This is a genomic window from Hymenobacter sp. J193 (genome assembly GCF_024700075.1).
Taxonomy (GTDB): Bacteria; Bacteroidota; Bacteroidia; order Cytophagales; family Hymenobacteraceae; genus Hymenobacter.
The window spans coordinates 1,697,672-1,813,014 of sequence record NZ_JAJONE010000001.1 but is presented as its reverse complement, the minus strand read 5'-3'; the positions used below and the strand labels follow the sequence as shown (position 1 = coordinate 1,813,014).

98 protein-coding genes, 1 tRNA gene and 1 pseudogene (2 of these 100 running past the window's edge) are annotated in these 115,343 nt (G+C 60.0%); 63 read left to right on the top strand and 37 right to left on the bottom strand.

Annotated elements, in window-relative coordinates; genetic code table 11:
- A protein-coding gene (locus tag LRS06_RS07810) for a hypothetical protein (protein ID WP_257870973.1) crosses the window boundary here: on the top strand, positions 1 to 1,554 show its 3' portion. The gene continues 345 nt to the left of window position 1, outside the view; only the last 1,554 of its 1,899 coding nucleotides appear in the window; the start codon falls outside the window, past its left edge; its stop codon occupies positions 1,552 to 1,554.
- A gap of 282 nt (positions 1,555 to 1,836) precedes the next feature.
- Positions 1,837 to 3,939: a PQQ-binding-like beta-propeller repeat protein gene (locus tag LRS06_RS07805; RefSeq protein ID WP_257870972.1), complete on the top strand. Its 2,103-nt coding sequence runs from the start codon at positions 1,837 to 1,839 to the stop codon at positions 3,937 to 3,939.
- 59 nt (positions 3,940 to 3,998) lie between these two features.
- On the opposite strand, the gene LRS06_RS07800 is transcribed toward LRS06_RS07805, so the two are convergent.
- On the bottom strand, positions 3,999 to 5,390 hold the full coding sequence (locus LRS06_RS07800) for a S9 family peptidase (protein ID WP_257870971.1): 1,392 nt from the start codon (positions 5,388 to 5,390) through the stop codon (positions 3,999 to 4,001).
- A 326-nt stretch (positions 5,391 to 5,716) separates the two neighbouring features.
- Here LRS06_RS07800 and LRS06_RS07795 point away from each other — a divergent pair, with 326 nt between their 5' ends.
- Together LRS06_RS07795 and LRS06_RS07790 are read left to right on the top strand one after the other, a co-directional pair.
- Positions 5,717 to 6,580, top strand: a complete 864-nt coding sequence (locus LRS06_RS07795) for a hypothetical protein (RefSeq protein WP_257870970.1) — start codon at positions 5,717 to 5,719, stop codon at positions 6,578 to 6,580.
- Between the two features lie 52 nt (positions 6,581 to 6,632).
- Positions 6,633 to 7,346 (top strand): SGNH/GDSL hydrolase family protein, encoded by a 714-nt coding sequence (locus LRS06_RS07790; RefSeq protein WP_257870969.1) that lies wholly within the window; start codon positions 6,633 to 6,635, stop codon positions 7,344 to 7,346.
- A gap of 69 nt (positions 7,347 to 7,415) precedes the next feature.
- Here the strand turns inward: LRS06_RS07790 and LRS06_RS07785 are convergent, their stop codons facing one another.
- The 4 genes from LRS06_RS07785 to LRS06_RS07770 all read right to left on the bottom strand — a co-directional run bounded on the left by LRS06_RS07785 (position 7,416) and on the right by LRS06_RS07770 (position 11,314).
- Positions 7,416 to 8,435 carry a hypothetical protein gene (locus LRS06_RS07785; protein WP_257870968.1) on the bottom strand — a complete coding sequence of 340 codons (1,020 nt, stop codon included), beginning with the start codon at positions 8,433 to 8,435 and terminating at the stop codon, positions 7,416 to 7,418.
- A 44-nt stretch (positions 8,436 to 8,479) separates the two neighbouring features.
- Entirely contained in the window at positions 8,480 to 9,508 is a 1,029-nt protein-coding gene (locus tag LRS06_RS07780; RefSeq protein ID WP_257870967.1) for a hypothetical protein, read from the bottom strand.
- 111 nt (positions 9,509 to 9,619) lie between these two features.
- A complete protein-coding gene (locus tag LRS06_RS07775; protein ID WP_257870966.1) occupies positions 9,620 to 10,279 on the bottom strand; it encodes a hypothetical protein in 660 nt (219 codons plus the stop codon).
- Between the two features lie 132 nt (positions 10,280 to 10,411).
- Positions 10,412 to 11,314, bottom strand: coding sequence for an ADP-ribosylglycohydrolase family protein (locus LRS06_RS07770; protein ID WP_257870965.1), 903 nt, complete (start codon positions 11,312 to 11,314; stop codon positions 10,412 to 10,414).
- Positions 11,315 to 11,470: 156 nt separating this feature from the next.
- Here LRS06_RS07770 and LRS06_RS07765 point away from each other — a divergent pair, with 156 nt between their 5' ends.
- Positions 11,471 to 12,229 (top strand): IS5 family transposase, encoded by a 759-nt coding sequence (locus tag LRS06_RS07765; RefSeq protein WP_257870962.1) that lies wholly within the window; start codon positions 11,471 to 11,473, stop codon positions 12,227 to 12,229.
- A gap of 104 nt (positions 12,230 to 12,333) precedes the next feature.
- On the opposite strand, the gene LRS06_RS07760 is transcribed toward LRS06_RS07765, so the two are convergent.
- The 3 genes from LRS06_RS07760 to LRS06_RS07750 form a co-directional block, all read right to left on the bottom strand.
- Positions 12,334 to 12,762 carry a hypothetical protein gene (locus tag LRS06_RS07760; protein ID WP_257870964.1) on the bottom strand — a complete coding sequence of 143 codons (429 nt, stop codon included), beginning with the start codon at positions 12,760 to 12,762 and terminating at the stop codon, positions 12,334 to 12,336.
- A gap of 300 nt (positions 12,763 to 13,062) precedes the next feature.
- The gene (locus LRS06_RS07755; protein ID WP_257870963.1) at positions 13,063 to 13,680 is read right to left on the bottom strand and encodes a hypothetical protein; all 618 of its coding nucleotides are present in this window, start codon (positions 13,678 to 13,680) and stop codon (positions 13,063 to 13,065) included.
- 111 nt (positions 13,681 to 13,791) lie between these two features.
- On the bottom strand, positions 13,792 to 14,550 hold the full coding sequence (locus tag LRS06_RS07750) for an IS5 family transposase (protein ID WP_257870962.1): 759 nt from the start codon (positions 14,548 to 14,550) through the stop codon (positions 13,792 to 13,794).
- A 222-nt stretch (positions 14,551 to 14,772) separates the two neighbouring features.
- Here LRS06_RS07750 and uvrA point away from each other — a divergent pair, with 222 nt between their 5' ends.
- The 4 genes from uvrA to LRS06_RS07730 all read left to right on the top strand — a co-directional run bounded on the left by uvrA (position 14,773) and on the right by LRS06_RS07730 (position 19,861).
- Positions 14,773 to 17,607 carry an excinuclease ABC subunit UvrA gene (uvrA, locus tag LRS06_RS07745; protein ID WP_257870961.1) on the top strand — a complete coding sequence of 945 codons (2,835 nt, stop codon included), beginning with the start codon at positions 14,773 to 14,775 and terminating at the stop codon, positions 17,605 to 17,607.
- A gap of 117 nt (positions 17,608 to 17,724) precedes the next feature.
- Positions 17,725 to 18,498, top strand: a complete 774-nt coding sequence (locus LRS06_RS07740) for a tryptophan-rich sensory protein (protein ID WP_257870960.1) — start codon at positions 17,725 to 17,727, stop codon at positions 18,496 to 18,498.
- An 81-nt stretch (positions 18,499 to 18,579) separates the two neighbouring features.
- Entirely contained in the window at positions 18,580 to 19,344 is a 765-nt protein-coding gene (gene tpiA / locus LRS06_RS07735; protein WP_257870959.1) for a triose-phosphate isomerase, read from the top strand.
- A gap of 133 nt (positions 19,345 to 19,477) precedes the next feature.
- Entirely contained in the window at positions 19,478 to 19,861 is a 384-nt protein-coding gene (locus LRS06_RS07730) for a DUF6150 family protein (protein ID WP_257870958.1), read from the top strand.
- Between the two features lie 80 nt (positions 19,862 to 19,941).
- Here LRS06_RS07730 and LRS06_RS07725 read toward each other — a convergent pair whose 3' ends face one another.
- On the bottom strand, positions 19,942 to 20,196 hold the full coding sequence (locus tag LRS06_RS07725; protein ID WP_257870957.1) for an OmpA family protein: 255 nt from the start codon (positions 20,194 to 20,196) through the stop codon (positions 19,942 to 19,944).
- Between the two features lie 40 nt (positions 20,197 to 20,236).
- Positions 20,237 to 20,992 carry a hypothetical protein gene (locus LRS06_RS07720; RefSeq protein ID WP_257870956.1) on the bottom strand — a complete coding sequence of 252 codons (756 nt, stop codon included), beginning with the start codon at positions 20,990 to 20,992 and terminating at the stop codon, positions 20,237 to 20,239.
- Positions 20,993 to 21,166: 174 nt separating this feature from the next.
- Here LRS06_RS07720 and prmA point away from each other — a divergent pair, with 174 nt between their 5' ends.
- The 6 genes from prmA (at position 21,167) to LRS06_RS07690 (ending at position 30,239) form a co-directional block, all read left to right on the top strand.
- A complete protein-coding gene (gene prmA / locus LRS06_RS07715) occupies positions 21,167 to 21,997 on the top strand; it encodes a 50S ribosomal protein L11 methyltransferase (RefSeq protein WP_257870955.1) in 831 nt (276 codons plus the stop codon).
- Between the two features lie 213 nt (positions 21,998 to 22,210).
- Entirely contained in the window at positions 22,211 to 23,083 is an 873-nt protein-coding gene (locus LRS06_RS07710; RefSeq protein WP_257870954.1) for a hypothetical protein, read from the top strand.
- Complete coding sequence (locus LRS06_RS07705; protein WP_257870953.1) at positions 23,061 to 27,497, top strand: hypothetical protein; 4,437 nt, start codon at positions 23,061 to 23,063, stop codon at positions 27,495 to 27,497. Before LRS06_RS07710 ends, LRS06_RS07705 begins: the two co-directional genes overlap by 23 nt.
- A gap of 143 nt (positions 27,498 to 27,640) precedes the next feature.
- A complete protein-coding gene (gene plsY, locus LRS06_RS07700; RefSeq protein ID WP_257870952.1) occupies positions 27,641 to 28,285 on the top strand; it encodes a glycerol-3-phosphate 1-O-acyltransferase PlsY in 645 nt (214 codons plus the stop codon).
- Positions 28,286 to 28,312: 27 nt separating this feature from the next.
- Positions 28,313 to 28,756 (top strand): hypothetical protein, encoded by a 444-nt coding sequence (locus LRS06_RS07695; protein WP_257870951.1) that lies wholly within the window; start codon positions 28,313 to 28,315, stop codon positions 28,754 to 28,756.
- Positions 28,757 to 28,871: 115 nt separating this feature from the next.
- Positions 28,872 to 30,239 carry a dipeptidase gene (locus LRS06_RS07690; RefSeq protein WP_257870950.1) on the top strand — a complete coding sequence of 456 codons (1,368 nt, stop codon included), beginning with the start codon at positions 28,872 to 28,874 and terminating at the stop codon, positions 30,237 to 30,239.
- 79 nt (positions 30,240 to 30,318) lie between these two features.
- Here the strand turns inward: LRS06_RS07690 and LRS06_RS07685 are convergent, their stop codons facing one another.
- The 4 genes from LRS06_RS07685 to LRS06_RS07670 form a co-directional block, all read right to left on the bottom strand.
- A complete protein-coding gene (locus tag LRS06_RS07685; RefSeq protein WP_257870949.1) occupies positions 30,319 to 30,933 on the bottom strand; it encodes a porin family protein in 615 nt (204 codons plus the stop codon).
- A 196-nt stretch (positions 30,934 to 31,129) separates the two neighbouring features.
- Positions 31,130 to 31,798 (bottom strand): porin family protein, encoded by a 669-nt coding sequence (locus LRS06_RS07680; RefSeq protein WP_257870948.1) that lies wholly within the window; start codon positions 31,796 to 31,798, stop codon positions 31,130 to 31,132.
- A 214-nt stretch (positions 31,799 to 32,012) separates the two neighbouring features.
- Positions 32,013 to 32,726, bottom strand: a complete 714-nt coding sequence (locus tag LRS06_RS07675; RefSeq protein WP_257873393.1) for a porin family protein — start codon at positions 32,724 to 32,726, stop codon at positions 32,013 to 32,015.
- Positions 32,727 to 32,926: 200 nt separating this feature from the next.
- A complete protein-coding gene (locus tag LRS06_RS07670) occupies positions 32,927 to 33,670 on the bottom strand; it encodes a porin family protein (RefSeq protein ID WP_257870947.1) in 744 nt (247 codons plus the stop codon).
- A 178-nt stretch (positions 33,671 to 33,848) separates the two neighbouring features.
- Here LRS06_RS07670 and LRS06_RS07665 point away from each other — a divergent pair, with 178 nt between their 5' ends.
- Together LRS06_RS07665 and LRS06_RS07660 are read left to right on the top strand one after the other, a co-directional pair.
- Complete coding sequence (locus LRS06_RS07665) at positions 33,849 to 34,970, top strand: acyloxyacyl hydrolase (protein ID WP_257870946.1); 1,122 nt, start codon at positions 33,849 to 33,851, stop codon at positions 34,968 to 34,970.
- Between the two features lie 155 nt (positions 34,971 to 35,125).
- Entirely contained in the window at positions 35,126 to 35,776 is a 651-nt protein-coding gene (locus tag LRS06_RS07660) for a hypothetical protein (protein ID WP_257870945.1), read from the top strand.
- 114 nt (positions 35,777 to 35,890) lie between these two features.
- On the opposite strand, the gene LRS06_RS07655 is transcribed toward LRS06_RS07660, so the two are convergent.
- From LRS06_RS07655 to LRS06_RS07635, 5 genes are all read right to left on the bottom strand, one after another.
- Complete coding sequence (locus LRS06_RS07655) at positions 35,891 to 36,925, bottom strand: quinone-dependent dihydroorotate dehydrogenase (protein ID WP_257870944.1); 1,035 nt, start codon at positions 36,923 to 36,925, stop codon at positions 35,891 to 35,893.
- A gap of 129 nt (positions 36,926 to 37,054) precedes the next feature.
- The gene (locus LRS06_RS07650; RefSeq protein WP_257870943.1) at positions 37,055 to 38,593 is read right to left on the bottom strand and encodes a YifB family Mg chelatase-like AAA ATPase; all 1,539 of its coding nucleotides are present in this window, start codon (positions 38,591 to 38,593) and stop codon (positions 37,055 to 37,057) included.
- Positions 38,594 to 38,766: 173 nt separating this feature from the next.
- Positions 38,767 to 39,354 carry a D-sedoheptulose 7-phosphate isomerase gene (lpcA, locus tag LRS06_RS07645; protein ID WP_257870942.1) on the bottom strand — a complete coding sequence of 196 codons (588 nt, stop codon included), beginning with the start codon at positions 39,352 to 39,354 and terminating at the stop codon, positions 38,767 to 38,769.
- A 9-nt stretch (positions 39,355 to 39,363) separates the two neighbouring features.
- Entirely contained in the window at positions 39,364 to 39,831 is a 468-nt protein-coding gene (locus tag LRS06_RS07640; protein WP_257870941.1) for a hypothetical protein, read from the bottom strand.
- 162 nt (positions 39,832 to 39,993) lie between these two features.
- Positions 39,994 to 41,844 carry an ABC transporter ATP-binding protein gene (locus LRS06_RS07635; protein WP_257870940.1) on the bottom strand — a complete coding sequence of 617 codons (1,851 nt, stop codon included), beginning with the start codon at positions 41,842 to 41,844 and terminating at the stop codon, positions 39,994 to 39,996.
- A 119-nt stretch (positions 41,845 to 41,963) separates the two neighbouring features.
- Here LRS06_RS07635 and LRS06_RS07630 point away from each other — a divergent pair, with 119 nt between their 5' ends.
- The gene (locus LRS06_RS07630; protein ID WP_257870939.1) at positions 41,964 to 42,404 is read left to right on the top strand and encodes a ubiquinol-cytochrome c reductase iron-sulfur subunit; all 441 of its coding nucleotides are present in this window, start codon (positions 41,964 to 41,966) and stop codon (positions 42,402 to 42,404) included.
- 75 nt (positions 42,405 to 42,479) lie between these two features.
- On the opposite strand, the gene LRS06_RS07625 is transcribed toward LRS06_RS07630, so the two are convergent.
- Together LRS06_RS07625 and LRS06_RS07620 are read right to left on the bottom strand one after the other, a co-directional pair.
- Positions 42,480 to 42,836: a hypothetical protein gene (locus LRS06_RS07625; protein ID WP_257870938.1), complete on the bottom strand. Its 357-nt coding sequence runs from the start codon at positions 42,834 to 42,836 to the stop codon at positions 42,480 to 42,482.
- A gap of 13 nt (positions 42,837 to 42,849) precedes the next feature.
- Positions 42,850 to 44,745 carry a capsule assembly Wzi family protein gene (locus LRS06_RS07620; protein ID WP_257870937.1) on the bottom strand — a complete coding sequence of 632 codons (1,896 nt, stop codon included), beginning with the start codon at positions 44,743 to 44,745 and terminating at the stop codon, positions 42,850 to 42,852.
- Positions 44,746 to 44,843: 98 nt separating this feature from the next.
- Here LRS06_RS07620 and LRS06_RS07615 point away from each other — a divergent pair, with 98 nt between their 5' ends.
- From LRS06_RS07615 to LRS06_RS07605, 3 genes are all read left to right on the top strand, one after another.
- Positions 44,844 to 45,815 carry a GNAT family N-acetyltransferase gene (locus LRS06_RS07615; protein WP_257870936.1) on the top strand — a complete coding sequence of 324 codons (972 nt, stop codon included), beginning with the start codon at positions 44,844 to 44,846 and terminating at the stop codon, positions 45,813 to 45,815.
- Positions 45,803 to 46,477, top strand: coding sequence for a uracil phosphoribosyltransferase (gene upp / locus LRS06_RS07610; RefSeq protein ID WP_196954380.1), 675 nt, complete (start codon positions 45,803 to 45,805; stop codon positions 46,475 to 46,477). Before LRS06_RS07615 ends, upp begins: the two co-directional genes overlap by 13 nt.
- A 348-nt stretch (positions 46,478 to 46,825) precedes the next feature.
- Positions 46,826 to 47,278: a hypothetical protein gene (locus LRS06_RS07605; protein WP_257870935.1), complete on the top strand. Its 453-nt coding sequence runs from the start codon at positions 46,826 to 46,828 to the stop codon at positions 47,276 to 47,278.
- Positions 47,279 to 47,438: 160 nt separating this feature from the next.
- Here LRS06_RS07605 and LRS06_RS07600 read toward each other — a convergent pair whose 3' ends face one another.
- Entirely contained in the window at positions 47,439 to 48,872 is a 1,434-nt protein-coding gene (locus tag LRS06_RS07600; RefSeq protein WP_257870934.1) for a DEAD/DEAH box helicase, read from the bottom strand.
- A 179-nt stretch (positions 48,873 to 49,051) separates the two neighbouring features.
- Between LRS06_RS07600 and LRS06_RS07595 the strand changes: the two genes are divergently transcribed.
- The 3 genes from LRS06_RS07595 to LRS06_RS07585 all read left to right on the top strand — a co-directional run bounded on the left by LRS06_RS07595 (position 49,052) and on the right by LRS06_RS07585 (position 50,618).
- Positions 49,052 to 49,125, top strand: a tRNA-His gene (locus LRS06_RS07595).
- A 159-nt stretch (positions 49,126 to 49,284) separates the two neighbouring features.
- Positions 49,285 to 50,229, top strand: a complete 945-nt coding sequence (locus LRS06_RS07590; RefSeq protein ID WP_257870933.1) for a PfkB family carbohydrate kinase — start codon at positions 49,285 to 49,287, stop codon at positions 50,227 to 50,229.
- Positions 50,230 to 50,312: 83 nt separating this feature from the next.
- Positions 50,313 to 50,618, top strand: coding sequence for a hypothetical protein (locus tag LRS06_RS07585; RefSeq protein ID WP_257870932.1), 306 nt, complete (start codon positions 50,313 to 50,315; stop codon positions 50,616 to 50,618).
- 74 nt (positions 50,619 to 50,692) lie between these two features.
- On the opposite strand, the gene LRS06_RS07580 is transcribed toward LRS06_RS07585, so the two are convergent.
- Together LRS06_RS07580 and LRS06_RS07575 are read right to left on the bottom strand one after the other, a co-directional pair.
- Complete coding sequence (locus tag LRS06_RS07580; protein ID WP_257870931.1) at positions 50,693 to 51,502, bottom strand: hypothetical protein; 810 nt, start codon at positions 51,500 to 51,502, stop codon at positions 50,693 to 50,695.
- A gap of 25 nt (positions 51,503 to 51,527) precedes the next feature.
- Positions 51,528 to 53,264, bottom strand: coding sequence for a M61 family metallopeptidase (locus tag LRS06_RS07575; protein WP_257870930.1), 1,737 nt, complete (start codon positions 53,262 to 53,264; stop codon positions 51,528 to 51,530).
- 241 nt (positions 53,265 to 53,505) lie between these two features.
- Here LRS06_RS07575 and rpmH point away from each other — a divergent pair, with 241 nt between their 5' ends.
- From rpmH to LRS06_RS07520, 11 genes are all read left to right on the top strand, one after another.
- Complete coding sequence (gene rpmH / locus LRS06_RS07570; protein ID WP_084444044.1) at positions 53,506 to 53,664, top strand: 50S ribosomal protein L34; 159 nt, start codon at positions 53,506 to 53,508, stop codon at positions 53,662 to 53,664.
- 34 nt (positions 53,665 to 53,698) lie between these two features.
- Entirely contained in the window at positions 53,699 to 54,061 is a 363-nt protein-coding gene (locus LRS06_RS07565) for a ribonuclease P protein component (protein ID WP_257870929.1), read from the top strand.
- Positions 54,062 to 54,218: 157 nt separating this feature from the next.
- Positions 54,219 to 55,913 (top strand): S41 family peptidase, encoded by a 1,695-nt coding sequence (locus LRS06_RS07560; protein WP_257870928.1) that lies wholly within the window; start codon positions 54,219 to 54,221, stop codon positions 55,911 to 55,913.
- 60 nt (positions 55,914 to 55,973) lie between these two features.
- A complete protein-coding gene (locus LRS06_RS07555) occupies positions 55,974 to 56,318 on the top strand; it encodes a hypothetical protein (protein WP_257870927.1) in 345 nt (114 codons plus the stop codon).
- A gap of 32 nt (positions 56,319 to 56,350) precedes the next feature.
- Positions 56,351 to 56,575, top strand: a complete 225-nt coding sequence (locus tag LRS06_RS07550; protein WP_257870926.1) for a DUF433 domain-containing protein — start codon at positions 56,351 to 56,353, stop codon at positions 56,573 to 56,575.
- A gap of 32 nt (positions 56,576 to 56,607) precedes the next feature.
- Positions 56,608 to 56,838 (top strand): DUF5615 family PIN-like protein, encoded by a 231-nt coding sequence (locus LRS06_RS07545; RefSeq protein WP_257870925.1) that lies wholly within the window; start codon positions 56,608 to 56,610, stop codon positions 56,836 to 56,838.
- A 60-nt stretch (positions 56,839 to 56,898) separates the two neighbouring features.
- Positions 56,899 to 57,600 (top strand): tRNA (adenosine(37)-N6)-threonylcarbamoyltransferase complex dimerization subunit type 1 TsaB, encoded by a 702-nt coding sequence (gene tsaB, locus LRS06_RS07540; RefSeq protein WP_257870924.1) that lies wholly within the window; start codon positions 56,899 to 56,901, stop codon positions 57,598 to 57,600.
- Positions 57,601 to 57,725: 125 nt separating this feature from the next.
- Positions 57,726 to 58,238 carry a DUF2480 family protein gene (locus tag LRS06_RS07535; RefSeq protein ID WP_257870923.1) on the top strand — a complete coding sequence of 171 codons (513 nt, stop codon included), beginning with the start codon at positions 57,726 to 57,728 and terminating at the stop codon, positions 58,236 to 58,238.
- Positions 58,239 to 58,504: 266 nt separating this feature from the next.
- Positions 58,505 to 59,821: an APC family permease gene (locus LRS06_RS07530; protein ID WP_257870922.1), complete on the top strand. Its 1,317-nt coding sequence runs from the start codon at positions 58,505 to 58,507 to the stop codon at positions 59,819 to 59,821.
- Between the two features lie 17 nt (positions 59,822 to 59,838).
- Positions 59,839 to 60,675 (top strand): ion transporter, encoded by an 837-nt coding sequence (locus tag LRS06_RS07525; RefSeq protein WP_257870921.1) that lies wholly within the window; start codon positions 59,839 to 59,841, stop codon positions 60,673 to 60,675.
- Between the two features lie 48 nt (positions 60,676 to 60,723).
- The gene (locus LRS06_RS07520) at positions 60,724 to 61,941 is read left to right on the top strand and encodes a hypothetical protein (RefSeq protein WP_257870920.1); all 1,218 of its coding nucleotides are present in this window, start codon (positions 60,724 to 60,726) and stop codon (positions 61,939 to 61,941) included.
- Between the two features lie 22 nt (positions 61,942 to 61,963).
- On the opposite strand, the gene LRS06_RS07515 is transcribed toward LRS06_RS07520, so the two are convergent.
- The 3 genes from LRS06_RS07515 to LRS06_RS07505 all read right to left on the bottom strand — a co-directional run bounded on the left by LRS06_RS07515 (position 61,964) and on the right by LRS06_RS07505 (position 66,645).
- Positions 61,964 to 62,806: a transporter gene (locus tag LRS06_RS07515; protein WP_257870919.1), complete on the bottom strand. Its 843-nt coding sequence runs from the start codon at positions 62,804 to 62,806 to the stop codon at positions 61,964 to 61,966.
- Positions 62,807 to 62,902: 96 nt separating this feature from the next.
- Positions 62,903 to 65,170, bottom strand: a complete 2,268-nt coding sequence (locus LRS06_RS07510; protein WP_257870918.1) for a TonB-dependent receptor — start codon at positions 65,168 to 65,170, stop codon at positions 62,903 to 62,905.
- Positions 65,171 to 65,259: 89 nt separating this feature from the next.
- Positions 65,260 to 66,645, bottom strand: coding sequence for an Nramp family divalent metal transporter (locus LRS06_RS07505; RefSeq protein WP_257870917.1), 1,386 nt, complete (start codon positions 66,643 to 66,645; stop codon positions 65,260 to 65,262).
- Positions 66,646 to 66,830: 185 nt separating this feature from the next.
- On the opposite strand from LRS06_RS07505, the gene LRS06_RS07500 reads away from it, so the two are divergent.
- Complete coding sequence (locus LRS06_RS07500; protein WP_257870916.1) at positions 66,831 to 67,817, top strand: cation diffusion facilitator family transporter; 987 nt, start codon at positions 66,831 to 66,833, stop codon at positions 67,815 to 67,817.
- A 99-nt stretch (positions 67,818 to 67,916) separates the two neighbouring features.
- Here the strand turns inward: LRS06_RS07500 and LRS06_RS07495 are convergent, their stop codons facing one another.
- Positions 67,917 to 69,311 carry a PQQ-dependent sugar dehydrogenase gene (locus tag LRS06_RS07495; protein WP_257870915.1) on the bottom strand — a complete coding sequence of 465 codons (1,395 nt, stop codon included), beginning with the start codon at positions 69,309 to 69,311 and terminating at the stop codon, positions 67,917 to 67,919.
- A 103-nt stretch (positions 69,312 to 69,414) separates the two neighbouring features.
- On the opposite strand from LRS06_RS07495, the gene LRS06_RS07490 reads away from it, so the two are divergent.
- The 6 genes from LRS06_RS07490 (at position 69,415) to LRS06_RS07465 (ending at position 75,899) form a co-directional block, all read left to right on the top strand.
- Positions 69,415 to 69,876, top strand: coding sequence for a GNAT family N-acetyltransferase (locus tag LRS06_RS07490; protein ID WP_257870914.1), 462 nt, complete (start codon positions 69,415 to 69,417; stop codon positions 69,874 to 69,876).
- Positions 69,877 to 70,094: 218 nt separating this feature from the next.
- The gene (locus tag LRS06_RS07485; RefSeq protein WP_257870913.1) at positions 70,095 to 70,745 is read left to right on the top strand and encodes a hypothetical protein; all 651 of its coding nucleotides are present in this window, start codon (positions 70,095 to 70,097) and stop codon (positions 70,743 to 70,745) included.
- 81 nt (positions 70,746 to 70,826) lie between these two features.
- Complete coding sequence (locus LRS06_RS07480) at positions 70,827 to 73,268, top strand: prolyl oligopeptidase family serine peptidase (RefSeq protein WP_257870912.1); 2,442 nt, start codon at positions 70,827 to 70,829, stop codon at positions 73,266 to 73,268.
- 139 nt (positions 73,269 to 73,407) lie between these two features.
- Positions 73,408 to 74,313, top strand: coding sequence for a hypothetical protein (locus LRS06_RS07475; RefSeq protein ID WP_257870911.1), 906 nt, complete (start codon positions 73,408 to 73,410; stop codon positions 74,311 to 74,313).
- Between the two features lie 179 nt (positions 74,314 to 74,492).
- Positions 74,493 to 75,755 carry a methionine adenosyltransferase gene (gene metK / locus LRS06_RS07470; RefSeq protein ID WP_257870910.1) on the top strand — a complete coding sequence of 421 codons (1,263 nt, stop codon included), beginning with the start codon at positions 74,493 to 74,495 and terminating at the stop codon, positions 75,753 to 75,755.
- A gap of 12 nt (positions 75,756 to 75,767) precedes the next feature.
- The gene (locus tag LRS06_RS07465) at positions 75,768 to 75,899 is read left to right on the top strand and encodes a hypothetical protein (protein ID WP_257870909.1); all 132 of its coding nucleotides are present in this window, start codon (positions 75,768 to 75,770) and stop codon (positions 75,897 to 75,899) included.
- Between the two features lie 78 nt (positions 75,900 to 75,977).
- Here LRS06_RS07465 and hpf read toward each other — a convergent pair whose 3' ends face one another.
- The 4 genes from hpf to LRS06_RS07445 form a co-directional block, all read right to left on the bottom strand.
- Positions 75,978 to 76,277, bottom strand: coding sequence for a ribosome hibernation-promoting factor, HPF/YfiA family (hpf, locus tag LRS06_RS07460; protein WP_257870908.1), 300 nt, complete (start codon positions 76,275 to 76,277; stop codon positions 75,978 to 75,980).
- A gap of 35 nt (positions 76,278 to 76,312) precedes the next feature.
- Positions 76,313 to 77,200, bottom strand: a complete 888-nt coding sequence (locus tag LRS06_RS07455; protein WP_257870907.1) for a tyrosine-type recombinase/integrase — start codon at positions 77,198 to 77,200, stop codon at positions 76,313 to 76,315.
- Between the two features lie 134 nt (positions 77,201 to 77,334).
- The gene (rpsU, locus tag LRS06_RS07450; RefSeq protein WP_196954408.1) at positions 77,335 to 77,532 is read right to left on the bottom strand and encodes a 30S ribosomal protein S21; all 198 of its coding nucleotides are present in this window, start codon (positions 77,530 to 77,532) and stop codon (positions 77,335 to 77,337) included.
- Positions 77,533 to 77,613: 81 nt separating this feature from the next.
- Positions 77,614 to 78,753, bottom strand: a complete 1,140-nt coding sequence (locus LRS06_RS07445) for an acyl-CoA dehydrogenase family protein (RefSeq protein WP_257870906.1) — start codon at positions 78,751 to 78,753, stop codon at positions 77,614 to 77,616.
- Between the two features lie 237 nt (positions 78,754 to 78,990).
- Between LRS06_RS07445 and LRS06_RS07440 the strand changes: the two genes are divergently transcribed.
- The 11 genes from LRS06_RS07440 (at position 78,991) to LRS06_RS07390 (ending at position 92,245) form a co-directional block, all read left to right on the top strand.
- Positions 78,991 to 79,893, top strand: coding sequence for a polysaccharide biosynthesis/export family protein (locus LRS06_RS07440; protein WP_257870905.1), 903 nt, complete (start codon positions 78,991 to 78,993; stop codon positions 79,891 to 79,893).
- A 68-nt stretch (positions 79,894 to 79,961) separates the two neighbouring features.
- Positions 79,962 to 82,436, top strand: a complete 2,475-nt coding sequence (locus LRS06_RS07435; protein ID WP_257870904.1) for a tyrosine-protein kinase — start codon at positions 79,962 to 79,964, stop codon at positions 82,434 to 82,436.
- 25 nt (positions 82,437 to 82,461) lie between these two features.
- Positions 82,462 to 83,223 carry a tyrosine-protein phosphatase gene (locus LRS06_RS07430; protein ID WP_257870903.1) on the top strand — a complete coding sequence of 254 codons (762 nt, stop codon included), beginning with the start codon at positions 82,462 to 82,464 and terminating at the stop codon, positions 83,221 to 83,223.
- A 99-nt stretch (positions 83,224 to 83,322) separates the two neighbouring features.
- A complete protein-coding gene (locus tag LRS06_RS07425; protein WP_257870902.1) occupies positions 83,323 to 84,342 on the top strand; it encodes an NAD-dependent epimerase/dehydratase family protein in 1,020 nt (339 codons plus the stop codon).
- A 92-nt stretch (positions 84,343 to 84,434) separates the two neighbouring features.
- Entirely contained in the window at positions 84,435 to 85,832 is a 1,398-nt protein-coding gene (locus LRS06_RS07420; protein ID WP_257870901.1) for a tetratricopeptide repeat protein, read from the top strand.
- 197 nt (positions 85,833 to 86,029) lie between these two features.
- Positions 86,030 to 86,863: a phosphosulfolactate synthase gene (locus LRS06_RS07415; protein WP_257870900.1), complete on the top strand. Its 834-nt coding sequence runs from the start codon at positions 86,030 to 86,032 to the stop codon at positions 86,861 to 86,863.
- Positions 86,864 to 87,019: 156 nt separating this feature from the next.
- On the top strand, positions 87,020 to 88,474 hold the full coding sequence (locus LRS06_RS07410) for a hypothetical protein (RefSeq protein ID WP_257870899.1): 1,455 nt from the start codon (positions 87,020 to 87,022) through the stop codon (positions 88,472 to 88,474).
- A gap of 116 nt (positions 88,475 to 88,590) precedes the next feature.
- Positions 88,591 to 89,946 carry a sorbosone dehydrogenase family protein gene (locus LRS06_RS07405; protein WP_257870898.1) on the top strand — a complete coding sequence of 452 codons (1,356 nt, stop codon included), beginning with the start codon at positions 88,591 to 88,593 and terminating at the stop codon, positions 89,944 to 89,946.
- Positions 89,947 to 90,041: 95 nt separating this feature from the next.
- Positions 90,042 to 90,686, top strand: a complete 645-nt coding sequence (locus LRS06_RS07400; RefSeq protein WP_257870897.1) for a spermidine synthase — start codon at positions 90,042 to 90,044, stop codon at positions 90,684 to 90,686.
- Positions 90,687 to 90,760: 74 nt separating this feature from the next.
- A complete protein-coding gene (locus LRS06_RS07395) occupies positions 90,761 to 91,420 on the top strand; it encodes a DedA family protein (protein ID WP_257870896.1) in 660 nt (219 codons plus the stop codon).
- A gap of 87 nt (positions 91,421 to 91,507) precedes the next feature.
- The gene (locus LRS06_RS07390; RefSeq protein ID WP_257870895.1) at positions 91,508 to 92,245 is read left to right on the top strand and encodes a shikimate dehydrogenase; all 738 of its coding nucleotides are present in this window, start codon (positions 91,508 to 91,510) and stop codon (positions 92,243 to 92,245) included.
- Between the two features lie 244 nt (positions 92,246 to 92,489).
- Here LRS06_RS07390 and LRS06_RS07385 read toward each other — a convergent pair whose 3' ends face one another.
- From LRS06_RS07385 to LRS06_RS07370, 4 genes are all read right to left on the bottom strand, one after another.
- A complete protein-coding gene (locus tag LRS06_RS07385) occupies positions 92,490 to 95,015 on the bottom strand; it encodes a TonB-dependent receptor domain-containing protein (RefSeq protein WP_257870894.1) in 2,526 nt (841 codons plus the stop codon).
- 453 nt (positions 95,016 to 95,468) lie between these two features.
- Positions 95,469 to 98,039, bottom strand: a complete 2,571-nt coding sequence (locus LRS06_RS07380) for a TonB-dependent receptor domain-containing protein (RefSeq protein WP_257870893.1) — start codon at positions 98,037 to 98,039, stop codon at positions 95,469 to 95,471.
- Positions 98,040 to 98,270: 231 nt separating this feature from the next.
- Positions 98,271 to 99,116 carry an ABC transporter permease gene (locus LRS06_RS07375; protein ID WP_257870892.1) on the bottom strand — a complete coding sequence of 282 codons (846 nt, stop codon included), beginning with the start codon at positions 99,114 to 99,116 and terminating at the stop codon, positions 98,271 to 98,273.
- Entirely contained in the window at positions 99,116 to 100,048 is a 933-nt protein-coding gene (locus LRS06_RS07370) for an ABC transporter ATP-binding protein (protein ID WP_257870891.1), read from the bottom strand. The genes LRS06_RS07375 and LRS06_RS07370 overlap by 1 nt, the downstream gene beginning before the upstream one ends.
- A gap of 252 nt (positions 100,049 to 100,300) precedes the next feature.
- On the opposite strand from LRS06_RS07370, the gene LRS06_RS07365 reads away from it, so the two are divergent.
- The 5 genes from LRS06_RS07365 to uvrB all read left to right on the top strand — a co-directional run bounded on the left by LRS06_RS07365 (position 100,301) and on the right by uvrB (position 107,339).
- A complete protein-coding gene (locus LRS06_RS07365) occupies positions 100,301 to 101,467 on the top strand; it encodes a sensor histidine kinase (protein WP_257870890.1) in 1,167 nt (388 codons plus the stop codon).
- A 181-nt stretch (positions 101,468 to 101,648) separates the two neighbouring features.
- Complete coding sequence (locus LRS06_RS07360) at positions 101,649 to 102,377, top strand: LytTR family DNA-binding domain-containing protein (protein WP_257870889.1); 729 nt, start codon at positions 101,649 to 101,651, stop codon at positions 102,375 to 102,377.
- A gap of 389 nt (positions 102,378 to 102,766) precedes the next feature.
- A complete protein-coding gene (locus LRS06_RS07355; RefSeq protein ID WP_257870888.1) occupies positions 102,767 to 103,348 on the top strand; it encodes an RNA polymerase sigma factor in 582 nt (193 codons plus the stop codon).
- Positions 103,329 to 105,113 (top strand): PorT family protein, encoded by a 1,785-nt coding sequence (locus LRS06_RS07350; protein WP_257870887.1) that lies wholly within the window; start codon positions 103,329 to 103,331, stop codon positions 105,111 to 105,113. Before LRS06_RS07355 ends, LRS06_RS07350 begins: the two co-directional genes overlap by 20 nt.
- 189 nt (positions 105,114 to 105,302) lie before the next feature.
- Positions 105,303 to 107,339: an excinuclease ABC subunit UvrB gene (gene uvrB, locus LRS06_RS07345; RefSeq protein ID WP_257870886.1), complete on the top strand. Its 2,037-nt coding sequence runs from the start codon at positions 105,303 to 105,305 to the stop codon at positions 107,337 to 107,339.
- Positions 107,340 to 107,342: 3 nt separating this feature from the next.
- Here the strand turns inward: uvrB and LRS06_RS07340 are convergent, their stop codons facing one another.
- Positions 107,343 to 108,047, bottom strand: coding sequence for an HAD family hydrolase (locus LRS06_RS07340; protein WP_257870885.1), 705 nt, complete (start codon positions 108,045 to 108,047; stop codon positions 107,343 to 107,345).
- 484 nt (positions 108,048 to 108,531) lie between these two features.
- Between LRS06_RS07340 and LRS06_RS07335 the strand changes: the two genes are divergently transcribed.
- The 5 genes and pseudogenes from LRS06_RS07335 to LRS06_RS07310 all read left to right on the top strand — a co-directional run.
- A complete protein-coding gene (locus LRS06_RS07335) occupies positions 108,532 to 108,627 on the top strand; it encodes a DUF4177 domain-containing protein (RefSeq protein WP_257870884.1) in 96 nt (31 codons plus the stop codon).
- Positions 108,628 to 109,132: 505 nt separating this feature from the next.
- Positions 109,133 to 112,279: a TonB-dependent receptor gene (locus LRS06_RS07330; protein WP_257870883.1), complete on the top strand. Its 3,147-nt coding sequence runs from the start codon at positions 109,133 to 109,135 to the stop codon at positions 112,277 to 112,279.
- 45 nt (positions 112,280 to 112,324) lie between these two features.
- The gene (locus LRS06_RS07325) at positions 112,325 to 113,827 is read left to right on the top strand and encodes a RagB/SusD family nutrient uptake outer membrane protein (RefSeq protein WP_257870882.1); all 1,503 of its coding nucleotides are present in this window, start codon (positions 112,325 to 112,327) and stop codon (positions 113,825 to 113,827) included.
- A 78-nt stretch (positions 113,828 to 113,905) separates the two neighbouring features.
- A pseudogene (locus LRS06_RS07320) lies at positions 113,906 to 114,978 on the top strand (family 43 glycosylhydrolase).
- 35 nt (positions 114,979 to 115,013) lie between these two features.
- Positions 115,014 to 115,343: the 5' end (the start) of a family 43 glycosylhydrolase gene (locus LRS06_RS07310; RefSeq protein ID WP_257870881.1), read on the top strand. It continues 1,383 nt past the right edge of the window; the window shows 330 of its 1,713 coding nt (coding positions 1-330); its start codon is at positions 115,014 to 115,016; its stop codon lies off the right edge, out of view.

Sequence of the window (115,343 nt, the reverse complement as noted above, 5' to 3'; positions counted from 1 at the left end):
ATTTATCCCAAGCCTCTTGGGCCACCGGCTCCACCCCGGCAGGCGGTACCGCTGCGCCCCCTGCCTACCCGCCGGGTAGGAGTGCGGGTAAAAAAGCCCCCTTTGGCTCGGCAGCTGGCCACTACGACCAGCGCCACAGCATCCGTGGCAGCTACTCCGGTGCCTGACTTGTCGGCTCCCACGCTTTCTGCTGCCGATACCATCAACATGGCCGCCGATACGGCCGCGTATTTCAACCTGGGCAATATCATGGCCAAGGCGCAGCAAACTTTAGCAGCTATGAAGCGCCAGGCTCAGATTAAAGGCCGGCAGCTGAAAACCACTGCCCAGCGGGTTGCCGCCGTGCCGCCCCTGGACTTTAGCGCCGACTCGGCCCGCTGGCGCCAGCGGGGGGCGCGGGCCTCACGCTTTATCGACAGCCTTACCGTGAGCATTATGCGGGCAAAAGCAGGGTTGCACGCGCGCGACACAGCCCAGGCCAAAGCGCCAGTAATGTCCCCGCGCTCTGATAACTCATTATATGACGAGCACACCTGGCAGATAACCCTGGTTCCACCCCTGGGAACCAACGGGCTCCGGACCGGCCGGGCCGTTAACCGCTATTCCGTGAACGTGCTGGTAGGCTACGCCGCCGGGCTACGTGGGCTGGAAATGGGGTCAGTACTCAACCTCGACCGCGACACCGTGCGCGGCGGTCAGCTGGCGGGGGTAGGCAATCTGGCCGGGCGTCACCTGCGCGGGCTGCAGGCGGCTGGGGCACTCAACGTAGTAGGTGGCGGGGGCCGGGGTGTGCAGCTGGCCGGGGTGCTGAACGTAGCGGCGCGGCCCTTGGCCGGCTGGCAGGCGGCTGGGGTACTCAACTATGCCGGCCCGCCCCGGCCCGATGCGGCGGAGACTACTGGTCGTTTGGTACAAACGGCGGGCGTACTCAACGTGTCTTTGGCTGAGGTGAGAGGACTACAAGCCGCGGGCATACTCAATATGGCCCGCCGGGTGCGTGGGGTGCAACTCGGCCTGCTCAATGTAGCAGACACGGTAACCGGCGTCAGCATCGGTCTGCTCAACTTTGTGCGCCACGGCTACCACCGCTTGGATGTACTGTATAGTGAAACCTGGCCGATGCTGGCCACGCTCAAGCTGGGCGGCAGCGCGCTGTTCTACACGCAGTTCGTGGGAGCAGCGCAGCCATTTGATGGCCAGCTGCGCTGGGGGCTGGGGTATGGATTAGGCACCGAGTTGGCCGCCCGGCGGCGGTTTAGCGTGAGCCTCGATGCGCTGGCCCTGCACGTAAACGAGGAGCCCAGCGGCTGGACGAAAAAGCTGAACCTGCAAAGCCAGCTCCGGCTGCTGGTGGGCTGGGCCTTGTGGAAGGGAGGACGGGTACGCCTGGTAGCCGGGCCGCAAGTAAACGTGCTGGTGTCGCAGCGCTATGACGCCGACCGCCAGGCGGTGTATTCGCAGGTAGGGCAGGGCCAACATCTGCTAACCGAAACCCTGAGTGGCAATACCCTGGTGCGCGTCTGGGCCGGGTACAGCGCCGGGGTGCGTTTCTGATTTCTGCCTCGCCGGAAAACTGCCCGCAACCAGGCCAGCCTAACCGCAGATGGTCTGTACTCGTCAGCTTCGGCCGCCACTACTTTCCGGCCTTGGTGGCATCCTGACCACCCCGGACAAAACCCTCATAAGCATTGGCCTACCAAACGGAGTTGTTTGCCTCCATAAATCCGGTCGTTGACTGCCTATTCCCGGTCGCGCGTGCAAGTGGTAGCTTCCTTTGGGCTGTTCTATTTTCGCTAGCCCATGCTACAAGCGCTACTTACTACGGCAGTTTGCCGGTTGAAATTTCAGTTAATTGCCTGCCTGCTGCTTTGTCTGGGACTGGGCGTGCTGCCCGGCCGGGCACAAACGCCCGCCGGCAACGTAGGCATCGGTACTACCACTCCCACGCAAAAGCTGGATGTAGATGGCAACCTGCGCATCCGGGGTCTTTCCGGAACTGGCATACGCCTGCCCCAAGTGCAGCCCGATGGTACCATCAGCATCGGAACCCCGCTTTTCTCTTCCGCCCCAGGTGGGACAGTGCAGCCGCAGGACGCCATACGCATTGCGCCGGATGGAGAAGAACGCACTTATGATGTGGTGCTGTACAACAACCGGCTTTATGCTGCCACCGACAATGGGCTGCGCATCTACGACGTGAGTACGCCCACCGCTCCGGTGCTTCTCGGCCAGCAGGCCAGCGGAGCCAACGCCCTAGCGGTAAGCACCAACGCCGGCCGTACCCTGCTATACTCGGCCGACTATGGTAACCTGTTGCAGGTGTTCGATGTCACCAATCCGGCCGCTGTCTCCTTGCTTAGCCAGCAAGCGACGGGCTCGTCCCCCCCCACCAGCTCGTATCCTATTGATATAGCCGTGAGCGGTACGACGGTGTACGTCGTCAATGCCGATGGCAATACCCTGGAAATATTTGATGTGAGCAACCCCCTGGTGGCGCCGGTGCGCCGCAGCACCACACTACTGGCCCCCTACACCAACAACCTGAACGGCATACGGATAGTAGTAGCAGGCACTACGGCATACATCATTGACGCTGAAAACGCCACGCTGTATGTGTACAACGTGAGCAGCCCTGGTGCGCTCGTGCGCCTGAATGGGGCCGGGGGCACGGTGCTGAGTTCCTCCCCGTACGGGCTGGCGTTGAGCGGCTCCAGGCTATATATTGCTACGAACGACGGGAAGCTGCACGTGTACGACGTGACTACCCCCGCCACCCCGGCGCTGCTGGGTAGTGCAACTGGTGGATCTTCGCCCATAGATTTAGCCGTGGTGGGCACCAAAGCCGTGCTGCTCAACTATGATGCTACCAACGTACAGGTGTTTGATGTGAGCAATCCGGCCTCCCCCCGGCTGGAAAGCACTGGTCCGGCTCTTCCGGCCGCGGCGGCGGCTACCGCGCCCAGCTATGCCTATCCGTACTCCCTGGCTACGGATGGCAACACGGCGTACATCGGGGTTGATTTTTCCAGCCTGATTGGCGTCGTGACGTTAGGCGGGACGCCCCGCGTGGTAGCCGTCGGGCCCGATGGCTCGCTGGGTTCAGTACCGGCGCCGGCCGCGCCCACGCTGAGTTTGAGCGGCCAGACGCTAAGCATCAGCGGAGGCAACAGCGTGACGCTGCCTTCTACCGCCACGCCCGGCGACAACATGGGCAACCACACGGCCACGGAAAACCTGAAACTGAACGACAAGTGGCTCAGCAACGACGGCGGCAGCGAAGGCCTGCGCGTAGATAACGCTGGTAACGTGGGCATAGGCAGTGCGCCAATCACCTCACGTCTGCGCGTACTCAACAGTGGCTCTTATGACGTGGCAACGTTTGAAAGCGGCAACGCCGGCCCCCACCTGCAGCTCACCAAGACCGGGGCCGGCGCGGCTACTATCGACTACATCGGAACTGACTTTGGCGATAGTAACCGCAGAGGAGCCCTAGAGCTGCGCGGGGTGAAATCGGTGACGGTGAGCGGGGACGGCAACCCGGATGCTCCCGACCTGGTGGTGACGGAAGCCGGCAACGTAGGCATCGGTACGGGCAGTGCGGCCGCCACTTCCCTCGACGTAAACGGAGCCCTCACTTTACGGCCCAACGCCACCGTTATCAACCTGACAATCGACAACCAGGCTGTGCCGGTGGGCAACCGCTCGTTTCTGCAGGTTGCTTCCAACTCCGCTATGGGCACCGACCGCACCGTGGTGCTGGGGGCCGGCTCTCAGGCCGGGCAGGTGCTGTACCTGATGAACATGACAAACAGCTGCGAACTGATTGACTTTGAAGGAGTCGTAAACCTGAGCCAGACGCGCCTGCTCACGGCCGGCGACGTGTTGCAGCTCATCTGGAGCGGTACCAAATGGTTTGAGGTATCGTACAGCAACAACTAGCCGCCCTGGCGCTTCTCCTAGAACAAGCGCCTGTAGCCATTCGATCAGCCACGTTAAGCCTACCCGCGGGGCTTATCGGGGGCGGGGGCGCGTTTGGTGGGCAGCAGCCGGCTTTTCAGGGAAGATGATACGGTGGGCTGGGTTTGCTTTACTAGCCAGTCGTTCATCAGTTGCAGGGCTTTGGGCGAGAAGATGGGCTGCTGCTGGCCGCTCACCATAGCCCATTCGGCTATGGGGGGCTGAAACCAGTGATTCACATTGGCGAGCTTCTCGGTTTTCACCTCCGGGCTGTTGCGCAGGCCTTTGCTGAGAATCGACAGGTTTTTGCCTGAGGCTACCTGCAGGTCGTCGGTGCCGTTGAGGGCCAGTACGGGGCATTTCACCTCGCCCAGCCGGGCCGCCGGGTCAAAGTCCAGGTAAAACCGGTGCCAGGTGGAAGTCAGCTGGTCGGCGCGGGCCGATACCATGGTATGGTCGATGTCGGAGTTGTTCTGGCGCAGCATCACACCTACTTTGGCGCGGGCCAGAGCGTTGTTGGGCGTCTGGCGGATGGTTTCCACCATGCGGTCTTCCAGGTCCAGCGCCGCCTTCACCTGGGCCGTGTTGGCGCCAATGAGCCGCATAATTTCCACCTGCTGCTGGCGCAGCACTTCCCGGCCGGGCTGCCCGTAGCCCGCCAGCGAAATCAGAAAATCGGGGCCTTTAGGCTGGGCGGCGGCCAGCAGCGCAATGTTGGCCCCTTCGCCGTGCCCGATCAGGCCTACCTGGGTTTTCTTCACGCGGTAGTGCGCCCGCAGGTAGCCCAGGGCGGACTGCGCGTCGCTCACCAGGTCGGCGGTAGTGGCTGCCAGGTATTTGCCGTTGGATTGGCCCACGCCCCGGTCATCGTAGCGAAGTACGGCAAAACCGCGGCGGGTGAGGTAGTCGGCCAGGATGGCGAACATGCGGTACTGCTCCTGGGACGCGTCGCGGTCCTGGGCGCCCATATCCGATACCAGCGCCACGGCCGGAAACGGCCCGGTACCGCTGGGCATAGTAAGTGTGGCCCCCAGCCGCAGCTTGGCTACTTTATTGGGCACAATAACTTCTTCCTTTTTATAAGGTGGGGCGGCCTTGAAAGCGGCGTTGACGGCCGAGGTGGCCGTGCGCGTCAGTATCAACTCACTTTTGAGGCCGGGCTGCTCCCAGGTGCCGGCCATGAGCTTGCCGTCTTCGCTGAGCTTGCCCACAAAGCGACTGCCGGCCTGGTCGATGCGCAGTTGCACGTCCCGGCCTTTCACCTGGGCCTCCACCGGCATGCGGCTTACCTTCTGCTTGGGTACATCAAGCGCGGCGTAGTAGCCGCCGGTGCTCAGCGGTACGATGGTAATGATCAGCTCCATCTCACCGCCGGGCACTTTGAGCTGCCCCGTCCACTGGCCGTTTAGTACGGGAGGAGTAGCGCCTGCCATCCCTTGCGAGGGAGCCCACCATGCTAGGATAAGTAATAAGAGTGCGAGTATAGCTCTCGGCATAAAGTGAAAATTAAGGGCGAAAATCTGCAAGTATTATTGAAAAACCGGACTGAAATTATCAAACCCTGCGCAGACTTGCCAATGGAATATCCGATGGCAGTTTGTATTAGCGGAAAACCACTAAAAGGGCCCAGCATAATCCTGTGAACGGATGCTTTTAGCGTGAGACGCAGCCTTTGGCTCTGCTGATCGTCTTGTTATATAGAAAATACGAAATTGTGCATTGTATGTATCAAGTTCTGCGAGTTGTAATTGTTGGTATATTGCTACTTGCCAGCGTCCGAACCAGCACTGCTCAGGCCCGTATCTTTGCTCCTGATACGCTCTCGGATGGGGGTGTATTTGGGCTGGCTCTGTCGGCCGATGGGCAGGAAGCTTACTTCACCGATTTCGATAAAACCCGAACCTCATTGCGGCTGATGCAGTCGAAGCGGGTACGGGGGCGGTGGCAGCCGCCCACGCAGGTGCCCTTTGCCAGTACCTACCGGGATATTGACCCGATATTTTCCCCGGATGGCAAGCGGCTGTACTTTAACTCGACGCGGCCAGTTGAAGCCGGCGGCAGGGAGCGTCCAAATTTTGATGTGTGGGTGGTGGAGCGCACGCCGGCCGGCGGCTGGTCGGAGCCAGCGCGGGTGCCCGTCGTCTCGCAGGATTCCACCTCCGAGTCGTACGCGTCAGTGGCGCGCAACGGGGCCATGTACTTTACTTCTACCCGCAAAGTGGGCGCCGGCAAGTCGGATATTTACCGGTCGGCCTGGAAAAATGGCGCGTACCAGCCCGCGGAGCTCTGGCCGCTAAATATGCCTGGCCTGGACGGCAATCCTTATATATCCGCTAATGACCGGGTACTTTGGTTTTTATCGGACCGGGCCGGCGGGTTCGGGGCTGCCGACCTCTACGTGAGCTACCGCCGGGGGAATACCTGGAGTACGCCGCACAACCTGGGGCCCGCCGTCAACACCGCGGACGCCGAATTCTGCCCGGTGCTGTCGGCCGATGGCCGGATGCTTTATTTCTCACGAACGGTTCGGGAAGGAGACAAAATTCAGCGAGAAGACTTATACGCCATTCCTGTAGCCGAGCTTGGGCTGCCCCGTGAGGTTCTGCGGCGCCTCAAGCCCTAAGCCTTGCTACCAGCCGCTGAGCGCAAACCAGCGTCAGGTGCTATTTTGCGCCATGTTATTTTTCAAGAGCTTCCCAAACGCCGTGCGGCTGAGCGCCGTGCTTGCTTTACTGCTGTTCAGAAGCCCTGATACCTCGGGCCAGACTGCCGCCGCGTCATCCACCAACCCCGCGCAGTGGGCCGCCGAAATGCGCGCCTTTGCCCGCCAGGACAGCCTCGCGCCACCACCCAAGCGGCCCATCCTATTCTACGGCAGCTCCTCGTTGCGCAAGTGGACGACGCTTCAACAGGATTTTCCGGGCCTGCCGGTACTCAACCGGGGCTTCGGCGGCTCCCGCTTCCCCGATGCGCTGTACTTTTTCGATCCGGTAGTGCTGGGCTACGAGCCCCGGCAAGTGGTGATATACGAGGGCGACAATGACATTGGGGCCGGTGCCAGCGCGCAGGAAGTGTATGCCTCTTTCCTGGAGTTTGAGCGGCGCATGCGCCAGCACAAGCCCCTGCGCCGGGTGCCGCTGGTGTTTCTGGCCATCAAGCCCAGCCCGCTGCGCTGGGCGCTCTACCCCAAGGTGCAGGAAGCCAACCGGCTTATTCGCACCTACATTGAGGCGCACCCGCAGTACCTGCGCTTTGTAGACACGGTTACGCCCCTGCTGGGCCCTGGCGGCAAACCCCGCCCCGAACTCTACGAATCCGACAGCCTGCACCTGAACTCCGCCGGTTACAAGGTGTGGACGCAAATACTGGCACCTTATCTGCGCCGGTAAGCGGAAAAAGCAAAACGGGCCGGCAGAACGTGTCTGCCGGCCCGTTTCAGGCAGGAAGCTGCGTCGGGGTTACTTGCTCAGCAGGAAGCCGATGGTGAAGTTGGCATCCCAGTCGAATACGAACTGCTGGCAGCCGGTGGCTTCCTGCACGGCGCGGTAGATGTTCTGGCCGGCTTTCGACTTGGCGTTGTCGAGCTTGTACGCGTCAGCGGCGTTGAGCACGGTGTACCGCTCATCACCCTTACGCACCTGCTTGGCCAGCTCAAAAGGAATACCGCCGATGATAAAGCAGGTCTGACGCAGTCCGGCGGGCACTTGGCTGGCTTTGGCCTTCACGTCGGTGGCCACGGTGGCGTCGTCGGTGCCGTTCTGGAAGTACTTGGCGCCGTAGGTTTCCAGGGCTTTGGGCGCGCCGCCTTCCAGCCACGAAATCTTGGTGTTGCCCGAGCCGATGTCGACCACGAAGGCCTTATCGGCGTAGCTGGGCGGCAGTACGGAGCGCAAAGCCAGGGCACCTTCCCGCTCGGGCGTCACGGTGTTCACCACGTAGCTCAGGGACTTCAGCGCCTTGATGATTTTCTGGGTGCCTTCCGCCTTCAGGGCCCCCGAGCTCACCACAAACTGAATGTCGCGGCCGGGTACGCCAAAGTCCAGCATCTTGGCAATGTAGGCCTTCAGGCCCGTGCGGACGTCATCATCGGAGGCCATGTTTTCGATGGCGAGGCTGGTGCCGAACTCGGCCTTTTCCAGCTTCCAGTTTTTCTGCTCATCGATGCGCACGATAAAGGAGTTGAAGCCGCTGGCACCCAGCTCCACCACGCCTTTCAGCTTGCCGTTGACGGGCGCCGGCGCCGAGTAGGAAAAAGCCGTGGGCGTGGCGGTGCCCGAGGTGGCGTTTGTGGTACTGGCAGCACCACCGTCGTACGTGTCGGAGGCAGTACTGCTGCTGCCCGCAGTGGTAGCTTCCGTGGGGGCGGTGGCGGTGCCCTGGCCCAGCTTATCACCGAAGAAATGGCGGAAGCCGAAGTAGGCGGCGGCCAGCACGATGAGCGTAATGATCAGCCGGCCGGCGAGGGTTAATCGTTGCATATGAGAAAGAAGGGAAAGAGTGGCGGGAGAAAGAACAGGGTTGGTTATTCCAGCAGGTTGCGGTAGCCGGCGTCTTTGGCCGGGTAGGTTTCGCCGGGGCGCAGGGCAGGTGCGGCCGCGTCGGGGCGGGCGTCGAGCGTGACGAGCTTGAACTCGCCTTTATTGTAGGCTGCCAGCATGGCCTCGCCCTTGTCGGACAAGATGCCGTTTTGCACGTCCACGGAATTGATAAAATCCATCGACATATCCATGGCGCGCTTCATTTCGCCCAACTTCTGGCTCATGTCATCCTGGATGTATTCCATCGACTGGTCGAAGTAGAATTTCTTGTCCGGGTCGCCTTTGAAGATGCTCACGGCCGTGCGCAGGGCGTTGGAGCTTTCTTTCACAATCTTATACTCCACCTCCTTCAGGCGCACCTTGATTTCGGTTTCCTTGATGATGTAGTCGGCGCTCTGGTTTACTTTTTCCATGAAGGCCAGCACCATCTGGATGTTGCGCTGCAGGGGCAGCAGCTTCTGGTTCATGTCCTGCAGGCCGGCGCCTTCAATGGTAGCCAGCGAGGCAGTTTCCTTCATGCCGGGCCGGTCGAGCATGGAGCTGGCTTTGTTTGCCTCGGCAAATTTCTGCTTGATTTCGACGTTGTTTTCGTTGATTTTCTTGTTCAGCTTCACCAGCTGCCCGGCCAGGGTATCTATCTGGCCCTGCATTTTCTGGCGCTTCTGCTTTAGGTCGTCGATGTAGATTTTGAGGATGGCAATGGGGTCGAGCTGAATGACGAGCCCGGCAATCTTGCGCATCAGTGTTTTGAACAGAAAGAACGTGGCCGTGCGCACGTCGCGGCTGGTAACCAGGAACACCACCACGCCCAGCGCGCCCAACAAAAAAGCCAGGTGCAGAGTGTTGGTAGCCACCTTAATCAGAAACTCCAGGATCTGATTGTAGTAATACAGGCCCGTGCCCACCAGGCCGGCCAGCACCACCAGCCCCAGAATGCCCTCGGGCCGCGACCAGAACGAGCGTTTTTCCACGTCCGTGCTGCCGCCTATTTGCGAAAAGTCAGGAGTTGCCATGAAGAGGTGAAATTGTGAGTTTGTGAAATTGTGAAGTGGAGTTGAAATTGGAAATGGTAGGCTGCCAGAACGACAAACCCACAATTTCACAAACTCACAACTTCACCCTTGTCACCGCAGATGCTGGGTGATTTTGGCCAGGTCGTCGCGGATTTGCTGGGTGAATTGGCTGTAGGTGGCTTCGTAGTTCTGGCGGTTCTGCTGGAGCTTGCCGCTTTGCTCCGTGATTTCGCCACCAATGGCCGTCAGCCGCTCCGCGTTGGCGGCTATTCGCTGCTGAATTTCGGTGAGCTGCCGGGCCAGGGCTTCGTTTTCGCCCTGAAGCTTCTGCTGCTCGTTCTGCAGGCCGCCCACGCGCTCCGCAATGGCGGTTTCCACGCTCTTGCCGAAGGCCTCGCGGTCCTGGCTGAGCACGGTCAGGTACTGGTTGGCGGTGTTTGTCAGCTGGGCCACGTCGGTGGAGCCCCCCAGGGCCTTGAAGCTGGCCCAGGCCGCCTGAAACTGCTTGCTCTCGCTCAGCTCCAGCCCCGCCAGTCCGCGCAGAGCCTCCCGAAACTCGAAGTAGTCGGGGCCGGGCAGGTTGTTTTTGGCCAGCACGTTGGCGAAGTGCTCGGCAAAGCGGGCGTCGAGGGAGCCGGGTGGGAGGGGAGCCTGGGCCGGTGCAGCGCTGGTGGGCGCTTGCGGAGGGGCGGGCTGGCCGGGCGCGGCGGGCTCATCCTTGATGAAAAAGCCCAGGATTTTGCGGCCGAGGGAGTCGTCAGGTTCTGGCATGGGCATTCAGCACGAAAGGTGAATGCACAATGTTACAGGTTTGGCGGATTAGTTGGCGCGGCGGCACAAGGGAGAGAAATAGAAAGTGCTGCCGGAAAGTAACAGAAGCGGCGAAACTCTGTATGAATTACACTACCAATCCGTGGGCATGGTACGGGTTAGGGTATTCTTCAGCCATTGATAATCCGGCAACTGTGCCAGCTTCTGCAGCAACTCCGGTGGCAGACCGGCCAGCCCGACCAACGCCCCGGCAATCTGGCCGGCCATAGAAGCATTCGTATCAGTGTCGCCCCCGGTGGCCATAAGCTGCTGCATCAGGCAGGTTAGCCCCAGGTTCAGAACTTTGGTGGCGCAAAAAATAGCAAACGGAACAGAGTTGACAACGTGTCCATTGTTGCCCAGCCCGGCGGCCTCATCAATAGTAGCTTCGGGTGGGTAGAGGCTTAGTTCCTGCAGCCGGTCCTTCAGGTTGGTATCCGGCAGTTCGGGCAGAACAAGCGCCAGCAGATTGTTGCGGCCGGTCCAGGTTTGGTGCAAAGCGGCCTTGATAGCCAGATACACGGCCAGCGCGCCGGCGTAGGCGTCTTCGTTCTGGTGCGTAATGCGGCAGGCGTCGTAAATAGTTTGCCGGGTGGTGGTCGGGTAAAAGGCGAAGGGGGCTATGCGCATGGCGGCTCCGTTGCCTGCCGCGAAATGCCCCCGCCGGCCGGTTTGCGTCCAGTGCATACCCGCTTCCGTGTCGCGGATGGCCTGCAGCGTAGTGGCCCCCAGACCGGTGAGTTTGCCTTGCCGATAATACCTCACAAACTGCTGCCCCAACTGGCCCGGGTCGAAGGGGCCGGAAGCCAGCACTTCGCACGTTGCCAAGGTCAGCTGCGTGTCATCCGTCAGGGCCCAATGCCGGGTGCGGCCTGGCTGGCCGCCGAGGTAAAAGGTAGAAGCCGCAGGAAGTGCTTGCTCGTTTTCAAAGCTGCTGCCCCAGGCATCACCAATGGCCCCGGCCAGCAAACAGCCCTGATATTTCTCACGTAGCATATGTTGCAACTGCATCCTATTGGTCGAACGACAGGTAACGGAGCCAGATTCGGGGAATAGCCTCTCCGGCGTAAGAGGGTGTTTGGGAATTGGGTAGGGAGTAAATAAAAGCGAGTCAGTAAGTTGCCGGGGGAGTTCCTAGGCTCCTTCCGGCTTATGGTTGACGGCTATCAACCCCTTACTGACTCGCAATGGCAAGTTATCGAGTTGCTGCTGCCTGTGCAACGGCGCCGACGCCTGTGTTTGCGTCACGTCTTCGATGCGTTGCTTTACGTGTGTCGCACCGGCTGTCAGTGGCGGGCGCTACCCCCGCAGTTCCCACCCTGGACGGCGGTGTACTACTATTTCTACCGCTGGCAGCGTCTGGGCCTGTGGCAGCAACTCAACACGGTCGTCAACGCCCTGGACCGGGTGGCACACGGCCGCGAACCTACCCCGGCGCTGGCTTGCATCGACAGCCAAAGCGTCAAGCTGGCTCCGCGTATCTACGAACACCGCGGCCTGGACGCGCATAAACTCGTCAATGGCCGCAAACGTCAGCTACTGGTTGATTCGGGCGGGCGCATCTGGGCCGCGCACGTGCACGCGGCCCACCGCCATGACAGCACCAGCGCGCTGGCTTTGCTGCCCCACCGCCCCTGGTGGGCGCGGCGCCTTCAGCTGGTGCTCACCGATGCGGCCTACCGTGGGCGCTTCACCCGCCACCTGCTGAGCTTGGGGGTGGCTCAGCAAATCAGCAGCCGCCCGCCCACGCAGCGCGGTTTCGTGCCGCTGGCCCGGCGTTGGGTCGTGGAGCGTACCTTCGCCTGGCTGGCCTGTTTTCGCCGCGTAGTCGTTGATTACGAATTCACCCCTGCTAGCCACGCCGCCTGGCTCTTGCTGGCCAACATCACCATGGCCCTTAATCGAGCCTGAATTCCCAAACACCCTCTTATAGTTCAGAGTATTAGCCTCAACAGCAAACGTGGAGGCAATAAAGCAATTGGGCTATTCTGGTGCGAGGCATAGCCTCGCTCGGATTAATTTTTATTCACGTGCTTTATAATAGCTGGCAAATTTTCAATTGGCGAAAACCAGCCATTAAGTTCATTGAATCTTAAGCCATATACGCCTTGTGAGACAAGCGCCAAAAGATAGTCAATGGCTTTTTGCGTATCCGTGGATATCACCAGAACGTTGCCGCTTTCATCCACAAACCCACCGTTTGGGATTGTTCTTGCGTACTCCTGCGCCCTTTGCCTGTCCGTAAACAGGAACGCCCAGGGCTTACCATCCATCACGCCCACAAACGGCTTCCGGTCTTCGATATTCTCCGTTTGCCGTGTAATAAAATGCCATTGCGGCAAGTCGAGTACTGCTTTCCATAAGGCGGAAAGGTCTTCAGTTCTTCCAGAGCTCTTGGCTTTTGCTAACAGAAGGTCGATTTCGTTGTGGGCAGATGAGTCCATGTGTCCTTGTTAGATTTCCGATGAGAAGCCTATTGGGGTTGGAATACTATGTATAGGGTATTTGGTTGTCTGCAGTTGCGTTGTGATTCTGTGGTAGATGTTCGTAATCTGGCGCGAGTTTAGCGCAGCGTAACTTGTGCAGGCCATACCGGGAGGCTGTGCCTCCCAGCCCCGAACGACAAACGCGCCGCTCTAGACGGCGCGGCGTTGGTTTGCCGCATTGCGGCAGTGGAGGCGCAGCCTCCGCGTCGTGGGCTGGTCACGAGTTACGCTGCGCTAAACTCGCGCCAGAGGAGGATGTTATTGTTTTTCTTTCCACCTTTCAATATACCAGGCTTCAAAGTAGCTTTCGTGATGCTTAATGCTGTGTCTATATGGCTTTTTTGAGTATAGCTTTTCAAGAGACGAGGGAATTAAGGCGTAATCGAACTGCCAAAGCTTCTCAGGGACGTTACATCTCACCCCATCAAAATCTCCTCCATCTTGCGCTTCATCAGTAAAATAAACTCCTGTCTGTTTAAACTCTTTATGCATTTCAAAAACTAATGCTCTTACCAGATCATAAGCATAGGCATGAAGCTTTCCGTTTTTATAGCTTCGTATTTCATTAGCTTCAATTAAAAATTCACAACCAATCCAATTTTCATTAAAAGTATCATCAATTGCTGGAGTATAAATTGTGAAAAGCGGTCGGATCTTTATGCTAGAGAGGTTAGAGGTGAAATAACCAAGTTCTGCGACTGAAGAATAAATAAATCTATTATCTTCAACCTCCCATTTAACGCTATCAAAATCTGTTTTTATTTCAGTATTCCAGAGACCAATGTTCTTTAAAACATTGGCAAAACGATTAAGTGTGGGCTCGAAATTAGAGTTGTTAATTTTTTCATAAGTCTGGATATTACTTAACTCTGGCATTGTCGTGTTGTTAGGTAAGCCTTACCGTAAGCTTTGGATTTTCCTCTAATGCTTGGTTCGCAAGATAATATAGATAAGCATACTAGCGGGCCTAAGAGGGTGTTTGGGAATTCAGGCTCGATTAAGGGCCATGGTGATGTTGGCCAGCAAGAGCCAGGCGGCGTGGCTAGCAGGGGTGAATTCGTAATCAACGACTACGCGGCGAAAACAGGCCAGCCAGGCGAAGGTACGCTCCACGACCCAACGCCGGGCCAGCGGCACGAAACCGCGCTGCGTGGGCGGGCGGCTGCTGATTTGCTGAGCCACCCCCAAGCTCAGCAGGTGGCGGGTGAAGCGCCCACGGTAGGCCGCATCGGTGAGCACCAGCTGAAGGCGCCGCGCCCACCAGGGGCGGTGGGGCAGCAAAGCCAGCGCGCTGGTGCTGTCATGGCGGTGGGCCGCGTGCACGTGCGCGGCCCAGATGCGCCCGCCCGAATCAACCAGTAGCTGACGTTTGCGGCCATTGACGAGTTTATGCGCGTCCAGGCCGCGGTGTTCGTAGATACGCGGAGCCAGCTTGACGCTTTGGCTGTCGATGCAAGCCAGCGCCGGGGTAGGTTCGCGGCCGTGTGCCACCCGGTCCAGGGCGTTGACGACCGTGTTGAGTTGCTGCCACAGGCCCAGACGCTGCCAGCGGTAGAAATAGTAGTACACCGCCGTCCAGGGTGGGAACTGCGGGGGTAGCGCCCGCCACTGACAGCCGGTGCGACACACGTAAAGCAACGCATCGAAGACGTGACGCAAACACAGGCGTCGGCGCCGTTGCACAGGCAGCAGCAACTCGATAACTTGCCATTGCGAGTCAGTAAGGGGTTGATAGCCGTCAACCATAAGCCGGAAGGAGCCTAGGAACTCCCCCGGCAACTTACTGACTCGCTTTTATTTACTCCCTACCCAATTCCCAAACACCCTCTAAGGTTGCTATTTGACATTTTTATGACCTCAGCGGAAAGCAACCAACCCAGCTGCCCCCGCCGTACCTTCGCCGGACGTAAACCGCGCCTCGGGAAGCTACAGGAAACCAAACCCTGGGTGGCGGCTGTTTACCGACCTATGGCCTCTACTTCCGATCTGCACGCAACGGCTCCCGCGGCCGACCCCATCGACCACCTCGACCCGCGCGAGTTTATCCTCATCAAAAACGCCCGGGTGCACAACCTCAAGAACCTGAGCGTGGCCCTGCCGCGCAACAAGTTCATCGTTGTCACGGGCCTGTCGGGTTCGGGCAAGTCTTCGTTGGCCTTTGATACGCTCTACGCCGAGGGCCAACGCATGTACGTGGAAAGCCTCAGTTCCTACGCCCGCCAGTTTCTGGGCCGCATGGACAAGCCCGACGTGGACTACATCCGGGGCATCTCGCCGGCCATTGCCATCGAGCAGAAGGTCAGCATCAAGAACAACCGCTCCACCGTGGGCACCAGCACCGAAATCTACGACTACCTCAAGCTGCTGTTTGCGCGGGTAGGCCGCACCTATTCGCCCGTGAGCGGGGAGCAGGTGAAAAAGGACAATGTAGCCGACGTGGTGGACCACCTCATGCGCCTGCCCGAAGGCACCCGCGTGATGCTCTTGTCCCCGCTGCTGCCCTCCGAAGATGGCCGCCCCATGAGCAAGGAGCTGGATCTACTCCTTCAGAAAGGCTACAGCCGCGTGGTGGTGAACGGTGAAACTGCCTTTATTGAGGAGTTGATTGCTGAGGGCCAGCCCGAAGTGAAGGGGGACGTCTTCATTATGATTGACCGCACTGCCATCATCCCCGGCGACGAAGACCTGATGTTCCGCCTCGCCGACTCGGTGCAGACCGCCTTTTTCGAGGGCCATGGCACCTGCATCGTGAAGATGGACGAAGAAACCCGCACTTTCTCCGACCGGTTTGAGCTGGATGGATTGGTGTTTGAGGAGCCGAGCGTCAACTTCTTCTCCTTCAATAACCCCTACGGAGCCTGCCAGACCTGCGAGGGGTTTGGCTCGGTGCTGGGCATTGACGAAGACCTGGTAATTCCGGACAAAAGCATGACGGTGTACGAGGGCGCCATTGCCCCCTGGCGCACCGACAAGCAGAGCGAGTGGCTCAAGCCCCTGCTCAAAAACGGCATCCGCTTCGACTTCCCCATTCACCGGCCCTACAATGAGCTGAGTGAAGCCGAGCGCACCCTGCTCTGGAAAGGCAACAAGTACTTCGAAGGCCTCGACTCCTACTTCAAGTGGGTGTCGACGCAGACGCACAAAATCCAGTACCGCGTGCTGCAAAGTCGCTACCGGGGCCGCACCACCTGCCCCGACTGCCGCGGCACGCGCCTGCGCAAGGACGCCCAGTACGTGAAAATCCAGGACCACAGCATCACGGACCTGGTGCTGCTGCCGGTGAGCCGGGCGCTGGAGTTTTTCCAGACCCTGGACCTGCCCACTCACGAAGCCAAAGTAGCCGAGCGCCTCGTTACGGAAGTCACCAACCGCCTGGAGTACCTGAACCGAGTGGGTTTGGGCTACCTCACGCTCAACCGCCTCAGCAGCACGCTCTCGGGCGGGGAAAGTCAACGGATTTCGCTGGCTACCTCGCTCGGTTCGGCGCTGGTGGGCTCCATGTACATTCTCGATGAGCCCTCGATTGGTCTTCACCCCAAGGACGCCGAGCAGCTGATTGGTGTGCTGCGCTCCTTGCAGCAGCTCGGCAACACCGTCATTGTGGTGGAGCACGAGGACAAGATGATGGAGCAGGCCGACCAGATTATCGACATAGGGCCCGAGGCGGGCAGCGGAGGCGGCATTTTGCAGTTCCAGGGCACCTACGCCGAGGTGCTGACTTCCGACACCTACACCGGCCAGTACCTGAGCGGCCGCATGCAGGTAGCCGTGCCCAAAACGCGCCGCCCCTGGCGCAATGCCCTGGAGCTGACCGGCGCCCGCGAAAACAACCTCAAAAACGTGTCCGTCAAGTTCCCACTGAACGTGATGACGGTGGTAACGGGCGTGTCGGGCTCGGGCAAATCCACGCTGATCCGGCGGATTCTGGCCCCGGCCCTGCTCAAGCAGCTCGGTGGCGGAGCCGGGGAAGCTACCGGCAAGTTTGACCGCCTCACGGGTGTGAACGGGCAGGTGACCCACGTGGAGTTCGTGGACCAAAACCCCATCGGCAAGAGCAGCCGCTCCAACCCTGTCACCTACGTGAAGGCCTACGACGCCATTCGCAGCCTGTTTGCCGACCAGCAGCTGGCCAAAGCGCGCGGCTTCAAACCTTCGCACTTTAGCTTCAACATTGATGGCGGCCGCTGCGAGGTGTGCCAGGGCGAAGGCCAGGTGAAGATTGAAATGCAGTTCATGGCCGACATCTACCTGACCTGCGAAGCCTGCGAGGGCCGCAAGTTCAAGCAGGATGTGCTGGACGTGCAGTACAAGGAGAAAAGCATCAATGAGGTGCTGGAAATGACCATCGAAGACAGCATCGAGTTCTTCCGGGACCAGCCCAAAATCGTGGAACGCCTCAAGCCGCTCGATGACGTAGGCCTGGGCTACATCCGGCTGGGGCAGTCGGCCAACACGCTGTCCGGCGGCGAAGCCCAGCGCGTAAAGCTGGCCTCGTTCCTGACCAAGGGCAACACCCTGCAGAACGATAAAATCCTGTTCATCTTCGACGAGCCCAGCACCGGCCTGCACTTCCACGACATCAACAAGCTGATGACGGCCCTGAACGCGCTGGTAGAGCAGGGCAACTCCGTGCTCATCATCGAGCACAACATGGAAATCATCAAGTGCGCCGACTGGATTATCGACCTCGGCCCCGAGGGCGGCATCAACGGCGGCCACCTGCTCTTTGAAGGCACGCCCGAAGAAATGGTGAAGCTCAAAGACACAAACCACACCGCCCGCTTCCTGGTAGATAAGCTGTAATCAGACATCAACAGCAACCGAAACTGTCATTCCGAGCGGAGCGAGGAATCTGGGTTACAGGCCAACCTAGATTCCTCGCTTCGCTCGGAATGACGGTTTCAGGAGCATATTCGCCTTATGGACGTTACTTCTTCTTCCGCCGCTCTGCCTGGAAACCGTGTGTGGCGCTGGCTGGCCCTGGCCGCAGTGCTGGGCAATATTCTGTGCAACTACGTGGCGCAGCGCTACCCGTTCAATGGGCAAACCAACTCGGTGGTGTCCGGGCAGTATCCCACGCTGCTCACGCCGGCCGGCTACGCGTTCAGCATCTGGGGACTGATTTTTCTGGGCATCCTGGGCTACACCATCTGGCAGCTGCTGCCTGCCCAGCGTCAGAATCCGCTGCCCGACGCCGTAGCCGAGCCCTTCATCCTGGCCAACGTAGCCACAGCGGGCTGGCTGGTAGTCTTTGCCTATGAGCAGCTGGGACTGAGCGTGCTGGTTATACTCCTGATTCTGGCGTCGTTGGCCGTGGCGTATGGCCGGGCGCGGCGGCTGATTCGTAGCGGGCAGGCCGGCTGGGGCAGCAGCGTGCCGCTGGGGTTGTACTTCGGCTGGGTTACGGTGGCCACGGTGGTCAATGCTACGCTGTGGCTGAGTACGGTTTGGCAACCCTCTGCCGGCATGGCCTCCACCGCGGCTATGCTGCTGCTGAACGTGGTGCTGGTGCTGGGCGTGGTCGTTACGCACCAGTTTCGGGAGCTGGCGTATCCGCTCACGCTGGCCTGGGGCCTGGTAGGCATTGGGCTGGCCCGGAGCGGCAATGCGCCGGGGCTGGCGGGCGTGGCTCTGAGCGCGGCCCTTACGCTGGTGGTAGCGGCTGCCTGGCTGGTGTGGCAGAAACGCCGGTAGGGCAGGCTAGGGCATTCCACGGCGTAGCGCTTACCTTGCGGCCGCAATCAATTCACCTTCTGATCAAACTCTCCCTTCGCTATGCGTAAGAACATTGTGGCCGGCAACTGGAAAATGAACACCACGTTGCAGGACGGCCAGGCCCTGATTTCTGAAATTGTGAACATGGTGCAGGACGAAACCACCGGCTCCTCGGTCGAGGTGGTGGTGTGCCCGCCATTTCCGTTTCTGTCAGCCATTGGCCGCCAGCTGCCCGAGGGTAGCCGCCTGCACCTGGGTGCGCAGAACTGCCACCAGAAGGAAACCGGCGCGTTTACCGGCGAGGTATCGGCCAAAATGCTGCAATCGGTAGGGGTGGAGTACGTGATTCTGGGCCACTCGGAGCGTCGCCAGTACTTCGGCGAGGACGACGAGCTGCTAAGCCAGAAGCTGAAAGCCGCTCTGGCCGCCGGCCTAAAGCCTATCTTCTGCGTGGGTGAGTCGCTGGAAACCCGCGATGCCGACGAGACTTTCAACTTCATCAGCAAGCAGCTGAAAGACGGTTTGTTTCACCTTAGCAATGAGGAGTTCGACCAGGTAGTCATTGCCTACGAGCCTATCTGGGCCATTGGTACCGGCAAAACGGCCACCAGCCAGCAGGCTCAGGAAGTGCACGCTTTCATTCGGGAGCAGATTGCCCGCGCCTACGACGCCGAAGCGGCCTTGAACACGAGCATCCTGTACGGCGGCTCGGCCAACGCCCAAAACGCCCGGGAGCTGTTTTCGCAGCCCGACGTAGATGGCGGCCTCATCGGTGGTGCCTCCCTCAAGTCCCGCGACTTCACCGAGATTATCAAGTCGTTCTAACTGTCATTCCGAACGAAGTGAGGAATCTGAGTTACCTGCTAGCGGCCGACTCAGATTCCTCACTTCGTTCGGAATGACAAAGAACCTTTTTCGGCCGGATAATTGTCGGAAAGACGAGCCTTTCCCATCAACCATGTTTTCTACGCTGCTCCTTTCCGGTTTCCTCACGCTGAATCCGTTTCAGCCCGCGCCAGCCGTGCCATTCACAGCAGCAATGGTAGCGGCCTCGGTAGAGCCGTGCCGGATCTACGGTTCCATCTTTCTGGAGAAGGACCCACGCCGCCGGGGGCAGTGCTTTGCTACGGTGTACATGGAGCCGGAAGAGGCTTTTGCCGACGTGCTGGTGTACGAGGAAAGCAACAAGCTTTTTGCCGATAAGGCCGGCTTCTGGTACTTCACCGGGGCCCGCGACTTTGCCGATTACGTGCTGTTTGTAACCGACAACCGCGCCCTGGCCGATTTCAGTATTCAGTACACCAAAATCCGCTCCTACGCCGGCTGCCGCAACGGGAAGTAGGGCTACCAAATTTCAGACAGCAACAAGGGCCGCATCCGGGTATGGATGCGGCCCTTGTTGCTGAATGGAAGTTCAACAGGTTACAGCTTCACTAGCTCTACGCGGCGGTTTTTGGCTTTTCCTTCCTCAGTGCTGTTATCGGCCAGGGGTTTGCTTTGCCCAAAGCCGGCCGACTGCAACCGGGCGGCCCCAACGCCGGCCTGCGTGAGGGTGGCTACCACCGCCGCGGCCCGGGCTTCGGAAAGCTGCTGGTTGTGCGGGGCTGTGCCGCTGTTATCGGTGTGGCCCTGCACAGCCAGGCGCAACGTAGGGTTCTGCTGCAGCAGCCGGAGCACTTCCGCTACGGTAGCGGCCGACTCGGGTCGAAGGGTAGCTTTATCCGTGTCGAAGTTGAGGTAAAGGGCTATGTGCCCTTCGGTATCTAGTTTTTTTTAACTCCTGAGCGGGTATCACCGTGGCTTGCTGAGGCATGGCGGCCCGCTCGGTTACGGTGAGGTTGTAGTTGGCATCACCGCCCAGCGCCGTTACCTGCACCCACACTTCCTTATCCTTTTGCCGGATGACGTAAGCATCGGTTTCGTGGTCGTTGCTGATGCTCCATTTGCCGTGCTTGTACACCTCATCGGAGCCCACCTTATCGATAACTTCCCGCGGCACTTCGCCCGCAAATACCTTCACGCCGCCCAGCCCCGTGACCAGGCTTTCGTAGTTCCGGCGAATCATCAGCTCCGAGGCTTTCTTTTCTCCGCTCTTGGGGTTGAAGAGGCGCTGGGACACTTTTCCTTCCACAGGCACCAGGTTTTTGCCATCATACACGTAGGCCCGCTCGAAGTCGTATTCCTCACTGTTGCTGGTATTCTCTTCGTACGTTTTCAGGCCCGACAGATAGGGAAACGCCCCCAGGTTTTCGGCCGTCACCGGCACGGTGCTGATATCGAAGGTAGCTGCTGGCACTGCTGGTGTCGTTGGTGCCGCGGCGGGCGTTTCGGCAGGGGCCGTGGGTTCGGTGGTGACCGGCGTTTCGGTGGAGGCGGTAGTTGCGGTTGTTTCCGCCTGGTCTTTGCTGCCGCAGGCGGAGAGGGTGGCGGCTAGCAGGCCAGTGAGAGAAAGGTAACGCAGCGTGTTTTTCATACAGCAAGGAAGAGAATAAGAGTTTGAAGGCTCAAATAAAGCCAGATTTATATTAAAATATTATTGTGCAATCCAGGGGCACAGTTGCCAGTTAACAGCAAGCAGGTTTTTTGCCCGAACTTTGTCTGGCCCGGCGCGAGCCGACATCCCGATTTTACCTATCCCCATCTGCACATGGATTTCATTGAACTGCGCGTAAAAGCACCCGGCGAGCTGTCGGATATACTAGTGGCTGAGCTGGCCGAAGTGGGCTTCGACACCTTCGAGGATAACGACGAGGGCTTTTGCGCCTACACCACCGAAGACGTGTTCAACCCCGACGATGTGGCCGAAATCATGAGCCGCTACGAGGGCCTGGGCGAGTTGGAGTACAGCCACCGCACCATCACGCGCCAGAACTGGAACGCCGAGTGGGAGAAGAACTTTCAGCCCCTGGTTATTGCCGATAAAGTCTCTGTGCGGGCCCCATTCCACCCGGCCCGGCCCGATCTGCCCTACGAAATCGTGATTATGCCGCGCATGTCCTTCGGCACCGGCCACCACGATACTACGGCGTTGATGATTGAAAACCAGCTCACCATCGACCACCAGGGCAAGCGGGTGCTGGATATGGGATGCGGCACGGGCATCCTGGCCGTCATGGCCGTGCACCTGGGGGCCGCCTCGGTGCTGGCCGTGGACGTGGAGCCCTGGACGGCCGAAAATGCCGCCGACAACGCCGCCGAAAACCACGTGCAGGACCGCGTAGAAGCCCGCCTGGGCGACGTAACCGCGCTGGAAGGGGAGGCCCCGTTCGATATCATCCTGGCCAACATCAACCGCAACGTGCTGCTGGAAGACATGGGCACCTACGGGCAATACCTGAAAGTGGGCGGCCCCATCCTGTTTTCCGGCTTTTATGAAGAAGACCTGCCCCTGATCCGCACGGCGGCCGAGCAGGCCGGCTTCACCTACGAATCGATGCGAACCAGCAACCACTGGGTGTCGGCCGTTTTCCGGAAATAGGCTGGACCGTAGCTGCTGGTTGCCGCCCGCCCGGATAGTACAAAACCGGGGGTAACTACGGGCACTATTGCGCGTCTGGTTAGCGTTAGGCAGCGCAAGAACCTGCCTGCCACGGTGCTGCTGCCCCGAAACGGGCAATAGCAGACCGACGCGCAAATGCGGTGAATTTTAGCGAAATTGGAGACGAATAAGTTTGTTCTGACGGTAGTGAGTATGAAGCAAGTAGTAATTGGTTGGCTGTGGGCGGCGCTGCTGCTCGTATCGGTAGGGGCCTGGGCGCAGCAGCCGGCGGCTCCGGCCACGGCTCCCGCGGCCCCGCGCACCCAGCCCGGCAAGCTGTCAACCGACCCGGCCCAGTACATTGTGGACGTGCAGGCCATGATGGCCTCAACCAAAAACCCGGCGGCCATTGCCAGCGCCGCCGCCCTGCAAACGCTCTGGGCCAGCAACAAGCTCACGGCCTCGCAGCAGCGCCTGATTGTGGATATTTCGCAGCGGCTGCTGGCCAAGCGCTTTAAGCCCCGGCCTCACTTCGAAACGTTCTTCAACGTGATTCTGGCCGGCTCAACCAAGCAGAATCTGAGCGACCAGCAGATGGACGGGCTGTTATCGACCATCAGCACCACCCTTGACCGGGAGCAGGTACGCGACACGGAAAGGTTCATGACCATGGCCGCGCAGTTTCTGCAATCCAACCGCCTGTACTATTCCCGCTACAACCGCGTGCAGCTGGTGCGCGGTACTTTTTCCTTTGCCTACAACCAGAGCGACCAGTCGCTGGAGCCGGCCGCAGCGCCCGAGCCTACGCCCACGGCCTCGGAGCCGGTGCGCACGGGGGCGCCCATCAAAACCACCAAGCCCGCCGCCAAGCCGGCCAAAAAGAAAAGCTCGGATGGCTGGGATACGGTTTCGGACTGGGGCACCAACGACGGGTGGAGCTCATCGTCGAATGATGGGTGGAGCACGTCGGCTAAAAAAGCCTGCGCCCGCCAAAACGACCTCGAAAACTGCCGGCACCAAAGCCGCGGCAGCCCCGGTAAAAGAGCCCGAACCCGAGCCGACGATGGCTGCCCCCGGATACTATGACGACTACATGGCCCCGACCACCCGCGGCCCGGTTATCGTGCTCAAGGACGTGGACCTGCTGATCGGCAGCTTTGGGGCCGACTCGGCCGTCATCACCAAAACCACGGGCTACGTGGTGCCGCTCACCAACCGCTTTGTGGGCTACGGCGGCCAATACGCCTGGCAGGTGAAGGCAAACCCCGCCACCGCTGACCTCACCCACTTCGACTTTGACATGGGCAAGCCGGAGTTCAAGGCCGAGCCCGTGACCCTGACGTACCCCACCGTGCTGGAAAGCCCGGTGCGCGGGGCGCTGTCGTTTAAGAGCTTCAAGAAGAAGCCAGGCAGCACCGACACCTCGTACCCGCGCTTTATCTCCCTCACCAACGATGCCCGCGTCAAGAACATCGGCGACAACATCAAGTACGTGGGGGGCTTCGCCCTGAACGGGCAGCGCACTTTCAGCGCCAGCCTCGACGGGTCGCTGTCGAGCATCAGCGTGCAGTCGAACGGCCAAACCAAGTTCAAGGCCTCGGCCCGCGCCTACGAGCTGGGCGACACGCTGCTGTCTTCAAGCCGGGCGGCCGTATCCATCTACGAAGACAAGCTGGACTCCGTGTATCACCCCGGCGTGAAGCTCAAGTTCTCGAAGGCCCGGCAGGTGCTGCAGCTGGCCCGCGAAGAAGGCCTCTACAAAACCACGCCCTACTACGACTCCTACCATCAGATGGAAATTACGACGGAGCTGCTCACCTGGCCCATCAATACCCCGCTGATGAACTTCTCGATGCTGACGGCCAAAAACCAGGTGGCCGCCAAGTTTGAGTCGCGGGAGTTCTACACCAATACGCGCTACCAGCAGGTGAAAAGCATCAACCGTATGCACCCGCTGCAGATGGTGGTGAGCTACAGCAAGACGCACTCCAATGCGAAGACGTTTACCATCAGCCAGCTGGTGCAGGAGTACGGCCTGAGCGAACCGAACGTGCGCTCCGCTGTGTCGGGCCTCGCGCGCGACGGGTACGTGCGCCTGAATCCGGACGGCAACAGCCTGACGGTGCTGCCCAAGGCCTCGCACTACGTAAACTCGGCACAGGGCAAGAAAGACTACGACCACATTGCCATCAAATCGGTGGCGCCGGGCGGGCGCAACGCCGTGCTCAACCTCGACAATAAAGTGCTGACGGTGCGCGGCGTGGACCGCTTCAACTTCTCCGACGACTCGGTGGCCGTGTATGTGCAGCCCGACAGCAGCGTGGTACGCATCCTCAAAAACCGCAACATCGAGTTCAACGGTACGCTGGTGGCCTCAGCCTTCGTGTTCAAGGGCCGGGAGTTCCGCTTCGACTACGACGGGTTCTTCGTGGATCTGGTAAAGATTGACTCCATCATCGTGAAGGGCAAAAACTCGAAAGGCACCTCCATCAAGGCCCGCAAGGACGTGGAATGGGCCCTGACCAACAAGAGCAAGAACTCGGCGGGCAAGCTCTACATCAACCACCCCAAAAACAAGTCGGGCCGCAAGAAAATCGGTTCCTACCCGTCGTTTGATGCTACCACCGGGGCTTACGTATTCTTCAACAAGCCCGAGGTGCTCGGCGGCGCCTACGATACCACCGTGTATTTCGATATTCCGCCGTTCCGCATCGACTCCCTGAACAACAAGAACCGCTCAGCGGTAGGCTTCAAAGGCAAGTTTGTGACGGGTGACATCATGCCGGCCTTCGCCACCAAGCTCACGATGCAGGACGACGGCTCCCTGGGCTTCGTGTACCAGCTGCCCAAGGAGGGCTTCCCGCTTTACGGCAACAAAGGCCGCCTGTATAATACCGTGAAGATGAGCAACCGCGGTATCCAGGGCGTGGGCGAAATAAAGTACCTGGCTGCCACGCTCCAGAGCAAGCAGTTTATCTTCTACAAGGACTCGGTGGTGACGGTGGGCACTACGGCCTCTTTGGTCGAGGGCCCGTACAAAGGGGCCGAATACCCGAAGGTGGATCTGCTGCCGGGCTACCAGATGAAGTGGGCTGTACGCCAGGACTCTATGTACTGGAGCACGGCTAAATCGGGGCAGGATATGCGCTTCTACGGCGGGGCCTTCTCGTACCGGGGCGAGGCCGTGCTGACGCCCACCGGCCTCTACGGCAACGGCCGCATCGAGGGGCCCCAGTCCTTGGTTCGCTCGCGCAGCTTCACGTTCCTGCAGCACCACTACAAGGGCAATGGCGCCACGCTCAGCATCAAATCCAGCGAGGTAAACAAGCCGGCCGTGCAGGCCACCGACGTGGCTATCGACTACGACATCAAGCAGGGCTTTGCCGACTTCTCGCCCGAGAAAACCGGCTCGGCCAACGTAGAGCTGCCCTACACCCAGTACCGCACGTCGCTGAGCGGCGGCAAGTGGGACTTCAAGAAAAAGACGGTGGTGTTCCGGGTATCACCCGGTGCGGATTCCACGCGCTCCTACTTCTACTCCACCCGGCCCGACCAGCACGGCCTCAAGTTTCAGGCTTCCAGCGGGGTCTACGACCTGAAGCAGTATACCTTGCTGGCCGGTGGCGTGCCGCGCATTTCCTCGGCTGATGCCTGGATTGAGCCCGACTCCAACAAAGTGTACGTGGCTGCCAGCGCCGATATGCGCGCCTTCCGCAACGCCCGCGTAACGATGGACACGCTGCAGAAATACCACGCGCTCTACCAGGGCGAGGTGGACGTGCAGTCGCGCCTGGCCTTTACCGGCAGCGCGCTCTATAGCTACAAAAATGCCGCCGCCGACTCGTTTGCCCTGAAGTTTGCCAACTTCCGCATTGACTCCACGCAGGGGCTGGCGGGCCTCACGGCCAGCACCGGCAAAGGACTGGGCGCCCGCCTGATGGGCCGCAACGGCGACAACAAAGCCGGGCCGGTGACGCTGGCTACGGCCTCCATCAAGGCGGAGGATAAGTTTCATCTGGCCCCGCGCATTGCCTACCGGGGCAGCGCCATTATGAACTCCAAGAAAAAGCGCTTTGCCTTCGATGGGCAGTCGAAGCTGGAGTTTGTGAAAAGCCCCAACGCGTCCACCTGGTTTGCCGTGCAGGACTCCATCGACCCCAAACGAATTCAGCTGCGGGTACAGGATCCGAAGGCGGAAGATGGCTCACCGCTGTTTACGGGGCTGTTTCTGTCGGAAAGCAATAAGGTGTACCCGCTGTTTGTGGGGCAGAAGCCCAGCGTGACGGACCTGAACGTGTTTCAGGTGGATGGCACCCTGAGCTTTGATGCGGCCAAGCGCACCTTCCGTATGGGCCGCCAGGAAGAAAGCCCCGACGTGTACGAAGGCAGCGTGATGACCTTCAACGACTCAACCACCACCATGACGTTCCGGGGGAAGGTGGAGCTGATCAACTCCAACAAGGACTACACCCTGGAGGCATCGGCCATCGGCTTTGGCAAGCCCGACAGCAGCCGCTATACCATGGACACGTTCATGGCCCTCGACATCAACCTGCCCGAAAAAGCCATTATAGCCATGGGCGAGGACATGGGCCGCTACGCCAAAGGCCTGCCCGAGGCCATGACCGGTACCCGCGAGGAGTACCTGAAGCTGGGCGAGTTTGTGGGCAGCAAGGCTGTGCAGCAGTACCAGAACCGCAAAGGCGGCTACTCGCCCCTGCAGAAACTCTCGCCCAAGCTGCTGCGCACCATCGTGCTCAACCGGGTAAAGCTGACATGGTCCGAAAAGCAGCGGGCCTGGTACTCCACCGGCAAGATTGGCCTGGTCAGCATCTACAAGAAGGACATCAACGCGGAAATCGACGGCTTCATCGAAATCAAGAAGGAGTCGACGGGCGACGTGGTGGAAATGTACCTTGAGGCCGAGCCCCAGACCTGGTACTACATCAAGTACTCCAACAACACGGTGCTCACCAAGGCCCAGCACGGCTCCTACGACGAAATCGTGGGCTTCAAAGCCAAAGGTGACTACAACACGGCCACGGAGTACGGCTTCTTCCTAGGCGACGACCAGGAGGTGCAGTCCTTCCTCAACCGCTTCCGCAAAACCTATCTGGGCCTCACGGGCAAGGACGCGGCCAAGAAAATCGTGACCACCCAGCCGGAGCCGGAGCCTGATGCCACCGAGGAAACGGGCAAGAAAAAGAAAAAGAAAGGCTCCGAGTTCGACGTAGTCACCGAGCCCGCCGCCGATGCCCCCATTGACGATGCGCCGGTAGACCGCAAAAAGAAAAAGAAAAAGGACGAAGCCACCGAAGAGCCGGCCGCCACGCCCACCGATGCCGCTCCGGCCGAGGATACCGGCAAAAAGAAAAAGAAGAAAGACGAGCCGGTCGTTACCGAGCCCACCGTAGACACGCCCACGACCCCGACCGAGGATACCAGCAAAAAGAAAAAGAAGAAAAAGGAATCTGCCGACGACCCCTTCGGCGAGCAGTAAGCTCCTTTGGCGATAGGAAAGCCCCCGCTGGTTCTGCTGGCGGGGGCTTTTTGCGCCTGTACCTTCCTATTGCCGAAAACCGTAGGAAGGCCACCAATGCGGTTCCGCTATCTTTGACCTCCTCCCTCCCCGTTCCTCCGCGTATGCATCTGCTTCTGATTCTGGGCGCCCTGCTGGCCGCTTACCTGCTTGGCTCCATTCCCACGGCCCTGTGGGTGGGCCGCCGCTTCTACGGCCTCGATGTGCGCGAGCATGGCTCCGGCAACGCCGGCGCCACCAATACCTTCCGGGTGCTGGGCAAAAAGCCCGGCTCCTTTGTGCTGGTGGTAGATGCGCTTAAGGGCTTCGTGGCGGCCTACGTGCTGCCGGTCTGGCTGGTAAGCCAGGGCGCTATTGCGCCCGAGCACGAGGTGTACTACCGCTTGGCCTGCGGCGTACTGGCCGTGGTAGGGCACATCTACCCGGTGTTTGCGCAGTTTCGCGGGGGCAAGGGCGTGGCTACCATCCTGGGCATGATGCTGGGCGTAGCTCCGGCCACGGTGGGCGTGTGCCTGCTCATCTTTCTGGCGGTGCTGCTCACCACGCGCTACGTGTCTCTGAGCAGCATGACGGCCGGCGTGAGCTTTGCCCTGTTGCAGCTGCTGCCCCAGTTCCGGCCCCCGCAGCCTTTCCTCATTGGAGTGGGCTTCGTGCTGGCAGCTTTGCTCATCTATACCCACCGCGCCAACATCGGCCGCCTGCGCGCCGGCACCGAAAGCCGCGTGCCCATGCCCTGGGATAAGAAGTAAATCATATAACCAACAAGGCTGCTACTGATGAATCAAATTCTACGACGCATCGGTGCTGTTACGCTGTTTGCAGCAGTTTGCCAGCCCGCGTATGCGTTGGGAGATTTTATTATTCCTCAAACTTTCGGGTTAATCGTTGGCCTTCCATTAGCAATTGGCTTGTTCTGGCTTGTTCTCCTTGCAACGCTACAAGGTCAGGAAACGACAAAGTTGCAGGTAGGTCGTTTACTGTTGGTTGGCCTATTGACTACGATATTCAATATCATCTATATAGGGTTAATCTGGGTATTTGACTCTGCAACATGGAGCTTTTTAGAAGTACCCAACAAAACCAAACAGGGTGCCATTTATTTACTACCAACCGCAATACTTATAATACTGGCTGTGATACGCAGATGGCCATATCGGGCTTTAGTAATAGCCGTAAGCTGCCTTCTGGTGTGGATAGGGTATTTGACGATGAATGGTTAAGTGGTGATACCAACGACCAGAAAAATGGTCTTGGAGTACTCTTAGCTCTATGAGCTCCGTATTAAGCCCTACCATTTCCTTCCCTACTTTTGCGCCCATCCCAAACTTCCCGCCTATGTCCACCTACATTGAACAACACCAGGAGCGGTTTCTGAGCGAGCTGCTGGAGTGGCTTCGTATTCCGTCCGTTTCGGCCGACCCCAAGTTTCACCAAGATGTGCTGCGGGCCGCCGACTACCTGAAAATGCGTCTGGAAGAGGCCGGCCTCGAAAACGTGGAGCTGTGCCCCACGGCCGGCAACCCCATCGTATACGGCGAAAAGCTCATCGACCCCAGCCTGCCCACCGTCCTCGTCTACGGCCACTACGACGTGCAGCCCGCCGACCCCTACGAGCTCTGGGATTCGCCGCCCTTCGAGCCCGTTATCAAGAACGAGAAGATTTACGCCCGCGGCGCCTGCGACGACAAAGGTCAGGTGTACATGCACGTGAAAGCCTTCGAGCTGATGCAGCGCAGCCAGGGCGGCGTACCCTGCAATGTGAAGATCATGATTGAGGGCGAGGAGGAAGTGGGCTCCAACAACCTGGCCCTGTTCGTGCGCGCCAACAAGGAAAAGCTGAAGGCCGATGTCATCCTGATTTCCGATACCGGCATCCTCAGCAACGACCAGCCCAGCATCGAAGTAGGCCTGCGGGGCCTCAGCTACCACGAAGTAGAAGTGACGGGCCCCAACCGCGACCTGCACTCCGGACTCTACGGCGGGGCCGTGCCCAACCCCATCAACATCCTCTGCAAGATGATAGCCTCCCTGCACGATGAAAACAACGACATCACCATCCCCGGTTTCTACGACAACGTGGCCGTGCTCAGCGCCGAGGAGCGTGCCGAGCTGAACCGCGTGCCGCACTCCGACGATGAGTTCAAGCAAAGCATCGGCCTGAAGGACATCTACGGCGAGGAAGGATACACCACCGTGGAGCGCATCGGCATCCGGCCTACGCTGGACGTAAACGGCATCTGGGGCGGCTACACCGGCGAAGGCGCCAAAACGGTTATTGCCTCCAAGGCCTACGCCAAGATTTCCATGCGCCTGGTGCCCCACCAAACCTCCGACGAAATCACCCAACTGTTTCAGCAGCACTTTGAGCGCATTGCCCCGCCCAGCGTCACGGTGAAAGTAACGCCGCACCATGGCGGTGAGCCGGTGGTTACGCCTACCGATTCGGTGGCTTACCGGGCGGCGGCCAGGGCCCTCGAAACTACCTTCGGCAAAAAGCCCATTCCAACCCGGGGCGGGGGCTCAATCCCCATCGTGGCTATGTTCAAGACGGAGCTGGGCCTGGATTCCGTGCTGCTGGGCTTCGGGCTGGACTCCGATGCCATCCACTCGCCCAACGAGCATTACGGGGTATTCAACTTCCTGAAGGGCATTGAGACGATTCCGCACTTCTTCCAGAACTACGTAGCCGCCAGCCGGGGCTAAGGCTGCTCAGCTAAATATAATGGCCTTTCCCATCTAGGGGAGGGCCATTGTATTGGTGGATTATCTAATCCAGTCAGACTTACTTTCCTGCCGTAGAAGTTGCCATGGGTAAGGCACTGAATAGGTAGCTAAGGTGCCCCTGCACGGCCATGTTCTTCTCTCCACTGTAAGGTGCCATATCACTGATGCCACCATTATAGCGCAGTCCAAAACCCAATCCTCCCTTGGCTCGGTACGCTGCTCCTACTATAAAGCCTGCTTGAAATACCCCTAAGCCACTCGTGGTAGTATAGTCCTTGTAGCTGCCATTAGGGTAAGTCACCTTTGTCCGCTGGGCTACCAGAAATCCGAATTGTGGGCCTGCTTCCAGCTCCAGATGGTTGATCCGATACTGCAGCAACACGGGTAATTCGAGATAGTGCAGGCGCTGCCGTGCGGCTATTCCATTATCTAAAGCCTTGGCGCCTTTGCCCGAATACAGCAATTCGGCTTGCAGCACAAGAATTGCAAGGGAGTTAAAGGAAGATGTAGTGGTAATACCCACAGTGCCACCTGGTAGTAGCTGTGAGCCACCGGATCCAGGGCCTGTATAGGTGCTCAGGTGAAAGCCACCACGCATGCCTACCACGGTTTGCTGGGCACGCGCAATAATAGTAAAGCCGGTAAGCAATAGCAGCAGGAATATGTGTTTCATATCTGGATACTGTGGAAAGATAGTACCAGCCAAAAGCGCTGGTACTGTAAGTAGTGACGCTTAAGTAAGAACAGAGGCGGCTTGCCCGACCAAATATACTGAGCTGCCTGCTGTCAAGTACTTATAGCAACTTCTGAATAGATAAAAAGTCCGGTTCCCTGCCAGGGAACCGGACTTGCTTGTTGCTCAGTGAGGCTTATTTGCTAGGAATGAGGTAACCGATAGAGGCCTGAAACACGGAGTTACGGGCATTGCGCACATCAGCGTCGCCCGTGTAGCCGTCCTTGGCGAAATCAGTGAAGGAGCCGTTATAGCGAATACCTACCAGAAAACCCGCCGTTGATTGGTAGCCCAACCCGGCCGCATACCCGATTTCGCTGCGGTTTACGTCATCGAGGTCCTCAGTACCGGAATACTTGGCGTAGGAAAGGCCGCCGTTAAAGCTACGCTCCGTCTCGTCTTTCACCTTCAGCAGGTAGCTGTACTGCGGGCCGGCTTCGAAGAAAAACCCATCGGCGTTGATTTTGACCAGCACCGGCACATCAATATAGTTGTAGGTGCGGCTGCCTTGGTATTTTACAATACCGAACAGTTCACTTTCATCAAACTTGAAGCCCTTCTGCGAGTACAGAACCTCGGGCTGAATCGAAAGAAAGCCGTCGTCGGTGAAGCTGATGTTGGCCATGATGCCGCCGTGGGCGCCCCACTTGTTCTGGAAGCGGTTTTCGTTGACCAGGTCGCCGGAGAGGTTGGAGTAGTTGGCGCCCCCTTTGAAGCCGAGGCGGATACCCTGAGCGTGCGCGGAGGAAGAAGCCAAAGCGCCGGCTACCAGGGCAGCGGCCACGAGCAAAGAAGTCTTTTTCATGGGTGCAATGAAGTTAGGTGAGAGAAATTGCACAGATGGGGAACTCAAAACGAAAAGCGTGCCAGCCTATTGCCGAACTAAGCTGCCCGGACAGGCAACCGGCGTAGCTGCTTTGGCTATCGGCCAGCGTATCAATGCCGTTGCACGCCAAAAAAGTCCGGCTGCCACTGGCAGCCGGACTTTTAAACAGAGGTTTGGAAACCTGCCACGCGGGTTAGTTGCCGCCGATGAGGTAACCTACCTGCAGGGTGAAAGCATTGTTGAACACTTTCGGCTCGTTGTCGGAGTCTTTGCTGTCGATAAGCGAGTTGAAGCCCCGGGCGTAGCGCAAGCCCAGGCTCACGCCGCTTTCGGTCTGGTAGCCCAGGCCGGCTACGGCGCTGATGTCTATATTCGACAGGTCGCCCTTGTACTTTTCTTTGCGGATACCGCCGAGGTAATCCACGAACTCAGACCGGTCTTCGGTCTTGTCCTTATCGCCGTTGGTGTATTTGGTTGTTGTCTGCGTTTTGGTGCGCGAGCCGAACAGGTAACTTACCTGCGGGCCGGCCTCAAAGAAGAATCCATCGGCATTAATGCGGGCCATGATGGGCAGGTCGATGTAGTGCAGCACGCGCTGCTGCTCTATCTCATACTTCTCTACTCCGAGGGGCAGACCATCTTTCTGGTCGGCGGTGATTTCGTAGCCTTTGCGGTTGTAAAGCAGCTCCGGTGCAATAGAGAAGAATCCGTCACTGCTGACGGGCAGGTTGAAGGTCAGGCCGGCGTTGTAGCCCAGCTTGTAGGAGCCTAGGCTGGTATCGTAGCCGGAGCCGGTGAACTGCTTCACGTCGTCGCCCGAGACATTGGAGTAGGTACCACCGGCTTTCAGCCCCACGCGAAATCCGCTGGGACCCTGGGCATAGGCAGAGGAAGCTGGAAAGAGCAGCTGCCGACAGCAGCGAAAGAGCGAGAAGGGGAGTCTTTTTCATGGTGCAACAAAGGGGTTAGTGAAACATTGCACAGGCCGCGCCACATGGTGCGTTCTTGGGGCCTTAAACGGCCTGTTTCAGAAAAATGCTGTACTCGCGCCAAAAAAATGAGCAGACCGCAGGGCCTGCTCACAGGAAAAAGCCGGTAAGCGCTTGACTACTTGCCCAGTTGAAGCAGGTAGCCGAACTGTACGATAATGGCGTCGTTGTTGGTGATAGGCTTGCCCGGCAGGGCCTCCCGCTCCAGCACCGTCTTGAAGCCGCGGCTGTAGCGCAGCCCCGCCGTGAACCCGCTGCGGTGCTGAAATCCGATGCCGCCGATGGCCCCAAAATCGAAGTCCTGCACGTCGCTGGTGATGGAGGCAGAGGTTTCGGAAGTGGCCTGATCACGGCCGTCGGCAAAGGTGCTGGTGGTTTCGGTGGTGCTTTCGCTGCCCATCAGGTACGACACCTGGGGCCCCAGCTCAAAGTACAGCCCGCCGTTGGTATTCACCCGGAAAGCCAGCGGCAGCTCCAGGTAGTTGAGCTTGCGCTTGGTCAGCAATACCCGCTGCGTTTCCCCGGACTCCAGGCCCGTCGTGCCAATGAAGGTATTGGTGATGCGGTAACCCTTGCGGCTAAAGCTCAGCTCAGGCGCGATGGTAAACACGCCGCTGCTGGTAAGCGGGATAGTGCTGGCCAGGCTCACGAAGAAATCGGGGCGGCGCCCATCCGTACGGGTGCGGTAGTCGGTGCCGCCCAGCTGGTCTACATCATCGCCGGTAAGGCGGCTCAGGACCAGGCCGGTTTTCAGGCCGAGGCGGGGCTTGCCGGCGTTTTGGGCGGAAGCGGCTACGGGCAGCAAAAGCAAAGCCGCGGCGGCTACTCGCGCCACGGGGCGGAAAAAGTCAGAAATCAGCATAGACAGTACAAACAGACGCGGCTACGTTTTTTGGCCAGGTGGGCCGCCGCGCCATGCGGCCACAATGTTACGGCAAAGCGCGGAGTTGCGCGGCGCCGGCTTGCCGGAAGAGCCATTTTGCGGAAGGGAAGTTGCACCCCCAGCACTACCAGCGCAATTCTGCTGTATTTTGGCCGCTATGATACCTGACGCCGCGCGCCGCTACACGAGGATATTGCTGGGGCTGTGCCTGTTGCTGCCGCGCCTGGCCGCCGCGCAGCAAGGCGAAACCGGACCGGCGCAGGCCGTAGTGGTAGGTGCGTATGCGCAGGGCGCCTTTATCATTGCCCACACCCCGCGCGTGCGCCACCTGGTGCGGGCGCACCCCACGGGGCTGGAACTGAACTTCCAGCGCCAGACCCGGGGCGAGCAGCCCTGGCACGCCTGGCACCGCTACCCGCGCGTGGGCCTAGCCCTGCTGTACTACGACTACCACAATGCCACGCTGGGCCGCAGCTACGGGGCCGGCGTGTACCTGAGCAAGCCGCTGTGGCGCACGGCCCGGCAAGAGCTGAATTTTCGGCTGGGCGGCGGCCTGGGCTGGTTCAGCCAGGCGTTTGACCAGGCCACCAACCACAAAAATACCTTCGTCAGCTCCCGCCTGAACGCGCTGATCCTGGCGCGCGTGGAATATGATGTGGCCTTGTCGGACCACCTGGGGCTGCTGGCCGGGCTGGGGCTGAACCACTACTCCAACGGGGCCACCACCAAGCCCAACCTGGGCATCAACATGCCTACGCTGGTACTGGGACTGAACATGCACACGCAGCGCCCGTTCCGCCCCCTCGACCAGCCACCCGCGCCCGAGCCCGCCGACGTGGGGTACTTTTTCCTGAACCTGAGCTCGAGCCTGGGCTACAAGCAGCGCAACGAAACCGATACGCGCAAGTACCTGGTAAATTCGGTGACGGTAGCTGGTGGGCGGCGCATGAACCGCAAAAGCAACCTGCTGCTGGGCCTGGAGGGCTTCTACGACCGGTCGCTCCGGGCCGAGCTACGCGACACGGCCGATACCAGCCGCCCGCTGCCCGACGTGAAAAAGGCCGGCGTGTTTCTGGGCCACGAGCTGCTGTTCGGGCGGCTGGCTTTCGTCACGCACCTGGGCTTCTACGTGTACAATCCGTACAAATCCAACAAGTTCTACTACGAGCGAATCGGACTGAAATACCACCTTACCGACCACCTGTTCGGCGCCCTCGACCTGAAAGTGCACCGCGGTGCCGCCGATGTGCTGGAGTTCAAGCTAGGCGCGAAGCTGTGAATGGGTTTTGGCTGTAAGAAGGGTGAAGAAGGAGCAGAGCTCAGCGGCCGAAAACTGAAGCTGAGTTGCCCGAAATGACACTTCGGCGTAAAAAAGTGGTGGCGCACCGGCTATGATGCTTCCTTTGGGCAGGCAACCCTTCAGCCACTTACCAAATGGAAACCTTCCTGCTCCTGAACCGCTGGCTGCACATTGCGGCGGGCTTTACCGGCTTTTTTGTGGCGCCCGTGGCCCTGATAGTCCGCAAGGGCGGGCCGGCGCACCGGCTCTGGGGCAAGGTGTTTTTCTGGGCCATGCTGGTAGCCGGTGGTACTGCTATAGTGTCAGCCAGCCTCAAGGGTCTGACGTTTCTGCTGCTCACGGGCATCTTTAGTCTGTACCTGGCGCAGTTCGGCTACCGGTCGTTGCGCCACAAGCGCATGGGTGCGGGTCAGGGCCCGGCTCTATACGATTGGGTGAGTGTGCTGGTGGGCTTGCTCATTTTCCTTGGTACGCTGGCCTATGGCCTGTTCAGCCGGCCTTTCAACCCGGTGCTTGTTGTATTTGGCGGTATTGGCCTGATGACGACAGTGCGGCAGCTGCGCGGGTTTTGGCGGCCGGGTCCCTGGCCAGCCGGGCAGTGGCTGCGCAACCATATTTCGGGCTTCGTGGGTTCCTATATTGCCGCCGTGTCGGCGTTTTCGGTTACCAGCCTCAAGTTCATTGTATTTCCGCTCAACTTTCTCTGGCCTACCCTGGTGCTGGTACCTCTGCTGATCTGGTTTCAGCGCCGCCACGCCCCGAAAGGTGAAGCCGTGAAATTGTGACGGGGTACAATGTCGCCCCAAGCTAGTTGAAGCTTCTACTGCTTCGTCAGTAAGCATTCCACCAAGCGCTGGAGCCGTTTAAACAAGCCTATTCAGGGTGACCTACTCTAATTCTTACCGTTCGGCCAGTGCCTGGTTGATGCGCTTCACCAGGGCGGGGCCTTCGTAGATAAAGCCCGTGTACAGCTGCACCAGCGCCGCCCCGGCCGCCAGCTTTTCCTGCGCATCCTGGGGCGAGTGGATGCCGCCCACCCCGATGATGGGCAGGTTGCCGACGCTGCGCTGGCTGAGGTAGCGGATAACTTCGGTAGCACGCTTCCGCAGTGGCTTGCCGCTCAGGCCGCCCGCGCCCAGGCTGCTCACCTGGCTTGCCGGCGTGCGTAGGTTGTCCCGGCTGATGGTGGTATTGGTGGCTACCAGGCCGCTTAGATTGGTTTCGCGGGCAATGAGCAGGATGTCGTCGAGCTGACCGTTGGTGAGGTCAGGCGCGATTTTGAGCAGCAGCGGGCGGGGGCGGGGCAGCGCCTGGTTGCACTGCTGCACCTGCTGCAGCAGCTGGATCAGCGGTTCCCGCTCCTGCAGCTGCCGCAGCCCCGGCGTGTTCGGCGACGACACGTTCACCACGAAATAGTCGACTACCTCGTGCAGGGCCTCCACGCAGGCCACGTAGTCCTGGGCCGCGTCCTCGTTGGGTGTGTCCTTGTTCTTGCCGATGTTGCCGCCAATGATGAGCCCGTGGCTGCGGCGCTGTCGCAGACGGGTGGCCGCCGCTTCGGCCCCGTGGTTGTTGAACCCCATGCGGTTGATCAGGGCTTCATCCTGCGGCAGCCGGAACAGGCGCGGCGCGGGGTTGCCGGGCTGGGGGCGCGGCGTCACCGTCCCGATTTCCACGAAGCCAAAACCCAGCGCGCCCAGCTCGTCGGTCAGCTCCGCGTTCTTATCGAAGCCTGCCGCTAGTCCCACCGGGTTCCGAAACTTCAGCCCGAATACCTCCCGCTCCAGACTCGGGTGCGCAAAGTCATATGAAGCCCGCAACAGCGCCGGCGCGCCCGGCACCCGGTAGGCCCGCCGCAGATTCCGAAACACAAAATGGTGGGCATCTTCCGCATCGAGGCGAAATAGTAGCGGCTTCAGCAGGGCTTGGTACATAGCGCCGCAAAGATGGTGAAATGGTGAGATAGTGAAATAGTGAGTTTGACGTTCGATTCGCGCAAGTGGTGTAGTACTGCGCCAGCCGAACATCAGACTCACTATTTCACCAGCTCACTATTTCACCTGTTACCCAGCCCAGCCTTCCCGGTCGAGGCTGCGGTACTGGATGGCTTCGGCCAGGTGCTGGAGCTCGATTTCCTCGGCACCCGCAAGGTCGGCAATGGTGCGGGCCACTTTCAGGATCCGGTCGTAGGCGCGGGCGGAAAGCCCCAGGCGCTCCATGGCAGTTTTCAGGAGCGTAAGGCCAGCCGGGTCAATCCGGCACACGTCCTTTACCATCTGCGAAGGCATCATAGCGTTGGAGTGAATATCGGGAAAGTCCCGGAACCGCTCGGCCTGGCGCTGGCGGGCCGTGGTCACGCGCAGCTGAATGTCGGCGCTGGTTTCCGACCTGCGCGTTTCCGTCATCTGGTCAAACGTCACGGGCGTTACTTCCACGTGCAGGTCGATGCGGTCCAGCAGCGGGCCCGAAACCTTGTTGAGGTAGCGCTGCACCACGCCCGGCCCGCACACGCACTCTTTCTCCGGGTGATTATAATACCCACAGGGGCAGGGGTTCATGGAGGCAATGAGCATGAAGTTGGCCGGAAAGTCGATGCTGACTTTGGCCCGTGAAATCGTCACGCGCCGCTCCTCCAGGGGCTGGCGCATCACCTCCAGCACCGTGCGCTTGAACTCGGGTAGCTCGTCCAGAAACAGCACCCCATTGTGCGACAACGATATTTCGCCCGGCTGCGGGTTGCCGCCCCCGCCCACCAGGGCCACGTCAGAAATAGTGTGGTGCGGCGAGCGAAACGGCCGCGTATTGAGCAACGAAGCGTTGGCGCCCAGCTTGCCGGCTACGGAGTGAATCTTGGTGGTTTCCAGGGCCTCCTGCATGTTCAGCGGGGGCAGAATGCTGGGCAGGCGCTTGGCCAGCATGGTTTTGCCCGCGCCGGGTGGGCCGATCATGATAACGTTATGACCGCCGGCAGCCGCAATTTCCAGTGCCCTTTTGATGTTTTCCTGGCCCTGCACGTCGGCAAAGTCGGCGGCGTACTGGTTGGCGGTGTGCTGAAATACGTCCCGCGTATCCATTACCAAGGGCTCAATGTCCAGGCGGCCTTCCAGAAAATCGACGGCCTCCTGCATGGTGCCCACCGGAATAATGTCGAGGTTATTCACAATGGCGGCTTCCTGGGCATTTTCGCGGGGCAGGATAAACCCCCTGAAGCCTTCCTTGCGCGCCTGAATGGCAATGGGCAGCACGCCTTTTATCGGCCGCAACTCCCCATCCAGCGCCAGCTCGCCCATGATGATGTATTCCGGCAGCCGCTCGGTGGCCAGCTGCTGCGAAGCGTGCAGAATGCCCAGCGCAATAGGCAGGTCATACGAGGAACCTTCCTTGCGGATGTCTGCAGGGGCCATGTTCACCACCACCTTGGTGCGCGGCATCCGGTAGCCCCGGAACTTCAGAGCCGCTTCCACCCGCTGCTGGCTTTCCTTGATGGCATTGTCGGGCAAGCCCACCACGTAGAAATTGGTGCCCTGTGACACTACTACTTCAATAGTAATAGTATAGGCATTAACGCCCTGCACGGCTGAGCCGAAGGTTTTCGTCAGCATAAATAGGTAGGGTATAAAGGAAGCGGAGGGAAGATACGGAACCCGCGAAAAGAAACTGCCATCCACTCTCCACTCACGCAAAAGGCCTTATCACGCTGGAGAAGAGAACGTATCAACGACTCTTTCCAACGAAATAAGGCCCTTTGCAAGGCGCAGGATGGCGGAAACAGGATTTACTCGTTCACCAGCTGCTCAATTAGCATAATCATGATGTGAATAGCCTTGATGTGGATTTCCTGAATCCGGTCGGCGTAGCCAGTGTGCGGGGGGCGGATTTCCACGTCGCTGAGGCCAGCCAGCTGGCCGCCGTCCTTGCCCGTAAGGCTCACCACCTGCATACCGGCGGCGCGGGCCGCCTGGGCGGCAAGCAGGATGTTCGGCGAATTGCCGCTGGTGCTGATGGCCAATAGCACGTCGCCGGGGCGGCCCAGGGCTTCGACGTAGCGGCTGAACACGTGGTCGTAGCCAAAGTCGTTGGCCACGCAACTCATGTGCGAGGCTTCGGTAAGGGCAATGGCGGCCAGGGCGCGGCGGTTCTGGCGGTAGCGGCCGGTTAGTTCTTCGGCAAAGTGCTGGGCGTCGCAGAGGGAGCCGCCGTTGCCGCAGGTCAGGATTTTGCCGCCCTTCTGTAGGCTGTCAGCCATAAGGCGGGCTGCCTGCTCAATGGCAGCCAGGTTGGCCGGGTTCTGCACAAAACGGTCCAGCACGGCCTGCGCCTCGGTCAGCTCGGCGCGGATAAGTTCGGTTAGCGAGGTAGTCACGCCGCAAAGTTACCGCATCGGCGGTTGTGGTGAGCCGGGCGTGTTGGGCGGAATAATGGAGTTGGGCTGGTCGATGGGGGCGTTCGACAAACTGGGGTCCGACTGCGGGAAAATGGGACGGCTGGGCTCGGGCGTCGGGTCGGGGTAGGTGGTGGTGCCGGGCACGGTGCCGGGGCGCTGCTGAAACTCCCGCTCCCGCAGCTCCATCTGCTGGTCGTAGAGGCGGGCCTTCAGCTCGTTGATTTTGCCCTCGTGCAGGCTGATATTGCGGCGCAGCAGGGTGCTGTCCAGGTTTTCGGTGATAAGCTGCAAAGCCAGCAGCACCACAGCCGCAATCAGCAGCCCGAAGTACAGGGACTCGTAGGAGCCGGCCATACTGGCAAAGCTGCTTCGTACCGATGGCACCAGCAATACCAGCAGGGCCAGCAGCACAAATACCATCACCAGAATAGTCACCAAACGTTTCAGAGCAAGCATGGGAGAGGTCAGGCTGAGATGAAAAAAAGTAGCCGTAGTACGTGCCAGGCCACAGTTGAGGTTAAATATAGAGAAGATTAGATGAGTAGGAGGCTATACGGCAAAATGCCACCAACGATTGTGTTGCTCCGCCGCCAGCTATAAAGGGTGCCGACAACGGGCTTAGTGAGCCGGGTTGGCGCTGGTTTGCAGCAAACTCAGGCGCTTGTAGAGGCCATTCTCGTTGCGCAGCAGCTCCTCGTGCGTGCCGCGCTCTACAATGCGCCCGTGCTGCAGCACCACAATCTCATCGGCGTGCTGCACGGTGCTCAGGCGGTGGGCAATAACTAGGGAGGTGCGGCTTTGCATCAGCCGCGTGAGGGCTTCCTGCACCAGTTTCTCACTTTCAGTGTCGAGGGCCGAGGTGGCTTCGTCGAGGATGAGGATGGGCGGGTTGCGCAGTACGGCGCGGGCAATGCTCAGGCGCTGGCGCTGCCCGCCCGAGAGCCGCGCGCCCCGGTCACCAATCATGGTCTGGTAGCCCTCGGGCGTGGCCATGATAAAGCCGTGGGCGTTGGCAATCTGCGCGGCCCGCACCACTTCTTCCTCCGTGGCTTCGGTCTGGTTGAAGCGGATGTTGTTGAAAATGGTGTCGTTGAACAGGATGCTTTCCTGGGTGACGATGCCCATCTGGTCGCGCACGGAGTGCAGGGTAGCATCGCGCAAATCCTGGCCGTCGAGCAGAATCTGGCCGGCCGAGGGGTCGTAGAAGCGCGGCACCAGGTCGGCCAGGGTGCTTTTGCCGCCGCCGCTGGGGCCCACCAGCGCCACGGTTTTGCCTTTCCCGATGGTGAGGTTGATGTCTTCGAGCACGTTTTTGTCGCCGTAGCTGAAGGCCACGTTCCGAAACTCAATGGCGCTGGTAAAAGGCGGCAGGCTAAGCGCCCCGGGTTTGTCCTGAATGCTGGGCTCGGTATCAATTACGCTGAGTACCCGCTCCCCGGCAACGAGCCCGCGCTGAATGTTGCTGAACGCCGACGACAAGGCCTTGGCTGGCACCAACACCTGCGAGAACAGCACGATGTACGTGATAAAGTTGGCCGCCGTCAGGTCCGAGTCGCCGCCCAGCACCAGCGTGCCCCCAAAGTACAGCAGCGCCGCCACCACCGAAACGCCGGCAAACTCCGAGAACGGCGAGGCCAGGTCGCGGGTGTTGTCGATGGTGCGCTGGGTGCGGGCGTACTGCTCGTTCTGGTCGTGGAACTTGGTGGTGATGTAGGGCTCGGCGTTGAAGGCTTTGATAACCCGCACGCCGCTGAGCGTCTCGTCAATCACCGAGAGCATGGTGCCCAGGGTACTTTGGCTTTGCTTGGCCTGGTTGCGCAGACGCTTGGAAATACCGGCAATCAGCCCGCCCGAAATGGGGAGCAGAATCAGGGTAAACAGCGTCAGCTTCAAAGACATAAAGAACAGCACCGCAAAGAAGCTGATGATGTATAGCGGCTCCCGGATAACGGCCGTCAGAGAATTTACCACCGAGGTTTCCACTTCCTGCACGTCGTTGGTGAAGCGCGACATCAGGTCGCCTTTCTGCGAAGAAGTGAAGTAGCTCAGCTGCAGCTGCATCACGCGCTGATACAGCGTCGCGCGCAGGTTGCGAATCACCCGGGCCCGCACTTTGGCCAGCAGGCGCAAACTGAGGTAGCGAAACAGGTTGCTCAGAAACACGGAGGCAATCAGCAGCAGGCACACAAACGACAGGGCGCTGAGCCGGCCCTGCGTTTCCACCACCTGGCGGAAGTAGTAATTGAAGGTGCCGGTGATAAACGACAACGACAAGCTGAAGTGCGGGGCCGCCTGGGGAGCTTCGGCCAGCATCTTGCCGGTGGTATCGAAGAGGATGTTGAGCAGCGGAATCAGCATGCCGAAGTTGGCAATACCGAAAAATATACCCAGAATGGTATACACCAGGTACAGCGGCAGAAAATCGGCCCAGGGCCGCGCAAACTGCAGAATGCGGAGGTAAGTCTTCATATGGAGGCAGCAAAGGTACCGGCATTTGTCGGGAAGGCAGGCAACCAATTCGGGCGCAGAGCCGAGTGGGGAAAAGAAGCCCGGCACCCGGGTACACGTACTTTTCCGCCACATACTGTATGGAACGCAAAGAATTTATTCAACTCTTCGGGTTGGGCGCCGTGGCCCTGCTAAGTGGAGGCTGCCTGGGTGGCTGCTCCAGCGACAAAGAAGACGTAAAGCCCACCCCAACTCCCACGCCCGGCAAAACCGACTTCACGCTGGATTTGACAGCTGCCGCCAACGCGCCCCTGCAGGACCCGGCCGTCGGGTACGTGTACAGCGCCGATGGGCAGGTGATTGTGGCCCGCACCACGGCGGGGGCTTACGTGGCCGTGCAGGCGCCCTGCACCCACCAGGGAGCCACCATAGCGTTTTTCCCCGCCCAGAATATGTTTGTGTGCCCCAGCCACGGCTCGACCTTCCAGTCGGATGGTACTGTATCGAATGGCCCGGCGGCCCGCGCGCTGGCCAAATACACCGTGACGCAAACCGGCAACAGCTTGCGCATCACCGGGTAAACGGAAAGCATCAAAAAAAAGCCCAGGCCTAGCTGCTACAGCTGAGCCTGGGCTTTTTGCTGAGCTACGAGGCTTCTATGCCCGGAAAATGCTCACAATTTCGATGCGGCCCACGATGTGGCGGTTGAACTCGGCCAGCTCCTCCGCGGGTACCCATAGCTCGTCGTGCTGCCGGTCGCCTACGTTCTGCACCGGGAACTGGGCCGCGTATTCGGCATCTACGGCAAAGCGCAGCACGTAGCCAATGCCGTAGTAGGGCACGTTCCAGTCGCGGGCAATCTGGGCGGCGTATTCCTCGTTGAGGACGGGGTAGAAGATGGGCTGCTCCGGCAGGCGCGGCGGAAACTCCAGCCAGCCCGAGGCCGCAATCAAATCCAGCTCCTGCTGGTTGACGGGCCGGAACAGCAGCACGTTAGCCGGATCGTGACGCATTGAGGAAGCTGACTTAAAACTCGTGGACGCGCTGCGGGATGTTCCAGCGCAAGCTCAAGGCCGAATAGGCTTCGCTTCCTTCGAGGGCGGTGGGTTGGGCCGAGCTGCGGTGCCGCACAATCTGGGTGGCATCCAGCCAGAGGTTGTGGCGCACCTGGTAGGTGGCTGTCAGGTCGGCGTGCAGCAGGCGGGAGCGGTTGCCGCTGCCTACCGAGAAGCCGTAATTGTCGGGGCGGGTCAGGTAGGAATTAAGCACGTTGCCACCGTAGTTGATATACCCGGTGTAAGGCGGGAAATCCAGGTTCACCTGCCGGTCGAGGCCCTGCTCGGAGTAAAAGACTTTGCCTACCACATTCAGGCGCGGCAGTGGCTGGTAGCTCAGCACGCCCAGCATTTCCCAGAGGTTGGCGCCCATCGGGTGGGCCAGCGGCTGGTCATAGTGCTGATAGTTGCGGAACTTATCGTCGTGCTGGTAAGTGAAGGGCCGAATGTAGTTGAACTCGGCTTGCAAGTCGAGGTTACGGATGCCGGCTACGTCTACGTACTTGGCGCCCAGCTGAAACGCCTGCTTGTTGCCCCACCAGCCTTTGCCGGCCCGCACTTCGCTTATCTTGAACTCATCCAGCATCAGCTGCCCGTATAGCTGGGCCGTGTGGAAGAGGTTCCACTTGAAATCCAGGCCCAGCAGCGCGTTGTCGTTGGAGCCAATTTGCTGCTCCACGCTGCGGTAGAAGATAATCGGGTTTAGGTACTGCAGCTCAAAGCGCCCTTTGCCGCGCCCGAATACCACCGACTCAAACACGCCGATGTTCAGGTTCGGCGTCACGTCGAAGCTCAGGTGGTGCAGGGCAAAGTACTTCTTCTGGTAAATGGTGTCGGTATTGGCCTTGTCGGCCGTCATTTCCGCAAACAGGTTCTGGTAGTTGAACTTCCAGATGCGCGTGTTCAGCTTGAGGTACAAATACGGCGCGGCGTAGTCCGACAAAATCAGGGAGCGGTAGCCGTTGCCGATGAAGTTCCGGTCGTGGCCCAGCTGCACGTTGATGTGCCTGGAGGCCGCATACGTCACGTAGCCCCGCGCCGACAGGAAGTCGTATTGATCATTCTGCTGCTTGAACCGCTTCCAATAACCCTCGTGCGGCACAATATTGTCGCGCAGCACGCGCTGGCGCACGTATTCCGGCACGGCCATCTGGTTGTCGGCCAGGAAGGTGTAAAAGCCCAGCTTCTCATCGATGGTGCCTTCTACCTGCACGCCCCGGGTGTTGATATAGCGCAGCCCGTCGATGTCGGTATCCCGGCCGGCCTGCAAACCCAGCACCGGGTTCACGCGCAAAGTGAAGTCGGGCGTTTCTACGGCCAGCAGGTCGGAGGGGCGCTTGTAGAAGTGCTTGAGGATGGGCTGGCGGCTGGTGTTCAGCCCCGCGTCCAGGCCTGTGTAGGCCCAGTTGTCGCGCAGCAGGTAGCGCAGATTAAACCGGTCGGCGCGGGAAAGGCCGGCAGTGCTGTCGCGCAGCATCCGCTCGGCCAGGCGGGCCACCACGGCGCGCGGGTAGGGCCGCACGGCCGTGTGTGGGTCGTGCAGGGAGTCAGCCCCGACCTTGAGGACGTAGCGGTCAATGAGCCGATACACGTCGGCATCGAGCGGCACGTAGGTGGTGCCCTGGCGGCCGCCATACCCGGCGGCCGGTGTCAGCTCCGGCTCGGCGGTTCGGGTGGGGGTACGCGCTGCCCGCTCGGCCCGGCGGTCGGGCGCGGGCGGATCGGTATAGATTTTCCAGGGCGAAGCCTCCAGCGCGGGCGTGCCGGGCGCGGGGACGCCGGGAGTGGTTGCGGTAGAGTCAGTCTGGGCCGAAGCCCGGGCGGCCAACAGGGCCCCGACGGCAAGGAGGAGAAGCGGTTTTTTCATAGGTAGCAGAGCCGCTTACGCAAAAGCGGCGGGCAGGTCGGTAAACCTACGCAGTTGAAGCCAAACCGGGAGTGCCGGGCGGCCTGTACCTTTGCCCGATGCCGCGCCTGCTTCGCTACCGAGAACTGGATTTAACTGCCTGGGACGCCTGCGTGGCCTCGGCGCAGGAAGGGCTGCCGTATGCCTGCTCCTGGTGGCTGCACGCCACGGCCGGGCGCTGGGACGCGCTGGTGGAAGTAGAAGCCGGCACCGGCCGCTACCTGGCCGTGTGGCCCCTGCCCGTGAAGTGGCGGCCCTGGGGCCGGCAAGTGTACCAACCGCCGTTTACCCAGCAGCTGGGCGCTTATAGCCTTGCGGAAGAAGCCGGGCAGGGGGCCAGGATATCGATGTTATCTATTGATAGGCTGACGCCCCGGTACACACAGTTCTATGCGCAGCTCAACGACGCCAACGAGCTGCCAACGAATAGGCAGCTGACGCGCAACGGAAAGCCACCCGTGCTGTTTCAGCGCCGCCAGACGTATCATCTGCCGTTGGCGGCGCCCTACGAAACGCTGCGCGCCGCCTACGCGGCCGATTACCGCCGCCGCCTACGCCAGCAGGAAAGCGCCAGCGCGCCGCTGACTGCAGCTGAAACGGCCGACGCGGAGCCGCTGCTGCAGCTTTTTCAGCAAACCAAAGGACCGGAAGCGGGCTTGAAACCCCGCCACTACGAGAAGCTCCGGCGGCTGGTCGTGGCGCTGCGGCAGCGCAATTTGCTGGAAGTGTATGAGGTACGGCAGCCGGCTACGGGCGAGCTGTTGGCCGGGGCCCTGTTCGTGCAGTACCGCCAGCGGCTGATTTATTTGTTTGCGGCGGCTTCATCGGAAGGTAAAAAGGTGGCAGCGCCGTTAGCGTTGGTGGATGCCGTTATACGTCGGCATGCGGGCACACCCGGGCTGATTCTCGATTTTGAAGGCAGCATGATACCATCTATTGCCCGTTTTTTCGCCAATTTCGGAGCCACGCCCGTATCCTACGCGGCTATTTCCTTCACCCAACGTCCCTGGTACCTGCAATGGATGCGCTAACGCCCCCCGCTATTTCTGAACGCGTACACGTGGTGTGCGCCGAGCCTTCCGTGGCCAATCATTTTCTGGCCGAACTGCGCGACGTAGACAAGCAGCGCGACTCGCTGCGCTTCCGCCGCAACCTGCAGCGCCTGGGCGAAATCATAGCCTACCGCATCAGCTCCCAACTCAGCTACACTCACCAGACCGTGACCACGCCCCTGGGCCAGTCGACGGGGATGCTGCTGCAGGACTTTCCGGTGCTGGCTACCGTGCTGCGGGCTGGGCTGCCGTTTCACCAGGGCTTCCTGAATTATTTCGACCAGTCGCCTTCGGCGTTTGCGGCAGCTTACCGCATTGAGGGCACGGCCCAGGTGCAGGTGCAGCTCGACTATCTCACGGCCCCCAGCCTGGACGAGCGGGTGCTGATCCTGGCCGACCCGATGCTGGCCTCAGGTAAGTCCCTGGTGCAAACGTACCGGGCTATGCTGCGTTTCGGCACGCCCCGGCAGGTGCACATTGCGGCCGTTATTGCCAGCCCCGAAGGCGTGGAGCACATCACCCGCGAAATTCCGGAGGCCACGCTCTGGGTGGCGGCTATCGACGAAGGCCTGAACGCGCAGGCCTATATCGTGCCCGGCCTCGGCGACGCCGGCGACCTGTCGTACGGCAGCAAGCTGTAGGGCCGCGTTCCGCAACCCTTCCCGACTAAAGCAAAACACGTCCTGACTATTCGAAAACACGCTCCGACTAATCGAAAACACCTCCTGACTGTTCAGAAACACCTCCCGACGAATCAAAAACACGTCCTGACCTAAGCAAAACACCCTTCGACCAGCCGAAAACACGTTCCGACTAATCCGAAACACCACCCGACTAATCAGAAATAGGTCCTGACTAATCGGAAACACCCTGGCTATACGCTGGCCTTGCTACCAACTAAAGCTTCATCAACCGGAGTCACCCGGCGGCGTTGGTGCCTGTTCTTCGTCTTACTGCCTGACTACCCCACTTATTCATCTGCTTTTGCCGTGCTGCCCGAAATCCTCAAATACGCCTCTGTTTTCGCCGTTAGCATGTTCAAGTTCGTGGCCGGGCCGGTAGCGGGCGTGGCGGCGGGCGTGCCGGTGGGGCTTACCTGGGGCCTGAGCGTGGCGGGCATGATGACGGCCGTGCTATTGATTTCGGGCGTGGGCAAGGCCTGGGCGCTGCACTTGCGGCGCAAGCGCGAAGAAAAGGGTAAGCCGCTGTTTAGCCGCCGCAGCCGCCGCATCGTGAGTATCTACCGGCGCTTCGGGATGGGAGGCATTGCGTTTCTCACGCCTATTCTGTTCAGCCCCATTGGCGGCACCGTCATTGCTACCCAGCTGCACGTGCCGCGCTGGCGCATTCTGCTGCACATGCTCTGGAGCGCTATGCTCTGGGGCGGCGCGTTCACGCTGCTGGCTTCCCGCTTCAGCCACTTGGCTATTTTCCAGCACTGAACCACGGATTCGCGCGGATTTCACGAATTTTGTAGACGATTCTTTCCAAACAAAAAGCCCCGCACACTGCGAGGCTTTTTGTTTGCGGCTGGGAGTCTGGCTGAAAACCGTGCCGACTACAAAATCCGTGAAATCCGAAAAATCCGCGCGAATCCGTGGTTTACTTCTTCCGCCGGTGCTCGGCGCGGCCGTGGGCGGCGCGGGCAGCTTTGGCGGCAGGGGAGGAGGACTTGCCCTTCGAAGGGTTGACTTTGCTGCCCTTCTGGCTGCGGTTGGGGCGGGCTTCGTAGGTGCGGCCGGTGCGCTTGTCGATGGTTTCGCCAGCCTTCACCCACTCCTTGCGGTCGTGGAACGCTCCCTGGTAATTGGGGTCTTCGCGCTTGCGTCGGTCGTCCATCTCACGGTTCATGGTTTGCTGCTCTTCGAAAGGGGTTTCCTCCACGGCTACTTCGGGCGGCAGCGGCAGCAGCGGAATAGGCTGCCGGATCAGCTCCTCAATGCGCTTGATGTGGTGCATTTCGGCCTCGTTGGCGAAGGTAATGGCCGCGCCGGTGTGCTGGGCCCGGCCCGTGCGCCCGATGCGGTGCACATAATCGTCGTACACCAAGGGCACGTCGAAGTTGATGACGTGGCTTACCTGGGGCACGTCGATGCCGCGGGCCGCCACGTCGGTAGCTACCAGAAAGCGCACTTCCCCTTCCTTGAAGGCCTCCATGGCGTTGATTCGCACGTTCTGTCCCTTGTTGCCATGAATGGCGCGCACCTCACCGTGGGCTTTGCGCTTCAGAAAACTGGCTACGTTCTCGGCATTTTCCTTGGTGCGCGTAAAGATCATAACGCGGTGGAAAGTGTCCCAGTCCAGGAACAGGTACTCCAGCAGGTTGATTTTGGTAACGAGGTTGGGCACTTCGTACAGCTCCTGACTTACGTTCTGGGCCGAGGTGGCGGCCGGCGTCACTTCCACCCGAATCGGAAACTCCAGGAACTCCCCGCTCAGCTCCGTCACTTTATCCGGCATGGTAGCCGAAAACAGCACGTTCTGCCGCTTGCTCGGAATAACTTCCAGAATGCGCCGGATCTGGGGCATAAAACCCATGTCCATCATTTTGTCGGCTTCATCGAGCACCAGGGTTTTCAACTCTTTCAGTACCAGGGCACCTTTCAGGTACAGCTCCATCAGGCGGCCGGGCGTGGCAATGAGAATATCGATGCCCTTGGCAATAGTTTCAATCTGCGTTTTGGGCCCCAGTCCGCCGTAAATGGCAAAAATGCGCAGGTCGGTGTGAGTAGCCAGCCGTTGCAGGTGGTTTTCCAGCTGCATGGCCAGCTCCCGGGTAGGTGCTAGGATGAGGGCGCGGGGGTGGGTACCCTGGGCGTATTTCACTTTCATCAGCAGCGGCAGACCGAAAGCCGCCGTTTTGCCGGTGCCGGTCTGGGCAATGCCCAGCACATCATGGCCAGCCAGCAGCAGCGGAATGGTTTGCTCCTGCACGGGCGTGGGTTCGGTGAAGCCCGCTTCGGCTACGGCCGTCAGGAGCTGCTTGTTCAGCTTGAAATCGGCAAACGTGACGGGGGCGGGCGTAGGCTCTGACATGGTACTGGGCAACTGGTGAAAGGACAAAGGTACGGGGAATACGGGCGGCATAGCACCGTTGAGCGCATGGGCGGCCGCGCAGCTACTCAGCTAGTTCGCTCCAGTGCCGAAAAAAACTGCCTGGTTTTTTTGCATATCGATGCAGGGGCGCTACTTTTGTGCCTACAATACCCAACACGGTAGATATAGCTCAGCTGGTTAGAGCGTCGGATTGTGATTCCGAAGGTCGTGGGTTCGAGCCCCATTATTTACCCACTCTCAAAAAAGGTCTCTCCGCTACGGTAGAGGCCTTTTTTGTTTGCTGATTTGGTTTGCGTGCGTTGCTTTTGCCCCGGAAAGGGAAGGATTCGTGGGCTGGCCGTGTTAGCGCCCCAGTAGTACTTTTGCACGCATCACCTTTTTTCTCTTATCTATGAGTCTGGTTGTTATCGGCACCGTTGCCTTCGACGCCCTGGAAACGCCCTTCGGCAAAACCGACAAAATTATTGGCGGCGCCGCTACCTACATCGGCTTGTCGGCCTCGTACTCGCTGAAACCCGTGAAGCTGGTGGCCGTGGTGGGCGACGACTTTCCGCAGTCGGATATTCTACTGCTTCAGGAGCACGGTGTAGACACTGAAGGCCTGCAGATCAAGGAAGGTGAAAAGTCGTTCTTCTGGTCGGGCAAATACGCCAAGGACCTGAACTCGCGCGAGACGCTGGTCACCGAACTCAACGTGCTGGCTGATTTCGACCCCATCATTCCCGATGCCTATCAGGACTGCAAATACCTGATGCTGGGCAACCTGACGCCCGCTATTCAGCGCCTCGTGATTCAGCGCCTCGTGAACCGTCCCAAGCTGATTGTGATGGATACGATGAACTTCTGGATGGACATTGCCCTCGACGAGCTGCTCACCACCATTGAGATGGTGGACGTGCTCAGTATCAACGATGAGGAAGCCCGCCAGCTTTCGGGCGAGTACTCGCTGGTGAAGGCGGCTAAGAAGATTCTGGCTATGGGTCCGAAGTTTCTCATCATCAAGAAAGGGGAGCACGGCGCGCTGCTGTTCCACAAAAACAAGGTGTTCTACGCCCCGGCGCTGCCGCTGGAAGACGTTTTTGACCCAACAGGAGCCGGCGACACCTTCGCAGGCGGCTTTATCGGTCACCTGGCTGCCACCGACGACATCAGCTTTGAAAACATGAAGCGTGCGGTCATTCATGGCTCGGCCATGGCCTCATTCTGCGTTGAGAAGTTCGGTACGGAGCGGCTGCTCAACCTCACGCCTGAGGAAATAGAAGCCCGCGAGGCGCAGTTTGGCGACTTGGTGAGGGTGGTGCCGGCTTCGGCCATTGCCAACGTGCCGGCGGTGTAACGCCCGACCTAGGAGTAGGATGGCAACTCTTTTGCAGCGGTTGGGGTACAAGGAAACATCTTTCCACTTTTCCATCCTGCGCCATGTCTAAGCATAAAAAAGATAACCCGACCTCCAATCAGCTGGGCGACTCGGCTATGGGCCCTGATGCACTCAACCATACTCCTGAGTCTGTGGACCCCGCAACCCGGGGCAGCGGCAACGTAACGCAGAATGCCAAGCAGAACTTCATTACCGAAACCGGTAACCAAATAAAGAACAACACTCCGGGGGGCAATGCCGAGGAGCAGCGCCGCGGCAACACCAACAAGCCCCGCAACAACCCGCAAGGCAACTGGCCCATGTCGGTAGACAAAAGCCAGAAAGGCCCGGGCAGCAAAGCCGACTAAGCTAATAAAAGGAAAGAAAAAGCCCCGCTGGAAATTCCAACGGGGCTTTTTCTTTAAACCTAATAGCAAAGCCTTTACGGCACTACCGCCAGGCGCATCACGCGGGTATCTACGTCCCCATTGTCGAAGTAGTCCTGGCCGAAGAGGATGGTGCGGTTGTCGAGCCAGCGGGGCTGGTTGAGGCCCCACTCTGTTTGGCGCTGCCAGAGCATGCGCAGGCCGGCCGCTTCCACTTCCCATACCTGAAGGCCACTGGGTTCGTAGCGGGCCAGCACGTCGGAGTTGCCACACACGAAATGCCGGCCGTCGGGGGCTACGGCGGGGGGGCTCCATACTTGAGTGCGGCGGCCGGTTTGTTGGTTTACCAGCAGGTAATAGCCGCCTTCGTAGAGGTGTACTGACAGGAGCCAGTGCCGGATGCTGGGCAGCGTCGCCACGTATTCGTAGGCTATGTTGGCTTCGTAGTCTTCGGCGGGGTTATCTACAAAGCGCAAAGGGGCTCCTTTGGCCGGCTGCAGCAGCAGGGTACGGCCTGTGCGCCGCACGCGCGGGCCGGCGGTTTTCAGGCGCCGCCGCTCCTCAGCAGCTATGTCTAGGTCGTTTTCCTCGGCTTCGGCCGTAGCAGCGGTTTGCAGCCACTCGGGCGCGGGCAGCCGCTCGTACACCGCGGGCGGGGCCGGATATAGCTGCAGCACGCGGCCTCCTTCCAGCACCAGCGTATCGAGGTGAGCCCAGCGGTATACGGGGCGGGGCACCGCCTTTTTCAGGACCGGCTGGGAAGGGTCGGGCTTAGGCATTTCCTTGGGCTGCATGCGCAGGGAGCAGGCTGCCAGCGGAATCAGCGCCAGCATCCAGGTTCCTGAAGAAATTTGCCCGGCAAGCATGAAAGGTACGGTTTTCGACACGGGCCTAAAACTCCTGCTTGATCCACTGGCGGAAACTCGCCCGTTGCGTGGCTGTGGCTTCAGGCAGCTTTTCCACGGTGAGCTTCTGCCAGAACCGCTGGCCGGGTTGGGCTTCCAGCACCACCGTCAGCAGCCGGTTCTGGCGAAACACGCTTACCTCGTAGCGCAGGTCGTTGTTGGTTGACAGCAGGGCCTGCAGGTTCATATCCACGCGACGCCCATTCACGGCTACGATTTCATCGTCTACGGTCAGGGCAGCGGCGGCGGGCGAGTCGGGCAGGATGTCGGTAACCTCCGTCCGTTCGTTTTTCACCACCGTACGGAAGCCGAAGTAGCTTTCCGACGCCGAAGTGGTTTCTTCGATGCGCAGGGTGCAGCCCACCCAGTGTAGTGCCTTGTCGAGCGGCTCTTCCAGCGACGCGGTGCCGTACACGAACTTATCAAAGTAGGCCCGCATGTCGCGCCCGGCAGTTTCCGTCACCAAGCGCATGTAGTCTTCCTCGGTGTAGCCCACGCCTTTCCGGCCAAATTCCTCGTACAGGCGGCGCATTACATCGTCGAGGCTGCGCTGGTGGCCGGTGAGGTGGCGCAGGGTGAGGTCGAGCAGCAAGGCCACCAGGGCTCCTTTGTGGTACACTGACACCTTGCGGTCGGGCACGCCGGGCTTGTAGCCATCCAGCCACAAATCCACGCTGGCATCGGCCAGGGACAGGTTGAAGCGGCCGTAGTCATCGTAGTGCTTACGCAATACCGTGTTCAGCTCCTGAAAATACTGCTCCACCGTCCGTACACCGCTGCGGGCCAGCAGGTACTCGCCGTAGTAAGTAGTGATGCCCTCGGCTATGTAGCAGGTGCGGAAGTAGTTCTCACGGGCGTAGTCGTAGGGCTGCATTTCGGCAGGCCGAATGCTCTTGATGTTCCAGGTATGAAATAGCTCATGGCAGCTTACGCCCAGAAATTCCTTGTACAGTCCTTCGGTCATCAGCAGCTCGGCCGGACCCAGCGTAATCACGGTGGAGTTGGTGTGCTCTACGCCGTGGTAGTGCTTGTAAGGCAGGATCTGGTTGAGGTAGTGGTAATCTGAAACCGGGAAGCTCCCAAACAGCGCCATCTGCTCTTCGGTGAAGGCTGTAAAGTCGCGTAGAATCTGCTCCCAATCGGGCGCACACTCGCCCTGTATCCACACGGTGAAGGGCAGGCCCTGCACCTGGTAGGTGCGCTGCTGCAGCGTGGGGCTGGCTATCAGCGGGGAGTCGGCCAGCTGGTCGAAAGAGTTGGCTTGTAAGGTATTGGGGCCGCTCTGAGGTAGGCCGCAGGCTATCTGCCAGTTTTCGGGCAAATCCAGCTGCAGCTGGCAGGTTTCGTTCTGGCGGCCGTCGATGTACATAAAGCACTGCACGCCGTTCAGATACAGCTGCGACTCATCCAGCCAGGAGCCGCCGGCGTCCATCTGGTGGGCGTAGAAGTTGTAGCGTACCTGCAGCGTGCGGCCCGCCACGTCCCGGATTTCCCACCGGTCTTTGGTGAGCTTACGGTAGGGCAGGAGGGCGTTGCTATTAGCATCCAGCACCTCTACCCGCTGGATTTTCTGGGCAAAGTTCTGCAGCTCGTAGCGGCCGGGGCGCCAGGCCGGCAGCTGCAGCTCTATGGGTTCGGCCGCGGCGGCCGGCACTTCAAAAGTCATCTGAACCTGCACGTAGAAGGTCAGTGGGTTCTCAAACGAGACGTGGTAGTGAATCATGGCAGCGCGCGGCGGCAGGGGCAGAAAATCCTGCCTAAAGGTACGGCTATCCGGCGGAAAAGGACGGGAGAAAATGGTAGTTTTCCGCTTGTATTTCCGGCTGCAAAAACACCGGCCGCTGCCCGATTGACCTCTGCCAAGAACGAGCCGGTCAGGAAAAAGGTGAACAAAGGCGTTGTCTTTTCCAAACCAACCTGTTACCTTTGCCGGCCTTACCTGCCATTGAGTCACTACACATACCATGAAACGTACTTTTCAGCCTTCGCAGCGCAAGCGCCGCAATAAGCACGGTTTCCGCTCGCGCATGGAAACCGCCAACGGCCGCCGCGTGCTGGCCTCCCGTCGTGCCAAAGGCCGCAAGCGCCTGACCGTATCCGACGAAGGTCGTCATAAGCGCTAAGCCTCTGCCGGCTCCGGCCGGCTCGCCCCCGCTCATGGGTACTCCTGCGCCGGGCGCGCGCTCCTATTCGTTTCCGAAGGAAGAACACTTGTGTCGAAAAAAGCTCATCGAAGAGCTGTTCGGCCGGGGTTCTTCTTTTGGTTTATACCCCTTGCGGCTGGTATGGCTGCCCGCGCCCGCGCCCACCCAGGCTCCGCCGCAAGTCCTAGTCAGTGTCTCCAAGCGCACGTTTAAGCGGGCCGTAGACCGGAATTATCTAAAAAGGCTGCTGCGCGAAGCGTACCGGCTCAATAAATATCGGCTCGTGGAAGCGGCCAACGGCCATCCGGTGGCCGTATTGGCCCTTATTTACAGCGGTAAGGAAAAAAAGCCTTTCACGCTCATCGAAAAAAATTAATTTCAGGGCTAGAGCGTTTGCTGCAGGAAGCCGCTGCCCCCGCTGCAACACCCGTTACCACGTCTCGTCCTTCGGCGGCTGGGTAACGTAAAACCGGGTTGCTGAGGCGCTTGGTCTGCGTTTGAGTGAAGGGTCTTTATCTGCCTCCCGCCCGTATATGCGTAAAAAGTCTATTGCCGCCGGCCTGCTCCTGGGAGGAGCTACGCTGCTCGTCTCGTTTCGCTCCGTTTCCGACAACGAGCGGTACTTCGAAATTGCCAAGAACCTGGATATTTTCGCCACCCTGTTCAAGGAGGTGAATACCTATTACGTGGATGAGGTGACGCCCGGGCGACTGGTGAAAACCGGTATCGACGCGATGCTCAAGAGCCTCGACCCCTACACCAACTACATTCCCGAAGACGATATCGAGGACTTCCGTACGCTCACCACGGGCCAGTACGGCGGCATTGGAGTGCTGGTGGTGAAGCGGGGTACCAAAACTGTGGTGCAAGCCGCGCACGAAGGCTACCCGGCCCAGAAAGCCGGCTTGCTGCCCGGCGACGAAATCCTGAGCATCAACGGCATTTCGCTGGAGAAAAAGAGCAGCTCCGATATCAGCAAGCTGATGAAGGGCCAGGCCAACTCCCAGGTGAAGCTGATGGTCACGCGCTACGGCCAGGACGCGCCGGTGGAAATCAACATCACCCGCGACAAGATTCAGGTGGACAACGTGCCCTACTACGGCATGCTCACCAACGACATCGGCTACTTCCAGCTCACGGGCTTCACGGTGGATGCCGGCAAGGAAGTGCGCCTGGCCGTGGGCAAGCTTAAGGAAATGGGCGCTAAAAAGATTGTCTTCGACATCCGCGACAACCCCGGCGGGCTGCTCAACGAGGCCGTGAACATCTCCAACCTGTTTGTAGACAAGGGCCTTGATATCGTGAGCACCAAAGGCAAGGTGACGGAGTGGAACAAGACCTACAAGGCGCTGGATACCCCGCTGGATACGCAGCTGCCCATTGCCATCATCACGAGCAGCCGCTCGGCCTCGGCCGCCGAAATTGTGTCGGGGGTGTTGCAGGACTACGACCGCGCCGTGCTGGTAGGGGAGCGGACGTTTGGGAAAGGGCTGGTGCAGGCAACCCGCCCACTGAGCTACAACTCCCAGCTGAAGGTGACGACCGCCAAGTACTACATTCCGAGTGGGCGCTGCATTCAGGAAATCGACTACTCGCACCGCGCCGACGACGGTACGCTGGGTAAAGTGCCTGACTCCTTGCGTACTGCCTTCAAAACCCAGGCCGGCCGCACCGTGTTCGATGGTGGCGGCGTAGCCCCCGACGTGGAAGTGCAGGAGCGCGAAGTAGCCGAAATTACGCGCCTGCTGCTGCAGAAGAACTACCTGTTCGACTACGCCACGCGCTACCGGGCCGAGCACGCCACCATTCCGCCGGCCCGCGAGTTCAAGCTCTCCGATGTGGAGTACCAGAAGTTCGTGCAGTTTCTGCAGAACAAGGACGTGAGCTACTCCACGGAGGTCGAGAAAAGCTTGTCCGACCTGATGAAGAAAGCCAGGGACGAGAAGCACTACGAGGACGTGAAAACCGAGCTGGAGGCTATTCGGCGTAAGGTTTCCACCAACAAGAGCAACGACCTGACCCGTTTCAAGCCCGAAATCAAGGAGCTGCTGGAGCAGGAAATCGTGTCGCGCTATTACTTCCAGAAAGGCCAGATCGAAGCCTCCTTCGACGACGACCCCAACGTGCTGGCCGCCGTGCAGGTGCTCAACGACCCCAACCGCTACGCCGCCCTGCTCCGCCCCAACGGCCGCGCCGCCAGCGCCAGCAAAAGCGCCGGCACGAAATAGAGACCAACAACCAGAAGAGTAGACCCTGAAAAGTCTACTCTTTCTATATTCTATAAATCTATGTGGAAGAAGCTGCTGTATTACGCTTCGTTCAGCGTGCTTTATGTGGCATTGTTTGTTTATAGCATAGTAGAGCTATTCTTCTTTGAGTTCACCGGGCCGCTTAAAGAAAATTACAGTTTCTGGGAATTACTGGCCTTGCCTCCAAGATACTGGGAAACTAAGCTGGCGTATGTTACCTGTTCGTTCCTGTATTTCCCTTTTGGAATTCCTCTTTTGTATGTAAAAACCGATACGATACTCCCACTGGTAGCAATTGTTCTCGACTCGCTCTTCATGGCCTGGCTGCTGCAAAGGCTGTTTAAGAAGATCAAGTTGCAGCGGGTGCATGTTGAGCAACCATAGTTGAGGCGCTTATTGCCATTACCTTTGTCCCTATGGAAAATCTTCGTCAGCGCATTACCACCAATCCACACCAGTGCGGCGGGCGCCCCTGTATTGGGGGGATGCGCATCCGGGTATCGGATGTACTGAGTTTGCTGAGCGCGGGCCTGACAAATGAGCAGGTGTTAAACGAACTGCCTGACCTGGAGCCGCTAGATATTCAGGCTGCTTTGCAGTACGCGGCGCAGCGGCTCGATTATCCGCAACTGGCCGCATGACGTTCTGGATTGACGCCTAGCTTTCACCGGCTTTGGCGGCTTGGTTACGCTGGAAGTTTGCCGTGGATGCCTGGCCGCTACGGGAGTTGGGGTTGCGTGATGCCGATGATGACGTCATCTTTAAAGCCGCCAAAACGGCCAGCGTTACTATCATCACGAAAGATGCCGACTTCCGTTCCTTGCTGGAGCAACTGGGGCCACCACCGCAGATTTTATGGCTTACCTGCGGAAATACTTCGAACAACTGCAGGAAGTTCTTCTGAAAACCTTTGCTACCGCTCTGGAATGGCTGAGACGCGGTGAACCGCTAGTTGAAATCAAAGATGCCTGAGCCCTCCCTCATCCTCTCCCTCGAAACCTCTTCCCCCGTCTGCTCCGTGGCCCTGCACCGCGTGGCCGACGGCTCCCTGGTGGGCCAGACGGAGCTGCGGCTGGAGAAGTCGCACTCCTCGCACCTGAGCGTGCTGGTGAGCCAGCTGCTGGAAAACACCGGCCACACCCTGCAGGACGTAGCCGCCGTGGCCCTGAGCGACGGGCCGGGCTCCTACACCGGGCTGAGGATTGGGGCCGCCGCCGCCAAGGGCTTCTGCTACGCGCTGGACGTGCCCCTGCTGGCCATTGGCACGCTGCAAAGCTTGGCCCACCAGGTAGCCCAGCGCACCGCCCGCCCCGAAAACTACCTGTACTGCCCCATGCTCGATGCCCGGCGCATGGAAGTGTACGCCGCCCTCTACCGGCACGACGGCACCGAAGAGCTGGCGCCCACGCCCCTCATCCTCGACGCCGATACCCTACGAGAACAATTAGCCCACCACTCCTTGTTATGCTTTGGTAACGGTGCGGCCAAGTTCCGGCCGCTCGTGGCGGGGCATCCGCACGCTGGGTTTCTGATGGGCATCGAGCCCTCGGCGGTGGCCGTGGGTGAACTGGCCCTCGGCGCCTACCAGCGGCAGGAGTTTCGCAGCGTGGCCTACTACGAGCCGTTCTATCTAAAGGAAGTGTACACCACCACCCCGAAAAAGTAGGGGCGGGGCTTGTCCCCGCCCGCCGTGTGCGCCGGTGCAGGAGCCGGCGTGTCGGCAGGCGGCCGCAGAACGAAAACGTGTTGTAACGACGGGCGGGGACAAGCCCCGCCCCTACTACTCATATCATGGAAGACATCCTCATCAACCGGGTGGCGCAAAGCGCCCTCACCACGCTCAACCTGGAAGAGTTTATTCATCCGGGCGAGCGGGTGGTGTATGACATCAAGGAAAACCTGTTTCATGGGCTGATGCTGCGCGAAAAGGACTTCCGCGAGTTCATCAAAACCCACGACTGGACGCAGTACGCGGGCCAGAATGTGGCCATCATCTGCTCGGCCGATGCCATTGTGCCCACCTGGGCCTACATGCTGCTGGCTTCCAAGCTCCAGAGCTACGCGCACCGCTACGTGTTCGGCAACCTGGAGGCGCTGGAGCAGGAGCTGTTCCAGGAAGCCATTGCCGGTATCGACGCCGAGCAGTACCGCGACGCCAAGCTGGTGATAAAAGGCTGCGGCGAAAAGCCCGTGCCCACCTACGCTTACGTGGCCATCATGCAGAAGCTGCTGCCCGTGGCCGCCAGCATCATGTACGGGGAGCCGTGCAGCACCGTGCCCCTCTACAAGCGCCCCAAAGCCTAAGCCGTCTGGCCGGTTGTCAATGAAAAAGCCCTTCTGATGCGTCAGGGGGGCTTTTTTGGCTTTCGACGGAGGCGTAAACGGGCGTAGAAGCGGCGTAAACCCTCGTAGAAGTGGCGTAAGCCTCCGTAGAAACGGCGTAAACAGGCATCGAAACGGCGTAAGCCTTCATAGAAGGGGCGCGAATGCGCGTAGAAGCGGCGCGGCGCCGGCCCCCGCGCCAAATGTCGGGTACGGTTGCATCTTTGGGGCGCACATCCACCTTCTATATGTCTGAGCCCGCCGCCGTCAACTCCTATAAACTTAGTTTGCTTACGGGCGTGGCCATTGTGGTGGCCAGCATGGTGGGCACGGGCGTGTTTACCAGCCTGGGGTTTCAGGTGCTGGGCATCCAGAGCGGGTTTGCTTTGCTGATGCTGTGGGTGGTGGGCGGCCTCATTGCTCTGTGCGGGGCCTTGTGCTACGGCGAGCTGGCGGCGGCCATGCCTCGCTCGGGCGGGGAGTACCACTACCTGTCGCAGATTTATCACCCGGCGCTGGGCTTTCTGTCGGGGTGGGTGTCGGCTACGGTGGGGTTTGCGGCGCCCACGGCCCTGGCGGCTATGGCGCTGGGGCGCTACGCCCAGAGCGTGTGGCCGGCGTTGTCGCCGCAATGGCTGTCGGTGGGCGTGGTGCTGGCCCTCACGGCCGTGCACGCCACCAACAAGCAGGCCGGCAGCCGCCTGCAGGTCATCATTACCACGGTGAAGGTGCTGGTGCTGGTGCTGTTTATCGGGGCGGGGCTGGCGGCAGCCACGCCTACGGACCTGGCATTTGTGCCCCAGGCGGCCGACTGGCAGCAGCTGCTGAGCCCGGCCTTTGCCGTGTCGTTGGTGTATGTGTCGTACGCTTACTCGGGCTGGAACGCGGCGGCCTACCTCACCGGCGAAATGGCCAACCCCCAGCGCAACCTGCCCCGCATTCTGCTGCTGGGCACCGCGCTGGTGCTTTTGCTTTATGTGGGGCTGAACTTCGTGTTTCTGTATTCGACGCCCATTCCCCGGCTGGCCGGGCAGGTGGAAGTGGGCTTCGTGGCCGCCACGGAAATCTTCGGGTCGGCGGCGGGCCGGCTGATGGGCGGCGTCATTGCGGTACTGCTGGTGTCCACGGTCAGCTCCATGATTTTTGCCGGGCCGCGCATTGTGCAGGTGATGGGGGAGGACCTGCCCCCGCTCCGGGGCCTGGGCAAAGTAAGCGCGGCCGGCATTCCGGTGCGGGCCACGCTCTTGCAAACGGCCCTCACGCTGCTGTTCCTGCTCACGGCCACCTTCGAGCAGGTGTTGCTCTACGCAGGGTTTGTGCTTAGCTTGTTCACGTTCCTGACGGTGCTGGGGCTGTTTGTGCTGCGCTGGCGCCGGCCCGAGCTGCCGCGTCCCTACCGGGCCTGGGGCTACCCCATCACTCCGCTGCTATTTCTGGCCCTCAACGGCTGGACGCTCTGGTTTATCATCGACGACAAGCCCCGCGAAACCGGCTACGGCCTGCTTACGCTGCTGGTGGGGCTGCTGGTGTACTACGTGGGGCGCGGGGTAGGCCGCCGGGGTTAAGCTTATTGGTCTGAGTTATGAAAATCACTCCCCCTGACCCCGGCAGCGCCTCCTGGAAGCGCAAGGCGTACAGCGTCATCTTCGAATCGGACACGCGCGCCGGGCGGGCCTTCGATATCCTGCTGCTGGTGGCCATCTGCTTTAGCGTGCTGGCCGTGATGCTGGAAAGCGTGCGGTCCATAGATGCCCGCTACGGCCCCATTCTGCGGGCCGTGGAGTGGTTTATGACGGGGCTGTTCATCATCGAATACCTGTTGCGGCTGCTGGTGGTGCGCCGTCCGCTGGCCTACGCGCTCAGCTGGCTCGGCATCATCGATTTTCTGGCCATTGTACCTACGCTGGCCAGTCTGCTGTCCGTTGGCAGCCGCAACCTCATCGTGATTCGGACGCTGCGGCTCCTGCGCGTGTTCCGCATCTTCAAGCTGGGCCAGTTTGTGGGCGAAGGCGAGTTTATTTTGACGGCCCTCAAAGCCAGCCGCCACAAGATTCTGGTGTTTCTCACGGCCGTGCTTACGCTGGTGGTCGTCATCGGCACGCTCATGTACGTGGTGGAGGGCGGCAAAAATGGCTTCACCAGCATTCCGAAGAGCATTTACTGGGCCATCGTCACGCTCACCACCGTGGGCTACGGCGACATTTCCCCCGTGACGGTGCTGGGCCAGACGCTGGCTTCGGTGCTTATGATTCTGGGCTACGCCATCATTGCCGTGCCCACGGGCATCGTATCGGCCCAGATGGCCTCGCCCGGCCGGCCGGCGGCCCCGGCCTTCAAGCAGGTCATCTGCCACGTGTGCCAGGCCACCGAGCACCGCCCCGAGGCCGAATACTGCTGGCACTGTGGCGAGAAGCTTTGACGTGTACCTTTGACGAGCTTGTTTCTTTCCCACGCATTTCTCCTGACTATGCGCTTTCCTGTTGCCCGGTTGCTATGGCCGGCTTTCTTCCTGACGCTGGCGGCCTGCTCGGACCCCAAAACCTCCACTCCCCAGCAGCAGCCCGCCGCCCCCACGCCGGTCCCCGCCACGCCCGATACCGCAGCGGCCGCCCCGGCTACTCCGCCCGCCCCCGATACCACCGCCGTGCAGGACGTGGCCGCCTACCTGGCCGGGCAGCGCCTAAGCCAGGGCAGTGCCCTCCGGCCCCTGGCCCAGCGCCCTACCTGGCAAGCCTACGCCACCGACGCCGACAAAAGCTGGAGCAAGTACCACGCCGCCCGCACCGACAAGATTCAGCAGTGGGCCGCCACCGAGCTGGATTCGGTGCGCCGCCAGAGCCCCGTTATCTTCTACCCCTTCAGCGGGCCCGATCTGCTGAACGTGGTGACCATGTTCCCGACCAGCCAGACCTACGTGCTGGTGGGCCTGGAGCCGGTGGGCACCGTGCCGCACCAGCGCACCCTCGAAAACCCGAAGCTGTTTACCATGCTCAAGAAGTCGTTGTGGTCGGTGCTGGAGTTCAGCTTTTTCCGCACCAACGACATGGCCGTAGATCTAAAATCGGTAGAGCTGGATGGGTCGTTGCCGCTGATGCTGCTCTTCGCCGCCCGCACCAGCCACCAGGTAACCGGGGTACGCTACGTGCAGCTTGATACCGAAGGCCAGCTCACCGAAGCCGACTCGGCTACCATCAGCCGGCCCGGCCCGAAGGTGGTTCCCGGCGTGGAGCTGACGATGCGCGACAAAACCGGCTTGGATAAGAAAGCCTACTACTTCTCCGCCGACCTCAGCGACTGGAAGCTGGGCCAGACCCAGGAAGCTGCCCTTAAGTACGTGCGCAGCCTCGGCCCGCTGACCACCTACGTGAAGTCGGCCTCTTACCTGATGCACAAGTCCTACTTCAGCAAAGTGCGCAACCTGACTATGGAGCGCAGCCGCTACGTGCTGCAGGACGATTCGGGCATTGCCATGAAGTACTTCCGGCCAGCCAACTGGCAGTTCACGCACTACGGCACCTACAAGCGCCCCATTAACCTTTTCGCCAAGCACTACCAGCCCGAGCTGACCCGCGCCTACGCCGACACGGTGCGCCGCGTGCGCCCGCTGCCCTTCGGCACCGGCTACAACTGGCGCCAGAACGACTCGAACCTGCTGCTGGCCCGTCGTACCAAGCCGGTGGAGTAAGCCGAAGCCCGCATCCGGAGCTCTAGCGGCGGTACGTGAACCCCACGAAGAATTCCCGCTCGGCTTCTTTGCTGAGCGCCAGATGCGTGCCTAGGTCGGCCTGAAAGTTTTCCCCAAAGGAAATGATAGGCGCCAGATTGAGCGAGGAGCGCCAGCCGCTGTGCAGCTCGTCCCACTGCGTCACGCCTTCCACCAGAAAGCTGAAGGTGTCGTTGAACTCGTGGTCGAGGGCCACGGAGGGCATCAGGCGCAGGTAGTGGTTGTGGGTCTCCTGGTCGTAGTTCACGTCGGCTTCCAGCTGTACGTCGAAGTTCCAGCGGTGCGGCAGCTCCACGTTCACGGGCAGGATAAGGCCACCTTCCACGGCGCCCCGGCCGCTGGTGGGCAGGCGCGTGTAGGCCACTACCCCCATGGCCACGGGGCCTTCCTGATCATCACCCAGAAAGTTGTGCTTGACCCGTAGCGTCATGTCGCCAAAGCTGGCGCGGCGCTGCCAGGGCGCATCGGCGGTGCGCTCTTTTTCAATCTTGTACAGCGGCACTTCCAGCTGCACGTCGGTGCGGCGGCTGAGGCCGAGCTTGACCACGGTGTAGGCCACTTTCCAGGTGCGGCTCTGCTCATCGTCCTCGCGGGAGTTGATAAGGCGCAGGCCGTCCATTTCAAGCTGAAAGTGGCCGGCATCTACCGTAAATGGGCTTTCCGTCACGCCGGGCCGGTCGGGCCGCAGGGGGCGCAGCTGGTTGCGGGGCACGGGCTTGAATAGGCTGAAATGGGCGGAATCGTAGGGGCAGGTTTTGGGTTTATCCTGCGCCCGAGCAGCCACGGATAGGCACAGGCAGGCGGCCAGCACACGGAAAAAGTACATAAGTCCGGGAAAAGGAGGGAGGGTGCCGCCTGATACGCACGCCTGCGGCCATAAGGTGCAAGCGTGGAGCCAGGCCCACTCTCTGTCCTGCTGCGACTACAGCGCGTACCGGATGCCCAGAAACAAGCGCCGCCCCTGCATAGGCGCGTAGTTGTAGCTGGTATCGAAGGTGTAGCCCTGCGGGTTATCCACGCCCACCTGCTTGTCGAAGGGGTCGAAAGGGCGTAGCAGCGGGTGGCGGGGCAGGAAGTTGAAGAGGTTCTTAAGGCCGCCGTACACTTCCAGCCCCTCGCGCAGCTTGCGGGTGGCCTGCACGTTCTGGAGGGCAAACCAGGGGGAGCGGCCGGGCCGGAAGTCGTTGGGGAATACCGGCAGCGGCATGGGGCTGCTCACCTGGCCCGTGTAGTCGAGCGCCACACCCAGCTTCTGCAGCGTGTAGCTCACGGCCCAGGTGCCCGAAAACGGCGGGGAGTGGAGCTGCTCCACCCGCCGCAGCGGACCAGCCGCGGTGCGTTCCTGCCGGAATACGTCCAGCAGGGTCACGCCCAGCATAATTTTCAATGGGCGGGCCAGGGCAAACTCGGAGTTCAGTGTGAGGCCCCGGCTTACGGCGTAGCCATCGAGGTTGCGGTACAGGATCTGGTCGGGGTTGGTGTCGTAATCGGGGCTGATTTTGTTGGTGAAGTAGGTGTAGAACAGGCTGGCATCGAGGGTGAGGGTGCCGCCGCCGCGGGTAGTCAGGAAGCGGTTGTAGTTCACGTTCACGTTCCAGCTGCGTTCCGGCTTCAGGGCTTCAGGCACCACCACCTGCCGGGCGCCGGTGAGGGCCGCGTGGTCTTCCGTGAACAGGTTTACCACCCGGTAGCCGTTGCCCAGGCCCACGCGCCACACGCGGCTGCCGTCGGGGCGGCCCCACTTGTAGTTCAGGCGCGGGCTCAGGATGCTGCCGTGCCGGGAGTTGTAGTCGTAGCGCAGGCCGGCCAACAGGGTAGCGTCGGGCGTGAGGCGCCACTCGTCCTGCACGAAAGCGCCGGGCAATTGCACCAGGTCGGGCTGGTTGCGGGGCGGTTCGGTGCCGGCCGGGCGGGCCGTAGCGGGCGTATTGTCGTCGTACCAGGTGGTGCGGTAGGTGGCCCCCGCCAGCAGGCTGTGGCGGATGCTCAGCTCCCGCGCCCACGTCAGCTGCCCGAAGCCCACGCGCTGGCTAGCTCGGTACAATGTGGTGCCATAGGCCGAATTTTGCTGGTGCTGGTTGTAGGTGCCGCTGAGTAGTATCTTCTGGCCCGCAATGGGCAGTTGATATTGGCCTAGCAGCTCGTATCGGCTGGTATACACGCTTTCCCCGTACACCCTGTCGCCACCGCGGTGCTTGGGCGCCCAGTCCAGCTGCCCCCCAAACCGGTCTTCGTAGTAATAACGCCCCGCCAAGTTGGCCACGCGCTGTTCGGGCCGCGCCCAGCTCCACTTGTTGAATACCGAAATGCGCTGCTGCGTGGGCACGTCCGTGAAACCATCCTCGTTCACGTCGCGGCGCTGGGTGTAGTGGTAGAGGCTGGTGCTGAGCAGAGTAGAGGCAGAGCCAACGGTGCGGGCCAGGCCGAGGTCCAGGTTCACGTCGCGGTGGGAAGTAGCCAGTACATCGGCCGAGAAGCGCGGGGCTTTGCTGGGGTTTTTGGTGATGACGTTGATAAGGCCGCCCACCGCTTCGGAGCCGTAGAGGGTGGAGGCCGGGCCTTTTACCACTTCTACCCGCTCAATCAGGCTGCTCGGGATACCGCTCAACCCGTATACCGTGCCCAGGGAGCTAACCAGCGGCATGCCGTCAATCAGCACCATTGTGTAGGGCCCTTCCAGCCCGTTGATGTGGATGTCGCCGGTGCCGCACACGTTGCAGTTGAGCTGGGGCCGCACCCCATTGATCATGGCTAGGTTCTCGAACAAACACACCGCTGGGTTTTTCCGGAACAGCTTGGGCGAGTACAGCTCCACCGCCACCGGCGACTCCCCGCGCATCACCTCGTTCAGGGTGCCGCTCACTACCACTTCGCCCAGGGCGCTGGCACTCGGGTTCAAACTGAGGTTGACGGTGGTTGTCTGCCCGGCGGCTACCGCAACTCCCCGCTCCGTGGCCAGGTAGCCCACCGCGCTGCACACCAGCCGGTACGTGCCGGCCGGCACCGATGCCAGCGTGAAGCGGCCGTGCTCATCGGCCGTGGCACCCAGTGTGGTGCCTTTCAGCCCCACGCTGGCAAAAGGAACTTCCTTGCCATCCGACCGGACCACTCCCACCAGCTTGCCGGTAGACTGCGCCCGGCCGCTGACGGAAAAGATAAACAGGAAAACCAGTAGTAGGATATGTTTCATTTTAGGTGCTAGTGCTTTATTTATTTAGATGAGCCTAAATTCTTGGGCCGAAAAAACGCGGCAGCGTAAGCTGCCGCGCTGCCAACCGGTTAGCCCAGGAAGGTTTCGTAGAGCAGGTAAAGGTTGAGCACGATAATGATACCGGATACCAGCCACGCCAGCCATTGCACCCAAGGGCGGTTTACGAACACGCCCATTTTGGCCTTGCTGCCCGTGAACAGCACCAGCGGTACCACCGCAAAGCTCAGCTGGAAGCTCAGAATCACCTGACTGAGCACCAGCAGATCGGCGGTGCCTTTCTCTCCGTAGATGATGGTTACAATGAGGGCAGGCACCACGGCAATACCGCGCGTAATAAGGCGGCGCAGCCAGGGCTTGAGTTTCAGGTTCAGGAAGCCCTCCATTACGATCTGCCCGGCCAGCGTGCCGGTCAGGGTAGAATTCTGGCCCGACGCCAGCAGCGCAATGGCAAACACAGCACCAGCGGCACCGGCTCCTAAGACCGGTGCCAGCAGCTTATGTGCATCGTTGATGTCAGCCACATCAAACAAGCCGTTTTTGTGGAACGTGGCCGCCGCCGTTATCAGGATGGCCGCATTCACAAAGAAGGCCAGAAACAAGGCTACCGTAGAGTCGATGGTGGCAAATTTGATGGCCATGCGGCGGCCGCTCTCGGTTTGCTCGATCTGGCGCGTCTGCACAATGCTGGAGTGCAGGTACAGATTATGCGGCATCACGGTAGCCCCCAGAATACCAATGGCAATGTAAAGCATGCCGGGGTTGGTGACTACCTCTTTCTGAGGCACAAGCCCTTTGGCAATGCCCAAATAATCGGGGTTGGAAACCAGGATTTCGTAGACGAAACAGCCGAAAATCAGCACGATCAGGCCCGCTACGATACTTTCGATAACCCGGAAGCCTTTATTCTGGAAGTAGAGCACCGCCAGCACGTCGAGGATGGTGAGTACCACGCCCCAGGGCAGCGGCAAGCCAAACAGCAGGTTCAGGGCAATGGCCGAGCCGATAACTTCGGCCAGGTCGCAGGCGGCAATGGCAATTTCGCAGAACAGCCAGAGCACCATGGCCACCGGCTTGGAAAAATGGTCCCGGCAGGCCTGGGCCAGGTCGCGCCCCGTCACGATGCCCAGCTTGGCCGCCAGGTGCTGGAGCAGCATGGCAAACAGGTTGGAAATCAGGATAACCGACAGCAGCGTGTAGCCGAAGCGCGAGCCACCGGCAATGTCGGTGGCCCAGTTGCCGGGGTCCATGTAGCCCACGGCCACCATCAGGCCCGGGCCCCAGAAAGCCATCAGCTTGCGCCAGAACGAGGCGTCCTGGCCGGGCACCTTGATGCTGGCGTAGACTTCGCGCAAGGATGGGGCCGTGCGCGGCTTGCGCCAGCCGCTTTCCAAAGGAGCATCAGCCGCAGGAGTATCGGGAACAGCCGGATTGGGTGCGGGTAAGGTTTTGGGCATTGAGTTAGAAAGAAGCAGCGGCACAGATGCAGAAGAGCTTAGCCGTACAAAGAAACAGTTTTTAGACGTATCTAAATTTATTTTTAAGACAGTCTGCTTACCGATTTTGTTGTAAAAAGTTGCGTATACCTGCTGGTGCCGGAATTTTCCCGGAATTTTGCGCCCCGCCGTTCGGTTTACCGCCTATGTTTTCATTGCCCCTCAAAACGCGCTTTGCTCTGCTTTCTCTGGTGGTAAGCGTGGTACTGGTGGCCGTCAAGTTCTACGCCTGGCTGCTCACCCGCTCCCAGGCCGTGCTCACCGACGCGCTGGAGTCTATCATCAACGTGGTAGCCAGTGGCTTTGCGCTCTATAGTATTTACTTAGCCAGCCTGCCCAAGGACGAAAACCACCCCTACGGCCACGGCAAGATTGAGCACTTCTCCGTGGGCTTCGAGGGCGGCCTGATTCTCATGGCCGGGGTGTACATCTTCTATTCGGCCCTGCAGGCTATGCTGCACCCGCATACCATTGCCCAGCCCGACTGGGGCATGGTGCTGCTGGCCTTCACGGCTCTGGTGAACCTGGGCGTGGGCTTTCTGCTGGTGCGGGCCGGGCGTGAGCATCACTCTCCCACGCTGGTGGGCGACGGGCAGCACCTTTACCTTGACGCCGTGAGTACCCTGGTTTCGTGCGTGGCGCTCTTGTTGGTCGTCTTCACCGACAACGTGCTGTTCGACTCGGGCGCGGCGCTGCTGCTGGGCGTATTCATTGTGGTGAATGGCTACCGCATGGTACGTCGTTCGGTGTCAGGGCTGATGGATGAAACCGACGAGGCCACCGTGCAGCACGTAGTGGCCGAGCTGCAGGAGCACCGCGAGCCGGCCTGGATTGACGTGCACAACCTGCGCGTGGTGCGCTACGGGGCCAACCTGCACATCGACTGCCACGTGACGATGCCATACTATTTTTCCCTGGAGCAGACCCACGCGCAGGTTCACAGCATCGAACACCTATTCAGCCAGGAGTTTGCCGTGCCGGTCGAAATGTTTGTGCATGCTGACCCTTGCACCTTCGCGGCCTGCTCGCACTGCCACATGCCCGACTGCCCGGTGCGCCAGCATCCGTTCACCCAGGAAATTTCCTGGACGCTGGAAAACGTCGTTAAAAACGAACGGCACCGGTTGATGTGATATGAGAAGTGTGGCGCGCACCAGACGGAATTTCGCGTCGCAACTCAGTCTGAGGGCTTGTGTTGTAGCCAATGCTTCGTCGGCTACAACATGCTTTCCTTACTGCACCACAATGCGCTGGCGGTAGAGGCGCGCAGAAGTTTTTACCAAGGCCTGATACACGCCCGGCCGCAATGCCTTCAGTGAAACAGTATGTGTGCGGCTACCAGCCGCCAGCGGCTCCGAGCGAACCGTCCGGCCCAGTGCATCCTGCAGCACCAGCTGGGTTCCTCGTACCAGCGGAGCCGGGAAGCTTACGGTCAGCTTTTCATGCGCTGGGTTAGGCCACACGTCCAGTGTAGCGTAAGCTGGCTGCCGGGTGGCCGTCGGGGTATAGGCCAGGTTTTCCAGCACCATAATCCGGTCGTCGGAGGCGGCGGGTGAACCGCTGCCGTCCCGGTTGCTGGTGCCCACGTACACCCGCCCGGCCGGCGACACGCAGATAGCTCGTAGGCGGCCGGCTTCTTTATTCAGCACCAGGTTGGGCGCAGCGGTCAGGGCGTCGCCGGCAGTATTGAGGGGCAGCTGCAGCAATTGGCCGGCCTTCAGGCTCAGTAGCAGCAGCGAGTTTTGCCAGCCGGGTATGGCCGGGTGGTCGTAGTAGGTGAGGCCCGACACGGCAATGGTGGGCGTCCAGGCGTAGAGCGGCTCCCGCACGTTGTTGGCCGCGCAGAAAGTGGCTTCGGCGGCCAGGTTGCAGAAACCGTGCACCGTGGGCCAGCCATAGTTGCGGCCCGCCTCAATCAGGTTTACTTCATCGTCGTTGCTGGGGCCGTGCTCGGAGCTGTAGATGCGGCCCGAGGGTGCCCGCACGAGGCCCTGAGGGTTGCGGTGGCCCAGCGTGTACACGCGGCTACCGGCAGTAGGGTTATCGGCGGGAACGGTACCATCCAGGTTCAGGCGCAGGATTTTGCCTCTAGGTGAGGCTATGTTCTGGGCTTCATAGTCGATGTTGCCATCACCGGTAGACATCAGCATAGTGAGGTCGGGCAGAATGATCAGCCGGGAACCGTTGTGATAGGGGCTCGCGGGAATATTTTCCAGTAGCACTTGCGGGTCGGTAAGCACAGTGCCGTTGTAGGTGTAGCGCACCAGCTTTTCGCGCAGGCCGTCCTGGGTGTAGTTGTACACGACGTACACGTAGGGCGAAGCGGTGAAGTTGGGATGCAGGGCCATGCCCAGCAGGCCGCTTTCGCCGTTTTCTGTTACGTCGGGCACCGTGAGCAGCAGAGTTTTTTCACCGGTTTCGGGGTTCACGCGGCTGATACGGCCGGGGCGCTCCGTCAGCCAGAGCTGGTTGTCGGGACCCCAGAGCATTTCCCAGGGCGTATCGAACCCCGTAGCCAGTGTGCGGATGCTGACGGTGGTAGCGCCAACCGGCACCGAGGCGGGCTGAGCGAGCAGAGAGTATTGCCAGCAAAACAGCAGCAATAGCGCGGTGTAGAGTCTTTTCATGACAGAAAGCAGCTAGGGAAAGCCAGATGAAGTAAATGCTACGAAAAATTGCGCGGGTCGGTAAGGGCATTAGCTTTGTTTTTCAGCTTTCTGATTTTCGTCTATGCCCGAGTTTCAGCACCCCGTCAGCCAGTTCGTCATCAGCTCCGACCCTGCCCGCCTGGATATTGCGGCCATCCACCGCTACCTGAGTCAGGACTCGTACTGGGCGCAAAACATGCCCCTCGCCACCCTGGAGTGCGCTATTGCCAACTCCCTGAACTTCGGTTTGTTTGCGCCCGATGGCCGGCTGGCCGGCTTTGCCCGCCTCGTTACCGACTGCGCCACCTTTGCCTGGCTGTGTGACGTGTTCGTATTGCCCGAGTTCCGGGGACAGGGCCTTTCGAAATGGCTGATGGAAGTGGTGTGGGCCGCGCCGGAAATCCAGGGGGTGCGCCGCCGGATGCTGGCCACGCTGGACGCCCACGGCCTGTACCAGCAGTTCGGGTTCCAGCCCCTGGCCAACCCCGAGCGGTACCTCGAAATCAAGCTCCATAACCCCTACGGCACCCCCACGGCTAACTGAGTGGCTTCATGGTTATATGGTTGTCATTGCGAGCATAGCGAAGCAATTCATCCTGAGCAATGCCCAAAGCCCTAAAATGTGAAAAGCTCTTACCTGTGCGATAAGTAAGGGCTTTCTGGTAGAAAGATGGGTCGAGTATAGACCAGGACGGATTGCTTCGTCGTACCTCCTCGCAATGACAGCCATGCAGGCACCCAACTACCCAACCATTTAACACCATGCAAACGACCATGGCCGCCCGCTGGGAGCAGCTCACGGCGCCGATAGTACCCGACGAAGCCCGGCGGGTGGGGGTGCTGCGCCAACTCACGGAGCTGTATACCGGCTCTGGTCGGCACTACCACACGCTTACCCACGTGCAGGATCTGCTGCAGACCATCGACGAGCACGCGGACAATCTGCAGGAGGTGGCCGTGGTGCAGCTGGCCGCGTGGTTTCACGATGCCATCTACAACCCCTTGCGCTCCGATAACGAAGCCCGCAGCGCTGAGCTGGCCCGCGATTTTCTGCGCCACAGCAACTGGCCCGCCGCACGGCAGGAGCGGGTGGCGCTGCTGATTGAGCGTACTCAGGACCACACCCAACCCCAGCCGCCGCACGGTACCGACCTGCACTTCTTTCTGGATGCCGACCTGCAGGTGCTGGGCCGCCCCGAAGCCGAGTACTGGCAGTATGCCCGCCAGATTCGGGAGGAATACCGCCTGGTGCCTGATATACTTTACCGGCGCGGGCGGCGCAAGGTGCTGGAGAAGCTGTTATCAGTTCCACACCTATACCGCACGACCATGTTTCGGGAAAAGTTGGAAGACGCTGCCCGGGGCAATCTGCACGCTGAGCTGCAAGCCTGGGAGCAGGGCGGATTAGCGTAGTGGCTTGCAACGCCCGGCATGCGGAGTAGTCCTTGGCGCAGGCTGCGTATGTTGCGGCCCGTTGTCAAGCCTTCGTAGCGTATGCGTGTTGTTTACCTAAGCCTTTTTGGAGCTTCCTCATTGGCCGCGCCGGCCCTGGCCCAAACGGCTCCGTCGGCCCTGGCCCCGCTCACCGTCGAAAAGATTATGCGTGAGCCGGCGCAGTGGCTGGGCGGGTTGCCCTCGGCCCCGTACTGGAGCGAGGACGGCAAACACATATACTTCCAGTGGAACCCCGCCAAAGCCCGCCGCGACTCGCTTTATGTGCTGAGCCCCGCAGGCGGCACGCCACGCAAAGTGTCGTTGGCCGAGCAGCGCGGGCTGCCTTCGGTGCGGGGTCGATACGACCAGCGCCACCAGCGCAAAGTGTACGAGAAGGACGGGGATATTTACCTGCTGGACCTGAAAAACCAACGGGTGCGCCGTGTCACCAACACCGCCGAGCGGGAAACCGAGGCCGATTTCGCCTTGCAGGATAAGCTCATCAGCTATACCCGCGGCGGCAACCTGTTCACCTGGGACCCTGCCACCGGCGAAACCGTGCAGCGCACCGATTTCCGGCGCGGCAACCGGCCCGGCCCCGGCGAGCTGGATAAGTCGGCTAAGTTTCTGAAGGCCCAGCAGCTGGCGCTGTTTCAGGTAATCCGGCAGCGCGACCAGGATGCCAAAGCGCGGGAGCGGGCCCAAAAAGCCCTGCTGCGGCTGCGGCCCAAGGGGATCTGGCTGGGCAGCAAAACCGTGGAGAACCTGCAGCTCAGTCCCGATGGGTGCTACGTGACCTACACCCTGGTGCAGGAACCGGCCGCCGATAAGCTGGCGCTGGTGCCTAACTTCGTCACCATATCAGGCTTCACCGAGGAAATTCCGACCCGCTCGAAGGTGGGGGCACCCCAAACGGCCTACGAGCTGGGCCTCTACGATATTGGGCGTGACACCACGTTTGTGCTGGGCTACAGGGAGCTGAAAGGGCTGGACGAGCTGCCGGCTTACCGCAAGGAGTACCAGCTCACGGCCAAAGCCCCCACCGACACCGCCAAAACCAAAGCCGGCAAGCCCGCCACTGAGGTGCGCCGCGTGGTGCCCTACGGCCCGTTTTGGGCCGACAACGGCCAGCGTGCTTTCCTGGTCATTCGTTCCCAGGACAACAAGGACCGCTGGATTGTGGCCCTCGACCCAACCACCCAGAAAATCAGCCTGCTCGACCGGCAGCGCGACGAAGCCTGGATCAACGGCCCCGGCATTGGCTACGAGGCTGGCAATGTGGGCTGGCTGCCCGACTCGCGCCGCATCTGGTTTCAGAGCGAGGAAACCGGCTTTTCCCACCTTTACACGGTGGACGTGACCACGGGCCAGAAGAAAGCCCTGACCAGCGGCAAGTTTGAGATTCAGCAGGCGCAGCTCAGCCAAGACAAGAAAACCTGGTACCTCACCGCCAACAAAACCCACCCCGGCGAGCAGCACTTCTACCAGATGCCCCTGGAGGGCGGCCAACTCACTCAGCTTACTTCCCGCCCCGGGGCTAGTGAAGTAACTCTCTCGCCCGATGAAAAGACGCTGCTCGTGCGCTATAGCTACGCCAACAAGCCTTGGGAGCTGTTTGTGATGGACAACAAGCCGGGCGCGAAAATGCGGCAGCTTACCCACAGCACCACGCCGGAGTTTGAAAGCTACCCCTGGCGCGACCCGGAAATTATTACCATCAAAGCCCGCGACGGGGCCGAGGTGTATGCCCGCCTGTATCGCCCCGCCAACGCTGCGCCCCAGGGCCCGGCCGTGGTATTCGTGCACGGGGCCGGCTACCTCCAGAACGCGCACAAGTGGTGGAGCCAGTACTTCCGCGAGTACATGTTCCACAACCTGCTGGCCGACCAGGGCTACACCGTGCTGGACATCGACTACCGCGGCTCCAGCGGCTACGGCCGCGACGTGCGCACCGGTATCTACCGCTACATGGGCGGCAAAGACCTCGACGACCACATTGACGGCGCCAAGCTGCTGGTGGAGAAATACGGCGTGAGTCCGCAGCGCATCGGTATCTACGGGGGCTCCTACGGGGGCTTCATCACGCTCATGGGCATGTTCACCCAGCCCGAGGTGTTCCGGGCCGGGGCCGCGCTGCGCTCCGTTACCGACTGGGCACACTACAACCACGGCTACACCGACAACATCCTCAACGAGCCTTACAATGACTCCCTGGCTTACGCCCGTTCCTCACCCATCTACTACGCCGAGGGCTTGAAAGGCGCGCTGCTGATGTGCCACGGCATGGTGGATACCAACGTGCACTTCCAGGACATTGTGCGCCTCTCTCAGCGGCTCATTGAGTTGAAAAAGGAAAACTGGGAGTTGGCCGTATACCCCGTCGAAGACCACGGCTTCGTGGAGCCTTCCTCCTGGACCGACGAATACCGGCGTATTCTTAAGCTCTTCAATACCAACCTGAAACCAGCAGGCCCAGCGCCGGGAGCAACCGGGCAAAACTGACTTGGCTAGGCAAAGTAGATGGCGAGAAAAGCCATTTCAGGTAGGGTGAAAGCGCCGATAACCCGGGAAAGGCTAAATATTTAGCGGATAAGTCAAACGGAAAGTGCTAGGTTGAGTCGTTTTTCACCTATTCCCTTTTATGACTTCACCTGTTTACTATCAACCATCGGGGCGCTTCACCGTGAGCGGTATTCTTGGCTTGCTGCTGGTAGGAGCGGTGGCGGCGGTTCTGCTGGCCTTCGTGTACGTGTATGCTGTGTGGTATATCCCTTTTATCTACCTCAATTTTGCCTTTACGCTGGGGTTTGGCTTGCTGCTCGGCTTCGTGCTCCGAGCCGTTACCAAGGCCGGGAAGCTGCGCAATCCGGCTTTGGTAGGCTGGCTGGGCTTGGCAGTGGCTTTATGGGCCTGGTACGTGCAGTGGTGCGTGTACCTGACCCTGCTGGCCGGCGCCGGCGAAACCGAAAGCCTGGGCAGCCGCGCTTCCTTCACGCACACCACCTTCGAGGCCGATGTATTTCTGGGCTTGCTGCTAAGCCCCGGCACCTTGCTGGGGGCCCTGCCCTCCATTGCCGCCGAAGGAACCTGGAGCATCTTTGGCTTAACTATCAGCGGAATTTTCCTTTACCTTATCTGGCTGGCTGAGTTTCTGATCATTCTCCTGATGACGTGGAACATGCCCCGCAGCCAGTCGGAAGTGCCCTTCTCGGAGCTTTCCAACGAGTGGGCGGAAAAACGGACGCTGCCCCGGCCCGCCACGCCATTTGCCGATGCTGCCGCTACCAAGCTGGCCCTTGAAGCCGCTGACTGGAACCACCTGGAGCTACACACGAGTAAGGACGAAATGGCCCCGTTTGGCCGCCTGCACGTCTATCTTGCCCCCTCCGACCCCGACTGCTGTTTCCTTTCCCTGGAAAATGTAACCATCGAAACCGACAAGAACGGCAAGCCATCCGAAAAAACGGCCGACGTGCTGGAATATCTGCGAGTACCGCCTCAGGTTTGCCAGGAACTTGCTGCGCGTTTTGGGCCAGCTACCAGCTAGTCGTTTGCCCTGCAAGCAGGAAAATACATGCTCAAGTCTGACGTATGGGCCTTGCGGCGCATGTAATTACCAGACCAGCTTATTCGCCACGTAGAAAACTTGTAGCTTTGCGGCCTGCCTGATTCTCAAGAGGCAGGGTGGGGCTGCCGGCCCCTCGCGTACTTCTACCTTACAAGCTGATGCCGTACCTGTTCACCTCCGAATCTGTTTCGGAAGGTCACCCTGATAAAGTAGCCGACCAGATTTCCGACGCCATCCTCGACGAATATCTGCGCCAGGACCCCACGGCCAAAGTAGCCTGCGAAACCTTGGTAACTACCGATTTTGCGCTAGTAGCCGGCGAAATCAAATCGACCGCTCACGTGGAGGCCGAGCCCATCATTCGGGAAGTTATCCGCCGCATCGGCTACAACAAGCCCGAGTACCTGTTCAACGCCGACACCTGTGAGGTGATGAACCGCCTGCACGAGCAGTCGGCCGACATCAACCAGGGCGTGGAGCGCGCCACGGCCGAAGAGCAGGGCGCCGGCGACCAAGGCATGATGTTCGGCTACGCCACCCGCGAAACCGAGAACTACATGCCTCTGGCCCTCGACCTTTCGCACCGCTTGCTGCGCGAGCTGTCGGCCATTCGCAAGGCCGGACAGGAAATGACCTACCTGCGCCCCGACGCTAAAAGCCAGGTAACCATCCGCTACAACGACGACAACACGCCCGAGGCCATCGAAACCATTGTGGTAAGCACCCAGCACGATGATTTCGACGAAAGTGAGGAAACTATGCTGGCCCGCATCAAGGAGGATATTATCCACATCCTGATTCCGCGGGTAAAGGCGCAGCTGGGCGAGGAAGTTCAGGCGCTGTTTACCGCCGATATCACCTACCACATCAACCCCACAGGCAAGTTCGTGATTGGTGGCCCTCACGGCGACTCCGGCCTCACCGGCCGCAAAATCATTGTGGATACCTACGGCGGCAAAGGTGCCCACGGAGGCGGCGCCTTCTCCGGCAAAGATTCTTCGAAAGTAGACCGCTCGGCAGCCTACGCGGCCCGGCACATTGCCAAAAACCTGGTAGCCGCCGGCGTGGCCGACCAGGTGCTGGTGCAGGTAGCCTACGCCATTGGGGTAGCGCAGCCGGTAGGCGTCTTCGTAACCACCTACGGCACCACCAAAGCCAACGGCGCCTTCGGCCACCAACTCACCGACGGCGAAATAGCCGACAAGGTGCAGAAGCTGTTCGATCTGCGCCCCTATGCCATTGTGCAGCGCCTAGGCTTGCAGAACCCGATTTTTGCTGAGTCGGCCGCTTATGGGCACATGGGCCGCCAGCCCGGTACCAAGCAGGTGCAGGCTGCCGATGGCAGCACCCGCACTGTAGAAACCTTTACCTGGGAAAAGCTCGACTACGTAGACCAGATCAAAGCCGAGTTTGCCCTGTAAACGCTAACGCTTATGCTTCGCTTAATGGAAGCCCTGCTGCCGGCCAGCAAGCCCGCCCGTCTTGGACTAGCGGTGCTAGCGGCGTACTTTATCTACCGCGCGGGCGTCAGCACGGGTGAGTTCCTGTATTACGTGCAGCACTAGGCAAGCCCGAAATATAAAAAGCCCCGCCTGACATCGTCAGGCGGGGCTTTTTATTAAAATCTATGAGTTGCCAGCTGGTTAGTGGCTGACCATCTTATCCTTATACTTGGTGATCTGGCGCTTCAAACTGTCGGCGGCAGCGTCGGTAGCCGCTTCGAAGGTGCCGGCATCTTCCTGAGCAAACAGCATGGTGCCGGGCACCAGTACTTTTATTTCTACCGTTTTATTGGCTATACCATCCTTGTTGTTGAGGCGCAGAATCACTTCACCTTCCGTCACGCGGTCATAGAAGGTTTCCAGTTTATCAAGGCGCTTCTGAATGAAGTCGAGCAGTTTTTGGTCGGCATCGAAATGCACCGATTGCATCTGTACTTTCATCAGTAGTGGGGTTAGGGAGTAGAAAAAAGAAACAACTAGGCCTTGGGATGGGCCTTTTCGAAAACCGCTTTCAGCTTATCAATCGATAAGTGCGTGTACACCTGCGTGGCGGCCAGGTTGGCATGGCCCAGCAGCTCTTTAATGGCATTCAGATCGGCGCCTTTGCTGAGCAGGTGCGTGGCAAAGGAATGCCGCAGCACGTGTGGGTGCTGCTGCGAGGCGGCCGTTGTGATATGGCTTAAATAGTGCTTCACGGTGCGATACACGAACTTTTCGTAGAGCGGTTCCTGCTTGTTTGTAACGAGCAGGGGGCCGCCCGCGTTGCCGCCCGCCGGGAATTCCTGTTGCTTCCGGGCTATATACCGCTCCAGCACCTGCACCAGCGTAGGGTTGAGGGGCACAATGCGCTGCTTGTTGCCTTTGCCCGTGACGCGCACGGTGCGGCCGGGCAAGCTCAGGTCGTCGTGGCGAATGCCCAGCAGCTCGGAGAGGCGGATGCCGGTGCCGTAAAGCAGCTCCAGCACCAGTTGGTCGCGCGCGCCTTCAAACGACTCCGGAAATTCAAACGAGTTCAGCAGCCCGTTCAACGACTCCTCGGGCACGAAGTCCGGCAGCTTCTTGGCCATTTTGGGGGCCGTGATGCGCAGCATCGGATTTTTGCTGACGGCTCCCGTGCGCAGCAGAAACTTGTAGTAGGAGCGGAGGCAGGCAATTTTGCGGTTGACGGTGCGGGGGGCCAGGTTCTGCTGCATCAGCTCCACAATCCAGGAGCGAATCAGCGTATGGTCGGCCAGGGCCGCGTCGTCCAGCTCGTAGGCGGTCTTCAGGTACTCGCTGAACTGCCGTAAATCGGTCTGGTACGAAAGCAGCGTGTGCGGGCTGTAGCGCCGCTCCGACCGCAGATACGAAAAAAATAACTCCATATACAAAAGGCCGACTGTTGAGGTCGGAATACCCAATGTAGGGAATTAAACTGAAAAGTACGAACGCGAAAAAACCGCCTGAAAAGCTGGAATAGCCCTTCAGGCGGTCAAATCCTGACCACAGGTCGCGTCAGTTAGTTGGCAGCGTCGTTGCCGTACGTTACCTGCTTGTAGATAGCCTTCTGCTTCTGCTTGCGGTTCGTGATGGACGGCTTCTGGAAGAACGTGCGACGACGCAGTTCCTTCAATACGCCGGTGCGCTCAAATTTCTTTTTGAAACGCTTGAGGGCGCGGTCAACCGACTCGTTTTCTTTGATTTGGACGATGATCATATGGTCAATGAGGTTGAGACTTCTCCTGTTAAGGGCTGCAAAGATAAATGGCTGTAGCTTACTACGCAAGCCCCGACAAGGTTACTTGAGAATAGTGCGGGCAATAACCAGCTTCTGAATCTCGGAAGTTCCTTCGCCAATGGTGCACAGCTTGGCGTCGCGGTAGTATTTCTCGGCCGGGTAGTCTTTGGTGTAACCATAGCCCCCAAAGATCTGCACCCCCTCGTTGGCGGCGCGCACGGCCACTTCCGAGGCGTACAGCTTGGCCATGGCCGATTCGCGGTTCACGTTCAGGCCCCGGTCCTTCATGTCGGCGGCGCGGTAGGTGAGCAGCGACGCGGCCTCAATTTCCGTGGCCATATCGGCCAGCTTGAAGCTGATGCCCTGGAAGTTGCTGATGGGCTGGTTGAACTGGTGCCGCTCCTTGGAGTACTGCAGCGCTGCCTCGTAGGCACCCTGCGCAATGCCTAGGCTGAGCGCCGCAATGCTGATGCGGCCCCCGTCGAGCACCTTCAGCGCCTGCACAAAACCGTCGCCGACGCTGCCAATCACGTTTTCTTTGGGTATGCGGCAGTCGGTAAAAATCATTTCGGTGGTTTCGGAAGCGCGCATGCCGAGCTTGTCTTCCTTGCGGCCACCTTCGAAGCCGGGGGTGCCCCGCTCTACAATGAAGGCCGTCATGGCGCGGGAGTCGCCTACCTCACCGGTGCGGGCAATAACCACGGCCACATGGCCACTTTTACCGTGCGTGATAAAGTTCTTAGCGCCGTTCAGCACATAAAAGTCGCCATCTTCCACGGCCACCGTGCGCATGTTGCCGGCATCGGAGCCGGTGTTGGGTTCCGTCAGGCCCCAGGCGCCAATCCACTCCCCGCTGGCCAGCCGGGGCAGGTACTTCTGCTTTTGCTCCTCGGAGGCGTGCTGCAGGATGTGGCCGGTACACAGGGAGTTGTGCGCTGCCATGCTCAGGCCAATGCTGCCGTCGATTTTGGCCAACTCCGCAATGGCCGTTACGTACTCGGTGTAGCCGAAGCCGGAGCCACCATACTGCTGGGGTACTAGCACGCCCATCAGGCCCAGCTCACCGAGCTTGTGAAAAACGTCGGCGGGAAATTCCTGGGTTTCGTCCCAGCGCATCATGTGCGGCTTGATGTGGGTGGCACCAAAGTCGCGCACCATCTGCGCAATCATTGTCTGGTTCTCGGTTGCTACCAGTTCCATTTTCGTAAAGGTTTGGGTGGGGAAGGGTAAGAGCGTAACCAGCCGAAGCTGGATTTGGGTCCACGAAGCTACCGGTTTTGCCGCTATCAATAGCTTTTGGCCCGAAGTCCGCAGAACCCGCTAATTTTGAATCCGCAACCGTATTCGGTTACTTTGAAGGTTTTTAAGATAAAATTCTCTGGTATCCAGCTTTTCACGAGGCTGGATTTGTTTTCCCTTATGGCTTCAGCAGCCTGCATGCGCACTCCCCTTCTTCGTCTTCTCAGCTGGCTGTGGCTGGCTCCGGTTGTACTGCTGGCCTCCTGCGCCACCTCCAGGTCGTACCGGCAGAACATCATGTTTCAAACGGAAAATAGCACCTCCGTGGATACGGCGCGGCTGCAAACGGCCCTGAGAAAGCTAAGCCAGAACTACGTCATCAAGCCCAACGACTACCTGCAAGTGCGAGTGTACACCAATAAAGGCGAGCGGCTGGTTGACCCCAACGGGGAGTTGCGTTTCGGCGTTCCGGGCAACCAAACCCTTATTACCGGCGCAACGCAGTCGGGCGGTGAGCTAACCCGCGGTGGTGATGTGGGCAGCCGCCCGGCCGGCGACTCAGAGTTTCTGGTGCAGAGCGACGGTGTGGTAAAGCTTCCAATGGTGGGCTACGTCAAAATCACCGGCAACACGCTGTTGCAGGCCGATAGCCTGCTGCAGCTTCGGTACAATGCATTTTACAAGGATGCTTTTGTAGCTACCCGGGTAACCAACAGCCGGGTGTTCGTACTGGGTACCCCCGGCGGTATGGTAGTGCCACTGTACAATGACAATATGAATCTAATCGAGATTCTGGCCTCCGTAAATGGCATTGATGCCCGGACCAATACGGGTAGCAGTGGTGGCGCCACGCGCTACGGCAAGGCATTTAATATCCGCCTGATCCGGGGAGATTTGAAAAATCCGATGGTACAGGTTATCGACTTGTCAACTATTGAAGGCATGCGCCGGGCCGACCTGCGTATGCAGCCAAACGATATCGTCTATATTGAACCAGTGCGCCGGCCCTTCCGAGAGGCACTAACTGATATACTTCCGTTGTTGCAGGTAGTTACCACTGCTGTTACCACCGTTCTGCTGATTATAAATATCAAGCAATAAGCAGCTGCAACAGGTAGCGTAGCCTATTGGGTACGCTGAATATTAAGAATCTACTTCCGTAGTCTGGAATGGCCAAAAACGAAAACGCTGAGCTAGAAGACCTGATCAGAAACGCGGGTAATGGTGCCCCATCGCCCGTTATCGAGTCTGGCTTTGAAGAAGAAAACGCTGGCTTCGATGTAACAACGCTGCTGATGGTAGCCCGGCGGAGTGTACCGTGGATTATCCTGCTCATTTTGCTGGGGGTAACCAGCTCCTGGATGTTTCTGCGCTACACCAAGCCTACCTACAAGTCTTCTTCAACGCTGAAGATTGACGAAAAGCAGGACGCCGGGGCTCTGGGGCTAGGGCAGACGCTGGGTGGGGCCGAAGGGCTGCAGACGGTAAATAATCTGTCCGGCGAGGTAGAGCTGATAAAGTCCAACCTCATTTACCGGCAGCTGAAGGATTCCCTGAACCTGGATGTAAACTACTACTCACAGGGGACGGTGCTGGAAACAGAGCTGTATGGTACTTCGCCGTTTCACGTGGAGTATGACGTGCAGGATCCACGGTTTTACAACACGCGTTTTGGGGTATTGTTTACCGGCCCCGAAACCTTCCAGCTGACACACGAGAAAAACGAAGAGCCGCGCGAATACCGGGTAGGCACTCCGGTGGACCTGGGTGGCGCGAAAGTCGTTATTACGAAAACCCGGCATTTTGATGAGGACGTTGTTAACAACAACTACCACTTCGTAATCAACGACGACGCGGCCATCAATCAGTATTTCGATGACAACCTGTCGGTTGAGATTGTCAATCCAGAGGCCAGTACAATCAGCATCTCCTTTACCGACCATAACCTGCGCAAGGCGCACGATATCGTCAACCGTATCGACACCGTGTACCTGCTGGCCAAGCTAAGCAAGAACACGCAGGGCCAGCAGCAGATTATGCAGTATCTGGATCAGCAGCTGGAACTCACGCGCGACAGCCTGCAGCGGGCCGAAATTGCGCTGCAGTCGTTTGCCAAGCGCGCCAAGATGTACGACGTCCGGGGGGGAGTGGCTACTATCACCCAGCAGCTGGAAGGACAGGAAAAAGAGCGCCAGGCCCTGCAGCGCCGGCTGGAGCTACTCACGAGCGTGGCGCGGCTCACCTCGCGCGAGCAGATTTCGCGCGATGAGAATGCGGGCGTGGAGCAGAGTGTACCGGGCCTGGCGCTGCTGGAAGACCCCGTTCTTACCCAGCAGATAGCCGAGCTTAACCTCGCCCAGCAGGACTTACGACGTGTGCTGCGCTCCAACACAGAGGCTACCGAGGCCGTGCAGCAGCGCCGTGCCGCCGTCGACTACGCCAAGCGCAACGTGCGCGAGTCGCTGCAGCAGAGCCTGCGCGTGGTGCGAGAGCAGCTGGGGGCGCTTAATCAGCAGCAGAATAAGCTCAATACTGAGCTGCAGGTACTGCCGCAGCGCGAAACGGAGCGGGCCCGCCTGCAGCGCCCCTTCGATTTGTACGAGAAGTCGTACCTGATGCTGATGGACAAGCGGGTGGAGTACAGCATCGCCAAAGCCGGTACCACGCCCGATTTCCAGATTCTTTCGCCCGCCTCCATGCCCAGCGCGCCTATCTCGCCCGTTCGGCTGATTGTGTATGCCATTGGCCTGGCGGGTGGCATCTTCATGGGGCTGGGGCTGGTGGCCACGCGCTACTTCATGCACAACAGCGTGACCAACATCCGGGAGCTGGAGCGCAACACCGTTGCCCCGGTTCTGGGCGTTATTCCTACTTACGACAAGGAAAAATTGCTGGTATCTCGGTTGGTTGTTGATAAAAACCCAAAATCAGCTATTTCTGAGTCTATTCGTTCTATCCGGACAAACCTGGAGTTCATGGCCTCGTCCAAGAAGAAGCGGCTGATTTCCATTACCTCAACGATTAGCGGCGAAGGAAAAACCTTTGTTACCGTCAATCTGGCGGGAATTATAGCGTCGTCGGACCAGCGCGTAGTAATTCTTGACCTGGATATGCGCAAGCCCAAGGTTAACCTGGCATTTGGGGCGGAGAACGTGAAAGGTATCAGTACCATCCTTATTGAGCGCCATACCTGGCAGGAGTGCATTCAGCACACGTCCATTCCTACCCTGGACTTTATTTCGGCCGGCCCAACGCCGCCCAACCCATCGGAGCTGATTCTGAATCCCAAATTCGACGAGATGCTGAGTGAGCTGCACCAGCACTACGACGTTATCATGATTGACACCCCGCCGGTAGGACTGGTAACGGACGGCATCCTGATCATGCGTAAGGCCGATGTGCCGATTTATATCGTGCGCGCCGACTATTCGAAGAAGACCTTCCTCAAGAACATCAACAAGCTGGTGCGCACCAATGGCTTTACCCGCCTGGCTACCATTTTGAACGATGCCCGTTCGAGTGGGCTGTATGGCTACGGCTATGGCTACGGCTATGGCTACGGCTATGGCTACGGACAGGGCTACTACGAAGACACCCAGCCCAAGCGCAGCTGGTGGCAGCGGCTGCGCAAACAGTTTTCCTAGCAATCCGCCGTAGTTCTCATCCACGATGGCATCATGGCTTCGCAGTATTTTCAGTAAGGGTGCTCCGGCCCCGGCCGCGTCGCTGGGGGAGCTGCTGACGGATATGCACTCCCACCTGCTGCCGGGCCTTGATGACGGTGCCGAAACCGTGGAGCACTCAGTGGCATTGCTACGGGAGATGCGCGAGCTGGGCTACCGCAAGCTCATTATGACTCCCCACGTGATGGGCGACTTCTACCGCAACACGCCGGAAGGCATCCGGGGGGCGCTAAAGCAATTGCAGGAAGCGGCTACGGCAGCAGGCATTACCGATGTGACCCTGGAATGCGCCGCCGAGTATTACCTGGACGAGTGGTTTCCGCGTCGCCTCGAAAACGGGGAGGAGATGCTGAGCTTTGGAGGGGAGAAGAAGTACCTGCTGATAGAAACCTCCTACATCAACGAGCCTTTCAACCTGCCGCAGATTGTCTTCGACTTGCAGGCGGCGGGTTACCAGCCGGTGCTGGCCCACCCCGAGCGGTACACCTACCTCTACAGCAAGTTTGATGAGCTACCCCGCCTGCGCGAAATGGGCGTGATGCTGCAGGTGAACCTGAACTCTTTGTGCGGCTACTACTCGGCTGGCGCCAAGCACGTAGCCGAAAAGCTCATAGATGCCGGACTGGTGGATATGCTGGGTACCGATGCGCATCACCTCAAGCACGTGGATACGCTCCGCCACAAAGTGCTGCCCACCGGCTATCTGGCCAAAGCCTTGGCCCTGCCCTTGCTGAATCGAAATCTGTAATAGGGACTTGAAGACTTAGGGGCTTGGTTTTCGTTCTGGAATAAATTTTTAGGAACGTCAACCAACTCCTAAGCCCCAAGTCCCCAAATCAAGCCCTCTATGATTTTCGTTACCGGCGGCAGCGGCCTGATTGGCTCTTTCCTGATTCCGGCTCTGGTAGCCCGGGGCGAGCAGGTACGGGCCCTGTACCGGCAGCAGGTTCCGGTCTTGTCATCCGCCGAGCAGGTGGAGTGGCTGCAGGGTGACCTGCTCGACCCGCTGCTGCTGCGGCAGGCGCTGGAGGGCGTCACGCACGTGTTTCACTGCGCCGGGCTGGTTTCCTACGCCCCGCAGGACGAAGATGCCCTGCTGCAAATTAACGTGGAAGGCACCGCCAACCTGGTCGATGCCTGCCTGGAGCGCCCCGGCCTCCGGCTGTGTCACGTGTCGTCGGTGGCGGCGCTGGGCAGCGGGGCGGCTTCGGAAGAAACGCTCAATACGCTTCCGCTGGTGGTGACGGAAGACGCCAAGTGGGACCTGGGCGCTGCCCACGCCGCCTATGCGACTTCCAAATACCTGGGCGAGCTGGAAGTGTGGCGGGGCGTATCGGAGGGGCTGGCCGCCGTCATCGTGAACCCCTCGGTGATACTGGGCCCGGCCGACTGGACGCGCAGCAGCACCCGGCTTTTGCGCTATGCCTACCAGGAGCACCGCTTCTACACGCCCGGCACCATCAACGTGGTGGACGTGCGCGACGTGGTGTCCCAGATGTTACGGCTGGGGCTGGAGCTGCCGGTGCGCGGGGAGCGGTACATCCTCAGCGCCGAAGCCGTACCTTTGCGGGAGCTGCTGGCGCAGGCGGCCCGCTGCTTTGGCAAAAGGCCTCCCACCACGGCCGTGCCCAACTGGGCCGCCGAGGTTATCTGGCGCCTGGAGCACGCGCGCGGCGTACTTACGGGCAGCCGCCCGCTCATCACCAAAGACACGGCCCGCGCCGGCCGCCAGCCGCTGGTGTACGAGGCCGGCAAAGTGCAGCGCGCTACCGGGCTGAGCTTTCGACCCGTAGCCGATACCATTGCATGGTGCTGCGCGGAATTACGGCGGAACGTAGTGGCCTCCGGTGCGGTTGTTGTATCTTAGGCTGGTAGCTTGCTTACTGCGCGGAGCAGGCGTCTTTCCCTCGGAGAACTGCCGTTTTGGCGGTTCTCTTTGCCGATTGTAGGAATATGCGAATGAATGAGAATTTTGAGGACCGGGACGAAGTGCTGGACATCGTGCGCCGTTTTGAGGAAATGATGGCCAGCAACGAGCCGGTGTTTTTCGACCTGGCCGACTTTGAGAATATCATCGACCACTATACTACCCACACCCAGTACGACCAGGCTCTGCAGGCCTGCGAGGCGGCTATTGCCCTGTACCCATTCAGCACCGAGCTGCTCATTGACCGCTCCCAGGTGCTGGCCATGAAAGGCGAGTACACCGCCGCCGCCGACCAGATTGAGAACGTGGCCCTGCTCGACCCTGACAATCCTGACGTAGCCGTGACGCGCGGCATCATTGCCACCCAGAAGGGCGAATTTGCCGAGGCCGTGGCCTTCTTCCTGAGCGCCGTGGAGCGCTTCCCCGAGCGCGACGACATCCACTTCAACCTGGGCCTGGCTTACCAGAGCTGGCAGAAGTACAAAAGCGCCGCCCGCCACTACAAGCAAAGCCTGCGCATCAACTCCGACAACGACGTGGCCGTGCAGGAGCTGCTGTACTGCCTGGAAGTAAGCGACCGGCTCGAGAAGAACCTGGAGTTTTTCCGCCGCTTCACCGACGACGACCCGTATTCGGCCATTGCCTGGTACAACCTGGGGCAGGCGTATTTCCGCGCTGGCAAGTTCGACGAGGCCATCAGCTCCTTCGACTATGCCCTGTTGATTGACGCCAAGTTCTACGAGGCGCATGGCTACCTGGCCAGCACTTACGTGAGCCTGGAGCGATACCGCAAGGCCATTGAGGAGTTTGAGCTCAGCTACCCCGAAGGCGAGCCCACGCCCGAGGCGCTCTGCAACATTGGCGAGTGCCACGAGAAACTAGCCGAGTGGGATCTGGCCCGCCGCTTCTACCAGAAGTCCATCGACCTCGACAACACGATGGATGAGGCCTGGTTTGGCATCGGCATTGTGCTCATTGCCCAGAACCGGGCCTTCGAGGCCATCCATTTCTTTCGCAAGGCCGTGACGCTCTACGACGAAAGCCTGGAATACTGGATGGCCCTGGCCGCCGCCGAGTACCAGGTGGGCAACATCGTGAGTGCCTTGGAAGCTTACGACAAAGCCACCCAGGTGGCCCCCGACAGCAAGGACGCCTGGCTGAACTGGAGCATCATTCTCTACGAGCAGGGCAATTTCGACGGGGCCGTGGACCTGATGCGCAACGCCCTGGAGATTCAGCCGGCCGAGGCCGAGCTGCAGTACCGCCTGTGTGCCTACCTGCTGGCGGCCGGGCGCTACCGCGAGGCCTACGAAACCCTGGAAAATGCCTTAGTCCTGGACTTCGACAAGCACCGCCTGCTGTTCGACTACTTTCCTGAGCTGGAATCCCAGAAGGCCCTGGCCCGCCTCATCGACCAGTACCGGAAATAGGTGCGTGAGTTGCACCACGCCAAGTCGCACGCCGCGTTTGTCATGCTTCGGCTGCGCGGACGCCAGATGAAGCATGACGGGTGCAAACCCTGCCTAACAAAAAACAGCCGTACTTTTGCCCTCGTTGCTTTTTCCGGGGAAATGAGGCGTGGCCCAGACCAAGACCCCAAGACCCCAAGACCCCAAGACCCTACTACATGAATTACAACCTGACCCAGCTGCCGGAACGCACCGAAAAACCCCGCGAACAAGGCTTTACCATGGTGATGGACAAAGGCTCCAGCGTGCGGGAAGTGGAAGACTTTCTGGAAGTAGGGGCGGCATACACCGACATTGTGAAACTGGGCTGGGCCACGTCCTACGTAGCGCCCAACCTGGAGCGTAAGCTGGCCGTCTACCGCGAGGCCGGCATTCCGGTGTATTTCGGAGGTACGCTGTTCGAGGCCTTTATCATCCGCAACCAGTTCGAGGACTACCGCCGCCTGCTCGACAAAATGGGCATGGAATACGCGGAGGTGTCGGACGGCTCCCTGGACCTGAACCACGACAGGAAGCTGGATTTCATTCGCATCCTGTCGCAGGATGTGAAGGTGCTGAGCGAGGTAGGCTCCAAGGATGCGGAAAAGATTATTCCGCCCTACAAGTGGATTTCGCAGATGAAAACGGAACTGGAAGCCGGCGCTGTAAAGGTAATCGGCGAAGCCCGGGAAGCCGGCAATGTGGGCTTGTTTCGTAGCACCGGCGAAGTACGCTCAGGTCTGGTAGAGGAAATTCTCACTCAGATTCCTTTCGAAAAAATCATCTGGGAAGCGCCCCAGAAAGCCCAGCAGGTGTGGTTTATCAAGCTGCTCGGGCCCAATGTGAACCTGGGCAACATCGCGCCCAACGAAATCATCAGCCTCGAAACCATCCGGCTGGGGTTGCGCGGCGACACTTTCCTGGATTTCCTGGATCTGGAGAACGTGGACGACATGTTCAAGCCCGAGCCTAAGGTGCAGGGCAAGCCCGGCACTTCCATGCCGCGCGGCTAGTCTCCACTACAGAGAAGTAGTACCCCTTCCCCACAGGCTGCTGATGCTCCATCGGCAGCCTGTTTGCATGCGGCGGTATTGTAGCGCTGACTATGGAGTGAGGGTTCGTAGCTTTGAGGCGCACCGGTCTATACATATACGTGCGACAAATACTCTATGAAGCAACGGTTTTCCTGGGTCGGCTGGCTGCTGGTATTTTTTGTGCTGCTGGATTTAACTTACTCCTTTCGGCAATATTATCAGATTCCGCTGGATGGAGACTTATCCTCTATTGCCCTGCCTGGCCCCTCCAACAGCCCAGTGCTGACCAGCCCCCTGGGGATACGTGCCTGGCGCAACCAAGAGTATTACCTGGGTCCCAACCGCTACTTCGCCTATGCCTTTACCGGGCTTTACTTCCACCATGTGCCACGCTGGCTGCAAGTGGTTTTTTCGCCCATCGATAGTGTGTATGTGGCCTGTGCGCTGCTCAAAGCCCTTGCTCAGGCAGCGCTGGTGTATCTGTTGGGCATAATGGCTACGGGCACCTGGCGACTTACGCGGCCGCGCCTGTGGCTGGCTATGGCCCTGGTGACGCCGATATTCCAGGTGAAGGGCTACGCCGAGGAAATGGCCGTTGTGGACTGGTGCATTTCCTACGCCTCCTTTTATGCGGTGCCGGTTATTTGGCTGCTGGTGTATCTGTTGCCGTTTCACTTAGCAGCCTGGTTTGGTCGACCACTTTTGCCAGGCACTTGGTGGGTGCTACTGTGGCTACTGCTTGCCGTAGTGCTTGCGCTAAGTGGCCCCCTGATTCCGGCCCTGCTGCTGCTGCTGGCTCCTTCGCTTATGCTTCGGCTGCTGGTGCGGGGGTGGCAGCAAAGCAAAGAGCAGGCCTCATGGCCGGGGCGCTTCCGGCAAGCATTGGCCGCTACGCCCTGGCGCGTGTGGCTAGTGTTGGGCTTCACGGTGCTGATGGGCTTGTATTCCTTGTATGTAGGGCAGTATAACATCGAAAATACATCATCCGAGCTGGCCGTAAAGGAGCGTTATGAGAAGCTGTGGATGGGCATCTACTACGAGCTGGCCGGTGGCCTGGGAGTGCCAGTGCTCCTGCTGGTGGCAGTAGTAAATCATTATTTCCTGCGGGCATTGCCTCTCACCCCGGAGCGCCGCCGCCTGCTGGTGCTGGGCAACTGGGTGTTTGTGCTGGCGCTGGTGTACCTGGCACTGCTGCCCCTGGGCGGGTACCGGGGCTATAGGCCCAATGTGATTCGGCGCGATACCCTGATTCCCATCACCCTGGGGCTGACATTCTTCTTCGCTATTTCGGCCGTATACCTGGTGCGTCACCTGGCCGGGCGCTGGCGGGCGGCCTACGGGGCAATGCTGGCGCTGTTTGTATTCATCTACACCAACTCCGACCGCCCGCTGGACGATGCAAAAACCTGTGAGCGGGCCGCCCTGGAATACCTGCAAAACTCCCGGGAAACAGTAACCTTGCTGCCCTATCCCTGCGCTATTATGGCCTGGTCGCCCACTACCAACGCGCCCGACTCGGAGGTAGCCATGCAAATGCTGGCCCGGTGGCGCATTGTCCGGCCCGATCAGCGTTTCTATCAGCAGCCTTAGTAAGCCAGGCCTGCCACCTCCGCCGGCTTATCCGGAGCGTAGAGGCCAACCTCTTCCTGTTCCTGGTAGTACAAGCAAAGCTCCACTACAAAGCCGGAGCCTTGCCTGTACTACCCATGTCGAACCACCTCTTCTCTTTGCGCGCACCGGCTGGCCTAGCCGTGCTGATATTTCTGGCCGCCTGCGGCTCTCAGCCCAGCCAGCAGGAAAAGGCCGAAGCCCAGGCCAATACCCCCGCCGATACCGTAGCTACAGCCACCACCGGGGTGGATTTACCGGCGCCCTATGCTACCAAGTCTACCACCAAGCGCAGTAAGGTGATTGGCTGGCCGGCGGGCAAGGTTCCCACGGTGCCGACAGGCTTCCGCGTGACGGAATATGCCAGCAACCTCGAAAGCCCCCGCAACACCTACGTGCTGCCCAACGGTGACGTGCTGGTGGCGGAATCTAACACTGTCCCCTCAGATGCCAAGGAAAAAGCCGCCGCTGCCCTTAAGCTTGACCCATCCAAGTCGCTGCGCCTAACGAGTGCCAACCGCATTACGCTGCTGCGCGACACCAACAAAGACGGCAAACCCGAGGTGCGGGAAGTATTTCTGAAAGATCAGGAGCAGCCTTTTGGCATGCTGCTGCTGGGCGCCCACTTTTACGTGGCCAATACCAACGGCGTGTGGCGCTACCCCTACACGACCGGGCAGACCGCTATCAGCGGCCCGGGCGAGAAAATCCTGGAACTGCCCAAAGGCGGCTACAACAACCACTGGACGCGCAACCTGCTGGCTTCAGCCGATGGGCGAAAAATCTACGTGAGCGTGGGCTCTGCCTCCAATGTGGCGGAGCACGGAATCAAGGAAGAAGAGCGGCGCGCCAACATACTGGAAATAAACCCCGACGGCTCGGGCGAGCGGATCTACGCCAGCGGCCTGCGTAACCCCGTAGGTATGGACTGGGCTCCCGGTACCACTACCCTCTGGACGGCCGTGAATGAGCGCGACGAGCTGGGCGACGAGCTGGTGCCCGACTACCTGACGAGTGTGCGCGAAGGTGGGTTTTATGGCTGGCCCTACGCCTACTTTGGCCGGCACGAAGACCCCCGCCGCAAAGGCGAGCGGCCCGACCTGGTAGCCAAAACCCTGGTGCCGGAGGTAGCGCTGGGCCCGCACACGGCTTCGCTGGGTCTGGCTTTTTACGACCAGAAGGGTTTTCCTGCCAAATACCAGAACGGTGCGTTCATCGGGCAGCATGGCTCCTGGAACCGCGCGGCCTTCTCGGGCTACAAAGTGGTGTTCGTGCCATTCCGCAACGGCAAGCCCAGCGGCCCGATGGAAGACTTCGTAACGGGTTTCATTGCCAACGAAGCCGAAAAGGAAGTGTACGGCCGCCCCGTGGGCATCACCGTGCTGCCGGATGGTGCCCTGCTCGTCGCCGATGATGCTGCCGGCAAGCTCTGGCGCATCACGGCCGAAGGGTAGGGGATTGGGGAATTGCAGAGCGGGCTTTCTGTCGCGCTGAGCGAAGTCGAAGCATGACGGTTTACCGCCGTACTTTCGCGGAAATCTGCGGGCCTATGAAAAAGCTTCTGAGCTACCTGTTTCCATTTACGCGCCGTGTGCCCTCGGCCGTGAGCGGGGAGCTGGAAGTCACGCTCTACCAGGGGCGCAAGGTGCTCGATTCGCGCACGGCCAACTACTCCTACGGGGCCCTACAGCGAGTACTGCGGTTTGGTCTGCAGCAGATTCCGCTGGAAGCCGTGCGGCATGTGCTGCTGCTGGGGCTGGGCGGCGGCTCGGTGATACAGACGCTGCGCCAGGAGCTGCACTACCGCCACCCCATCACGGCCGTGGAGCTGGACCCGGCCGTAATTCAGCTGGCCGCCGAGGAGTTTGGCATTACGGCCGGGCCGGAGCTGCGTATTGTGCAGGCCGATGCCTTTGCCTGGGTACAGCAGGCCCCGGAGAGGTTTGGCCTCATCATCGTGGATATTTCGATTGACAGCCAGATACCGCCGGAGGTGTTTGGCTTGCCGTTCTGGCAGGCGCTGCACCGGCTGCTGGAGCCTGGCGGCTCGGTGCTGCTCAATGCCATTGAAGCGCCCGGCCACGCGGCCCTCACGGCAACCCTGCACCAGCACGCCGCGCAGCTGGGACTGGAGTTGCGCGTGTTTCAGCGGGTAGAAAAGCTCAACCAGTTGGTAGTGGCCCGCAAGCCGTAGGGGCGGGCGGCACGGATATATGCGGCACGCCTGCTTTCTTTGTGGTGCGGCTGGTCGCGCCTTTTCTTCTTCTGATGGATTTTCTGAAACAGATTCTTGACTTTATTCTGCATCTCGACAAGCACCTGGCCGAGATAATCCAGCAGTACGGGGCGTGGACCTACGCTATTCTCTTCCTGATTATTTTTGTGGAAACCGGGGTGGTTATTCTGCCTTTCCTGCCCGGCGACTCGCTGCTGTTCGCGGCTGGCTCGCTGGCGGCCCTGCCCGGCTCCCCGCTCAACGTGTGGATGATGATGGGTTTGCTGATTGTGGCCGCCGTGCTGGGCGACACGCTCAACTACCACATCGGCGACTACCTGGGGCCGCGCGTGTTTCGCGAGAACTCCCGGTTTCTAAAGCGGGAGCACCTGGAGCGCACCCAGGGCTTCTACGAAAAGCACGGAGCCAAAACCATCATTCTGGCCCGCTTTATTCCCATTATCCGCACGTTTGCGCCCTTTGTGGCAGGCGTGGGGACCATGAGCTACAGCAAGTTTCTTTCGTACAACATTATAGGCGCCGTGCTGTGGGTGACACTGCTGACGGGTGCGGGCTATTTCTTCGGGCAGATTCCGGTGGTGCAGAAGAACTTCTCGCTGGTGGTACTGGCCATTATCGTGCTGTCGGTGCTGCCAGCCGTGTGGGAGTTTGCCAAAGCGCGAACTACCAAGCGGCCCCTCGAGGATAGATAGTTTGCCCGAACTTTACGTAGAAAAACCACCTGGCCGCATGGGGTTGAGGTGGTTTTTTCGTTGCTTACCGCTCTGTTTTCAGTTCTTATGCCTACCTACGGATTGTTGGGGCGCACCCTGACGCACTCGTTCTCCCAGACGTACTTCACCCAGAAGTTTCAGAGCCTGCAGCTGGCGGATCATCACTACGAGCTGTTTGAGCTGCCATTCATCGACGAGCTGCCGGCGCTGCTGGAGCGCCACCCCGAGCTGCGCGGCCTCAACGTGACGATTCCCTACAAGGAAAACGTGTGGACGTTCCTGCACGATACGGCGCCCACGGCCGCCCGCGTAGGGGCCGTCAACGTTATCGAGTTTCGCCCCGACGGCCGGCTGATCGGCCATAACACCGACATGATTGGCTTCCGGGAGTCGGTGCGAGACTTTCTGCCTCGGGGCTTCGAAGGCCGGGCGCTGGTGCTGGGCAACGGGGGAGCCGCCAAAGCCGTGGAAGTAGCCCTGCGCGACCTGAATATTGGCTACTGGATTGTGTCGCGCCACCCGCTCGGCGCGGGCCTCACCTATGAGGAGCTTACGCCGGAGCTGCTGCGCGGTCATCAGCTCATCATCAACACCACGCCCGTGGGCACTTACCCCAACGTAGATGACTGCCCGGCTCTGCCCTACGAAGCCCTCACCCCCGAGCACTTTCTCTACGACCTGGTGTACAACCCCCGCGAAACCGAGTTTATGAAGCGGGGCCAGGCCCAGGGCGCAGCCACCAAAAACGGCTTCGAAATGCTCTGCCTGCAAGCCGAAGCTGCCTGGGACATCTGGAGGAAGTGAAGCAGAGTAACAGGTGACAGGTAACACGTTGTCATAGTAAGGGCAGTGAAGCCTTTAGCTTGCAAAACCAGCCAGCTCCCTTTACCACAAAGCCCCTGACGTCAGCACAGACGTCAGGGGCTTTGTGGTAAAGGAAGTGGTACGCTGCTCAGGAAGGATGGCTTCGGACACTGGCTTGATGCGCCACATGCCTCGCCATGACAACGTGTTACCTGTCACGTATTACGTGTCACCCCTCTCACCGCTACTGGCCGCCTTTGCTGCCGCCTTGCTTGGAGTCGTCGTTCTGGATGGTGCGGCGCTGGCGCTGGGAGCCGCTATCCAGCTTGCCAAAGCGGTAGTTGAAGGACAGACGCACGCCGCGGTTGTACTGAAACCAGGTGCCGGTGCTGCGGAACTGGTCGGTTTCGGTGGTATTGCGGAAGGCCCGCCCATTCTGCAGGAAATTGCTGGCATTGAAGGTGAGGTCGGCTTTTTCCTTGAGCAAAGTGCGCTTGACGCCCAGGCCGTACCATATGCCGCCCGCGTAGCGCGACTGGAGCTGCACGCCGCCGGTCCAGCCGCCGCCGAAGCCCTGCAGGGAATACACTTTGCCCAACTTCAGGGACGTATTCAGGTTCATGGAGCCGTTCAGGCGGCTGCTCGTGCGGCTGAGGGCGGCACTGTAGATGCGGGTGTAATCGGTGTTGATGTTGCTGCTGATGTCCCAGCCCTTAACGGGCTTCCAGGAGCCGTACAGGCCCAGGCCAAAAGTAGTGTTAGTAGCCAGGTTGCCGAAGGTGGTTTCGGTGCGGGCCAGCGCCTCGTTGTAGCGGTTGAACTCCTCAATGGAGTTGCCTGTGCGCCGCGTGTAAGTCGACACGTTTAAAGACGTTTTCTCCCCGAAGGTGCCGTAGCTCAGCTCATAGGAGTCTGTGATTTCGGGCGAGAGGTTGGGGTTGCCGTAGCTGATGCTGCTGGGCGTGCTCTGGTTCACGTAGGGGTTCAGGTAGTAAATCTGCGGGCGCTGAATGCGGCGGGAGTAGCTCAGGCGCAGCGTCTGGCCAGGCTTGCCGAGGGTGCGCGTCACGCTCAGGTTGGGCAGCACGTTCAGGTAGTCATTAGAAAACCGGCCGTTTTCTCCCTGAAACTCACCCTGAATATCGGTGCGCTCCAGGCGGGCGCCCAAACTGAAGTTGTACACCGAGTCGAGCGTGAAGCCATAGGTGGCGTAGGCCGCCAGCACGTTCTGGTTGTAGTCGAAGGCATTGGAGCGGCGCACACTGCGCACGAAGTCGGGGTGCACGTTTGTGAGCAGCGTATCGAGGCTGTAGTCGCTGCTGACGGTGCGGCGGATGGTTTTGGCCCCAGCCTCCAGGGTGCTGGTCGGGCTGAACGGGTGAGTGTAGTCGGTTTGGAGGGTGGTTTCAGTGTTGCGGGCCAGGTTGTTGCTGCGCTCCTGGTATTCCAGCGGCCCCTTTTGCACATCGGCGGCGTGGTACTGATCGAGACTGTACTCCTGGGTGTTGCGGTTCTGGGTGTGCTGGGCCAGCACGCTCCACTCACGGCGGGGCTGGGCTTCGCCGAAGGTGCGCGTATAGCTCGCGTTCAGGTCGTAGTTGCGGAACTGAAACTGCTGCACGATGTCGCGGGAGTACAGCGTATCGAGCGAGAACTGGCCGGGAGCCGACGGCGTGGTTTGCCGATATTCGTTGAACAACTCTTGGGGCGAGCTGCTCTGGTACTGGTTGCCGTTGCCGCTGAGTGTGAAGCTGTGTAGGGGCGAAGGGTCGTAGGTGAACTCCACCTGCCCGTAGCCGCCCTTGCCCGTATTCTCCGACACGCTCCGCTGCTCCAGCTGGCCCAGCACCTGACGTTCACCGCCGGCGGTACCGGGCACAAAGTCGGTGCGGGTAGTGCTGGAGCGGTAGGGGTAGAGGTTGCGGAAGCCCGTCAGCTTGGTATTAACGCCAAACTTGCCCCGCTTGGCGTTGAGGGAGCCATTCAAACTTTGGTTGCGGTTGCCGGCCGTAGCCCCCACGCTGCCGTTGGTGCCTTCGAGGGAGTTCTTTTTCAGCACGATGTTGATGACCCCGCCCGAGCCTTCGGCATCGTACTTGGCCGAGGGCGAAGTCACCACTTCAATAGCCTTGATCTGGTCGGCCGGAATCTGCTTCAGCGCCTCCGCCAGATTGCCCGAGAGCATGGCCGAAGGCTTATTGTTGATGAGAATACGCACGTTGGAGGTGCCGCGCAGCTGCACGTTGCCGTCCCCGTCCACGTTCACCATGGGGGTTTTGCGCAGAATATCCGAGGCCGTGCCGCCGGCGTTGGTGGCATCCTGATCGGCGTTGTACACGAGGCGGTCGGGCTTGCTTTCGATAACGGGCCGCTCTCCGGTCACGGTTACTTCGCCCAGCTTCTGCGTGCTGGTGGCCAGGGTGAGGGCGCCCAGGTCCGTCAATTGCCCCGTCACCGTTACATTTTCGATGCGCGTGGTGTAGCCCACAAAGCTAAGCTGCAGCCGAAAAGAGCCGGCCGGCAGGTTCTTCAGTTCAAACCGGCCCTGCTCGTCGCCGGTAGTAGAGGCCAGGGCCGCCGTGCCCGTCGCGGGCAGCAACACCACGGTGGCGTATTCCACCGGCTTCTGGGTGGCCGCATCCAGCACCCGACCGGAAAGGCGGCCGGTGCCTTTGGTAGCAGTTTGCGTGGGAGCGGCCGGGGTAGTCTGGGCCAGGGTAGGAGAGGCTGCCAGCAAAGCCGGCAGCAGCAGGTGTAACCACTGCTTCATAAAACGAAAGGATAAAAGAAGAATCGACAGACACGCCACTAACAGCAGAATTCCGGAAACGCTGCAAGCCCGGCCAGTATTTCACGCAGGGAGTCATAAAATAGCGCCAGCGTTGGCAAGGGGTGAAATAAAAACTGGCCGGAAAAAACCACTGTCATTGCGAGGCGTAGCCGAAGCAATCCGTCCTGGACAACGTGGCAAGCCTCAGGATGTGACAATCCCCCGGCAGAACAACCGCCGTCATTGCTTCGACCCTGGTTTGATGCGCCACATGCTCGCAATGACGGCAGCCCAGGCGCCAGGGCTTTTTGGTAAAAAGGAGTGTCTGGTTTTGCTCAGGACGGATTGCTTCGGCTCCGCCTCGCAATGACAGCGGTTTCCCCTCCATAAAAAAACAGCCCGGCGCATTGCACCGGGCCGTTCCACCAATTTCACTCAATCATTCAAACAGGATTACTGCTGGCCCTGGCCGCCGCCTTCGCCGGCTTTCTGGTCGTCGTTGCGGATGCTGCGCTTGGGGCGCTGGGGCTTGTTTTCGAGCTTGCCGAAGCGGTAGCTGAAAGCGGCCCGCACACCGCGGTTGTAGATGAAGGTAGTGTTGCGCGAGTCCGAAAAGCCGTTGTCGAAGTCGTTTACCAGCTTCACGTAGCGCGTGAAGGGGTTGTCGGCGTTGAGCGTGAAGTCGCCTTTACCCTTGAACAGCTCCTTGCGCAGCCCGATGGAGTACATCTGCCAGGCCGAGCTTTTTCCCTGGAGCTGAATGCGGGGCGAGTTGAGCATGCCGAAGAACTGCAGACTCAAGCCCTTGTCGAACTTGTAGCCCGAGTTGATGTTGGCCGAGTACACCACGCCGGAGTTTTTGCCGCGCTGGCCCCGGTTGGTAAGTTCCTGGCTGAACAGGTACACGTAGTAGGCACTCACGTTGCCGCTGATATCCCACTTGGGCAGGGGCTTGAACGAGCCGAACAGGTTGAGGCCGTAGGTCTGGTTGCGGGCCACGTTGCCGTAGGTGGCCACCACGCGGCCGTCGTCCTCGGTGTTGTTCACGCGCTCAATGGCGTTGTTGGTTTGCCGGGTGTAGAGCGTCACGTTCAGCACGGAGCTCTTCACGAAGGTGTTCCAGTTCAGTTCCAGATTATCGGTGAACTCGGCCTTCAGCTCCTGGTTTCCCACGGAGATGTTGCGCGGGTCGGATTCGTTGCGGTAGGGGTTCAGGTAGAAAATGCTGGGCCGCTGAATCCGGCGCGAGTAGCTCAGGCGCACCGTAGAGCCCGGCTGCTTGAGGTTGCGCGTGAGGGCCACGTTGGGCAGCAGGTTGGTAAATTCAAGACCGAACGGCTTGTCCTGGGTCTGGAAGTTGCCCTGCAGTTCGGTGCGCTCCACGCGGGCCCCCAGCCGTACGGTGTAGTTTTTGCCCAGGGGGGTGGCATAGGTGGCGTAGCCGGCCTGCACGTCCTGGTTATAGTCATAGGTGTTGGTGAGGGCGCTTTCTTCCGTAAAGATGCCGTCTGCCTTAGCCCGGCTTACGCGGTAGTCACTTTCCACCGTACGCTTGATAAGCTTACCGCCAAACTCCAGGGTCTGCTTTTCCTTGATGGGCAGCACGTAGTCGGTCTGGATGGTGGTTTCCAGGTTGCGGGCCGTGTTGGGGCTGAACTCCTGAAAATCGGGTGTGCCATCGGGGTTGGCATTTTCGCGGGAGAACTGGTCCACGTCGTAGAAGCGGTAGTTGCGGTTGCGGGAGTGCTGGGCCAACACCGTCCACTCGCGGCGGCTGCCCTGCCCGAAGGTGCGCGTGTAGGTGCCCGTCAGGTCGTAGCTCTGGGTGCGGAACTTCTGCATCGTTTCGCGCTCGTAGTTGCCTAGTTGGCCGCTGCCGAGGGGCTCCCCGGTGGGCGAGGTGTATTGGTTGTCGATGTCCACATCGAAGCGGTTGCGGAACAAGCTGCCGTTGAAGGCCAGGCTGAGGGCGTGGTTGGGCGCCGGCTCGTAGTCCAGCCCGATACGACCATTGCCGCCGCCCCCGAAGCCGAAGCCGTCGTTGCGCTGGCGTAGGTAGCCAATCGTGGCCCCATCGGCAGTGCGGTCGGTGCGGTCTACTTCCTGGTCGCCGGGGGCGTAGAACGACCACCCATTTAGCGCCGACGAGAGGCTCAGCTTGCCTTTGCGGGCGTTCAGGCCCAGATTGCCGTTGGAGTTGCGCGTGCCCAGGGCCAGGCCCACGTTGCCGTTGATGCCCTGCAGGTTGTTTTCCTTGAGCACGATGTTCACGATGCCGCCGGAGCCTTCGCCATCGTATTTGGCCGAGGGCGAGGTAATTACCTCCACGTTCTTGATCTGGTCGGCGGGCAGCTGCTTGAGGGCCTGGGCCAGGTCACCGGACACCACCGCCGAGGGCTTGCCGTTGATGAGCACCCGCACGTTGGCCGAGCCGTTCAGCTGCAGGTTACCGTCGGGGTCCACGCTCAGCATAGGGGCTTTGCGCAGCACATCGGCGGCCGTGCCCCCGCGGTTGGTAGCATCCTGGGCCGCGTTGTACACCAGGCGGTCGGGCTTGCTTTCCACCACGGGCCGCTCACCCGTTACCGTCACCTCCCCCAGCTTCTGGGTGCTGGAAGTCAGGGCCACGGCTGGTACGGTGGTGGAGCCGTCGGTTACCGTTACGGCTACGGTTTGGGCCGCGTAGCCGATGAAGGTAACCTGGAGGCGGTAGGCGCCGGGGGCCAGGTTTTTCAGCTGATAGCGGCCACGGTCATCGGCCACGGTCCCATCCAGCGGCACTTCGCCGTTGGCCGGCAGCAAAGCCACCGTGGCGTACTCCACGGGCTTTTTGGTGGTGGCATCCAGCACGGTGCCTTCGAGGCGGCCGGTGCCCTGGGGCGCGGCGGGCAGTGCGGTGCTGGTGGCCGTTACGGTGCCGCCGGTGGGCCGCTGACCAGCAGGAGCGGGGGCGGGCGTGGTTTGGGCCAGGGCAGGCGCTGCGAGCAGGCTCGTCAGTACCAGGGGGAGATACGTGTGTTTCATAGCGGTAAGAAGGAAGCGTGAAAAAAGAGCGGAGCAGGGTGCTGGTTCAGCTCAGACAGACCGGTTGCGGTGGTAGCAGATGTCAGCCGACAAGCCTGTTGGCCGAGTGGTATAAGCAGCGCGTCAATGACTGCAAAACTACGGTAGGGTTGCGGCAGGCCGGTTTTATTCCAACCAACGGGCCATTTATCGGCGTGAACGGGCGCGCCAGCCGGCCGTACCCGCGCGGCCTCAAGCAGTGATGGTGCGCCGCTGTAGCAGGATGTAGCCTACTACCAGGGAGCCCGCAAACCAGGCCAGACTATACCATTCGTGCGAAGCCAGCTCGTGGGCCACCACGATGCCCTTCACTTTATCGAGGCGCAGGGCTACAGCCGTGCCCAGTGGGGCCGCGTACGGGATTTTATCGGCATGCTCCCACTGCAGCAGGGCAATGGTCGATACCACCGCGCCCATGCCAATGCCCACTGGTACCACGAAGGAGCGCCAAAACAAGCTCACGATGTACTGCACAGCCAGCAGCCCCAATGTGGCTACGTAAGTGCGGCCCAGCATCCAAACGATGGTTTCCAGCGGAATAGCGTGGCTCTGGAAACCCAGCTTAGGCCGCACCAGCATCAGCAGGGCGCCGGCACCCAGCAATAAGCCGGCAAAGAGCAGCAGCGCCACCGCGTTCAGCGCCAGTAGCACCAGCAGCTTGGAAACGAATACCGCCCCGCGGCCCACCGGCTGCGCATACAGATGCTTCCAGGCCGTGGCCTTGGTTTCGACGTGCACGAGCAGGCTGGTAAGCAGCACCACAAACAGCGGCAGCAGCAGGGTGCCTGCCGTTTGCCAGGAGCGCATCAGGAAGCTCGGCCACGGGTCGGTGCCCGGCTTGACGATGGCGTGACCCTTGAACAGGTAAATCATGAACACCAGCAACACCGGCAGCGCCCCGCTGAAAAGCGTCAGCCGTAGGGCCGCCGTGCGCCGTAGCTTGAGGGTATCAGCCTGCAGGCTGCGGCGCAGTTGGGTGAGGGGAGCCGGGGCAACTGGCAAAGCCAGGAAAGAGTCGGAGGCAGAAAGGGTAGTCATTAGATAGCAGCGTTTTCGGTGAGGTGCAGGAAAGTTTCTTCGAGGGAAGGCTGCTCCAGGCGCAGGCCGTAGAGCGGCAGCCCGGCGCCTACCACAGCGGCGGCTACTTCGGCCGTTTGGGCAGGCGTGAGCCAGGGCAGCCACAGCGTACCGGTGCCAATTACCTGGGCTGAGCCCAGCAGCCGGGGCAGCAGGTTGCGGCAGGTGTCGGCGCTGTCGGTTTCGAGCACCAGGCGCGCCCGGCCGGTTTGCAGGCGCTGCAGGTCGGGCAGGCTGCCCTGGAACGCCATTCGCCCCTGCTGAATGACGCCCACGTGGGTGGCCACTTTCTCTATTTCACTGATGAGGTGGCTTGAGACAATGATGGTTTTGCCGTGGTCGTCGCGCAGGCGGCGCAGCAGCTCCCGCATGTCGATGATGCCATTGGGGTCGAGGCCGTTGGTGGGCTCGTCGAGCAGCAGCAGGGCGGGGTCGGAGAGCAGGGCGGTGGCCAGGCCCAGGCGCTGGCGCATGCCCAGGGAATACTCGCGGGCCGGGCGGCGGGCGGCCTCTGTCAGGCCTACTATTTCCAGCACCTCGGCGGTGCGGTGGGCCGGCACGCCGCGCAGGCGGCGGGTGGCTTCCACATTCTCAAAGCCCGTGAGGTGGTCGTAGAGCGAAGGGTTTTCGATGAGGGCCCCCACCCGGCTGAGCAAAGCCACGCGGTGGCGGCGCAGCTCGTAGCCAAACAGGTAAACCGAGCCGGCCGTGGGTTGCAGCAGCCCCAGCAGCAGCCGCATGGTGGTGCTTTTGCCGGCCCCGTTGGGCCCCAGAAAGCCGTAGATGCTGCCGGCCGGCACCTGCAGCGGCAAGCTGTGCAGAATGGGCCGCTGGCCGAATTGGAAAGACAGGTCGCGGGTTTCGACCAGGAGCGGAGCAGTAGTTGAGTTCATAGCGCAGAAAAGCAGAGTAGACGACAGCAAACGTAGCGGCTGCTTCCGGTGCTTTTCCGGGTATTCAACCAAGCCGGCCGGCTTTCCCGGCAATGGCGGTTTTTGCCGCTTCAACCCGAAAAACAGACCCGAAACTCAGCTAATCAGCAGGGGACACGGATTGGGGGCGGAAAGTGCGCCGTTGGTTGAAGCCGGACGGGGCATTGGTTGAAGATGAACCCGCCAAAATCCGGCGTCTGCCTATCTTCCGGGGTGCAAACCGTTGCTTCTACTCTTGATGCGCCCTCGTCGGCCGCTTCCCCACAAAGCCGTCGGGCCCGACTGCGCGCCTTTTCCCGCCTGGAGTGGTGGCCCCGCTCCGAGGAAGCCGCCGTACCCAAATGGGTGCATTTCCTGTTCTGGGGCGCCCTGCTGCTGCTTGACGGACTGGCCGTCTACAGCAACCTCAATGCTGGGCCCAAGCACCGGATGCCCCAAGACCAGCTGGTACTGCGGGCCCTGCTCACGAATGGGCTGTCGGGCAGCATTTTCTATTTCAACTGGATGGTGCTGGTGCCAGGTACCGTGGGCCGGGGTCGGCTCTGGCCCTATCTGGGCGGCGTGCTGCTGCTGCTGGCAGCCTACGTGCCGCTGCGCTTTGGCATTTCCGGCTTGATTGGGGGCGGCGCTATGGAAGAAGCCCAGACCACCCAGCAGAAGCTCATGATGATTATCCCCTATACGCTGCTGGGGCTGAGCACTATCTTTTTCAGCTCGGGCCTACGCATCACGGGCGACTACCTCAGCGGGCTGCGCAACCACCGGGAGCTGGAGCGCCAGCAGCTGCTTACGGAGCTGGCCATGCTCAAAACCCAGATCAACCCGCACTTTCTCTTCAATACCCTCAACAATATCTACTCGCTGACCAGCCGCAAGTCCGACAAAGCCCCGGAGGCGGTGCTGCGCCTGGCCGAAATCATGCGCTACCTGCTCTACGAAAGCAGCACCGATACCGTGCCCATAAGCCGGGAGCTGGCCCACCTGCACAGCTTTCTGGATCTGCAGCGCCTGCGCCTGCCGGCTTCCGCGCCCGAGGCCATCCGCTTCGATGTGGAAGGCGCGGGACCCGACTGTGCCCACCCCATTGCGCCGCTGCTGCTGCTGCCACTGGTCGAAAACGCCTTCAAGCACGGCGACCTGGCCGCCCGTCCCGTAGCGGTTCACATCAGTCTTCATCTGGCCCCCGATGGCCTGCTACGATTTTCGGTGCTCAACCACGTGGCGCCTGCCGATGCTGAGCGGGACCTGCCCCGGCAGCCGGGCGGCGTGGGGCTGGTAAATCTGCGCCGCCGCCTGGAACTGCTTTACCCCAGCCGCTACGCCCTGGATGTGCAAACTCCGCCCGGCCAGCACATCGTGACCATGGTGCTGCTGCCATAGGCCTGGCGGCAGACGTAGCCCGCGCAGCGGGTGCGTCTGCCCGCCGATGGCATAGAGGCCAGTCTCCCGACTGGCGGCCGCAAAACGGCCATCCAGCACCGCATCGTAGGGGCCGTAGCTGGTTTTTGCGTTATTGCCCACCATATTGCCCTTATCACCTGTCACCTCATCTCCCTCTGCTATGACCTGCGCTATTCTGGACGACGAACCCCTGGCCCTGGAGCTGCTGGCCGATTATTGCGCCCAGATACCCGGCCTGGAGCTGAAGGGGCAGTTTCATGATGCGCTGGCGGGCTTGGCGTTTCTGCAGGACAACCCCGTGGACGTAGTTTTTCTGGATATTCACATGCCCCGCCTCACGGGCTTGCAGCTGGCGCAGCTGCTGCCCCAGCCCGGCCCGCGCGTGGTATTCACCACGGCCTACGACCAGTACGCCGTGCGCAGCTACGAGCTGAACGCGGCCGATTACCTGCTCAAGCCCATTGCCTTCGAGCGGTTCGTGCAGGCCGTGCAAAAGGTACGCCAGCAGCTGGCCGCTCCGGCCGCAACCCCTTCGCCCCCTGCGGCCGCCGAGGCTCAGGCTGCCGCGCCCGATGCCATGTTCGTGAAAAACGACCACCGCCTCCAGCGCGTGGCCTTCGACGATATTCTTTACATCGAAGGCATGAAGGAGTACCTGATGATTTATACCACCACCGGTAAGGTGCTGACGCTGCAGTCGTTTCGGCGGGTGGAGGAGGTGCTGCCGCCTGAGCGGTTTGCGCGCATCCACAAGTCGTTTCTGGTGGCCCTGAACCGCATCGAGCACATTGAGCGGGGTAAAGTCCAGATTGCCGGCCGCCTGCTGCCCATCGGCGACACGTACCGCGACGCCGTAACGGCCGTGCTCCGCGCCAGTAATATGCTTTAAGCCAGAATCGTTGCCGACAGCTTCGGTAACCAGTCAGGATTAGCGTTCATGGATATTGCTTGTCGGTAAAAGACTGCTTTGTAGATGGATAGGTGGTTATTTGGCTGGTGGCAAAACCTGCATGCAACCTCCTTGCGGGCCGCTGCCTCTCCCTTATACGCCGGTAGCCAGCCGGCTGAATAGGGTTCTTCGAAGCCAACTGCATTTATGCATCATCTATCCACCTTTGCGGGGCTGCCAACCGGCTGCTCCGCCGTAACTTTGGGAGCCGGTCTGGTTGATCGGAGTGCCGTATGAGTGCTCTGTCGGCCAGTTTTGGGGCGTCGGGCCTGCGTGGTCTGCTCGCCGATTCCAGTTATTCCCGTGAAACGGTTACCCGTACCGCTCCCGTGCGACCTATTGCTGCCCCTGCTATCCTAGACGAATCGGCCCTGCTCGATGCTTGCCTGGCAGGGAGCCGGCTGGCGCAGAAACAATTATACGAGCGGTTCTCAGGCAAGATGATGGCCGTGTGCATGCGCTACGCGCAAACCACTTTCGAGGCCGAAGACGTATTGCAGGAAGGCTTCGTGACGGTGTTTCGCAATCTGCCGGGTTTTCGGCGTGAGTGTCCGCTGGAATTCTGGATTCGCCGTATTATGGTGAATGCCGCCCTGCGCCAGCACCGCCGCAACGCTCCGCTGGTGGCAGTGAGCGAGGGCGAATACCCCGAAACGCTGGCCGACGAGGAATTCACGCTGGCTAACTATGGTTATGAGGAACTACTTACGATGATTCAGGATTTGGCCCCGCGCTACCGCATGGTGTTCAACCTGTTCGCCATCGAAGGCTACAGCCACAAGGAAATAGGTGAGCTGATGCAGATATCGGAAGGTACCAGCAAATCCCAATACGCCCGGGCCCGGGTTATTCTCAAAAACAAACTGGAACGCCTCGACGCTCATCGTCACAATGGAACCTTCAGCCGATAAGCCACAGAACCCTCAGACCGGCAACCTGGAGCAGTTGTTTCGACAGAAGTTCGAGGAAGCCGAAGTAGCGCCCCGGGCCGACCTGTGGGCGCAGATTGACCACGACCTGCTGGTTCAGCAAAACGAAACCTACCGCCAGCGCCTGCAGCTGCACCGCTGGGCAGCGGCCGCCTGCCTGCTGTTCGCCATGGCTATGGGCGCCTGGTTTACGCTGCACTACTCCGGTGGCCACGAAGCCGGGCTGGCGGCCAACACCTCTGCTGCCTCTCGCTCAGCCTCGGCTGCCCAGCCTGCCCTGAACGGAGAAGTCCCGGCGTCCCTTTCAACGCCTGCCCGTTCCAACGCTGCCCGCACCACGGCAAGTGTAGCCACCACTACGACCGGCCGCTCGCAGATGAGCCCGGCTGCCGCTGGTGCTGCCGCCGAAGCTCCGGCTTCCCGCTACACGATGCCTGCCGGGCGCCGGGCAGTTGGGTCCTCCGTAGCCCGCAATGCGTCTGCACCAACAAGCCAGGAGCGCGCTTACCGGTGGACGGGTTTTGCTGCTGATCCATCTGCTACGGTAGCCGCCGTGGCCGCATCAACAGCTACCATAAATCCTGCTGCTACTACCGAAGCGGGCTTGCCAGCCTCGGGTTTTGCTGCTCAAACTTCGGCTTCCGACGCCAACTCAGTAGCGGTGCTCCGGCCGGCAGCCACAGCACCACAAGCGGGTACTGACGTTTCAATTGCTGCGGGGCCTGCTTTAGCCGTTCCGGTTGATGCAGCCGCTTCCGCTTCTCTGCTGGCAACCAGTAGCTCTGCTTCTTCCGCTGATCTGGCCGCGCTGGCACCCCGCGAAACCGCGTTGGCAACGGATATCAGCAGCCTGCCCTCTTCTCTGCAGCCGGCGTACCCCAGCTCGGCTTTGGCCTGGGCCGATGAGCTGAGCCGGGAAGATGAGAAAAAACAGCCTACCGCTACGGGCTGGACGTTTGGGGGCGGGCACACGCTGTCGTCCTACAACCCAAACATGAATTTCTCGCGCGGAGCATTGCCAGCGTCAAATGTGCGCATTGCCTCCACAGCCCTGGTAAACGCCCGCATGTACGAGGACGGAGCCGAAGAATACCGGGAAAACCTGCAGGCGGGCCTGGGGCAGCGGATTATGCTGCTGGCCCGGCGTCGGCTTTCCAGCCGCTGGAGCGTGGCAACCGGCGTAGAAGCGGCCGAGTACCGGGCCAGTTCCCGCACTTCCTACGCGGCGCTGGAAGCATCCGCGCCTACCACTTTCACGGGCGGTTTCTCATCTACTGACCGCGTGCGTACCCAGATGGCTACCGACCTGACGGTGCTGAATGAGCCGCAGAAAACCCGCTACCGCTACCGGAGTGCCGGTGTGCCGGTGCTGGTGCAGTACGGCAACGGAGCCAAAAACGGCTGGTCGCTGTATGCCCGCGTAGGAGCTGCCGTGAACGTGCTTTTGGGTACCCGCTTCTCGGGTGAAGACGAGAACCTGGTAGCACAGAAGTCTTACTCCCTCGGTGCCAGCGACTCTCCCTACCGCAAAGTGCTGACGTCCGTGCGCGGTGGTGCCGGCATGCAGTACCGCCCCGTGGGGGCTTCGTGGGCCCTGGCCTTTGGTCCGGCGGCCGAGACCGGCCTCAACACGCTGAATGCCAATCCTACGCAAACCTACTGGCAACAGTCGCGCCCCTATTCTGTGGGCCTGGAAGCCAGCGTGGAGTTTGGCGCCAAAGCCGCCCCGGCTCTGTCTGCGCGCTAAGCTGGATGCAGTCTGCAAAACTCCTGGCTTCAACTGCTTTTGAATCTTCGCCCCGGCTGCGTCTGCAGTCGGGGTTTTTTCTTTCCCGAGGAAACCTCTATTTAGCTAATGTAGTTATCAAAGGCTGACCTTTACCCCGCGCAGGCACCGCCGCAAAGGCAGTTTCGCTAAGTTCCCTTTCTCCACCGCATGGATTACCAACTGACCTCAGAATTCAAGCCCACCGGCGACCAGCCCCGCGCCATTGCCCAACTGGTAGAAGGCGTGAACAACGGCGAGCCGGCGCAGGTACTGCTGGGTGCTACGGGCACCGGCAAAACCTTCACCATGGCTAACGTCATTGCCCAAACAGGTAAGCCAGCCCTGGTGCTCTGCCACAACAAAACCCTGGCGGCCCAGCTCTACGGCGAATTCAAGCAGTTCTTTCCCAACAATGCCGTCGAGTACTATATCAGCTACTACGACTACTACCAGCCCGAGGCCTACATTGCCAGTACCGACGTTTTCATCGAAAAAGACCTGGCCATCAACCAGGAAATCGAGAAGTTGCGGCTGCATACCACATCCACGCTGCTGAGCGGGCGCCGCGACGTGATTGTGGTGGCCTCGGTGTCGTGCATCTACGGCATTGGCAACCCCGAGGAGTTCGGCAAAAACGTGATTTACCTGGCGCCGGGCCTGCGCTACTCGCGCAACAACCTGCTCTATTCCTTTGTGCAGATCCTGTACTCGCGCACTGAAATGGAGTTTACGCGCGGCACGTTCCGGGTGAAGGGCGACACCGTGGATGTCTTCCCGGCCTATGCCGACCACGCCTACCGCATTTTCTTCTACGGCGACGAAATAGAGGCCATTCATAAGATTGACCCCACCAGCGGCAAAAAGCTAGCCGACGAAAAGTCGATGACCCTGTACCCGGCGCAGCTGTTCGTGACGGGCAAGGACAGCCTGAATCAGGCCATCAAGGAAATTCAGTTCGACATGGTGCAGCAGCACGCCTACTTTGAAAAGGAGGGCCGCGACCAGGAGGCCAAGCGCATCATGGAGCGCACGGAGTTCGACCTGGAAATGATTCGGGAGCTGGGCTACTGCTCGGGCATCGAGAACTACTCGCGCTACTTCGACGGCCGCCAGCCCGGCAGCCGCCCGTTCTGCCTGCTCGACTACTTCCCCGACGACTACCTACTGGTGGTGGACGAAAGCCACGCCACCATGCCCCAGATCCGGGCCATGTGGGGTGGCGACCGGAGCCGCAAAACGGCCCTGGTAGAGTACGGCTTTCGCCTGCCCAGCGCCATGGACAACCGCCCGCTCACCTTCAACGAATTTGAGGGCATGGTGCGCCAGGCCGTGTACGTCTCAGCTACGCCCGCCGATTATGAGCTCACCCAGGCCAACGGGGTGGTGGTGGAGCAGATTATTCGCCCTACCGGCCTGCTCGACCCCATAATAGACCTGCGCCCCAGCGGCAACCAGATCGACGACCTGCTGGACGAAGTGGACAACCGCGTGAAGATGGGCGACCGGGTGCTGGTGACCACGCTCACCAAGCGCATGGCCGAGGAGTTGCAGAAGTACATGGAGCGCCTGGGCATCAAGTCCAGCTACGTGCACTCCGACGTGAAAACCCTGGACCGCGTAGAAATTCTGCGCCAGCTGCGCCTGGGCGAAATCGATGTGCTCATTGGCGTGAACCTGCTGCGCGAAGGCCTCGACCTGCCCGAAGTAAGCCTCGTGGCCATTCTGGACGCCGATAAGGAAGGCTTCCTGCGCGACCAGCGCAGCCTGATTCAGACCATGGGCCGCGCCGCCCGCAACGACCGGGGCAAGGTGATTATGTACGCCGACCGGATGACGGGCTCCATGCAGCGTGCCATCGACGAAACCAACCGCCGCCGCGCCACCCAGCTGGCCTACAACGAGGAGCACGGCATCACGCCGCGCACTGTGCGCAAGAGCCACGCCGAAATCATGGGGCAAACCTCTTTGTCGGACTACCGGGTGGTAGAGGCGCAGGGCTATGCCGGCCCCGATGCGGACGTGGCGCTGGCCATTGCGGCCGAGCCGGTGGTATCCGTCATGACGCGCCCCGACCTGGAGAAGCTCATCAAGCAAACCGAAAAGAAGATGGAAGCCGCCGCTAAGGACCTCGACTTCCTCACCGCCGCCAAGCTCCGCGACGAGCTGGCCGGACTGAAGCAGGTGCTCAAAACCAAGCGGGAGTAGGAGCTACCGCAACGTATCCAGCCAGGCCGGCACTTCCGCCAGCGACGCTACTTCCTGAAACGACACACCGGCCAGCTCGGCTTCCGACACCCGCTCCATCACCCAGGTGGTGTGGTAGGGCACGTACACAGCCCGGCCGCCCAGCCGTGCCACCGGCAGCACGTCCGACTTCAGCGAGTTGCCGATCATCACGAACTCTTTGGGCTGCACCTGGTAGCGCCGCATAATGCGCTGGTAGGTAGCTTCGTTTTTCTCACTCACAATTTCTACGTGGTCGAACAGGTCGCCAAGGCCGGAGCGGGCCAGCTTGCTTTCCTGGTCGAATAGGTCGCCCTTGGTGAGCAGCAGCAGCGGCAGCCCGCGCCGTTTCACTTCGGCCAGCACTTCGGGTACGTGGGGCAGCAGCTCAATCGGGAAATCGAGCAGCCGCTTGCCGTAGTCGAGGATCTGCTGAATCTCGGTGCCTGTCACGGCTCCATTGGTCAGCTGAATAACCGTCTCAATCATCGACAGCATAAACGACTTGGCGCCGTAGCCGAACAACTGCATGTTCCGGCGCTGCACCTCGTAGAAGCGGCTGCCCAGCAGGTCGGCGTCGCCGTAGTGCGTGAGCAGGGCGTAGAGGCGGGCTTCGGCGTAGTCGAAGTGCGGCTGGTTGGGCCACAAAGTATCATCGGCGTCGAAGGCAACGAGCTTGGGTGCAGCCATAAAAAGCAGAAAGCAGAGTGAAGCCGGCAAAGTTACGGAGGCTACCCTACGAAGCAGCGACCTGACGTATCGGCGGCGCACGGGGCTGCCCCTGCCGGGTCAGCCTTGGGATAGGGGGAGGTTACGGAAGCAGTAACGGCCTTTTACTTGTATAGCTTCCGGGTTAAAGTGGGGTGCTCTTCACCGTCGCCCTTTTCTGTCTTCTTTCTATGAAGCTCGTGTTATCCTCTATGCTGGCGCTTGGGCTGAGCCGGGTATGATTTAGCAAAAATCTGCTAAACAGCATGTTATTTATCCGCACACGGTGCTTGCCCCGCAGGACTAGTATCTGCCGATGACGACTATCGAGTCGATGGTGGCAGGTGGCATGGGCCGCTCGCGCATTCTGTTTACGCCTGAGTTCAAAGAAAGCAGGAAGCCAACCTGGACTGTTTAGTATCATGGGGCTAACCTGGGCAACGTCCACGCCAACGAGTAGACGATTATGCGGTATCTGAACGAGCTGGCCGCCGACGGCTGGGAGCTGATGCAGGCCACGCCGCTTACCCATACCTTGGTCGGCGGTGGTATTACGGACTAGGGCCTTCGTAAACGTGCTACCTGTTCCGCAAAGCCAAATAACAGGGAGCGGGTGCCTTAGAAGCTGTTTGGGATTTTGTATAAACGTCGTTTCTGTCATGCTTCGACAAGCTCACCGTGACAATTTCTAAACCAGCTCTTGGGCTTTTCTAGCTAATCATTGGTTTTGGCCGGCTTGCCGCCGCTTTATACGTGGCGGTGCTTGCGCTGATATTACATTAACGATTATGTAGAACAGCACAGCACAGAAGCGCAGGAGTGGGGTTCCTTGGAAAAGAAAATATTTTTTGTTGATTATCTGTTACAAATTTGTTAATCTTGCCCTGTTCACTGCTGCTCCGTCAATTAGCATTGCGAGCAGGCCACCTGATACTTTCTGACTGGAAGCCCGGAATCAGGTACAGACTCGTTGCGCCTTTTTTTTGCCCATCTACACAAACGATTGTGATTGTTACAAAAACACAATCGTTTGTGTTACCCATGAAAATCCCCACACTCTTTTCCTTATGAAGAAGCCCATACCCATTGTGCGCCGGCTCACCTTACCGGCAATCCTGCTTTGTGCTCCCCTGGCGCTGCTGAGCGCAACGGTACACGCGGCCCCGGCCTATGATACCAGCACTATGGGTCTACGCCTGGCCGATGTGACGGTAAGCGGCCGCGTGACGGATGAGAAAGGACAGCCTTTGCCTGGCGTAACAGTATTAGTTAAAGGAACTACCAACGGGACTTCCACTAACTCCGATGGCACATTTGTGGTAGCAGCTCCAGCCGGCAGCACGCTGTCGTTCAGCTATATCGGTTATGTGCGCAAGGAAGTGGCCATTGCTGATGCCAGCGCCCCGATAACCGTAACCTTGTCGGAGGACGTGAATGCCCTGAGTGAGGTGGTGGTGGTAGGCTACCTGACGCAGGACCGCCAGAATGTGACCAGCGCCGTGAGCAGCGTGGACGCCCGGGAAACCGTGAAAGTACCGGTGCCCACGCTCACCCAAGCCATTCAGGGACGGGTAGCGGGCGTGCTGGTGGAAAGTTCCGGCAACCCCGGTGCCGTGCCTAATGTAGTCATTCGTGGTGTTGGGACTGTAGGGACGGGTACTAACCCGCTGTACGTCATCGACGGATTGTGGACCGACAACATCCGCGACCTAAGCCCTACGGATATCGAGTCGGCGACGGTGCTGAAGGATGCCTCTTCCACGGCCGTGTACGGTTCGCGGGGGGCCAACGGCGTCATCCTGATTACCACCAAGCGCGGCCGATCCGGAGAACCGAAAATCAGCTTCAATGCCTACAAAGGGGTAGAGGACATCTACCGCAAATTCGACCTGACCAACCACAGCGAGTGGGCCGACCGCGCCGCCGTAGCTTACCGCAACGCCGGCCTCGACCCAACGCTGCGCATGCCCGGCGCGGTGAAAGGTACCGCGGCCTACAGCGAGGCTATTGACACCGACTGGCAGAAAGAGTTTTTCCAGACGGGCAAGGTAGAAGACTACAACCTGACGTTTTCGGGGGGCAACTCTACCGGTAAAAGTGCCACCAACTTCCTTATTTCGGGTGGTTACTTCCGCCAGGATGGCATCGTGAAAGGTCCGTCGTTTGAGCGCTACAGCGTGCGCCTGAACTCGGGCATGACGCGGGGCCGTTTCAAGTTGGGCCAGAGCGCCCTGCTCACGCATATCAATACCACCCTGCTCAACGAGGTGCCGTTTGTGGATGTGCTGGCGGAGCTGCCCGGCATTCCGGTGTATAACCCCGCCAACTTCGGAGGCTATGGGTACGGCAGCGCCAACTTGTTCAACTACTCCGTGAACCCCATCGGGGCGCAGGAAATCCTGCGGCGCACCCAGAAAAACAACCGGCTGCAGGGCAGCATCAACGGCGAGTTTTCCATTTTCGACTTCCTCTCATACCGCCTGAACCTGGGCCTGGAAGTACACGACTACAACGACAAAAACGCCCGCCGCGAAGGCTACATCCGTCTGGGCGAGTCGAACCCCAACACCACCTACCTGTTCGAGCGGCGGGGCACCTCCATGTTCACCATGGTCGAAAACACGCTGAACTTCAACAAGCAGTTTGGCGACAACAATGTGAATGCGGTGGTTGGTTACTCCGAGCAGGTAAACCAAATGAATGACGCGACGGCCAATGCTACAGGGTTTTCCCCTAATCCTCAATACTTCTTTGTGCTGAGCCAAGGGTTAAACTCAGCTACACCACCAACGGTTGGGGGAAACATTGACGCCTTCACCAAACGCTCCTACTTTAGCCAGCTTAACTACGACTACAAAAACCGCTATCTGATTACGGGCAGCTTCCGCCGCGATGGTTCCTCGCGTTTCGATGCTAATCGTCAGTATGCCAACTTCGGTGCTGGCTCCGTGGGTTGGCGTATCAGTGAGGAAGACTTCTTCAAAGGAGTTCTGCCGGTAGTAAACAGCCTGAAGCTGCGGGCCAGCTACGGCGTGAATGGCATTGACCAACTGCCAGGTTCCTATTTATACCAAGCCCGAATTAATCGGAATATCTTCTATCCACTAGGAACGGGACAGGTATTAGTATCAGGTGGCATTCAGCCAGATATGGAAAGTAAAAATATTCGTTGGGAGTCACGGTATACAACCGATTTTGGCCTTGACTTGGCAATGCTAGATAGCCGACTGACACTTTCAACTGACTATTACATATCTACTACAAAAAATGCACTGGTAAGCCCTCCATTGCCAGGCTATTTAGGCACAGCTGGTGAATTTCAGCCTTATGCTAACGTAGGCCAGATTCGTAATAAAGGCTTGGAAGTAGCTTTGGGCTTCCACGAAACTCGGAAAGCCTTCACCTACAGCGCAGATCTTACCCTGACGACGCTAAGCAATGAAGTGCTGCGCCTCTCGGATATCCAGCCCGTTATTCCTGGTGACTTTGGCGCTACCCGCACCGAGGTAGGTCAGCCCCTGAGCCGCCTGTACGTGCTGCAGATGATGGGTATTTTCCAGAGCGCGGAAGAAATCCAGAACTATAAGAGCGCCGATGGCAAAGTAATTCAGCCCCTGGCTCAGCCCGGCGACGTGAAGTTTGAAGACGTGAATGGCGACGGCGCCATTACTTACTCCGGGGACCGGAAGTACGTAGGCAGTCCGTTCCCCACTCTGCAGGGTGGCCTGAACCTGACGGCCGGTTTCAAAGGCTTTGACCTGAGTGTTTTCTGGCAGGGTGTAACCGGCAACGACTTGTTGAACGTTACCCGCTCGGCCGTGGATGGCCTCAACGGCGACACCAACTTCCGCCGCGACCTGGCGCCCTGGACCCCGGAAAACCCCTCCACTACCACACCACGCCTGGTGTATGGCGGCGGTGCCGAGCAAGTGAAGAACTACGAAATAGCCAGCACCCGCTGGGTAGAAGACGGCTCCTACCTGCGCCTGAAAAACGTGCAGCTGGGCTACACCTTGCCCGCCAGCCTGCTGAGCAAAGTAGATGGCCTGGGCAGCGTGCGTCTGTACGTGACCGGCCGCAACCTGTTGACCTTCACCAAATACACCGGTTTCGACCCGGAAACGCCCGGCACGAGCTTCTTTGGCCGGGGCATCGATAATGGCACCTACCCCAACGTGCGCACCATCACGGGCGGCCTGCAGGTGAACTTCTAAGGCGCCACGAAACGCCATATCTCCTTTTCCTTCGAAGCAATTCCCATGAATATTTCCAAGCTTTCATTTGCGGCCCTGACAGCCTTGCTGCTGACTACCGGCTGCGACGATAAACTGCTGAACCAAGTGGACCCGAATAGGCCCAGCACAGATCAGTTCTGGAAAACCGAATCTGATGCCAACCAGGCCGTTATTGCGGTGTACTCCACCCAGCAGATATTCTCCACGTACAGCCTGTACTGGCATTTCGCCACCACCGGCCGCACCGACGAATCGTTTACGAACACGCCGGACGGGGGGCTGAACCAGTACCTCGTGTTCCGGCAGGTAAGCACTACTGATGGCCGTTCGGCCTTCCTGTGGAACGACACCTACCGGATGATTTACCGGGCCAACCAGGTGCTGACGCAGGTGCCCGGCATTTCGATGGATGAGACGCTGAAAAAGCGCCTGCTGGCCGAGGCACTGTACCTGCGTTCCTTGTGCTACTACGAGCTGGGCCTGCTGTTTGGCAACATCCCGCTCGTTCTCACCCAGGCCGACGCCAGCACCCGCGCCTCACAGGCAACCCAGGATCAGGTATACGCCCAGATCATCAGTGACCTGACCAAGGCCAAGGCCGACCTGCCCCTGACCTACGACGCGGCCAACAAGGGCCGGGCTACCCGCGGCGCCGCGGCCTCCCTCATGGGCAAGGTGTTCATGCAGCAGCGCAAGTGGGCCGAGGCCTCCACGCAGTTTGCGGAGGTTATCAGCTCGGGCCAGTACTCCCTGGTACCCAACTATGCCGACAACTTTACCGAAAACAACGAGAACAACAGCGAGTCGATTTACGAGGTGCAGTTCTCGGGCGTGAACAAGAACTTCGGGCAGGACTTTGTAGGCGGGGCCGAAGGCAACGAGCGGGCCCAGTTCTTCGGCCCTCCCGGCATCGGCTTCACCGACGTGGAAGTACGCCGCTGGCTGTTTGAAGAGTACACCGACAAAACCACTACCGGCGCCGTGGACCCCCGCCGCGACGCCACGCTGTTCAGCTCCGTGGGCACGCCTACGCTTTACGGTCAGGCCTTTGGCTTTGGCGGGCTCAACATCAACCCCAGCCGCCTGCTGTGGCGCAAGTACCAGAATGACCGCACCCGCAACTTCGAGGACTTCTTCTCCGGTATCAATATCCGCCTGATCCGCTACGCCGATGTGCTGCTGATGCAGGCTGAGGCGCTGAACGAGCTGGGTCGGGGAGAGGAGGCTATTCCGCTCATCAACCAGGTACGCCGCCGCGTGCAGCTCACGGAGCTGGCCGGCGGCATGAGCAAGGCAGACCTGCAAACCCAGATCCGGCACGAGCGGATTACGGAGCTGGCGGGTGAAGGCGTGCGCTGGAGCGACCTGGTCCGCTACGGCCTGTTCGACACCGAAGAAGGGCTGAACGAGCTGCGCAGCCGCGACGCCGACTTCAACAACTTCATCACGCCCAGAAACAAGCTGCTGCCCATTCCGCAGACGGATATTGATATCGACAAAAACCTGAAGCAGAACCCCGGTTTCTAAGCCACTCCTTTGAACAGCCGTTCCGGGCACCTGCCGGGGGCGGCCGTTTAACTTATCGCCAGCAGCCGTATTTTTCTCATGCGTAGCTTTATTCGCTTCCTGTTCTCTCCGCTGCTCTGGCTGCTGGTGCTGGCAGCACCGGCCTGCCAGGACAGCAAGCCCGCGCCGTTTGTGCCGCCGGTGGTGCCGCCTACTACCACGGCTACCACCTTCCAGAACCCGCTGCTGCCCTCCGGGCCCGACCCGTGGGTGGTGCAAAAAGACGGTTTCTACTACTACATGCACACGCTCAACGAGCGGCTGGCCATCTGGAAAACGGCCAAGATGTCGGACCTCAATACCGCCCCCAGTACGGTGATGTGGACGCCCGCCCCCAACGGCAACGCCTCGGCCAACCTGTGGGCGCCGGAGCTGCACTTCCTGGATGGCAAGTGGTACATCTACTACACCGCCGGGCAGGCTGGCACGTTTGGCATGCAGCGCACCTGGGTGCTGGAAAATGCCGCCGCCGACCCCACCACCGGCACCTGGATAGACCGGGGCCGGCTGTTCAACACCTCCGCCGATTTCTGGGCCATTGATGGCACCGTGCTGGAGCAAAACAACAAGCGGTACTTCCTCTGGTCGGGCCATAACGGCATCGACGCCGTGCAGCGCATCTACATTTCCGAGATGAGCAGCCCCACCACGCTCACCGGCCCGCGGGTGGAACTCTCGCACCCCGAATTCTCTTGGGAAAACGTGGGGCCGCCCTTCGTGAATGAAGGCCCCGAAATTCTGAAGCACGGCGACAAAACGTTTCTGGTGTACTCGGCCAGCTTCTGCGGCACCGACCAGTACACGCTGGGCATGCTCACGGCCAGCAACACCGCCGACCCTATGCTGCCGGCCTCCTGGATTAAATCAACCCAGCCGGTGTTTGCGCAGAGCCCCGCCAACCGGGCCTACGCCACCGGCCACAACTCTTTTTCCAGTCCAAGGATGGGCAGGAAGACTGGATTATCTACCACGCCAACTCCAACCCCAATGAGGGCTGCGTGGAAAAGCGCAATCCGCGCATGCAGAAGTTCACCTGGAACGCCGACGGTACGCCTAATTTTGGGGTGCCGGTGGCCATCAACCAACCTATACTGAAACCCAGCGGCGAATAGAAAAGCGCCCGTTTTCAGCGAATTCAACTTTCCTTATGCTTACACGCTTATTCCCCAAGGCCGCCGTGCCACAATTGCGCCCCCTCCGGTGGCTGCTGGTGCTACTGGTGTTGCTGGGCGCGGCCCGGCCCGCGGCCTACGCCCTGCAGGGCGCTACCGGCGTCCACGACCCGTCCAACATCGTGAAGGAGGGCAACAAGTACTGGGTATTTGGTACCGGCGACGGTATTGCCACCATGTACTCCACCGATTTGGTGAACTGGCAGGTAGGCGCCCGTACCGTGTTCAGCAAAGTAGCTTTTCCGGCCTGGATTAAAACCAAGGTGCCCGGCTTCGAAGGCACGTTCTGGGCCCCGGACTGCATC

Coding starts and splice junctions, on each gene's coding strand:
- LRS06_RS07510 (WP_257870918.1), bottom strand. CDS start 65,170: ATGAAACATATCCTACTACTGGTTTTCCTGTTTATCTTTTCCGTCAGC.
- LRS06_RS07765 (WP_257870962.1), top strand. CDS start 11,471: ATGGTTGACGGCTATCAACCCCTTACTGACTCGCAATGGCAAGTTATC.
- LRS06_RS07660 (WP_257870945.1), top strand. CDS start 35,126: ATGGAAACCTTCCTGCTCCTGAACCGCTGGCTGCACATTGCGGCGGGC.
- LRS06_RS07380 (WP_257870893.1), bottom strand. CDS start 98,039: ATGAAACACACGTATCTCCCCCTGGTACTGACGAGCCTGCTCGCAGCG.
- LRS06_RS07635 (WP_257870940.1), bottom strand. CDS start 41,844: ATGAAGACTTACCTCCGCATTCTGCAGTTTGCGCGGCCCTGGGCCGAT.
- LRS06_RS07585 (WP_257870932.1), top strand. CDS start 50,313: ATGTCTAAGCATAAAAAAGATAACCCGACCTCCAATCAGCTGGGCGAC.
- LRS06_RS07505 (WP_257870917.1), bottom strand. CDS start 66,645: ATGCCCAAAACCTTACCCGCACCCAATCCGGCTGTTCCCGATACTCCT.
- LRS06_RS07415 (WP_257870900.1), top strand. CDS start 86,030: ATGAATTACAACCTGACCCAGCTGCCGGAACGCACCGAAAAACCCCGC.
- tpiA (WP_257870959.1), top strand. CDS start 18,580: ATGCGTAAGAACATTGTGGCCGGCAACTGGAAAATGAACACCACGTTG.
- LRS06_RS07360 (WP_257870889.1), top strand. CDS start 101,649: ATGACCTGCGCTATTCTGGACGACGAACCCCTGGCCCTGGAGCTGCTG.
- LRS06_RS07625 (WP_257870938.1), bottom strand. CDS start 42,836: ATGCGTCACGATCCGGCTAACGTGCTGCTGTTCCGGCCCGTCAACCAG.
- rpmH (WP_084444044.1), top strand. CDS start 53,506: ATGAAACGTACTTTTCAGCCTTCGCAGCGCAAGCGCCGCAATAAGCAC.
- LRS06_RS07475 (WP_257870911.1), top strand. CDS start 73,408: ATGACTTCACCTGTTTACTATCAACCATCGGGGCGCTTCACCGTGAGC.
- LRS06_RS07520 (WP_257870920.1), top strand. CDS start 60,724: ATGCGCTTTCCTGTTGCCCGGTTGCTATGGCCGGCTTTCTTCCTGACG.
- LRS06_RS07640 (WP_257870941.1), bottom strand. CDS start 39,831: ATGCTTGCTCTGAAACGTTTGGTGACTATTCTGGTGATGGTATTTGTG.
- LRS06_RS07555 (WP_257870927.1), top strand. CDS start 55,974: ATGTGGAAGAAGCTGCTGTATTACGCTTCGTTCAGCGTGCTTTATGTG.
- LRS06_RS07705 (WP_257870953.1), top strand. CDS start 23,061: ATGGCTGCCCCCGGATACTATGACGACTACATGGCCCCGACCACCCGC.
- LRS06_RS07730 (WP_257870958.1), top strand. CDS start 19,478: ATGTTTTCTACGCTGCTCCTTTCCGGTTTCCTCACGCTGAATCCGTTT.
- LRS06_RS07400 (WP_257870897.1), top strand. CDS start 90,042: ATGAAAAAGCTTCTGAGCTACCTGTTTCCATTTACGCGCCGTGTGCCC.
- LRS06_RS07680 (WP_257870948.1), bottom strand. CDS start 31,798: ATGAAAAAGACTTCTTTGCTCGTGGCCGCTGCCCTGGTAGCCGGCGCT.
- LRS06_RS07390 (WP_257870895.1), top strand. CDS start 91,508: ATGCCTACCTACGGATTGTTGGGGCGCACCCTGACGCACTCGTTCTCC.
- LRS06_RS07490 (WP_257870914.1), top strand. CDS start 69,415: ATGCCCGAGTTTCAGCACCCCGTCAGCCAGTTCGTCATCAGCTCCGAC.
- rpsU (WP_196954408.1), bottom strand. CDS start 77,532: ATGATCATCGTCCAAATCAAAGAAAACGAGTCGGTTGACCGCGCCCTC.
- LRS06_RS07740 (WP_257870960.1), top strand. CDS start 17,725: ATGGACGTTACTTCTTCTTCCGCCGCTCTGCCTGGAAACCGTGTGTGG.
- LRS06_RS07455 (WP_257870907.1), bottom strand. CDS start 77,200: ATGGAGTTATTTTTTTCGTATCTGCGGTCGGAGCGGCGCTACAGCCCG.
- LRS06_RS07750 (WP_257870962.1), bottom strand. CDS start 14,550: ATGGTTGACGGCTATCAACCCCTTACTGACTCGCAATGGCAAGTTATC.
- LRS06_RS07375 (WP_257870892.1), bottom strand. CDS start 99,116: ATGACTACCCTTTCTGCCTCCGACTCTTTCCTGGCTTTGCCAGTTGCC.
- LRS06_RS07575 (WP_257870930.1), bottom strand. CDS start 53,264: ATGATTCACTACCACGTCTCGTTTGAGAACCCACTGACCTTCTACGTG.
- LRS06_RS07530 (WP_257870922.1), top strand. CDS start 58,505: ATGTCTGAGCCCGCCGCCGTCAACTCCTATAAACTTAGTTTGCTTACG.
- LRS06_RS07785 (WP_257870968.1), bottom strand. CDS start 8,435: ATGCAACGATTAACCCTCGCCGGCCGGCTGATCATTACGCTCATCGTG.
- LRS06_RS07500 (WP_257870916.1), top strand. CDS start 66,831: ATGTTTTCATTGCCCCTCAAAACGCGCTTTGCTCTGCTTTCTCTGGTG.
- LRS06_RS07330 (WP_257870883.1), top strand. CDS start 109,133: ATGAAGAAGCCCATACCCATTGTGCGCCGGCTCACCTTACCGGCAATC.
- LRS06_RS07465 (WP_257870909.1), top strand. CDS start 75,768: ATGCTTCGCTTAATGGAAGCCCTGCTGCCGGCCAGCAAGCCCGCCCGT.
- LRS06_RS07710 (WP_257870954.1), top strand. CDS start 22,211: ATGAAGCAAGTAGTAATTGGTTGGCTGTGGGCGGCGCTGCTGCTCGTA.
- plsY (WP_257870952.1), top strand. CDS start 27,641: ATGCATCTGCTTCTGATTCTGGGCGCCCTGCTGGCCGCTTACCTGCTT.
- LRS06_RS07670 (WP_257870947.1), bottom strand. CDS start 33,670: ATGCTGATTTCTGACTTTTTCCGCCCCGTGGCGCGAGTAGCCGCCGCG.
- LRS06_RS07385 (WP_257870894.1), bottom strand. CDS start 95,015: ATGAAGCAGTGGTTACACCTGCTGCTGCCGGCTTTGCTGGCAGCCTCT.
- LRS06_RS07770 (WP_257870965.1), bottom strand. CDS start 11,314: ATGCTACGTGAGAAATATCAGGGCTGTTTGCTGGCCGGGGCCATTGGT.
- uvrB (WP_257870886.1), top strand. CDS start 105,303: ATGGATTACCAACTGACCTCAGAATTCAAGCCCACCGGCGACCAGCCC.
- LRS06_RS07690 (WP_257870950.1), top strand. CDS start 28,872: ATGTCCACCTACATTGAACAACACCAGGAGCGGTTTCTGAGCGAGCTG.
- LRS06_RS07665 (WP_257870946.1), top strand. CDS start 33,849: ATGATACCTGACGCCGCGCGCCGCTACACGAGGATATTGCTGGGGCTG.
- LRS06_RS07485 (WP_257870913.1), top strand. CDS start 70,095: ATGCAAACGACCATGGCCGCCCGCTGGGAGCAGCTCACGGCGCCGATA.
- LRS06_RS07515 (WP_257870919.1), bottom strand. CDS start 62,806: ATGTACTTTTTCCGTGTGCTGGCCGCCTGCCTGTGCCTATCCGTGGCT.
- LRS06_RS07440 (WP_257870905.1), top strand. CDS start 78,991: ATGCGCACTCCCCTTCTTCGTCTTCTCAGCTGGCTGTGGCTGGCTCCG.
- LRS06_RS07550 (WP_257870926.1), top strand. CDS start 56,351: ATGGAAAATCTTCGTCAGCGCATTACCACCAATCCACACCAGTGCGGC.
- LRS06_RS07780 (WP_257870967.1), bottom strand. CDS start 9,508: ATGGCAACTCCTGACTTTTCGCAAATAGGCGGCAGCACGGACGTGGAA.
- LRS06_RS07685 (WP_257870949.1), bottom strand. CDS start 30,933: ATGAAACACATATTCCTGCTGCTATTGCTTACCGGCTTTACTATTATT.
- LRS06_RS07480 (WP_257870912.1), top strand. CDS start 70,827: ATGCGTGTTGTTTACCTAAGCCTTTTTGGAGCTTCCTCATTGGCCGCG.
- LRS06_RS07755 (WP_257870963.1), bottom strand. CDS start 13,680: ATGCCAGAGTTAAGTAATATCCAGACTTATGAAAAAATTAACAACTCT.
- upp (WP_196954380.1), top strand. CDS start 45,803: ATGGATGCGCTAACGCCCCCCGCTATTTCTGAACGCGTACACGTGGTG.
- LRS06_RS07495 (WP_257870915.1), bottom strand. CDS start 69,311: ATGAAAAGACTCTACACCGCGCTATTGCTGCTGTTTTGCTGGCAATAC.
- LRS06_RS07655 (WP_257870944.1), bottom strand. CDS start 36,925: ATGTACCAAGCCCTGCTGAAGCCGCTACTATTTCGCCTCGATGCGGAA.
- LRS06_RS07630 (WP_257870939.1), top strand. CDS start 41,964: ATGGAACGCAAAGAATTTATTCAACTCTTCGGGTTGGGCGCCGTGGCC.
- LRS06_RS07620 (WP_257870937.1), bottom strand. CDS start 44,745: ATGAAAAAACCGCTTCTCCTCCTTGCCGTCGGGGCCCTGTTGGCCGCC.
- LRS06_RS07590 (WP_257870933.1), top strand. CDS start 49,285: ATGAGTCTGGTTGTTATCGGCACCGTTGCCTTCGACGCCCTGGAAACG.
- LRS06_RS07775 (WP_257870966.1), bottom strand. CDS start 10,279: ATGCCAGAACCTGACGACTCCCTCGGCCGCAAAATCCTGGGCTTTTTC.
- LRS06_RS07535 (WP_257870923.1), top strand. CDS start 57,726: ATGGAAGACATCCTCATCAACCGGGTGGCGCAAAGCGCCCTCACCACG.
- LRS06_RS07720 (WP_257870956.1), bottom strand. CDS start 20,992: ATGAAAAACACGCTGCGTTACCTTTCTCTCACTGGCCTGCTAGCCGCC.
- LRS06_RS07335 (WP_257870884.1), top strand. CDS start 108,532: ATGCGGTATCTGAACGAGCTGGCCGCCGACGGCTGGGAGCTGATGCAG.
- LRS06_RS07650 (WP_257870943.1), bottom strand. CDS start 38,593: ATGCTGACGAAAACCTTCGGCTCAGCCGTGCAGGGCGTTAATGCCTAT.
- LRS06_RS07580 (WP_257870931.1), bottom strand. CDS start 51,502: ATGCTTGCCGGGCAAATTTCTTCAGGAACCTGGATGCTGGCGCTGATT.
- LRS06_RS07790 (WP_257870969.1), top strand. CDS start 6,633: ATGTTATTTTTCAAGAGCTTCCCAAACGCCGTGCGGCTGAGCGCCGTG.
- LRS06_RS07560 (WP_257870928.1), top strand. CDS start 54,219: ATGCGTAAAAAGTCTATTGCCGCCGGCCTGCTCCTGGGAGGAGCTACG.
- LRS06_RS07525 (WP_257870921.1), top strand. CDS start 59,839: ATGAAAATCACTCCCCCTGACCCCGGCAGCGCCTCCTGGAAGCGCAAG.
- LRS06_RS07695 (WP_257870951.1), top strand. CDS start 28,313: ATGAATCAAATTCTACGACGCATCGGTGCTGTTACGCTGTTTGCAGCA.
- LRS06_RS07600 (WP_257870934.1), bottom strand. CDS start 48,872: ATGTCAGAGCCTACGCCCGCCCCCGTCACGTTTGCCGATTTCAAGCTG.
- LRS06_RS07435 (WP_257870904.1), top strand. CDS start 79,962: ATGGCCAAAAACGAAAACGCTGAGCTAGAAGACCTGATCAGAAACGCG.
- LRS06_RS07565 (WP_257870929.1), top strand. CDS start 53,699: ATGGGTACTCCTGCGCCGGGCGCGCGCTCCTATTCGTTTCCGAAGGAA.
- LRS06_RS07800 (WP_257870971.1), bottom strand. CDS start 5,390: ATGGCAGGCGCTACTCCTCCCGTACTAAACGGCCAGTGGACGGGGCAG.
- LRS06_RS07760 (WP_257870964.1), bottom strand. CDS start 12,762: ATGGACTCATCTGCCCACAACGAAATCGACCTTCTGTTAGCAAAAGCC.
- prmA (WP_257870955.1), top strand. CDS start 21,167: ATGGATTTCATTGAACTGCGCGTAAAAGCACCCGGCGAGCTGTCGGAT.
- LRS06_RS07445 (WP_257870906.1), bottom strand. CDS start 78,753: ATGGAACTGGTAGCAACCGAGAACCAGACAATGATTGCGCAGATGGTG.
- LRS06_RS07395 (WP_257870896.1), top strand. CDS start 90,761: ATGGATTTTCTGAAACAGATTCTTGACTTTATTCTGCATCTCGACAAG.
- LRS06_RS07420 (WP_257870901.1), top strand. CDS start 84,435: ATGAATGAGAATTTTGAGGACCGGGACGAAGTGCTGGACATCGTGCGC.
- LRS06_RS07405 (WP_257870898.1), top strand. CDS start 88,591: ATGTCGAACCACCTCTTCTCTTTGCGCGCACCGGCTGGCCTAGCCGTG.
- LRS06_RS07370 (WP_257870891.1), bottom strand. CDS start 100,048: ATGAACTCAACTACTGCTCCGCTCCTGGTCGAAACCCGCGACCTGTCT.
- LRS06_RS07425 (WP_257870902.1), top strand. CDS start 83,323: ATGATTTTCGTTACCGGCGGCAGCGGCCTGATTGGCTCTTTCCTGATT.
- LRS06_RS07410 (WP_257870899.1), top strand. CDS start 87,020: ATGAAGCAACGGTTTTCCTGGGTCGGCTGGCTGCTGGTATTTTTTGTG.
- LRS06_RS07325 (WP_257870882.1), top strand. CDS start 112,325: ATGAATATTTCCAAGCTTTCATTTGCGGCCCTGACAGCCTTGCTGCTG.
- LRS06_RS07430 (WP_257870903.1), top strand. CDS start 82,462: ATGGCATCATGGCTTCGCAGTATTTTCAGTAAGGGTGCTCCGGCCCCG.
- LRS06_RS07615 (WP_257870936.1), top strand. CDS start 44,844: ATGCCGCGCCTGCTTCGCTACCGAGAACTGGATTTAACTGCCTGGGAC.
- LRS06_RS07340 (WP_257870885.1), bottom strand. CDS start 108,047: ATGGCTGCACCCAAGCTCGTTGCCTTCGACGCCGATGATACTTTGTGG.
- LRS06_RS07350 (WP_257870887.1), top strand. CDS start 103,329: ATGGAACCTTCAGCCGATAAGCCACAGAACCCTCAGACCGGCAACCTG.
- uvrA (WP_257870961.1), top strand. CDS start 14,773: ATGGCCTCTACTTCCGATCTGCACGCAACGGCTCCCGCGGCCGACCCC.
- hpf (WP_257870908.1), bottom strand. CDS start 76,277: ATGAAAGTACAGATGCAATCGGTGCATTTCGATGCCGACCAAAAACTG.
- tsaB (WP_257870924.1), top strand. CDS start 56,899: ATGCCTGAGCCCTCCCTCATCCTCTCCCTCGAAACCTCTTCCCCCGTC.
- metK (WP_257870910.1), top strand. CDS start 74,493: ATGCCGTACCTGTTCACCTCCGAATCTGTTTCGGAAGGTCACCCTGAT.